This window comes from Paracerasibacillus soli, assembly GCF_042432965.1.
Taxonomy (GTDB): domain Bacteria; phylum Bacillota; class Bacilli; order Bacillales; family Amphibacillaceae; genus Paracerasibacillus; species Paracerasibacillus soli.
In genome coordinates this window covers 57672-154347 of record NZ_JBHLWL010000036.1, presented here as the reverse complement: position 1 = coordinate 154347, position 96676 = coordinate 57672, and the positions used below count along the sequence as shown (strand labels likewise).

General features: G+C 35.5%; 96 protein-coding genes and 2 pseudogenes (1 of these 98 running past the window's edge). 32 read left to right on the top strand and 66 right to left on the bottom strand.

The annotated features are described in order from the left end of the window. Nucleotides 1-1051: 1051 nt before the first annotated feature. Nucleotides 1052-1450 (top strand): YgzB family protein, encoded by a 399-nt coding sequence (locus ACFFIS_RS10935; RefSeq protein ID WP_390187504.1) that lies wholly within the window; start codon nt 1052-1054, stop codon nt 1448-1450. 411 nt (nt 1451-1861) lie between these two features. On the opposite strand, the gene perR is transcribed toward ACFFIS_RS10935, so the two are convergent. The 6 genes from perR to ACFFIS_RS10905 form a co-directional block, all read right to left on the bottom strand. After that, complete coding sequence (gene perR, locus ACFFIS_RS10930; protein ID WP_390187502.1) at nt 1862-2311, bottom strand: peroxide-responsive transcriptional repressor PerR; 450 nt, start codon at nt 2309-2311, stop codon at nt 1862-1864. 196 nt (nt 2312-2507) lie between these two features. Next, nucleotides 2508-3065 (bottom strand): cob(I)yrinic acid a,c-diamide adenosyltransferase, encoded by a 558-nt coding sequence (locus ACFFIS_RS10925; RefSeq protein ID WP_390187501.1) that lies wholly within the window; start codon nt 3063-3065, stop codon nt 2508-2510. 1 nt (nt 3066) lies between these two features. Further along, nucleotides 3067-4014: a D-2-hydroxyacid dehydrogenase gene (locus ACFFIS_RS10920; protein WP_320378374.1), complete on the bottom strand. Its 948-nt coding sequence runs from the start codon at nt 4012-4014 to the stop codon at nt 3067-3069. 162 nt (nt 4015-4176) lie between these two features. Further along, on the bottom strand, nt 4177-4860 hold the full coding sequence (locus ACFFIS_RS10915) for a sugar transferase (protein ID WP_390187520.1): 684 nt from the start codon (nt 4858-4860) through the stop codon (nt 4177-4179). A gap of 297 nt (nt 4861-5157) precedes the next feature. Next, a complete protein-coding gene (gene bcp, locus ACFFIS_RS10910) occupies nt 5158-5637 on the bottom strand; it encodes a thioredoxin-dependent thiol peroxidase (RefSeq protein ID WP_320378372.1) in 480 nt (159 codons plus the stop codon). Nucleotides 5638-5716: 79 nt separating this feature from the next. Further along, a complete protein-coding gene (locus ACFFIS_RS10905) occupies nt 5717-6538 on the bottom strand; it encodes a DUF2268 domain-containing putative Zn-dependent protease (RefSeq protein ID WP_390187499.1) in 822 nt (273 codons plus the stop codon). Between the two features lie 223 nt (nt 6539-6761). Between ACFFIS_RS10905 and ACFFIS_RS10900 the strand changes: the two genes are divergently transcribed. Beyond that, entirely contained in the window at nt 6762-7199 is a 438-nt protein-coding gene (locus ACFFIS_RS10900) for a GNAT family N-acetyltransferase (RefSeq protein ID WP_320378370.1), read from the top strand. Nucleotides 7200-7287: 88 nt separating this feature from the next. Here ACFFIS_RS10900 and ACFFIS_RS10895 read toward each other — a convergent pair whose 3' ends face one another. After that, nucleotides 7288-7728, bottom strand: a complete 441-nt coding sequence (locus tag ACFFIS_RS10895) for a potassium channel family protein (protein ID WP_320378369.1) — start codon at nt 7726-7728, stop codon at nt 7288-7290. Between the two features lie 341 nt (nt 7729-8069). Between ACFFIS_RS10895 and ACFFIS_RS10890 the strand changes: the two genes are divergently transcribed. Continuing rightward, complete coding sequence (locus tag ACFFIS_RS10890) at nt 8070-8954, top strand: DUF1002 domain-containing protein (RefSeq protein WP_390187496.1); 885 nt, start codon at nt 8070-8072, stop codon at nt 8952-8954. Nucleotides 8955-9201: 247 nt separating this feature from the next. On the opposite strand, the gene ACFFIS_RS10885 is transcribed toward ACFFIS_RS10890, so the two are convergent. From ACFFIS_RS10885 to mutY, 4 genes are all read right to left on the bottom strand, one after another. Beyond that, nucleotides 9202-11019 (bottom strand): ABC transporter ATP-binding protein, encoded by a 1818-nt coding sequence (locus ACFFIS_RS10885; protein WP_320378366.1) that lies wholly within the window; start codon nt 11017-11019, stop codon nt 9202-9204. Between the two features lie 80 nt (nt 11020-11099). Beyond that, on the bottom strand, nt 11100-11630 hold the full coding sequence (ntdP, locus tag ACFFIS_RS10880) for a nucleoside tri-diphosphate phosphatase (RefSeq protein ID WP_320378365.1): 531 nt from the start codon (nt 11628-11630) through the stop codon (nt 11100-11102). 496 nt (nt 11631-12126) lie between these two features. Beyond that, nucleotides 12127-12378: a gamma-type small acid-soluble spore protein gene (locus ACFFIS_RS10875; protein WP_320378364.1), complete on the bottom strand. Its 252-nt coding sequence runs from the start codon at nt 12376-12378 to the stop codon at nt 12127-12129. A gap of 129 nt (nt 12379-12507) precedes the next feature. After that, nucleotides 12508-13587, bottom strand: coding sequence for an A/G-specific adenine glycosylase (gene mutY, locus ACFFIS_RS10870; protein WP_320378363.1), 1080 nt, complete (start codon nt 13585-13587; stop codon nt 12508-12510). A 354-nt stretch (nt 13588-13941) separates the two neighbouring features. Between mutY and ACFFIS_RS10865 the strand changes: the two genes are divergently transcribed. Then, the gene (locus tag ACFFIS_RS10865; RefSeq protein ID WP_320378362.1) at nt 13942-14916 is read left to right on the top strand and encodes a metal-dependent hydrolase; all 975 of its coding nucleotides are present in this window, start codon (nt 13942-13944) and stop codon (nt 14914-14916) included. A 53-nt stretch (nt 14917-14969) separates the two neighbouring features. Here the strand turns inward: ACFFIS_RS10865 and ACFFIS_RS10860 are convergent, their stop codons facing one another. Continuing rightward, entirely contained in the window at nt 14970-15305 is a 336-nt protein-coding gene (locus ACFFIS_RS10860; protein ID WP_320378361.1) for a YfhH family protein, read from the bottom strand. Nucleotides 15306-15412: 107 nt separating this feature from the next. Here ACFFIS_RS10860 and ACFFIS_RS10855 point away from each other — a divergent pair, with 107 nt between their 5' ends. Further along, on the top strand, nt 15413-16072 hold the full coding sequence (locus ACFFIS_RS10855; protein ID WP_390187492.1) for an SDR family NAD(P)-dependent oxidoreductase: 660 nt from the start codon (nt 15413-15415) through the stop codon (nt 16070-16072). A gap of 99 nt (nt 16073-16171) precedes the next feature. Here the strand turns inward: ACFFIS_RS10855 and recX are convergent, their stop codons facing one another. Continuing rightward, on the bottom strand, nt 16172-16990 hold the full coding sequence (recX, locus tag ACFFIS_RS10850) for a recombination regulator RecX (RefSeq protein ID WP_390187491.1): 819 nt from the start codon (nt 16988-16990) through the stop codon (nt 16172-16174). Nucleotides 16991-17123: 133 nt separating this feature from the next. On the opposite strand from recX, the gene ACFFIS_RS10845 reads away from it, so the two are divergent. From ACFFIS_RS10845 to ACFFIS_RS10835, 3 genes are all read left to right on the top strand, one after another. Then, nucleotides 17124-18026, top strand: coding sequence for a TIGR01777 family oxidoreductase (locus ACFFIS_RS10845; protein ID WP_390187489.1), 903 nt, complete (start codon nt 17124-17126; stop codon nt 18024-18026). Nucleotides 18027-18467: 441 nt separating this feature from the next. Then, entirely contained in the window at nt 18468-19019 is a 552-nt protein-coding gene (locus ACFFIS_RS10840; RefSeq protein ID WP_320378354.1) for a GNAT family N-acetyltransferase, read from the top strand. A gap of 235 nt (nt 19020-19254) precedes the next feature. Then, nucleotides 19255-19380 carry a YfhE family protein gene (locus ACFFIS_RS10835; protein WP_390187487.1) on the top strand — a complete coding sequence of 42 codons (126 nt, stop codon included), beginning with the start codon at nt 19255-19257 and terminating at the stop codon, nt 19378-19380. A gap of 290 nt (nt 19381-19670) precedes the next feature. On the opposite strand, the gene ACFFIS_RS10830 is transcribed toward ACFFIS_RS10835, so the two are convergent. Then, a complete protein-coding gene (locus ACFFIS_RS10830) occupies nt 19671-20174 on the bottom strand; it encodes a P-loop NTPase family protein (protein WP_320378352.1) in 504 nt (167 codons plus the stop codon). 37 nt (nt 20175-20211) lie between these two features. Next, nucleotides 20212-20994, bottom strand: a complete 783-nt coding sequence (locus ACFFIS_RS10825; protein ID WP_320378351.1) for an NUDIX domain-containing protein — start codon at nt 20992-20994, stop codon at nt 20212-20214. A gap of 263 nt (nt 20995-21257) precedes the next feature. Between ACFFIS_RS10825 and ACFFIS_RS10820 the strand changes: the two genes are divergently transcribed. The 7 genes from ACFFIS_RS10820 to ACFFIS_RS10790 all read left to right on the top strand — a co-directional run bounded on the left by ACFFIS_RS10820 (nt 21258) and on the right by ACFFIS_RS10790 (nt 25723). Beyond that, the gene (locus tag ACFFIS_RS10820) at nt 21258-21608 is read left to right on the top strand and encodes a DMT family transporter (protein ID WP_320379735.1); all 351 of its coding nucleotides are present in this window, start codon (nt 21258-21260) and stop codon (nt 21606-21608) included. Nucleotides 21609-21610: 2 nt separating this feature from the next. Further along, nucleotides 21611-21925 carry a DMT family transporter gene (locus ACFFIS_RS10815; protein WP_320378350.1) on the top strand — a complete coding sequence of 105 codons (315 nt, stop codon included), beginning with the start codon at nt 21611-21613 and terminating at the stop codon, nt 21923-21925. 306 nt (nt 21926-22231) lie between these two features. Then, complete coding sequence (locus tag ACFFIS_RS10810) at nt 22232-22627, top strand: GntR family transcriptional regulator (protein ID WP_390187484.1); 396 nt, start codon at nt 22232-22234, stop codon at nt 22625-22627. Next, on the top strand, nt 22627-23733 hold the full coding sequence (locus ACFFIS_RS10805; protein WP_390187482.1) for a DUF1648 domain-containing protein: 1107 nt from the start codon (nt 22627-22629) through the stop codon (nt 23731-23733). Before ACFFIS_RS10810 ends, ACFFIS_RS10805 begins: the two co-directional genes overlap by 1 nt. A 102-nt stretch (nt 23734-23835) precedes the next feature. Beyond that, a complete protein-coding gene (locus ACFFIS_RS10800; protein WP_320378347.1) occupies nt 23836-24039 on the top strand; it encodes a PLD nuclease N-terminal domain-containing protein in 204 nt (67 codons plus the stop codon). Further along, entirely contained in the window at nt 24036-24947 is a 912-nt protein-coding gene (locus tag ACFFIS_RS10795; protein WP_320378346.1) for an ABC transporter ATP-binding protein, read from the top strand. Before ACFFIS_RS10800 ends, ACFFIS_RS10795 begins: the two co-directional genes overlap by 4 nt. Further along, a complete protein-coding gene (locus ACFFIS_RS10790) occupies nt 24947-25723 on the top strand; it encodes an ABC transporter permease (RefSeq protein WP_390187480.1) in 777 nt (258 codons plus the stop codon). Before ACFFIS_RS10795 ends, ACFFIS_RS10790 begins: the two co-directional genes overlap by 1 nt. Before the next feature lie 198 nt (nt 25724-25921). Here the strand turns inward: ACFFIS_RS10790 and ACFFIS_RS10785 are convergent, their stop codons facing one another. From ACFFIS_RS10785 to ACFFIS_RS10705, 17 genes are all read right to left on the bottom strand, one after another. Then, complete coding sequence (locus ACFFIS_RS10785) at nt 25922-26620, bottom strand: hypothetical protein (RefSeq protein ID WP_320378343.1); 699 nt, start codon at nt 26618-26620, stop codon at nt 25922-25924. Further along, nucleotides 26617-27480, bottom strand: a complete 864-nt coding sequence (locus ACFFIS_RS10780) for an ABC transporter ATP-binding protein (RefSeq protein ID WP_320378342.1) — start codon at nt 27478-27480, stop codon at nt 26617-26619. Before ACFFIS_RS10780 ends, ACFFIS_RS10785 begins: the two co-directional genes overlap by 4 nt. Next, on the bottom strand, nt 27477-27848 hold the full coding sequence (locus ACFFIS_RS10775) for a GntR family transcriptional regulator (RefSeq protein WP_390187477.1): 372 nt from the start codon (nt 27846-27848) through the stop codon (nt 27477-27479). The genes ACFFIS_RS10780 and ACFFIS_RS10775 overlap by 4 nt, the downstream gene beginning before the upstream one ends. Nucleotides 27849-28050: 202 nt before the next feature. Continuing rightward, the gene (locus ACFFIS_RS10770; protein WP_390187476.1) at nt 28051-28923 is read right to left on the bottom strand and encodes a ComEC/Rec2 family competence protein; all 873 of its coding nucleotides are present in this window, start codon (nt 28921-28923) and stop codon (nt 28051-28053) included. A gap of 292 nt (nt 28924-29215) precedes the next feature. Then, complete coding sequence (locus ACFFIS_RS10765) at nt 29216-31378, bottom strand: ATP-dependent Clp protease ATP-binding subunit (RefSeq protein ID WP_390187474.1); 2163 nt, start codon at nt 31376-31378, stop codon at nt 29216-29218. Nucleotides 31379-31745: 367 nt separating this feature from the next. Next, a complete protein-coding gene (gene mbcS, locus ACFFIS_RS10760; RefSeq protein WP_390187473.1) occupies nt 31746-33320 on the bottom strand; it encodes an acyl-CoA synthetase MbcS in 1575 nt (524 codons plus the stop codon). Nucleotides 33321-33637: 317 nt separating this feature from the next. Next, on the bottom strand, nt 33638-34426 hold the full coding sequence (gene pdaA / locus ACFFIS_RS10755) for a delta-lactam-biosynthetic de-N-acetylase (protein ID WP_320378340.1): 789 nt from the start codon (nt 34424-34426) through the stop codon (nt 33638-33640). Nucleotides 34427-34616: 190 nt separating this feature from the next. Then, complete coding sequence (locus ACFFIS_RS10750) at nt 34617-35921, bottom strand: Na+/H+ antiporter family protein (RefSeq protein WP_390187471.1); 1305 nt, start codon at nt 35919-35921, stop codon at nt 34617-34619. A gap of 142 nt (nt 35922-36063) precedes the next feature. Beyond that, a complete protein-coding gene (locus ACFFIS_RS10745) occupies nt 36064-36870 on the bottom strand; it encodes a YfkD famly protein (RefSeq protein WP_390187469.1) in 807 nt (268 codons plus the stop codon). Nucleotides 36871-36942: 72 nt separating this feature from the next. Next, on the bottom strand, nt 36943-37329 hold the full coding sequence (locus tag ACFFIS_RS10740; RefSeq protein ID WP_320378339.1) for an OsmC family protein: 387 nt from the start codon (nt 37327-37329) through the stop codon (nt 36943-36945). Nucleotides 37330-37469: 140 nt separating this feature from the next. Next, entirely contained in the window at nt 37470-38297 is an 828-nt protein-coding gene (locus ACFFIS_RS10735) for a YihY/virulence factor BrkB family protein (protein WP_320378338.1), read from the bottom strand. A gap of 232 nt (nt 38298-38529) precedes the next feature. Further along, entirely contained in the window at nt 38530-38823 is a 294-nt protein-coding gene (locus ACFFIS_RS10730) for a YtxH domain-containing protein (protein WP_390187465.1), read from the bottom strand. A 21-nt stretch (nt 38824-38844) separates the two neighbouring features. Then, complete coding sequence (locus ACFFIS_RS10725; protein ID WP_390187463.1) at nt 38845-39315, bottom strand: low molecular weight protein-tyrosine-phosphatase; 471 nt, start codon at nt 39313-39315, stop codon at nt 38845-38847. A gap of 273 nt (nt 39316-39588) precedes the next feature. Then, nucleotides 39589-40254, bottom strand: coding sequence for an SOS response-associated peptidase (locus tag ACFFIS_RS10720; protein ID WP_390187461.1), 666 nt, complete (start codon nt 40252-40254; stop codon nt 39589-39591). 54 nt (nt 40255-40308) lie between these two features. After that, nucleotides 40309-41304 (bottom strand): glutaminase, encoded by a 996-nt coding sequence (locus tag ACFFIS_RS10715; protein WP_390187460.1) that lies wholly within the window; start codon nt 41302-41304, stop codon nt 40309-40311. A gap of 335 nt (nt 41305-41639) precedes the next feature. Continuing rightward, nucleotides 41640-42362, bottom strand: coding sequence for a lysophospholipid acyltransferase family protein (locus tag ACFFIS_RS10710; RefSeq protein ID WP_390187458.1), 723 nt, complete (start codon nt 42360-42362; stop codon nt 41640-41642). A 376-nt stretch (nt 42363-42738) separates the two neighbouring features. Then, entirely contained in the window at nt 42739-43533 is a 795-nt protein-coding gene (locus ACFFIS_RS10705) for a CAP domain-containing protein (RefSeq protein WP_390187456.1), read from the bottom strand. 451 nt (nt 43534-43984) lie between these two features. On the opposite strand from ACFFIS_RS10705, the gene mreBH reads away from it, so the two are divergent. The 4 genes from mreBH to ACFFIS_RS10685 all read left to right on the top strand — a co-directional run bounded on the left by mreBH (nt 43985) and on the right by ACFFIS_RS10685 (nt 49412). Next, entirely contained in the window at nt 43985-44992 is a 1008-nt protein-coding gene (mreBH, locus tag ACFFIS_RS10700; RefSeq protein ID WP_320378334.1) for a rod-share determining protein MreBH, read from the top strand. 454 nt (nt 44993-45446) lie between these two features. Beyond that, nucleotides 45447-46601 (top strand): CaiB/BaiF CoA transferase family protein, encoded by a 1155-nt coding sequence (locus ACFFIS_RS10695; RefSeq protein WP_390187455.1) that lies wholly within the window; start codon nt 45447-45449, stop codon nt 46599-46601. 60 nt (nt 46602-46661) lie between these two features. Beyond that, nucleotides 46662-47864 carry an acyl-CoA dehydrogenase family protein gene (locus ACFFIS_RS10690; protein ID WP_390187454.1) on the top strand — a complete coding sequence of 401 codons (1203 nt, stop codon included), beginning with the start codon at nt 46662-46664 and terminating at the stop codon, nt 47862-47864. A gap of 99 nt (nt 47865-47963) precedes the next feature. Next, on the top strand, nt 47964-49412 hold the full coding sequence (locus ACFFIS_RS10685) for an NAD-dependent succinate-semialdehyde dehydrogenase (RefSeq protein WP_390187449.1): 1449 nt from the start codon (nt 47964-47966) through the stop codon (nt 49410-49412). 320 nt (nt 49413-49732) lie between these two features. Here the strand turns inward: ACFFIS_RS10685 and ACFFIS_RS10680 are convergent, their stop codons facing one another. The 15 genes from ACFFIS_RS10680 to ACFFIS_RS10610 all read right to left on the bottom strand — a co-directional run bounded on the left by ACFFIS_RS10680 (nt 49733) and on the right by ACFFIS_RS10610 (nt 65595). Then, nucleotides 49733-50212, bottom strand: a complete 480-nt coding sequence (locus tag ACFFIS_RS10680) for a GNAT family N-acetyltransferase (protein WP_320378332.1) — start codon at nt 50210-50212, stop codon at nt 49733-49735. 29 nt (nt 50213-50241) lie between these two features. Next, nucleotides 50242-50553, bottom strand: coding sequence for a DUF3870 domain-containing protein (locus ACFFIS_RS10675; RefSeq protein ID WP_320379734.1), 312 nt, complete (start codon nt 50551-50553; stop codon nt 50242-50244). Nucleotides 50554-50577: 24 nt separating this feature from the next. Next, the gene (locus ACFFIS_RS10670; RefSeq protein WP_320378331.1) at nt 50578-51336 is read right to left on the bottom strand and encodes an IclR family transcriptional regulator; all 759 of its coding nucleotides are present in this window, start codon (nt 51334-51336) and stop codon (nt 50578-50580) included. 88 nt (nt 51337-51424) lie between these two features. Beyond that, the gene (locus ACFFIS_RS10665; protein WP_390187448.1) at nt 51425-52600 is read right to left on the bottom strand and encodes a saccharopine dehydrogenase family protein; all 1176 of its coding nucleotides are present in this window, start codon (nt 52598-52600) and stop codon (nt 51425-51427) included. A 100-nt stretch (nt 52601-52700) separates the two neighbouring features. Next, nucleotides 52701-54200, bottom strand: coding sequence for an aldehyde dehydrogenase family protein (locus ACFFIS_RS10660; RefSeq protein ID WP_390187447.1), 1500 nt, complete (start codon nt 54198-54200; stop codon nt 52701-52703). Between the two features lie 53 nt (nt 54201-54253). Next, nucleotides 54254-55885: a thiamine pyrophosphate-binding protein gene (locus ACFFIS_RS10655; protein WP_390187519.1), complete on the bottom strand. Its 1632-nt coding sequence runs from the start codon at nt 55883-55885 to the stop codon at nt 54254-54256. 26 nt (nt 55886-55911) lie between these two features. Beyond that, nucleotides 55912-57093, bottom strand: a complete 1182-nt coding sequence (locus tag ACFFIS_RS10650; protein ID WP_390187445.1) for an aminotransferase class I/II-fold pyridoxal phosphate-dependent enzyme — start codon at nt 57091-57093, stop codon at nt 55912-55914. A gap of 163 nt (nt 57094-57256) precedes the next feature. Beyond that, entirely contained in the window at nt 57257-58843 is a 1587-nt protein-coding gene (locus ACFFIS_RS10645; protein WP_320378328.1) for a Na+/H+ antiporter NhaC family protein, read from the bottom strand. A 392-nt stretch (nt 58844-59235) separates the two neighbouring features. Further along, nucleotides 59236-59916: a TerC family protein gene (locus ACFFIS_RS10640; RefSeq protein WP_390187516.1), complete on the bottom strand. Its 681-nt coding sequence runs from the start codon at nt 59914-59916 to the stop codon at nt 59236-59238. 179 nt (nt 59917-60095) lie between these two features. Further along, nucleotides 60096-61052 (bottom strand): DMT family transporter, encoded by a 957-nt coding sequence (locus tag ACFFIS_RS10635; protein ID WP_390187443.1) that lies wholly within the window; start codon nt 61050-61052, stop codon nt 60096-60098. A 30-nt stretch (nt 61053-61082) separates the two neighbouring features. Then, entirely contained in the window at nt 61083-62135 is a 1053-nt protein-coding gene (locus ACFFIS_RS10630) for a C45 family autoproteolytic acyltransferase/hydrolase (protein ID WP_390187441.1), read from the bottom strand. A gap of 75 nt (nt 62136-62210) precedes the next feature. Further along, nucleotides 62211-64103, bottom strand: coding sequence for an ABC-F family ATP-binding cassette domain-containing protein (locus tag ACFFIS_RS10625; protein ID WP_390187438.1), 1893 nt, complete (start codon nt 64101-64103; stop codon nt 62211-62213). Nucleotides 64104-64135: 32 nt separating this feature from the next. After that, a complete protein-coding gene (locus ACFFIS_RS10620; RefSeq protein WP_320378326.1) occupies nt 64136-64342 on the bottom strand; it encodes a hypothetical protein in 207 nt (68 codons plus the stop codon). 46 nt (nt 64343-64388) lie between these two features. Then, complete coding sequence (locus ACFFIS_RS10615) at nt 64389-64919, bottom strand: redoxin domain-containing protein (RefSeq protein WP_390187436.1); 531 nt, start codon at nt 64917-64919, stop codon at nt 64389-64391. 175 nt (nt 64920-65094) lie between these two features. Then, the gene (locus ACFFIS_RS10610; RefSeq protein WP_320378324.1) at nt 65095-65595 is read right to left on the bottom strand and encodes a hypothetical protein; all 501 of its coding nucleotides are present in this window, start codon (nt 65593-65595) and stop codon (nt 65095-65097) included. Nucleotides 65596-65727: 132 nt separating this feature from the next. Here ACFFIS_RS10610 and ACFFIS_RS10605 point away from each other — a divergent pair, with 132 nt between their 5' ends. The 3 genes from ACFFIS_RS10605 to nadX all read left to right on the top strand — a co-directional run bounded on the left by ACFFIS_RS10605 (nt 65728) and on the right by nadX (nt 68440). After that, nucleotides 65728-66708 (top strand): DmpA family aminopeptidase, encoded by a 981-nt coding sequence (locus tag ACFFIS_RS10605; RefSeq protein ID WP_320378323.1) that lies wholly within the window; start codon nt 65728-65730, stop codon nt 66706-66708. A 145-nt stretch (nt 66709-66853) separates the two neighbouring features. Beyond that, nucleotides 66854-67543, top strand: coding sequence for a copper homeostasis protein CutC (locus ACFFIS_RS10600; protein WP_390187434.1), 690 nt, complete (start codon nt 66854-66856; stop codon nt 67541-67543). 105 nt (nt 67544-67648) lie between these two features. Further along, on the top strand, nt 67649-68440 hold the full coding sequence (gene nadX / locus ACFFIS_RS10595) for an aspartate dehydrogenase (protein WP_390187432.1): 792 nt from the start codon (nt 67649-67651) through the stop codon (nt 68438-68440). 102 nt (nt 68441-68542) lie between these two features. On the opposite strand, the gene ACFFIS_RS10590 is transcribed toward nadX, so the two are convergent. Beyond that, on the bottom strand, nt 68543-68773 hold the full coding sequence (locus tag ACFFIS_RS10590; protein WP_320378319.1) for an excisionase family DNA-binding protein: 231 nt from the start codon (nt 68771-68773) through the stop codon (nt 68543-68545). 143 nt (nt 68774-68916) lie between these two features. On the opposite strand from ACFFIS_RS10590, the gene ACFFIS_RS10585 reads away from it, so the two are divergent. Next, nucleotides 68917-69486: a nucleotidyltransferase family protein gene (locus tag ACFFIS_RS10585; RefSeq protein WP_390187430.1), complete on the top strand. Its 570-nt coding sequence runs from the start codon at nt 68917-68919 to the stop codon at nt 69484-69486. Nucleotides 69487-69556: 70 nt separating this feature from the next. Here ACFFIS_RS10585 and nagE read toward each other — a convergent pair whose 3' ends face one another. From nagE to ACFFIS_RS10560, 5 genes are all read right to left on the bottom strand, one after another. Beyond that, nucleotides 69557-70999 carry an N-acetylglucosamine-specific PTS transporter subunit IIBC gene (gene nagE, locus ACFFIS_RS10580; protein ID WP_390187428.1) on the bottom strand — a complete coding sequence of 481 codons (1443 nt, stop codon included), beginning with the start codon at nt 70997-70999 and terminating at the stop codon, nt 69557-69559. A gap of 90 nt (nt 71000-71089) precedes the next feature. Then, the gene (locus ACFFIS_RS10575) at nt 71090-71908 is read right to left on the bottom strand and encodes a PRD domain-containing protein (protein WP_390187513.1); all 819 of its coding nucleotides are present in this window, start codon (nt 71906-71908) and stop codon (nt 71090-71092) included. A gap of 28 nt (nt 71909-71936) precedes the next feature. Further along, the gene (locus ACFFIS_RS10570; RefSeq protein ID WP_320378315.1) at nt 71937-72434 is read right to left on the bottom strand and encodes a PTS sugar transporter subunit IIA; all 498 of its coding nucleotides are present in this window, start codon (nt 72432-72434) and stop codon (nt 71937-71939) included. A gap of 394 nt (nt 72435-72828) precedes the next feature. Beyond that, on the bottom strand, nt 72829-73107 hold the full coding sequence (locus ACFFIS_RS10565; RefSeq protein ID WP_320378314.1) for a GNAT family N-acetyltransferase: 279 nt from the start codon (nt 73105-73107) through the stop codon (nt 72829-72831). Between the two features lie 121 nt (nt 73108-73228). After that, a complete protein-coding gene (locus ACFFIS_RS10560; RefSeq protein WP_320378313.1) occupies nt 73229-73579 on the bottom strand; it encodes a YflT domain-containing protein in 351 nt (116 codons plus the stop codon). Nucleotides 73580-73943: 364 nt separating this feature from the next. Between ACFFIS_RS10560 and ACFFIS_RS10555 the strand changes: the two genes are divergently transcribed. Both ACFFIS_RS10555 and ACFFIS_RS10550 read left to right on the top strand, forming a co-directional pair. Continuing rightward, nucleotides 73944-74516 (top strand): histidine phosphatase family protein, encoded by a 573-nt coding sequence (locus tag ACFFIS_RS10555; RefSeq protein ID WP_390187426.1) that lies wholly within the window; start codon nt 73944-73946, stop codon nt 74514-74516. Beyond that, on the top strand, nt 74517-75728 hold the full coding sequence (locus ACFFIS_RS10550; RefSeq protein WP_320378312.1) for an MFS transporter: 1212 nt from the start codon (nt 74517-74519) through the stop codon (nt 75726-75728). Nucleotides 75729-75774: 46 nt separating this feature from the next. On the opposite strand, the gene ACFFIS_RS10545 is transcribed toward ACFFIS_RS10550, so the two are convergent. Both ACFFIS_RS10545 and ACFFIS_RS10540 read right to left on the bottom strand, forming a co-directional pair. Next, complete coding sequence (locus tag ACFFIS_RS10545; RefSeq protein WP_390187511.1) at nt 75775-76905, bottom strand: LysM peptidoglycan-binding domain-containing protein; 1131 nt, start codon at nt 76903-76905, stop codon at nt 75775-75777. A gap of 154 nt (nt 76906-77059) precedes the next feature. Then, nucleotides 77060-78244: an NAD(P)/FAD-dependent oxidoreductase gene (locus ACFFIS_RS10540; RefSeq protein ID WP_390187508.1), complete on the bottom strand. Its 1185-nt coding sequence runs from the start codon at nt 78242-78244 to the stop codon at nt 77060-77062. Between the two features lie 179 nt (nt 78245-78423). On the opposite strand from ACFFIS_RS10540, the gene ACFFIS_RS10535 reads away from it, so the two are divergent. From ACFFIS_RS10535 to ACFFIS_RS10525, 3 genes and pseudogenes are all read left to right on the top strand, one after another. After that, on the top strand, nt 78424-78684 hold the full coding sequence (locus tag ACFFIS_RS10535) for a (2Fe-2S)-binding protein (RefSeq protein WP_320378310.1): 261 nt from the start codon (nt 78424-78426) through the stop codon (nt 78682-78684). Nucleotides 78685-78689: 5 nt separating this feature from the next. Next, nucleotides 78690-78998, top strand: a pseudogene (locus tag ACFFIS_RS10530) ((2Fe-2S)-binding protein); the annotation flags it as partial. 91 nt (nt 78999-79089) lie between these two features. Further along, on the top strand, nt 79090-80301 hold the full coding sequence (locus ACFFIS_RS10525) for an NAD(P)/FAD-dependent oxidoreductase (RefSeq protein ID WP_390187422.1): 1212 nt from the start codon (nt 79090-79092) through the stop codon (nt 80299-80301). A gap of 182 nt (nt 80302-80483) precedes the next feature. On the opposite strand, the gene adhE is transcribed toward ACFFIS_RS10525, so the two are convergent. Beyond that, on the bottom strand, nt 80484-83084 hold the full coding sequence (gene adhE / locus ACFFIS_RS10520; RefSeq protein ID WP_390187419.1) for a bifunctional acetaldehyde-CoA/alcohol dehydrogenase: 2601 nt from the start codon (nt 83082-83084) through the stop codon (nt 80484-80486). Between the two features lie 284 nt (nt 83085-83368). On the opposite strand from adhE, the gene ACFFIS_RS10515 reads away from it, so the two are divergent. Further along, nucleotides 83369-84274 carry an EamA family transporter gene (locus ACFFIS_RS10515; protein WP_390187417.1) on the top strand — a complete coding sequence of 302 codons (906 nt, stop codon included), beginning with the start codon at nt 83369-83371 and terminating at the stop codon, nt 84272-84274. A 225-nt stretch (nt 84275-84499) separates the two neighbouring features. On the opposite strand, the gene ACFFIS_RS10510 is transcribed toward ACFFIS_RS10515, so the two are convergent. From ACFFIS_RS10510 to ACFFIS_RS10500, 3 genes are read right to left on the bottom strand one after another with little or no spacing between them, the layout of a single operon-like run. Further along, nucleotides 84500-84973 carry a hypothetical protein gene (locus ACFFIS_RS10510; protein WP_390187415.1) on the bottom strand — a complete coding sequence of 158 codons (474 nt, stop codon included), beginning with the start codon at nt 84971-84973 and terminating at the stop codon, nt 84500-84502. Nucleotides 84974-84994: 21 nt separating this feature from the next. Beyond that, complete coding sequence (locus ACFFIS_RS10505) at nt 84995-87148, bottom strand: DUF1430 domain-containing protein (protein ID WP_390187413.1); 2154 nt, start codon at nt 87146-87148, stop codon at nt 84995-84997. A 13-nt stretch (nt 87149-87161) separates the two neighbouring features. Continuing rightward, complete coding sequence (locus tag ACFFIS_RS10500; RefSeq protein WP_320378305.1) at nt 87162-87785, bottom strand: ABC transporter ATP-binding protein; 624 nt, start codon at nt 87783-87785, stop codon at nt 87162-87164. 396 nt (nt 87786-88181) lie between these two features. Here ACFFIS_RS10500 and ACFFIS_RS10495 point away from each other — a divergent pair, with 396 nt between their 5' ends. Then, nucleotides 88182-89057 carry a glycerophosphodiester phosphodiesterase family protein gene (locus ACFFIS_RS10495; RefSeq protein ID WP_390187411.1) on the top strand — a complete coding sequence of 292 codons (876 nt, stop codon included), beginning with the start codon at nt 88182-88184 and terminating at the stop codon, nt 89055-89057. Between the two features lie 52 nt (nt 89058-89109). After that, a complete protein-coding gene (locus ACFFIS_RS10490) occupies nt 89110-89550 on the top strand; it encodes an OsmC family protein (RefSeq protein ID WP_320378303.1) in 441 nt (146 codons plus the stop codon). Between the two features lie 164 nt (nt 89551-89714). Here ACFFIS_RS10490 and ACFFIS_RS10485 read toward each other — a convergent pair whose 3' ends face one another. From ACFFIS_RS10485 to ACFFIS_RS10475, 3 genes and pseudogenes are all read right to left on the bottom strand, one after another. Beyond that, nucleotides 89715-89960 carry a hypothetical protein gene (locus tag ACFFIS_RS10485; protein ID WP_390187409.1) on the bottom strand — a complete coding sequence of 82 codons (246 nt, stop codon included), beginning with the start codon at nt 89958-89960 and terminating at the stop codon, nt 89715-89717. Then, nucleotides 89944-90192 (bottom strand): annotated as a pseudogene (locus tag ACFFIS_RS10480) (IS110 family transposase); the annotation flags it as partial. The gene ACFFIS_RS10485 and the pseudogene ACFFIS_RS10480, both read right to left, overlap by 17 nt. A gap of 771 nt (nt 90193-90963) precedes the next feature. Beyond that, the gene (locus tag ACFFIS_RS10475; RefSeq protein WP_390187407.1) at nt 90964-92121 is read right to left on the bottom strand and encodes a hypothetical protein; all 1158 of its coding nucleotides are present in this window, start codon (nt 92119-92121) and stop codon (nt 90964-90966) included. A gap of 107 nt (nt 92122-92228) precedes the next feature. Between ACFFIS_RS10475 and ACFFIS_RS10470 the strand changes: the two genes are divergently transcribed. Beyond that, nucleotides 92229-92672: a hypothetical protein gene (locus ACFFIS_RS10470; protein WP_320378300.1), complete on the top strand. Its 444-nt coding sequence runs from the start codon at nt 92229-92231 to the stop codon at nt 92670-92672. 656 nt (nt 92673-93328) lie between these two features. Here ACFFIS_RS10470 and ACFFIS_RS10465 read toward each other — a convergent pair. The 4 genes from ACFFIS_RS10465 to ACFFIS_RS10450 all read right to left on the bottom strand — a co-directional run. After that, on the bottom strand, nt 93329-94123 hold the full coding sequence (locus tag ACFFIS_RS10465; protein WP_320379728.1) for a thermonuclease family protein: 795 nt from the start codon (nt 94121-94123) through the stop codon (nt 93329-93331). A 560-nt stretch (nt 94124-94683) separates the two neighbouring features. Next, nucleotides 94684-94881, bottom strand: coding sequence for a hypothetical protein (locus ACFFIS_RS10460; RefSeq protein WP_320378299.1), 198 nt, complete (start codon nt 94879-94881; stop codon nt 94684-94686). Between the two features lie 41 nt (nt 94882-94922). Next, a complete protein-coding gene (gene yidA / locus ACFFIS_RS10455; RefSeq protein ID WP_390187402.1) occupies nt 94923-95747 on the bottom strand; it encodes a sugar-phosphatase in 825 nt (274 codons plus the stop codon). 156 nt (nt 95748-95903) lie between these two features. Further along, a protein-coding gene (locus ACFFIS_RS10450; RefSeq protein WP_390187400.1) for a Vga family ABC-F type ribosomal protection protein crosses the window boundary here: on the bottom strand, nt 95904-96676 show its 3' end. Its footprint extends 793 nt past the window's final position; only the last 773 of its 1566 coding nucleotides appear in the window; its start codon lies off the right edge, out of view; it ends in the stop codon at nt 95904-95906.

The window sequence follows — 96676 nt, the reverse complement described above, 5'->3', positions numbered from 1 at the left end:
TCAAACTCTCCAAAAAAGTTTGTTGTTTCTTAGCTATAAATAAGAAAAACGAGGTTGTTTTTCTTCAAAGTTTTTGATTCAAGCACTTAGCAACTAAGTTGCCAAAAGCACCTTTACCATTTGTTTCGAATACTGGTCGTTCTGTTCAGTTTTCAAAGAGCAAATATTACTTCTTAAATTCACCAACTAAATTGGCGACTTTATTAATATATCACATTAACACTTCTGAGTCAACATCTTTTTTTAAGTTGATTTACATCATCTTTCAAAAGAGCGACTTTATTAAATTATCATGTTTAATTAACAATGTCAACATTTATACTGTCGAACATGATAACATAGTAGCGTTTTTTGCGACAAGTTATACTTTATCACGGATATAAAGCAAAGTCAACAAGTTTTTTATTAAATATAAAAGCACGTTACAAGGATATGATAAGATTTGTTTATCCTTGGTGTTAGTTTAATTGATGGCTACCCCCGGTTAACTTGTTGATTTGATTTCCATCTATAATTTACACGCTCAGTAAAAATAATACAGATATAGTAGAACATCATCATAGGTAAGATTTATATCAATCGTTTCACACATATTCTGTTAAACTATTCATATATAAACATAATCAGAGTAGCTTCCTATCTATTATACGTCTCTTGAACCATTCCTTCTATTCCATATAATATAGGCATATTTCCTACCATAACTATAATTGCGAAGTAGCCAAGCCTATAAGTGAGCAATTACAAGAAACGTTATACCCTCTCATTATTTTAATTACAAGGAGATAATATTAACCTACGAGCAAAGCCAATTTGGCATGTTATTTTATTTATATGTCACCCAACTAACATGGAATAGTTTATATTTTCAATTCGTATTCCCATTCATAGTATGTACAACCATCATTTACATTTGCACGCGTTATCTTTTTTACAATTCTTGCTTAGAACTGCTATTCGTATTACGATGATGGAAGAACAATGAATGAGGTTGCATGCTATTTTATAAATAGATGATATACTATACAATAGAGAAAGAAGGAGGATTATCATGGCGCAACAACAACTTGTTTATTCAAGTAAAATTAACAAAATACGTTCCTTTGCATTGATATTAATATTCGGTGGTATTTTACTAATGTACGTAGGGATTTTATTTAAGAAAACACCGTGGGTAATGGCAATATTTTTTATACTAGGTATACTTGCTGTTGTGTTTAGTTGTGTTGTTTACCTTTGGATTGGTATGTTTTCTTTACGGGCAATCCCTATCATTTGTCCAAGTTGTAACAAGCATACAAAGATGCTTGGACGTGTCGATGCTTGTATGCATTGCAAACAACCATTAACACTTGATAAAGATTTAGAAGGAAAAGAATTTGATGAACGTTATAATAAGCGCAAATATCGTAATGTAAAATCTATAGAAGAAATCACCCCTGATAAATAGTGTGGAAGTACATATTTCTATATTAAATATTAGAGATCTTTCTTAATTAATGGAATCCGCTTATTATGGATTCCTTTTTCATATCTACTTTATTCCATTTCACTTAAATAGCATGACAGGCAATGTAAGACTTCCAATAATCGCGACTTAATCCCTTAAAAAAGCAGAGCAAATATAAAGCGGAATAGCATTTAGTGATGGTTTTCGCAATTCCCCGCTACTAATTATTAATTAACTAAATCAGCTTTTATCGTTATTAGCTCCAACCCCCATTTCCTATTTTAAATCCCATCCACTCAAAATTTTGAACTAAGGAGTCTTATAATCGGCTAAATTGAGATAAACAAAAAGGCCAAACACAATAGAAATTTCACTACCGTATCTGGCTTGGCTTGAATCATACATCATATTCTAATGTTTTCGTGTAGCTAGTTCTTGACAATCTTCACACTTACCATATATCTCCATACGATGGTGACTTACGTCAAAACCTGTTACTTGTTCGGCTAACTTTTCCACCTCATCCAAGGATGGATAATGAAAATCAACAATTTTGCCACATTCATTACATATAACATGGTAATGCTCAGTCGTTTCGCAGTCAAACCTGCTTGATGCATCCCCATATGTAAGTTCGCGAACTAAACCTACCTCTTTTAACACGCGTAGATTATTATATACTGTCGCAACACTCATATTTGGGAATTTCCCCTCAAGTGCTTTATAGATTTCATCTGCTGTCGGATGTGTCATCGAATGCAATAAATAGTCAAGTACCGCATGACGCTGTGGTGTAATTCGGACCCCTGCATCCTTTAATGTCTCGATTGCTCTTTGTAATTTTCCTTCTGACACCGTCATGCACCTCGCTTTCAATATAATATTCCGTTTTTATTAACTTTAATAATATTATTAAATTATAATCCTTATAATTAGTGTACAAGGTTATATATGATTCTGTCAATATAAGTATATTATTACTTAATAATGATTATAACTACTTCATATAGCTAAAAATATTCACCACAACTAAGGTGAGTGACAATTCCCACTTTAATTAAACATCAGCCTTTAAAGGTATTTCCGTTCCCCCTACTTGCTTGTTCACATATCGAGCAGCTACAAATAAAAAGTCAGATAAACGGTTTAAATAGGATACAACCATTTCGTTTACACCTTCATCTACCAAACCAACTACTAGTCGCTCTGCACGTCTCACAACTGTTCTTGCCAGATGTAAAGCACTTGAAGCTTGGTGTCCGGACGGCAAAATGAAGTTTTTCAACGGATCAAGTGTTGCATCCCATTCATCTATTTGTTTTTCTAATTCTTCAATGTGTGTTTTCTTTAACTTCCAGGTTACCTCTCGATCAACTGGGGTTGCTAATTCTGCACCTACATGAAATATTATCGTTTGTACCCGATGCATTTTTTCTAAAAATACATCTTTCCCATTCCAGTCTACTCCGTCTAGATAGCTTAAAGCTAAGCCTATCATAGAGTTTGCTTCATCACATGTTCCATAAGCTTCTACACGCATGTCATTCTTTGGAACTCTTCTCCCATATATTAAGGAGGTCGTCCCTTTATCTCCTGACCTTGTATAAATACGCATGCTAGTACCCCCTTGTGACATCAATTAGGTTTTTCACACATGTTTTGTCTTGTAAAAAGCTTTGTAAATTCTCTTTAAATATGTCTAATGCCCTTTCCATATAATGGACGGAAACACCTGACAAATGTGGCGTTACCGTTACCTTCTCGTGTTCCCAAAACGGGTGATTTTCAGGTAAAGGCTCTGTTGCAAAAACATCTAAAACAGCATGACTTATTTGACACTTATCAAGTGCATGCAGTAAGACTTCCTCCTCCACGACATCACCGCGGCCCATGTTTAGAAATATTGCATGATCTGCCATTGCTTTAAAATGTTCTTTCTTATACATTTGTTTTGTTTCCTTTGTACTCGGTAATACTGATACGATAAAATCTGCTTTTGGTAAAACGCTCAACATATCTTTTGTAATGTATGTTTCATCAAAATATGCTACGGCTTTCCCACTTCTCGACACTCCAATTGTTTTCATACGAAATGCTTTTGCTAGTCGAGCAACTTCTTGACCTATTGCACCAGTTCCTGCAATGAGTATTGTCTTGCTATTAATCTCATCCATTCGTAGTGATTTGTCCCATTTATTTTCTTGTTCATTTTTAATGAGTATTTTTTCTTGCCTACTCACTTGTAACAACATTGAAATTGCATATTCCGCCATTGGTATTTTATGAATTCCCCTTGCATTTGTTACAATAATCTTTCTTTCGTTAATTTGCGATAGCGGCATCTCTTCTAATCCAGCAGAAAGAACCATGATCCACCGTAATTTTTTTGCCTGGCTTAATAATTTTGGTGTTAAATCTACACCATATGTTGCGAAGACAACTGCTTCTGATAAGTAGTCCTTCGCTTCCTCCATATTGTGACAGAACTGGAATGTTGTATGTGGAAATTGTTCCATTAATTGTTCCTGCTGTTTCGTTGATAGTTTTGCTGAAAATAGAATCACGTTTATTTTTCCCCTTTCAACTCCGATGTTTTTAACCCTTATATTATTGTAAACGTTTTTAATTAGGTTGAACAGCAAACATAATAGAGAATTAGTATAGAATATCAAATGCTAACCTACGCTATATTCTTACTTCAATTAGTAATCTTCCACACTTTCTCTTTAATTCGATGATTTGTAATCCTCTACTTGCAAGTCCACGGCCTTGGGCTTCTTGCTATCTACTGTTTTTTTCATGAAGATACGAAGATAAGCCCATGCTATTTTCAAATCTAGTAAATAGGATTGATTATGTACGTAATATAGGTCATATTCTACCTTTTTACGATGTGTGATATTATTGAGTCCGTGTAATTGTGCATACCCAATTATTCCTGGCCTTGCAATTAAACGGTTCATTTGGTATCGATTGTAATAATTTGCAACATCTGGGTTTTCGGGCTCCGGTCCAATTAAACTCATGTCACCTTTTAGCACATTCCATAATAGAGGTAATTTATAAAGTTTATATTTATGTAACACCGACCCAATTTCCGTATAAATTCGCTGATCATAACGAAAAAACTTAAATGTATGTGGCACACCTTTTTTCCAACTATCAGGAAATGGATGTGGAGGTAATGCGCGGATAACAGTTGTTGGCTTTGATGTTGTACGGAATACATACATCATATAGGTTCGTTGATCTTTCCCTATTCGGAGTTCACGAAATATAATTGGTCCTCCTTCTTTTTTATATAAAATAACTGCGATTATTACCATCACTGGAGAAAGTATAAGTAGTAAACACATGCTCACCAACATATCACAAACCCGCTTCAAAAAACGAAATAATATCTTGCTCATAAAGTATCGTATATAAAAATAGACCTTTTTAAAAAGCTTCATACAATCACCTCGTCTATGCCTGTTTTACATATACCTATTCAAGTAATGGGGAAGTTATAACACCATGTGATCCACGTAAACAAAACGTAATAGACTGAGATAAATGATTACCTATAAATGAAAAAGAGGCTAGAAACCAAAGTCCCATCCCCCTAAAACTACTACACTCAGTATGAAACACTAAACTTTACACTCATTATAGTAGTTAAATGAGGGAGTCAAACTCTTGATGCCCAGCCTCTTATATATCACAACTTATGCAAACACTTGATTATTCTCTTTTATATATGTTAATGCCTCTTCTACATGACCTTTTACACGTACTTTTCTATATTCCTTTTGTACTTTACTTTCTTTATCGATAATAAATGTAGAACGTTCGATACCGTAATATTCTTTGCCGAACATTTTCTTTAACTTCCATACACCGTATGCTTCAGCAACCTCATGATTTTCATCGGCTAAAAGTGAAAAAGGGAGGTCGTACTTATCAATAAATTTTTGGTGACGTGCAATCGGATCTGGACTAATTCCGATAATCACAGCATTTACATCGTGAAAGCTCTCGTGACTATCGCGAAAATCACATGCTTGTGTTGTACATCCAGGTGTCATATCTTTCGGATAAAAATATAACACCACATTCTTTCCTTTAAAATCTGATAAACTCACACGTTCTCCTGTCTGACTTTCTAATGTGAAATTTGGTGCTTGCTTTCCTATTTCAATAGACATCATCGTTCCCTCCATATAACTTATTATCTTTATCATATCATTTGTACAATTTACCTGCTATTTTTCTACTTATTTAAAGTTACCCACTATCATTCATCCCCGAAAAATACGAGGTTTTTTCATCCGTAATTTGAGCAATTTTATATGATGGGATTTCAAATAACTCCTTCGATGTAAGTTTATATTTCTTTGCATATTGATGAACTAAATAATACCCAACACAATATCCTACCATTTTCGGATATAAGCGAGCCCCATATAATATATCATGATGTCTTCGTATCCCTTTTGGCAGATGGCGCATTGGGTATATGAGACGCTGCCACATATTTTCTAATTCAACGTCTGTATGATATGTTGTCCACTGCGCGGTATGTTCGTCACCAAATTGTTCTAATACGGCATATTCCGCTAAACCTTCTATTATAATGGAATCTAATAATACATAATCTGTTTCTTTTTTATCGAGTTTTGCTAAGCGACAAACATGGTTATATTCATGCGTAAACAGGGCTTTCATTTCACTTACGGAGTTTTGTGCAGCTAAAAACAAAAATAACTTATCCGCAAAAGCCAAACCAGATTTGCCATTGAAGTTTTTCCTAAGCTCCTGACTGTTTGGATCAGCTGGAAAAATAAAAATAGGAATATCTGGCCCATTCCAAAGTTTTCTTAGTCTTTGTTCCTCCTTACGAATAACTTCCCAACAATTGTTAGTTCGTAGTTCCTGTATGATAGACTCACCATCTTGTAATGGATGATGATACATGCCATGCATTGTCAAGTAATGATAAATTTCAGATGACGAGACGTGCTGAAAGTACTTCTCCAACTGCTCGCACATTTCAATTGGATCATCCCAAGTTTCGATCAACCATTTTTCTGTATTAATTATCGTCATTTCCACACCTCATAAAGCTTTTTACTTATAGCATATGTACCTCCCCATTCATTGGACTCTTATTTATATGATGGATTCATGCTATAACCCGGAATATCATAACTAATGGGATTGCATAAAATATTATATGTAGTTATTTTAAGATGTCTTCCCAAAGGAATTAGAATATAAAATTCATCATCATATTTTTGGAACCACTACCATGTTAATAGGAGTTGTTATCATGCGTATCAGAAATGCTACAGATTACGAGTGTAAGAAAATATTAACTTACGCTTCAACCGTGATAAAGGAGTCCACCATGGGATTCGTAAAAGAAGATATATCAGCCTCCTTACAAATGATGCCAAAAATCCTAGCGGACGGCGGATACTATCTCGTTTATATGGATGATCAAATGATTGTAGGTTGGGTTGGTGTGGGCCAATCTTATAACTATTTTACAGATGAAGTGGAAGGATTAATTCCAGAGCTATACGTGTTACCAAAATATCGAAAGCAAGGAATTGCCCATGCATTACTTGAACACGCGTTTGCGAGGTTAAAAGAAGCTCATTTTAAAAAGGTACAACTAAATGTCTTTTCAGGAAATCCGGCAAAATATTTATATGAAAAACTTGGTTTTCACGACGTATCAACGCTCATGGAAAAGGAACTATAGATTTTTTGCACCATAAAAAAGCCTGTAGCCGATCCAAACTCAGCTACAGGCCTTTTCAATCAAAACTTTATCGTCACGAATAAGGCATTTAATAATCTCTCTCATTCCGATGTTGGATGACAATCCGCAATATAAAAGCCGCTGGAAGAATATAACCAATTAAAGCCTCGATAATTGCTAACAGACGACCAATTCCAATAGGTGTAATATCTCCATAGCCAATCGTTAACAATGTAACACCACTAAAATAAAATGAGTGCACGAGTGAACCGATTATATTAACGTCATCAATCTTACCATTCTCAACTAAAATGAGACCTTGAAATGATAAAATAAAATAGATAGAACCAAAACCGATTAATACAATAATATAAATCATAATTAATGTATAAAATGTTTCCATTGAGAACTGCTTTTCAACAAGTTCAACTGAAGTTTTTCTACTCCTCTTGATATTAAAGTAGTTACCTAAACTCTTTATTAAAATGATACATAAGCAAACAAGCACAATCCACGGTAAGCTGTTCAATGTTATTCCCCTTTTACATGATCATTATTACTACTATATGCATAGATTGGGAAAGCTTGTCTTAATCTTTTGTCACATAGATACATTCCTTGATAATGAATTTACTTTTCTATAGGGTGCAACTTCCATTTAGAGATTTTTACACTCCTTCATACTTTCATAAAATCTTCTACATATTAGATGGAGACTTTGAATAGATATGCTATACATGGTATTTTAGAAGATAGATAGAATGGAAACGTATTATTCGTACAATATTTCATCTATTTGTTCCATCTTTCCATGGGACGTGCTAAAATGATAATAGTTTTTATCTTTTAAAGGATAAAGGAGAATTTTAAATGAGGAAAAAATTAGTTTTGAGCACTATCGTTTTGCTTGCATCACTACTAATGTCCCCGTTCATAGCACATGCAGATTTAATTGCGGGAGAAGAGATTATCACGTTAGGAGAAGATTTAACAGATAGTCAAAAGCAGCAAATTTTAAAAGAGTTTGATGTAGACGAAAACGACATTGACATTGTTTATGTTACCAACGAGGAAGAACATAGATATCTTGGCGATTTTATTCCAGCAGCTCAAATTGGATCAAGGGCAATTTCATCTGCCAAAATAACAATTGGCAATAAAGGTGATGGCATTGTCGTTGAAACGAATAACATTAATTTTATTACGGAGCAGATGTATGTAAATGCGTTGGCTACGGCAGGAATTGAAAATGCAAAAATACAAATTACAGCACCATTTTCCGTTTCTGGGACAGGGGCTCTAACTGGAATTATTAAAGCTTATGAAGTGAAAAGTGGTAAGGAAATTGATGAAGACCAAAAGTTAACTGCTAACGAGGAAATGGTATTAACATCTGATTTAATTAAAGATGGTGTAGATGAAAAAGATGCAACGGACTTCTTTAATAAAGTAAAAGAAAAGATTTCAAAGGAAAAACCTGAAACAGAAGCAGATATACGTCAAATCATTCAAGATGTAGCAAAAGAACTTGGTATTACATTAAGTGAAGATCGCTTAAACCAACTGGTAGAACTATTCAAAAAAATTAAAGATTTAAATATAGATTGGGATAAAGTAAATGATACATTAAAAAACGCTAAACAAAAATGGGATGACTTTGCAGCTAGCGATGAAGGAAAAGGCATTATTGATGCCATTAAAGGTTTCTTCAAAGCAATTTTAGAATGGATTTCTTCAATCTTTTCAAAAGGATAGGATGACCTATTATACAACAAGCATGTGGAAAAATATTACTCCACATGCTTGTTTTTTTATGGATGTCTGGCCAGACCAGATGGGATAGACAAGAGCTGAACAAAGAAAAAACGAAAATTTTTTATTGTTGCATGAAGTTTCAACATGCATTAGCTAATTCTACAACAAGCAAAATGCCTTTTCCAACCTGTTCTTGCTTCTTCAACACGGCTGGCAATTTCTTTTCAACTATTACAAAGCCACTATTCTAAAATAGTGGCTTCTCCTCTTGAGTCAAATGGTCTTCATGCTTATTTATTTCCATAGCTTCCGTTGGTCCATTATCTAGATTTTGTACTTGATATAAATGATAATAGCTTCCTTGTAATTGCATCAGCTCATCATGAGCGCCAACTTCTGTTATTTGTCCATTTTCAATGACTACAATCCGATCAGCATGTGTAATTGTGGCAAGACGATGCGCAACAATAAACGTGGTCCGTTCTGCTGCTAACTTTTCCACAGCCTCTTGAATCATATGTTCACTTTCTAGATCAAGTGCTGACGTTGCTTCGTCAAAAATTAATATTGGTGGATTTTTTAAAAAGACACGGGCGATAGCTATCCGTTGTTTTTGTCCTCCTGATAGTTTTACACCACGCTCACCTACCAATGTATCGTATCCAGCTGGCATCTCCATAATAAAGTCGTGTGCATTTGCAGCTTTGGCCGCCGCAATGACTTCTTCATCTGTTGCATGAGGATTTCCCATACGAATATTCATTGCAATGGATTCGCTAAATAAAATATTATCTTGTAACACAATTCCAATTTTATCTCTTAATGAACGAGCCTTAACATCTCTTATATCTATACCGTCAATTTTTATTGCACCACTTGTAACGTCGTAAAATCTGGGGATTAAACTAATTAATGTTGATTTCCCCCCACCACTCATACCCACTAGTGCGATTGTCTCTCCGGCTTCTACATCGAGGTTGATTCCTTTTAAGACTTGGTTTTCTTCCTTGTCGTATTGAAACTTTACATTTTCAAATTGTATCGTACCAACAACATCTTTCAACTCGCTTGCTCCTGGCTTATCAACGATGTCGTATGGTTCATTAGCTAATTCGTACACTCGATCAATGGAGGCAACCGCTTGTGTTAAAACAGTCGATGAATTGACAAGACGGCGTAATGGACTATAAACCTGATCCATAAATCCAACAAAAGCAACCATTGTTCCTAATGAAAGATTACCTTGAATAACATGGTAAGCAGCATATGCAATAACTAGTAAAGGTGCGAGATCTGTAATAGTGTTTGTCACGGCAAAAGTACGAGCGTTCCAGTTAATTTGATTCATCGACTTATCCCAAAAATTATTATTTTGCTCACCAAATTGTTCTTGTTCATAATCTTCCAGTGCAAAACTTCTTGTTACAGGCACACCTTGAACGCGTTCGTGTAAATGCCCTTGCATTTCAGCTAAGGCTTGTGACCTTTCTCGTGTTGATTTACGTAATTTAGCAAAGAAGTATTTAATTGAAAAACCATAAAGCGGAAATAACAAAATGGCAACAATCGTAAGTTTTACATCAAATGTCAGCATAATAGACACTGCTATTATAATTGTGACTAGATCAAGCCAAACGTTCATAAGACCTGTAACAACAAAATTCTTTGTCTGTTCGACATCATTTATCACCCGGGAAATAATCTCCCCGGTTTTTGTCTGAGAATAGTATTTTAAACTCAGTTTTTGTAGATGATCAAATAACTTATCGCGTATATCAAATAACACTCGATTTCCAACCCACTGTGCCAAGTACTGTCGGAAGTATTCGATTGGTGGTCGTAAAACAACAAATATAAAAAATGCCCCACCCATTATCCAAAATAATTGCGTAGTTTTTTCAGCATTACTCAAAGCATTCGTACCGATAATGTCATCCACTACATATTTTAAAATTAACGGTATTAATAACGGTATTCCAAACTTTACAATTCCAATTAAAATCGTCCAAACAATCTTCCATTTATACGGTTTGACAAAACTCATATACTGTTTAATACTTTTCATTTTATCCCTCATTGTAAAATATATCTTTATAATAGAAAAGCCTTGCTACTAAGTAACAAGGTGATTGCACCAACCATTTTCTACCATAAGTAAGTCAAAAAACGTTCATACCATTGGTCAACAAATCCGGGAGCGAATGGGCCTTTTCGTTGTTGCACCCACTTGATTAGCTGTCCGACTTGCGTATATAAGATTTGATCCAATGCTTCCGGATAATTCATTTTTTGTTTATGTAGTTCATATTCATCTTCATCCAAAATATCATATGTCATATCAGGATATACCTTTAAGTCAAGATCATAGTCAATATATTTAATAGAACCTTCTTCAAATAAAAATGGGGAGCTAATATTACAGTAATAATAAATACCATCATCACGTAACATACCGATAATGTTAAACCAATATGCAGCGTGAAAATAACAAATAGCCGGTTCTCTAGTAATCCACGTACGACCATCACTTTCCAATACTTCTGTCTTGTCATTTGCCCCGATTACGACCGTTTCATTTCCCTTTAACACAAGTGTTTTTTGCCAAACACGGTGCAAGTGACCATCATGTTTATAGCTTTTTATTTTTACACTCGTGCCTATATCCGGAGCAGTCATTCCATTCTTCCTTTCCAAGAAATCTGTACTACATTTACAACGATTTTCCATTTTCCCTGCTTTTAGCATATGTACTCTATTATATAGTTAGGTGTAAGATTTATAAAGAAACTTGAATCATTTTATTTTGCTAATACCTTCCGTCACCATAGTACGTGATATTTTTCTCATTTTAAAGATTAAAGTAAAACCTCAATGCGTGAGGGGTTGGCACCTTCACTACCGATTATTAATAACACAAATCGAAGTGTTACTATTTATGGATTCCACACTTTCATTTTGATATCCCTTTTGCACATTAGAAATAAGGTTTACAGCAATTTAACCGGTGGTAGCCAGTCATTTTTTTACACCTTTCACCTTCTATCACACATTCAAATAGTGTCCTTTTCCTTCCACTATATGTATTTTGTTATCAAATAACTCCTCATTAAAAAAAGAACTTCCTTGGGGAAAGGAAGTTCTTTACAACTATTACAAATTGGGGGTGAATCGGTTATTTTTTGTTTTGTTCAGCTTTTTGGTTTTGCTGTTTCACCTGTTGTGCGTCTGTTTCAGATGCAAATTCGGTACCATATTTGCCTTGGCCTTGTGCCGCCTTTTGGTTTTGCTTTTTCACCTGTTGCGCATCTGTTTCGGAAGCAAACTCAGTACCGTATTTGCCTTGGCCTTGTGCTGCCTTTTGATTCTGTTGTTTTACATGCTGTACATTCGTACCTGATGATGTGTTTTTCGGGTTATTCGCCATCCTTATCACCTCCGCAATAATAATTTGTCCATTTTAAAAAATGTTATCCCTAAAAAATATTTTATTTTTATTTGCGGAGATGACAGAAATAATAGTTATGGCCCTGTTGCCGCTTTCAACGAACTAACATCAATCGTCTTGTTCAATATATTCCATTATTTTTTTGTGCGAAACGGGAAATGGATAGGTGTGGAGTGCTTCACTTTCCACAAATATAAAGTCCTTCTTACCTTCCATTTTCCCACTTACTCTTGCCTCATATATTTTTAAATCCCAAATTAAATGTGTAAATACATGTCTTCGTTCACCTATTTGGTCTTGAAGAGAAATATGGAACCCATATTCTGTAAAGAACCATAGTTCGAGGTTCTCCAAACCGACTTCTTTAAGAGGAACCATCGGAAACTGCCACAAATTAGCTAATAGTCCATCAGTTGGTCTTTGTTCAATCATATATGTATGATCTTTATCTTTAATAAGTAATACGACGAATGTTTCCAACTTGGGCTTTTTTGCCTTTGATTTTATTGGCAACGTTTCTTCTACACCTGAATGAAAAGCACGACAATGTTCCATTACCGGACATAACAGGCAGGTTGGAGATTTTGGCGTACAAATTAATGCACCTAGTTCCATTAAAGCCTGGTTAAAATGAGATGGATTTGCTCCACTTATCATGTCGCGAACAATTTGTTCAAACCGTTTACGCGTTTTTGGTCGTGCAATATCATCTTCTATTTTTAAAAGTCGTGATAAGACACGCATAACATTTCCATCTACTGCTGGCTCTTCTTGCATAAATGCAATAGACAAAATCGCTCCTTTTGTGTACGGTCCAATTCCTTTTAATGCTCCTAATTCTTTTGGATTACTGGGAATTACTCCGTCATATTTCTCCACCACATCTTTTGCCGCTTGGTGAAGATTCCTTGCGCGGGAATAATAGCCTAATCCTTCCCATGCTTTGAGTACCTCTTGCTCTTCAGCCATTGCTAGGTCATGTACGGTAGGAAACTTTTTCATAAAGTGATGAAAATATGGAATGACGGTATCTACCTTTGTTTGTTGTAACATGATTTCTGATACCCAAACTTTATAAGGATCTTTATTTTTTCGCCACGGCAAATCACGTTGCTGGTCCACAAACCAATCAATCAAATGCTCCTGAAATTGATAAATGTTAAAAGATTGTAATGTTTTATCAGACATAGAAACACATCCTCCATGGTACAATAAACATATAGCATTGTACGTTCTTTAAAGTAAAACTTCCATCAGTGGGAAAGTTGCACTTCTCTTCTCCTACTGAATGGAAATGGAACAAAGGCGAAGGTCGCAATATCTCGTTGGAACACTTTTGTGACCTATATCCTTAAAGTCCAAATAAACCGGGTTTTTTCTGATTGTTGAGCCCCACTTCTCATTGTTAAATATTTTCGAATCCGTAAAGTAGAGGCATGCAATCAGAGTAACCTAAGATAAAATTTATTTTCATTAAAACGGTACTAATCTAATTGATTGTATACTAAAACTTCCGATTTACATAAGGAGGCGCTTCTATTAATGGATACAGGAACCCATATTGTCATGGGAATTGCCCTAGGAGGATTAGCAACACTGGACCCTGTTGTGCAAAGTGATCCAACATTATTTCATGCTGTAATGGCAGGTACAATTATTGGTTCAAATGCTCCTGACTTAGATACGGTTTTAAAACTTCGAAATAATGCTATATATATACGTAATCATCGCGGTATCACACATTCTATACCAGCAGTTATATTTTTCGGTGTCGCAATTTCGTCACTCATTCATGCATTTGTACCAGATGTGAGTTTTTTCCATTTATGGGCTTGGACATTTGCTGCCGTCATTATTCATGTTTTTGTTGATTTATTTAACGCATATGGCACGCAGGCATTTCGCCCATTTCGCAATAAATGGATTGCACATGGATTTATTAATACTTTTGATGCGTATATATTTAATTTGCACATCATTGGAATCATTACTTGGATTCTAGGTGCAAATCCTGGACCAACCTGGTTAATTATTTATAGCATTATTGCCTTATACTATGTAAAGCGCTATTTAGATAAGCGAGAAATTGTTAAAAAAATCAAGGATTACTTTCCAAATACGGAAAACGTTACAACATCACCAACAATGAAACAAAACTTTTGGCGTGTTGCAATTACAACGAAAGATAAATTTTACGTTGGGATTGTTGAAAATGGACATATTCAAATTATTGATGAGTTCCACAAACGTCCTATACCGAAAAATCCAATGATGGACATCGCGGTACTTGACCAAAACATTGCTGCATTTCTTTCCTTTTCACCGGTCTATCGATGGGAGGTTGCTGAATATGATGGTTATACCGAAGTTAGATTTATCGACTTAAGATATCGTTCGAAAGATTATTATCCATTCGTAGCCGTTGTACAAATAGATGCGAATAACAACATCATTAGTTCGTATACTGGATGGATCCATTCAGAAAATAAATTAAAAAGGAAATTAATTATAACTTGATCAGTTCCAACATGAAAAAGCCAGCGAAAAAGCATCATCCGCTGGTTTTTTTGTTAATTTTCGACCTTATCTCCTAACAGAGCAATTGGTACTGCTTGTTGTTCTTCATACAATTCATGTAATAAATTAATCTTGTGTCCCCAAGCAAATATTCCTTCAAGATAATCAATTTTAAATCGATGCCCCGGATCACCATGTAACTCATATATCTCATCTTGTTTATAATCTTCAGGATTTAGCATATAAGACAACGCCACTTGCATTTTACGCTCATAAATGGCTACTTCACTAATATGTCCTAATTGCTCCGCCTTTTGTAACTGCTCTTTTAACTTACCTACCTCTGCCCGCAACTGTTCCACTGAGTAATCACTATAACGATAATTCATTTGCAACCTCCTCTTAAGGGGTCTGACCCCACTACCCTTTTATTTTACATTCTTTCTTGAGAATAGGACAATAGAAATGACAAAATGTTTTTGAAAGGGGTAGAGATATGCCAACGATTGCTATAACAGGAGCTGGTAGTGGCCTTGGTGCAGCTTTAGCGAAAAAATATGCAGCAAATGGTTACCAAGTATTTTTATTGGGTAGAAATGGAGAAAAATTACACGTTGTACAACATGCTATTTTAACACAAGGAGGTCATGCAGAGGTTGTCTTGTGTGATGTAAGTGAGTTTGCTTCTGTTAGTATTGCTTTTCAACAAATTGGAAAATTAGACGTGCTAATTAATAATGCAGGAATTGGAAAATTTGGCCCAGTAGAGGAGTATACATTAGAGGATATTGAAAAAACATTGGATACAAATATAAAAGGTGGCATTTTAACCGTCCAGTATGCCTTACCACTCATTCGAAAAAGTAAAGGAAGAATATTAAACATCATTTCAACAGCCGGCTTAAGGGGAAAGGTAAATGAATCTGTTTATTGTGCAAGTAAGTTTGCCATGCGGGGATTTACAGAAAGTCTTCAAAAAGAATGGGAACATGAACCTATTTCCATAACAGCCGTTTATATGGGTGGCATGAATACACCATTTTGGAAAAACTCAGATCATGTAGAAGATCCCTCCCAATTAAAAGGCCCAGAAATTGTTGCAGAGCAGATTTTCAATGCGGATGACCGAAGAAAGGAAATACTGATAGATAGATAACATGTTTTTATTTACTTTACACACAACAATGATTGACAATGGATACTATGTATAGGGACTTGGCATTTTACTCACATATTGCCTTGTCCCGATTTATACTTATTCATCCTCCACAACATACTCCATGATATATTTTTGAATGAGATCAAAAGTAAATCCCCTACGAAACAAGCCCTCTTTTAACTTTGCTTGCAACTCAAACCCAGTAAACTTTCCTGTATAACGACGCAACAATTTATTGCCTTGTATCATAACGGCTTCCCATTCTACCTCATCATCTTTATGGTGCTGGATATCACGGATGACATCTTGAATGACATCTTGCGTAAATCCTTTTCTTATAAGGGAACCACGTAGTTGCTGAATTTGCATTTGATGAGATTGTTTCTTCCCTGATGCGCTTCGCTTTTCTGCCCATTTTAGCGCCTTCTCATACTGCTTATCATAGGAATAAATGGATAGGACATCTTGACAAATATGTTCCGATACTCCTTTTGCCCTTAATTCATTTTGGATAAGTACCGGGCCCTTCGAAGATGTTTGCAATCTTGTTTGAATAAAAGCTTGGGCAAATTGACGATCATCTAATAACTTCTCATCTTTTAGCCGCTTTATCGTAATTGGAATATGTTCGGGGTTCACTTCTTTTTTCATTAAGTAGTCTTTTATTTCTTTTTCACTACGCATGCGATAACTCAAATAATTAATTGCCATCGCATATGTTTTTTGCAAAGAATCTTCTTGTAAAAGCTTTTTAATTAACCCTTCATCTAATTCTTGATTTTTCATAAGTCGATGTGAAATGAGTACATCCTCATCTACACCAAACCCAAATGTTTCTTCTTTACCATCCGTTAAAAAAATATTAAAGCGATGGGGATTATTTTTTTGCACGGTAATTCGTGAAATTCTTTTCATACGTCACACCTCTCTTACCATCATATCATAGATATTTTTACCTAAGCATGATTGTTGTGCATGGAACTTAATTCTTTCATATAATAAGATATAGACATGCATGAGATATCCTAGAATTTTGAGGAGGATTGGGATGAATTATCTAGTAACTGGCGGCACAGGATTCATTGGCAAATCACTTGTAACAAAACTACAACAAAAAGGACATCACATTTTTATTTTAACACGCACACCTCATGAATTTGAAAATACAGCACATACAACTTATATTCCGTATGATTATCCTGCCGAAGACTTACCGCCTATTCATGGTGTAGTTAATTTAGCTGGAGAATCATTGTTTGGGTATTGGACAAAGAAGAAAAAACAAACGATACGAACAAGCCGGATTGAAACTACGGAAAAGATTATAGCATTTATGAAAAGGTTAGAATCAAGACCAGAAGTATTTATAAGCGGTTCTGCAATTGGATTTTATGGGATATCTGATGAAAATATGTACACCGAAAATACGAAAACTCCTGGAACAGATTTTCTTGCGAATGTTGTCGTACAATGGGAAGAGACGGCTAAAAAGGCAGAAGAGTTAGGCATTAGAACCGTATTGGCTAGATTTGGCGTCGTTTTAGGAATGGATGGCGCACTATCCTTCATGCAAATGCCAATAAAATTGTTTGCAGGAGGAAAAATCGGTGGCGGTGATCAATGGATGTCATGGGTACATATAGAAGATGCGGTCAATATATTAATCTTTAGTTTAACAAATAAAAGTATCTCTGGACCTATTAACGTTACTGCACCTAATCCACTTCGCAATAAGGATTTTATGAAAACTGTTGCAACTGTATTAAAACGTCCATTTTGGTTTCATACACCATCATTAATATTTCGCGCAGCTACTGGAGAAATGAGTCAACTTATTCTACATGGTCAATATGTTTTACCAATGAAAGCAATCGATCATCATTATACGTTTTCCTTTCCATATTTAGAGCATGCACTGCGGAATATACTTAATAAACAGCATACAAAATAATGGAGAAATTTGTCGATATTTTTATTAAAATAATGATTCCCTTTTCCATAAAAAGATTGTAAAATAAGATGAACCAATAAAAAGCAAAGAACATGAAATTATAATAAATATAATAAAAAAGTGTAAGCATCTCTAAAACAATACATGGTGGCTCTTATACAATTACTTTCATGTTAATGCCCATTTATAGGACGTATGATGTTAGAAAACGCCCTAAGTGTATCGTTAAAGAATTCATGTCAAAATGAAAAGCTTCATACTTTTTAGATTCAAGGGAAGGCAAATGGTGCGCCACCAGTTTCTTACTGGTCCTAGTGGGTTCGATTCCCACCCCGAATTTTTGTTGAAATTCAGATAAAAATTCGCGGTGTGGGCCCAGTTGGACTCCCTTGAGAACGAACGAAATACCCACCCGCTCAAAAACCAAGGGGGGTATTTTTTATGTTAAAAAAGCGCGATTTACACGAAGTACCAGCATTATTTGAACTGATGTCACATCCTGAAGTATATCCGTATGTGAGACATAAAGCAGCTACTTCAGATGAATTTTATTTTATTACGAAACAAACGATGGAAGCAGAAGAACAAGGTCTACTCATTTCCCGTACAATACTCGATGAAAACTATGCACCAATTGGTACGATAAATTTATTTGATATAGAAAACAATGGTGGCTTTTTAGCAACTTGGATTGGTCAGCCGTATTTTGGTAAAGGATATAACCGCTATGCAAAAGAGCAATTTTTCAATGAAATTTTTACTGAAACAACCATTCAAACTATTTTTATGAAAGTAAGAAAGACAAATATTAGATCTTTAAAAGCTGTATTAAAATTACCATACGCTTCATTGGGAAATGCTATCTTTCCAGAGGTTTATGCCCAAGTTAATAAGGCAGAAGAATTATATGATTTATTTGCGATTACAAAAGATAGCTACGTGGCATACCAACAGTTACAACCTATAGAAACGACTCCTTCCATGGCGACATAATATAAATGAAGACAGATGCAATATAAAATGAAACTACAATCAGTGGGCTTTTCACACTTCCCCTACTGATGAAAAATCAAAAATTTACTGGCTGTTGATTCCACACGCTTTGAATCTCTTCGCACACTTGAAATAGAGATTCTACAGTCAATTAACCAGTGATAAAAAAATTCAAATATACGTGCATAATCTTTCCAGACAATGTGCAGACTAAGAGAAAAAGCGAGGGATTGCCATGTCTGAAGATTCAAGAGCGTCCATTAAGAATAAAACTTTATCAAAAACTCAACAAGTTTTATACCAAAAGGAATTCAAACGTGCAGATCGTACGTATGATCGCCATTCGAATAAGAGAAGATAAAGTAAAACTACAAGTTAGCCTAGCCTGTGATAAACATAGCGGTTCATCATGAATAAGAAATATAAAAATGGTTCCAATTATGCTTTAATCTGGAACCATTTTTTGTGTTGTTTTACAAATATGAAAGTCTTTCCGCTGCTTCAAAAACTACTGGTCATTTTTTACGTGTTCAACATCACTCTAATCCATTCCTTCTTAATAAACATCGTCCTTCCTCAATAACGCATCCAGTATTGCACTAATATGCATGATCAAACTTCATCAGCCTGACAGGTCAAATGCGTACCCGTTTATAATTGTTCCTTTATAAATATTTGCAAATCCTGACTTTTTTTAATTAAGATAAGTTTTTCTTCATTATCTTTGAACATATTAAACATTTTTTTCCGATCTCGATTATAAAGGTGATTCCATTTAAACATCTTTATAAACATTTTAAAGGTTGGTCTATAGTTAGCTGTTTCTATATTTAACTTTTGTCGAATATACCGTTTTATAATGCGATAAACTCTAACTGAATAGTTCAAATCTAGTACGATTATGATATCAGCTTCATTAAAACTATGTATTACCCAATCACGCTGGTGAACCCCTTCTACTATCCAGCTATCCTTCTGTAAAATTTGAAGCAAGTCCTTTTCAATTTCAACAGGTGATTTCCGTATATCACCTGTTGTGGTCCTTCTCCAAACAACTTTATCTAGTTCGTAATATGGAACCCCTATTTTTTCTGATATACTTTTTGCAAGTGTTGTTTTTCCACTCCCAACAGACCCAATGATATGTATCTTCATTTTCTACTAACCTACCTACTATATTTATTAGATATTGTTATATGAAATCCGCTTCCAAACGCTCCAGAAGTTCGTAAGGTCTTACGTTAAAAATCTCGCAAGCAATTCCTGTTTCATCCATTGCATCCAAAGTACGATTTAAAAAGTGCTCGCGTTTAATAAAATGACGTGCATTTTCCTTTGTTAGTTTTTGAAAACAAACATCAATTGTTTCTCCAGCTGCAGTGCGTAATTCACCTGACACATACTTACCTCGAAAAACAACACAGACAATACCCGATACCTTATTTTGATAGATTCCTGTTACGTTTGTAAGTTTTACACTAACACCGGTTTCTTCTAAGACTTCACGGCGGGCGGCATCGACAATTGATTCCCCTTCTTCCACTTGCCCGCCCGGTATTTCCATCGTGTCTGAACGATGTGCATTTCGGACTAGTAGCACTTCACCACTATCATTTGTCACGAATACTGCGGTGGAAACAATTTGTTGTGGATGATGATATGTCGCTGGATATGGTGCTGTAGATGTTATGAATTCTTCTCTACTACTAATATATATTGGTTCTATGCGTTTTCTTTCTTGCTGAGCTTGTTGATGTATATCAGACTGGCGAATCTTATTTTCTATTTGTTCATATTGATTTCTACTTGTATATTTCCAAATAGCAGTAATTTCACTTTGTTCCTCGTTAACCCAACGTCCTATTAATTTTGCCCCATGTTTGATTTGATTGGGATATAAGTAGCGATGAAAAAATTGATTAAATCTGTCTAGCATTTCTGGTGTAATATGATATGTCTTTTTACGATAAAACATGAATCCACTCCCCATATTATGTGTTGCTTTACAATTTCGCCATTTGTATGATAGATTCCTGCAAAAACAAGTTTTTTAGATTTATAACTTTTTATAAATCTAACAATGATTTGTGACAATAATCCTATTTTGTAACACATCATAAAAAATAACCTCAACTTTCAACAACAAGTTTATGCTTTCATGTTCTGCCAGTGATTATAATATGTGCTACACTAGATACAATTATAAGAAGGTTGATTTTGATAGAAAGGGGTAAACAAATGGGCTGGACTTATGTATTATTTGCAGCAATTGTCGAAGTCTTTTGGGTCCTCGGTTTGCGTTTTTCAGAAACGCCATTAGAATGGGTTGGTACTATTGTTGCCATTGTTTTTAGCTTTTATTTCATCATAAAAGCATGTGAAGTTCTTCCTTCTGGCACGGTTTATGCAGTTTTTACTGGTTCAGGAGCTGCAGCAATCGTGCTCATTGATGCTTTCATTTTTCACGCAGACTTTTCGATTCCGCAGCTAATATTTATTGTACTCATTATTATAGGAGTCGTCGGAATAAAAATGACGACAAATGATGATGTCTCAACAAAAAATGAAGACATACAAGGAGCTGACTAAATATGGCTTGGATATATCTTGTCATTGCAAGCTTTGGTGAAATATTTGGGGTTATGAGTATTAATATTTACATACAAAAGAAAACAATGGCGCGACTTGGACTCGTTATTTTGACATTCGGATTTGGATTTGTGTTTTTACGCCTAGCAATGAATAGTATTCCATTAGGTACTGCTTATGCCGTTTGGACTGGACTTGGTGCAGCCGGGGCTGTATTGATGGGAATTTTCTTTTTCAAGGAATCAGCAAATTGGAAACGAATCGTATTTTTATTTTTTATTATTTCCGGAGCTGTTGGTTTGAAAATATTAGATTAATGATACGTGGACGGACATATCTTATATTTCCGTCCTTATTTTTTTATCATATTTTCCCTATCAAATTTATTTTAACTATGACATATGTATCAAGTTGGGTTTACTCGTAAGTTGATTTTAATCTATACACTTACTCTTTTTTCACAAACATCGATATCATCGCTTAAAATAAGGAAATTGTACATCCCTTCAGAATATATCATCAAAAAATTTGTTCACCTATTGACTCACTGTTCCATCTGTTATATTCTATATATAACAGATGGAACAGTAATATAATATAATTTAACTAAAAGGTGTGAAATCATGCTTATTAAAATAGACTTTGAATCGGATGCACCTATTTACACCCAATTAAAAAATGAAATTATTGCTGGTATTGCAAAAGGCGAGTTGGTTCCTGGTGAAGCACTTCCCTCTGTACGATCACTTGGGAGTGATCTAGGAATTAATCTTCATACGGTCAATAAGGCTTATAAACAACTTGGCCAGGATGGTTATATTTTAATCCATCGCCAGCGTGGGGTAGTCATAAATCCAGATGGACCTCCACAAGCTGATGAAACTTATATTGAAAATCTTAAGTCAATCTTGGATCCAATACTTGCTGAATCTATTTGTCGCGGGGTCACAAAAGAGGACTTTTTTCAAATATGTCAAAGCTTATATAAAGAATACAATATAGGAGAAGGTGAAAAATAATGGCTTTTGTTTTAACAATTGTAATGATTCCCATGTATATCGCGGTTATTTTTATTCCATATTGGACGCGGAAAACCGAAAGCTTTGGTGTTTCGATTCCAGAAAGTGCCTTTCAACATCCACGTTTTAAAAAGATGCGTAAACAATATGTGCTTATGACAAGTATTTTAGCAATCGTCGTATCAATTGTTTTCTTGATTAGTTCGGGATATAGCGAGGAAACTGCAAGCATATTATATCCGTTATTAATTATCCTGTTTATTATTGGTAGCTTTTTCATTTACATTCCTTTCCATCAGCTATCAAAAGAAGTAAAACAGGAAAATAAGAGTTGGTTTAAAAAACAGCAGATTGTAGCAGTCGACACCCGATTTCGCGGTGAAAAGCTTACACATTCTAATTTATGGTTTATCATTGGATTCGCTATCTCAGTAGCGACCATTATTCTGACACTCATTTTCTATGATCGATTACCTAATCAAATTCCAATGCAATATAACTTCAAAGGTGAAGTCACAAACTGGACTGAAAAGACATATCGATCTGCATTTCTTTTTCCAATCATCCAAATTTATTTAACACTCTTATTCGTATTTGTCAACACTGTGATTAGTAAAGCGAAACAACAAATTGATGTAGCAAATCCTAACGAATCTATCCGCAAAAATATGATATTCAGAAAACGATGGTCACGCTTTACGATTGTGATGGGAATTAGTACCGTTCTGCTTTTTACATTTGTACAATTATCATTACTTTTTTCCTTTCCTTCTACAATCATCAGCATCGTAACATTCGTTTTTACTATTGGAGTAATCGGTTGGGCGATTTTATTGTCCATTACTACTGGGCAAGGTGGGAGTCGAATTCGCAGTAAGAATTCCCACCAAAATGAGTCGGTTACTGAAGAACAGATTTTACAACACGATGATGATCAATATTGGAAACTTGGTATATTTTACTTTAATAAAAACGACCCTTCTATTTTTATTGAAAAACGATTTGGGATAGGGTGGACAAATAACTGGGCACATCCATTATCATGGATTATTTTTGGGGGAATTATTTTCATTGCCATTGCAATAACTTGGTGGGCAACGCTTTAAGTGGAAAGGTCATTGCTATCCAAGATTCATATACAGTCTATCGCGAAAAATAATATTTTTTTATTCAACAGGCTAAATAAAAGAAAAGTGTGGTGAAATTTCATGGATATTTTACAATCAATTAATTGGGGAATTATTGCTCCTCTTCTTATTATTCAAGGAATCTTAATTATCGTTGCAATAATTGATTGGGCAAAACGTGACGAAACAAATGGGCCTAAATGGTTATGGTTACTCATTATTTTATTTATATCGACGTTAGGACCAATTTTATATTTCATTTTCGGGAGGAATAATGACGCATGACAAAGCTACTAAATGTCACAGGCCTTTTAAAAAGATACGAAAAACATGATGTAGTAAAGAACCTTGATTTCACACTATCTGAAGGTAAATGCATTGCATTATTGGGGCCAAATGGTGCTGGCAAAACGACAACTTTGAAAATGCTTGCTGGACTATTAAAGCCAACTGCAGGAACGATTATGTTTGCAGGAAAAAATAAAAAAAGTGATATAAGAGAATACATTGGGTATTTACCACAATATCCGGCTTTTTACGGATGGATGACAGGAAAAGAGTTTCTCGTATTTAGTGCTCGTCTAACAAATATACCTAAAAGTGAAGCCAACAATCGGGCAGATGCAATTTTAGACAAAGTTGGTCTTACTGATGCCAAAAATAAAAGGATTGGAAAATATTCAGGTGGTATGAAGCAAAGGCTTGGAATTGCACAAGCAATTATTCATAAACCAAAGTTGCTCATGCTTGATGAACCTGTTTCTTCACTTGATCCAATCGGTCGTCGTGAAGTATTAACATTAATGGAAGAGTTAAAGGAAGAAATGACAATTCTATTTTCCACTCATATTTTATCTGATGCTGAAGAAATGTGTGATGAACTTATTTTGCTCCACCATGGAGAAATCGTAGAAGCAGGTACGTTTCAAGAACTTAGGAAAAAATATCAAACAACAAAAATTGAGCTCCAACTTGCGTCATCCGATATAGATTATGCCGAAAAGTTACAACAACTTCCTACTGTCGTAAAAGTACAATTCACAAAAGGTAAATGGAATATTATGGTGTCACATACGTTACAAGCACGAGATGAGATTATGCAATTAGTTGCTAGGGAAGGCTGGCCTTTAACCGACTTCTCAATTAGCAGTACATCTCTTGAGGAACTGTTTATGAAAGTGGTGAACAAATAATGCAATGGCTCATTTTACTGCAAAAAGAAATGGTAGAAAACTGGCGTAACTTCAAATGGATTTGGGTGCCACTTGTCTTTATATTACTAGCTATTATGGATCCAATTTCAACTTATTATTTACCACAAATTTTAGAGGCAGTTGGTGGGCTGCCAGAAGGTGCTGTTTTCGAAATTCCAGATCCACTTCCTAGAGAAGTTATCATGATGAGTTTGAATCAATTAGGTAGTTTAGGTATTCTCATTATCGTCCTTATTGCAATGAGCTCAATAACAAACGAGCGGAAAAGCGGTGTTGCCGAGATTATACTTGTAAAACCTGTTTCTTATGCAAATTACATTACAGCAAAATGGTTCGTAATCATTATCCTTGTTTGGCTATCACTTGTTTTAAGTTTAGGCATGAGTGGATATTACATTAACCTCCTTTTTGGGAATTTAGGAATCGGAGAAATCATAAAGGTTATCAGTTTTTATGGACTATGGCTAACGCTAATTGCTACAATCGCAATTTTTTATAACACATTATTTAAAACAGCTGGTCTCGTCGCTTTTATGAGTATTTTTACAGTTATTGGGTTGAGTATCATTACAAGCGTATTTGGTAAACATCTCACATGGAGCCCTGCTAATCTTACTAGCCACATCCATGAAATGCTAGTCATGCATGAAGTTACCACAGATCTAGTTGTAACATCGTTAATCACAATTATTTTAATTGCTGGTTTGCTATTTAGTTCTATTTACATTTTTAAAACAAAAGAGATTGGTGACTAAAGGCTAGTCATTCAATTTTAATAGAAAATAAGGTCGTTATTACCATGCAAAAAGGCTCAGACATCTTCGAGCCTTTTTATCTTGCAATGAGTATTTACCTATCTTTTTTGTAAAAGTAAATACTAAATGTAAATTTCCCTTGGTATTGGTATTTCCCTCGTTTCTCCATGTAAAATATTTAAATGAAAAGGGAGGAGTCTAAACTACCTTTACAATTGTTATATTCCTTACGAATACCCAACTTAGCCCATAGATAATGATTGCTACACCAACGATTTGAAAAAAGTATAATACAGTCAGTGTGCTATATTGCGTCATGATATAATCAGCAACCCATCCTTTTGCAAAGCTGTACAAAAAGGCAATCAAAATTATGGAAAGCAAAGACCCTCCACCAATTAAACCAAACCGATAAAAGACCAGTCCAAACACATATAAAAGAGTAAATATGAAAAGCATACATGCCAGGTCAATAATAAAGCGATTTATCCATGTGTCAGCAAGCATGACTGCTGGATGGGCAAAATCAACGGATTGAATTGAAAATCGATTTTGAATATAAATACTTAGTCCATGCAAACTGCTAGTTAGCACTGCTTTCATTACAGAAAGCAATAAAATAAATATACCTGAACTAATGAATAAGCTTTTTCTCGTCACCCCCATTTTTATCGCAAACGGAATAGATTGCTTCACCATCAAAAAGCCAAAAATACCACAAAAAATATAAGCTGGAAATGATAATACAAAGTACATGACAATTTCTGGATCATCTATAAAATAAGCTATGAGTACAGAAATAGAAAGTGTTGATAATAATATGATCCAAAATATTAGTATACTTCTAATAGCATCTATCGTATAAAAATACAGTAATCCTTTTATTTGTCGACTCATCGTGATGCTCCCTTCTTTCTTTCAGTTAAATAAATCATTAACTCTTGGATTGGAATACTTTCAGCTTTTAGTCCTGCTTTGTTTACCTTATCTTCATTTTCAAATATATAAGCAGTCATCATTCCTGCTAATTGTTTCTTCACTATTACTTCTCTTTCAGAAATAAACTTTTCCACTTCCTCAATTTTACCTGTTACGGAACAAGTACGGTTTCTCAGCATATCTGCTTCTTCATGTAAAGCTAGATTACCATCTTGCATAATGAGTACCTCTTCAAATAACAAACTGACTTCATCAATAAGATGAGTTGAAAAAATAACGATGCGCTTCTCTTTTTCATACTCTTCTAGTAAAATTTCATAAAACTTCTTCCTGGAAGCCGCGTCTAATCCTATATACGGTTCATCAAAAATTGTAATCGGTGCACGACTTGCCAATCCTACAATAATTCCTAATGCCGATTCCATCCCTTTTGATAATGCTTTTACTTTTGCATTTAATTTAAGATTAAACTCCTGTATCAATTGATGCGCAAGCTCATTATCCCATTTCGGGTAAAAATATTCGTATATGCGAAGAACATGTTTTACCTTCAAATCCTTTTTAAAGTTGTCTCCTTCTTTTATTAAACAAATAGATTCTGTTATTTTTTGATTATCAAATGGCTTTTCTCCGTCTATTAATATGTCACCTTTTGTGGCCAGCACGTGACCTGATAATATTTCCATAAAGGTCGTTTTTCCTGCGCCATTTCTTCCAAGCAAACCATATATTTTTGGCCCTTCCAATGTAAATGAAATATGATCTAGCGCGTTTTTCTTCCCATACGTTTTGGAAACATTTTTCACCTCAATTTTCATATGTCCTTCTCTCCCCTTTCAATCAATTTAATAAGTTCATCTTTTGAAATCCGTAATTTTTTCGCCTCATTTTGAAGTGGAAGCAAATAGTCATCATAAAATGCCTTTTTTCTCTTTTTCATTATCAATTCTTTTGCATTCTCTGTTACAAACATACCAACACCCCTACGTTTTAATAAAATATCCTCTTGAACAAGTTCATTAATTCCCTTGCCTGCAGTAGCCGGATTAATTTTATAAAATGTTGCAAATTCATTTGTTGAAGGCACACGCTCACCAGATTTTAAGGTGTCATTCAAAATAGAGTCTTCAAGCTGTTCTTTAATCTGTAAAAAAATTGGTTTACTTTCATCAAAGGCCATTTTCATTTCTGTTCACCTTTATCTCATTGTTATATGGTTCATTACTTATGTAACTAACCATATAACTAATTAAGCTAAATGTCAATAGGATTTATATAAATATTTTTGCAATTCACTATCTTAGTTAAAATAACTATGTAAAAAAATATATTCTCCTAGCATAAAGAAAAGAGCAAATATAGACACTACGTCTATATTTGCTCTTCTTTTAACTTGCATCTTCCATTATATTTTCCATTGGATATTTTTCAGGAATAATGTAAAACTCTTTTCCGTTTGAATGAATTGTAATATGTCCAAATACCGCTGTGGAGTATATAAGCGATTGAATGTTATACAAATTATCAATTACTCGACGAACAGGATGCCCAAAATCATTCTCTCTCCCATACGTAATGATTGCGGCATATGGATTTACCTCCTGTAAAAAAGGTAACCTACTACTTGTCTTTGAACCATGATGGGCAATCTTTATAATATCCGCCTGCATATCGTATTTTTTCAACATATCTTTCTCCTGTTTATGATCAACATCACTCATAAATAAAAAATCCACCTCATCATAGATGACTTTTAGAACGAGTGATGACTGGTTATTATTCTTATACTGCTCATATCCATTTAACACTAAGATATCTATCGATGGATCAATTTCAATTTCATCACTTTCTCTGACAATCCGAATTGGTATTTGGTGTTTCTGAATTGCGTTTATATAATTAGCATAAGCTTTTGTTGTATGAACTTTGCCAGAATCAATTACTTCCTTAATTTTAAAATTTTGCATCACATCAGGTAAACCACCAATATGATCAATATCAGGGTGTGTCGTAATTAAGGCATCAATTTTATCTATCCCGTGTTTTCTTAAGTATTGTACAACAACTTTTCCAGCCTGAGGTGGGCCACCATCAATCAATATAACCTTTTGATTTGGTGTTTGTATTAAAATACTATCTCCTTGCCCAACATCGATAAAATGAACATCCAGCTTTTTATTTGTAGCAGCATCTACAACTACTACCGGATGAAGCAGTAGAATAAATAGTAACATGCAAAACATCGTCTTTTTAATCCGCATATAGAAAACCATCCTTTATCTATAGGCTCATCATCCTCTTATTATGTACGATAAGTATGGTAAATTATGCTTCTATCTTATTACATATCTTTAACAAATTTTTGAGTAATGCGAGGTACTACTATCCTATACTTTGATTTACTTACAATGTGAAACTTCAATCCGTTTGGGTCTTACAACCATTTAATCCACAATAATACTAAAAAAGGCTGAGACATAAAGGCCTAACTCCCTCAATAATCGTAGAGGGGTCTGACCCTTTTATACTGTCTCAACCTTTTCATTTCCTTCATTATTGAACTTGATTTACAACAATTTGATTGTCTTTCACAATAACATTTACTGCCTCAATAGAACCATGTTCAAGGATTAGATCTGTTAATGGATCTTCAATTTTGTCTTGGATAACACGACGTAATGGACGTGCACCAAATCGTTTATCATAACCAATTTCAGCAAGTTTATGCTTTGCCTCGTCAGTTATTGTAATCGTAATATTGTGTTCCTTTGTTCTATCTTTCAAATCTGCAAGCATGAGATCTACAATATAAACAAGGTGCTCTTCTGTAAGTTCATTAAATTCGATTACTGCATCAAATCGGTTTAGAAATTCAGGCTTGAAATATGCACTCAAATTTTCAAGCGTAGAAATCGATTCGTGACTATTTGTATTAAAGCCAACATTAATTTCTTTTACTCCAGTATTTGCATTACTTGTCATAATGATGACCGTATCTTTAAAGTTTACTGTTCGCCCTTGTGAATCTGTTAAATGACCATCTTCCATAATTTGTAGGAATATATTTTGTACGTCAGGATGAGCCTTTTCAATTTCATCAAGCAAGATGATGGAATAAGGATTACGGCGTACACGTTCTGTTAATTGTCCTGCTTCCTCATGTCCTACATATCCTGGAGGTGAGCCAATGAGTTTAGAAACCGAGTGCTTTTCCATATACTCACTCATATCAAGACGAATAAGCGCATCACGCGTACCAAATAATTCCTCAGCTAAAACTTTCGTAAGTTCCGTTTTCCCCACACCAGTTGGACCAACGAATAAAAATGATCCAATTGGACGATATTTTGATTTTAATCCTGCACGACTACGACGAACAGCTTTTGCTAATTTCTCCACTGCCTTTTCTTGCCCAATTACTTTTTTGTTTAAACTTTCAGCTAGGTTTTTCATTTGTTCTTGTTCATCAGCTTGAAGTTTCGTAACCGGAATACCTGTTTTTTCTTCAACTAATAATTGTATATCAGAAATATCTACATCAATTACTTGTTCCTCACCCTTAGCTTTTTCTAGCTGCTTTTGTAATTGAATCTCCTGATAGCGAAGATTTGCAGCTTTTTCATAATCCTCTTTTTCAGCTGCAGCTTCTTTTTCTTGGACAATTTCTTGAAGGCGTTGTTCAATCATGTTTGAATCTTTCACAGCATTTTCTAAGTTAAGACGTGATCCTACCTCATCCATTAAGTCAATTGCTTTGTCTGGAAGATAGCGATCTTGAATATATCGTTGTGATAATGTTACGAATGCACGTATCACTTCATCAGCGTAACGCACTTCATGAAATTTTTCATAACGGTCTTTAATTCCATGTAAGATTGCAACTGCTTCCTCAGCAGTTGGCTCATTCACGATAATTGGTTGGAGACGACGCTCAAGTGCTGCATCTTTTTCAATTTGACGATATTCTTTTAACGTTGTTGCCCCAACTAATTGTAGTTCACCACGGGCAAGTGCAGGTTTTAATATATTTCCTGCATCCATTTGTGAACTTTCAGCTGTACCTGCGCCGACTAACAAATGAATTTCGTCGACAAATAAAATAACTTCCTTACGTTTTTCCAATTCTGCAATTAACTGTTTCATTCGCTGTTCAAATTGTCCACGTACTCCCGTGTTTGCTACTAGTGATGCAATATCAAGTAAGTATACTTCTCTATTCATTAATTTTGCAGGGACTTGACCTTCTACAATTTTAAGTGCTAGCCCCTCTGCGATAGCAGTTTTACCTACACCTGGCTCCCCAATTAATACAGGATTATTTTTATTACGACGATTTAACGTTTCGATGACACGCTTAACCTCATTGTCCCTTCCAATTACTGGGTCAACAAGTCCTGCTCGTGCTTCATCAGTTAAATTTTTACCTAATTTATCTAATAATCCATTACGTCGCGTGTTTTTCTGTTTTGTACGTGTTTTCGTTTGTCCTGAACCTGAAGCATTTGCTTGGAAATTATTCGCAAACATATCATTCATATTCTCTCCACCGAAAAATGAATCTTGAAAGAATGATGGATCCATGTTCATGTTATGCATCATTTTTCCTTGTATTTCTGAAAAGCATTCATTACAAAGGTGGAGTTGCATTTTCTGACCATTCATTTGCATTGCCATATTAATATTGGCTTCATTGACACCACATTGTTGACATTTCATAATAAAACTCCTCCTTAAATTTTACTTTATTTTCGTTTATTTTATTGTTAGTAGTTTGAATATATTATGTTAATAAAGGTCCATATTGCTTGTTTGACTTTGACTAACTTTGACCTTGTGCTTTCATTATACTCTGACCTTCTTTGACTTTCAAGTATTTTATCCATCTTAATCAAAAAAATATTAATTTCACTGCAAAAAGGTATATCAGCCTTTCCTAAAATGTGTAAGTGTGGTGCAAAAGAAATACACGTATGTACAGCAATACAAAGGCTAGATAGTATGATGCAAAAATTTGTAGGCGAATTAGTTGCTAAAAAGATCAGGAGCCATCTTCATAGACTCCTGATCTTCGGTTCATACTTTATTATATGTTCTGCTTTTCTTTTTGTCTCAGTTCAATCCTTCTAATTTTACCAGATGTAGTTTTAGGCAGTTCTTTAATGAATTCTATTTCTCTCGGATATTTATATGGTGCTGTATGTCCTTTTACGTGGTCTTGAAGATCTTTAATTAATGCTTCATCTCCATTTATTCCACTCTTTAAAACGACAAATGCTTTTACTATTGTCCCACGAATTTCATCTGGACTAGCAACGACAGCACACTCTTGTACCGCGGTATGTTTAATAAGTGCATCTTCTACTTCAAATGGACCAATTGTATAACCAGAACTTATGATAATATCGTCGCTCCGCCCTTCAAACCAAAAATATCCATCCTTATCTTTATACGCCTGGTCTCCCGTTACGTAATATTCACCACGCCGAGACATATTTGTTCGCTCTGGGTCTTTATAGTATTCACGGAATAGTGCTGGGCTCGTCAACTTTAACGCAATATCACCAACTTCACCAACAGCAACTGGTACACCTTCCTCATCGATAATCTCCACATCATTTCCCGGTGTTGGTTTTCCCATTGAACCTGGTTTTACTTCCATATCTTTCATAATTCCAAGTAATAAAGTGTTTTCAGTTTGTCCATAACCATCGCGAACCGTAATATTAAAGTACTTGCGAAACGTATCGATTACTTCTACATTTAACGGTTCACCTGCGGAAACTGCACTATGTAAGGCCGGCAGCTGATAATCATGTAAATTATCTTCTTTTGCCATTAAACGATATTCTGTTGGTGTACAGCATAGCACGTTGATTTCTTCATCTTGTAATAATTCCAAGTATTTTTCAGCTGAAAATTTCCCGTTATATACAAAGCCTGTCGCTCCTGATCCTAATACGGACAAGAACGGACTCCAAATCCATTTTTGCCATCCCGGGCCAGCTGTTGCCCATACCTTATCTCCTTCATGTATACAGAGCCAATTTTCTGCTGCAGTTTTTAAATGGGCAAATCCCCAACCATGTGTGTGAACGACCCCTTTTGGATCACCAGTTGTTCCTGATGTATACGGTAAAAAAGCTATATCATCACTACTTGTATCTGCAATTTCTAGTTTATTAGATGAAAAATCCTTTTGCTTATCTAGGAATAACCAGCCAGTCACTTCTCTTCCTACAGAAAACTTAATAAGTTGGTCATACTGCTCTATTCCTTCATATTGCTGCACATATGGATAATAACTTACAACACCACGGACTTCTCCATGGGATATTCGATATTGCAAATCTTTCGTTTTCAACATTTCTGAGCAAGGTATAATGATAATTCCTGTTTTTAAAGCAGCTAAATATACTTCGTACGCCTCTATCAATCGTGGAATCATGATTAATAATTTATCACCTTTTTTTAGTCCACTTTCTAGGAAGGCATTTCCAATTTTATTTGCATGATGTAATAGTTTTTCATATGTCATTTCTTTACGTTTGCCTGTTTCGTCTACCCAGATTAGTGCTTTTCTATCTTTTTTAGTGATATACTTTTCAACTTCCATGACAATATTATACGTTTTTGGCGCTAACAGTTCTTCTCTTTTCAAATTATTCAACTCCCTTGCTTGTTTTTAATGATTATAACAAATATTATAAAATATTTAAAATATTTATAATGGGATAATTCCTTTCTTCATGCTCTCATAGGAGTCTCCGTGTATTTTCTCTGCAGTTATATTTATAGTAAAAAGTAAGCAAATTCCTTACCGATGTATTTTATACATATGCTTCTTCTAGGCTAAAGACAGGTTTTAAAGTAAAAATGTACACCATTTATTGATGAGTAAGCACGATATCTCTCCATGTATGTTTCAATCAAAAAAGAGCCTACTTAATAGGCCCTTTACATCCATAGATATTCTATTCAAAGTCCATATATTCCTTTTGGTAAATTATCTTTCATCACCAATTCATCTAAGCTTTTGAACGTGTAACCTTGATTTTTTAGTTCTTTGATTATATTCGCTAACGCTTCCGCATTATCAGAAGAAACGGTATGTAACAAAACAATCGCTCCTGGATGAACTTGCTTCATTACTTGATCATAGGCATATTCCCAACCTTTTTGCTTATTTACATTCCAATCGGCAAAGGCTAGTGACCAAAACACGTGAATATAGCCCAATTCATTGGACCATTTTAATGTATTATCATTAAACACTCCACGCGGAGGACGCAGATATTTTAATTCCTTTTGATCTGATACCTCAGCTACGGCTTCCTCAAGCGTTTCTAATTCTTTTTGGATAGATTCCTTAGAAATAATTGTGAAATCAGGGTGATGATAGGAATGGTTCCCGATAATATGCCCATCATCTACCATTCTTTTTACAAGATCAGGTTCCGTTTCCACGTAATGTCCAGTTACAAAGAAAGTTGCAGGAACATCTTCTTCTTTCAGAACATCTAATATGGCTTCCGTGTGCCCTTGTTCATAACCGTTATCAAATGTTAAATAGATATTTTTATCCCCAGAATAATCAACAAAATAAGCACCGTATTTTTTAAGCACTTCTTTATACTTTCCTATATCAGGCACTTCATTTTTATTATTCTTTTTATAGCCCCACCCAAAGCTGGCTTCCACAGATGTTCCATTTGTAAAAGTTACAAGTAACATTACTGCCATGATACTATATATAAATTTCCGCATCATACCCCGCCTTTTCACATACTTTTTGATAGTTCTTCGTAAATTATTCGTAATGAAGTATACCTTTTTATCTATTTTCTACTAGATGTAGTATTTCCATTGCGGGGTATTTCATTCTTCATTCATAAAAATAAGCTGAGGTAAAACAATAAGGTCAGACCTTATATCCCAGCCTTTATCTAACTATTTTTTACAACACCAACGATGCAACCCATCCAAAAATAAATAATGGAATATTAAAGTGAATAAATGTAGGGACACAAGTATCCCAAATATGATTATGTTTTCCATCTGCGTTTAATCCTGATGTTGGACCAAGTGTTGAATCAGATGCAGGTGAACCAGCATCTCCAAGCGCTCCTGCTGTACCAATTAAAGCTGCGGTTGCTAAGGGAGAAAAGCCCGCTGCAACGCATATGGGCACAAATAACGAAGCAACGATAGGAATTGTTCCAAATGACGTGCCAATTCCCATTGTAATAATTAAGCCAACTAATAATAAAACAAATGAAACACCTATTTTACTACTACCAATAAAAGAAGACGAAGCCTGCACCAATGCTTCTACCGCACCTGTTTCGCGTAAAACATTTCCGAACCCTGAAGCAATGAGCATTACAAATGCAATTGTTCCCATCATGCCGACACCTTTTGCAACAATCTCATCGCCAGCTTTAAATGGCACAACGATGAAGATAAACATAATGATTAATCCAGCAAGAGCCCCAAGAACTAAACTTTTTGTTATTAATTGAACCGCTAAAGCTGCGATTATTGCAACAATCGTAAATGCGTGTTTTCTATTAAATGTAACCGGTTCTTCCTTCTGAACGAATTCCATTCCTTTATCTTCATCTAATGAAACAATCCGATCTTTCCGATACGTAATAAACACTGCAATAAACAAACCAATAACCATGGCTAAGCCTGGCAAAATCATGGCTAGAGTTGCTTGCTTCATCGTAAGGTTTACACCGTTATCAATCATGGCATCTACAATTGTACGATGAAAAATAAGTCCAAAGCCTGCCGGAATCATGATATATGGTGCTTTTAAACCGAATGTTAAAGCCGTCGCAACTGCACGTCGGTCTAACCTCATTTGATCAAATAATTTCAATAGTGGTGGAATTAAAATTGGAATAAAAGCAATATGAACTGGTACAACATTTTGTGATAATGAAGCAACTCCAGCAATTACGAGCACGAGCATCGTCTTTTTACCAGTTAGTTTTCGGATTAAAAAATTTACAAGTATTGTCGTGATTCCCGTGTAACTAATCGCTACAGCAAAAGCCCCCAGTAAAATATAACTCAACGCTGTGTTTGCTTGCCCACCCATGCCATTTACAAGTAGGTCTACTGTATCTACTATTGGAAGGCCTGCCATTATCCCAGCTATTATTGCCGCGATAAGAATTGCAACAATGACGTTAACACGTGACAAGCTCAAAACTGACATTACAAGTACTGAAACAACTACGACCCATTCCATATTAGTTTCTTCCCCTTCCCTCTCTCTTATACTTTACTATGATAAAGTGATAAAGTAATAAAGTCAAGAGGTGTTATTATAGTTTATTTCTAAAGTATCTGTTTTATAACTAAAAAAAACGAGGCACAAGTGCCTCGTTTTTTTAGTTTAATCGGAAGGTAAATGATAGATGGTCTTGAATTGGAATCCATGCTCCTATCCCTTGTTTGGTTACATTTTTTATTACAATCTCTTTTTTTGACCCTTTTAACTGTAAATAAACTTCTCCAAATGTAACTTGTCCTCTTTCGTTAATTGCCGGTGCATAGCTGTGCAAGTAGCCAAACTTTTTGATGGGGACATTATAATAATTTGTTTTCTTTGTCCCTTTTCCGATAACTGTATGATATGAAAGTGGTAATTTCGTTTTAGCCTTTGCTTCTAGTAGCATCATCTTTTTAACTTGGTCAGACTGATTAATTTTACTTGTTAAAGCGCCTTTTACTTCTTTTTGCTCATCTTGGTTATAACTTAATTTCTGCGTTGCCTCACCACCAAGATTATTTAATTCATTTGTATTTATTTGTTGGTATTCCCAATTAGGTGTTGTTTCCAACGATTTATAATGTAATGGCCAACGTCCTAAATAAACCATCCCTCGATATCCGATTGCAATCGGTGAAGGCTTTATCGTTGTTTCATTAAGCATTTTAATTAGATCTGGGTTTTTTACCGAAATATCTAGTTCTTGCAACAATTCTTTCGTTAACGCACTTGGTTCGACTTCTTCTTGATCTTCACTAGCATTTGGATATGTGTTTTCCTTTGAAATACTTATTACATGTTCTGGAATTGATATATCTGTCTTTTTTGTTTTCTTTTCTTTTGCCAAGCCAGTTGTTGGCGATAGCGATATAAACGAGAACATAATCAAAAGAAAAATGAGACTAAATCGAATAGCTTTATTCATGTACCCAATCCTCTCTTTTTGCTTTATTTTTTTCGAATACACGAATATTATACAAGCTAATTCAGATTATATTTATTTACTTACAATGATGATTGTCTCATTGATCGTTATACTATCCTCAACCGACCGAACCATTGCACAGTTTTTTCTAGCAATGGCTAAGCTTTTTTGTAGCTTTTCTTCTTTTAATTGTTGTCCCTTCACATAATAAGTAAGCATTATTTCTTCGATTTTATTTGCCTCATTCGGATTTCTCTTCACTTCCGCTTCACAAATAATATCTTCTATATCGATACGCTGCTTTACTAATATTTTCCGAAATACAGATGTGCTACATCCAACAATAGATGCTACCATTAACTGAAAAGGTCGGAATCCATACTGTGCATCACCAGAAATATCTAATTTTCCAAAGTCAAATTCTGTACTTACACCATGCTCTGTTAACTGAAACTTCATAAATATCCCTCCATATTTTGTGTGCTGCTTATACGATCAGTCTTTTATAGCTTTTTTTCTACATCTGTCTCCTCGCAATCCTATCTTTGGCAAAGAATGCGATACTTAAAATAGCTACCTATTCAGGTAGCTATTTAACTTTATGCTTTATAATGAAACTTTTGCACTTCATGAATAGCATTAATGGTCCCACCAATGATAATGATAATTCCCGATATGTAAAACCAAATCATTAAAATAATGACGGTTCCAAGACTTCCATATGTAGCGGAATAATTACCAATTGTACTGACATAGTAAGAAAACGCATAGGAGACAAGTTGCCAACTAAATGTAGTAAATAACGCCCCCCATATTGCATCTTTAAAATAAACACGTCGATTTGGTGCAAGCATATAAAGTGCAATAAAAACAATTAAAAATACAATCGACGAAATAACCCAACGTAAAGTATTCCATACGGTAATAAAGTCATCTGACAACCCAATAAAAGAAAAAACATATACGCCTATCATTCTGCCTAAAACAGGAAGTAAAATTGCCACTACTATAACCGCGACCATTGCAATTGTTAAAACAATTGCGATTAACCTTGCAACAAGAAAAGAACGGTCTTCTTTTACTTCATAGGCACGATTGAGCGCTTTAATAAGCGCATTCACTCCATTCGATGCCGACCATAAAGTTCCAATGATCCCAATCGACAAAAGACCTGTACTTTGTTGGTTTACTATCGTAGAAATATTCGATGTAATAAAATCTGCCGTTTCTGCTGGAGCAACTAAAGCAATTGCATCTAATAGTGCTTGTTCGTCAAATGGTAGATAGCCAATTAAGGTAATCATAAAAATAAGTAAAGGGAATAGTGATAACAGAAAAAAATACGATAATTGCGCGGCTAAGCCAAACACATCATCATCTGCTATTCGTTTATATAACAGCTTGATAAATGTAACAATATCTTTCAAATCATCACTCTCCCCCAGTTATGATTATAATGTGAATTTTCAACAGTAGGGACTTTCGTACTCCCCTACTGTTTTAATAGTTGAAAAGTGAAGCTTTACCTCTGCTTTAATGCCCATTTATTTCTTCCAATCTCCTCAAATTCTTGAAGTAGGTAACTTTACCTGCTATAAATTTTAACCTTGTCCATAATTATATTCCCTTGTAAACAGAAAATGAATCAAAAATATTTATTTATTTATTAATTCTCTTTACTTTACCAGTTACACTTCCAATCGTACTTTCTACTTGTTCTAATGCATTAATTGCATTTTCTGTTTGGTAATTTAAATTATCATGTAACTGATTCATCGCAAATTGTACATTTCTCGCCGCTTCTGCAGGATGTTTTAAAGCATAAGTAGAAGAGTTCTTAAAATTACCCCATTTTTCTTTTGCATAATGCCTTACTTCTTTATCACATAAAGCAGTTATTCCTCCGACCGTTGCACCTAAGATGATACTTGTTAATAATTTTCGTTTTCCCATGATGATCGCTCCTTCACTTTTTTATATTTGGTGTTTCTTTTTAATATGCCCTAATAAGTTTTTACAACCAGCTAAAACTAACGCATATGTATGATGAAAGTCACCGGTAAAATATGGGTCTGGTACATTCTTGTCTTTAACATCATCAACGAAATCAAGCAATTTTGCAATGGTAATATTCTGTTTCTCCTTTTGCATTGCTTCTAAACTGCTTATATTTTGATCGTCCATTGCAATTATATAATTATCATGACCAAAATCGCCACTATTTACTTGACGCGCTTGTATTCCTTCGTATGAAATATGATGTTGAGTTAAAATATCTCTTGTTCCTTTATGTGGTGGATTACCAATGTGCCACGAACCAGTTCCAGCAGAATCAACTGTAATATATTGTTCGAGTGCTTCCTTTTTGATTAAATCACGAAAAATTGCTTCTGCCATTGGGGATCGACAAATGTTTCCCAAGCAGACGAATAAAACACGAATCACCCCATCGCCATCCCTTCTATTTTATCATGATACAATACAATCCAACATGGTACGGCTATTGTACACCTTGATTTTCTTATCTATTATATCGAAAAATTACCTTAGTGAAAAAGAATTGCCATTAGAAATCAAATAGTGAAGCAGGTAAATTTGTGATATTTCTATCCCTCATTACTTGGTACTAAATTATAGTGAATGTGCTCATTTTATATTTAAGCATGATAAAGGCATAGATTTATTTTAAAAAATCTATGCCTTTATCAATTAGATTGATTATACAAGTGAAGCAATACACTTCTCATCATTATTTCGCGCAGCATTCACATACTCGGATACATCATACGCTGTAAATGGGTCAACTTTTATGCGTTCTAAAAATTGCTGTGCTCCCGCTGCTTTCACTTTTTGTGGTTTTATCCATTCATCTTCTTGATTTTTAGGCAAAATGATTGGCATACGATGATGTATATTTTGCATATATTCATTAGAATCCTTAGTTAAAATCGTACAAGTAAATAACTCCCGCTCATCTTGCACCCACTTATCCCAAAGACCGGCAAACGCGAATAATTTACGTTTTTTCACTTGAATACGTTTAGCTTGCTTACCTTGAGCTAGCTTTTTCCATTCGTAAAAACTGTCCGCAATAATTAAGCAACGCTTGCGGGCTAACAAATTTTTGAAGCTTGGCTTTTCATGTACTGTTTCACTACGTGCGTTAATCATTTTATAACCTATTTTTTCATCTTTTGCCCACGACGGAACAAGCCCCCAACGTAAATAACCGGCCCGTTTTTCTTTTCCATCATGAATAATCGCCAAAACATTTTGCCCAGGTGCGATATTATAACTTGGTGTATACCCTTCAATCGGACGGGAAATAGAAAATTCTTGTAAAATATCAACTTCATCGGCAAGTAATGTATAACGACCACACATCTTTTCACCTCCAATTATTCATCTGCTGACATTGACAGGTATGACTAGTGCATGCTAAAAAATACTTAAATCCCATTGTGAAGCAATATGTCGTAATAATCTTATACCCGCAACACTGTTTCCCTTGTCATCTAAAGATGGACCAAACACACCAATTCCACACCCCGATAGAAAAGGCATTGCTTCGTCTCTTACCCTTGGTGGAGCGACCGCAATAATTCCTCCAGATACACCACTTTTTGCTGGTACACCAACATAGGTTGCAAATTTCCCAGATGCATCATACATGCCACACGTTAACATAAGCGCCTTCGTAATTCGTGCAATTTGTCTTGGTATGATTTCTTCATTACGCTGCGGATCAAATCCATCATTCGCTAAAATTAAGCCTATTTTTGCTAGATCATGAACAGAAATTTCAATTGAACATTGCTTAAAGTATGTCTCTAACGTTATATTTAAATCAGATTCCAGTAAACCTGTTTCTAATAAATAATATCCAATTGCACGATTGCGCATCGACGAATCTCGTTCGGATTCATAAATATCAACATCGAGAACAGGACGATAACCAAGCATTTTCTCCAGCATATTTAAAATAGATGCTAATTTTTCATCTGATGTATTTCCATTTAACATGGAGGTTATCGTGATCGCCCCAGCGTTCACAAATGGATTAAATGGTTTTTTTACTTGATTCATTTCTATGTGCATAATAGAATTAAATGCTTCGCCAGTAGGTTCCACGTCCACTCTGTCCAACACATAGGATACTCCACGTTCCATACAAGCGACTATAAAGCTAATCACTTTTGATATGCTTTGAATTGTAAACGGAATTTCTACATCACCGGAGCTAATTTCCAAACCATTATTTCCAATAATCGTAATTCCCAAATGATGAGGATTTGCTTCTTGTAATTTTGGAATATAGGATGCAACTTCCCCGTCTTTTGTATGTTTACGATAAAATGCAACCCAATCATCTACATAGTTCTGCAACCATTCCTCATTTAATTCCGTGCTCCAGTTCACTATTCCTTGAACCATATGCAAACACCTCACAATCTTACTTTCTTATCGCTACATATAGTTTATGCAAATATTCTCTCCTGTTGAAGCAAGCAGCTTGTCCCATCGGATTAAAATAGTATCTATCCAAAATATAAAGGATAAAGCTAAAAGTAGCAAAGAAAAGGAAATTGTCGTATTTATTAAGTGATTCACTGGATTTAGGATAATTTAGCTAAATATGCCGCTATCCCATTAAAAGAAGAGATTAACTGTTTGCTCATTGGTCATTTTCTAATTTGGATACTATTATAACTATCCAAAATAAAAGGAGCTTGTCCATTTTTATGGCCAAACCCCTTTTTCAGCTTTCCTCAGCTCTTTAATATCGCTAATTCGTCAGATATTTTCTCCTGTAAATGTGCTGCTAATTGTTTACTATTCATTTTTTCGTATGCTTCCGGATAGATTGGCTTTCCAATGGAAATGATTACATTTGCTGGTTTTATACGATTTGTTTCTTCAAGCATTTTATAAGTCCCCTCAATTGTAATAGGGACAATGGGAACATTCGCTTTTGTACCAAGCCTTAAGCTTCCTGGTTTGAAAGAGCTCAAACCTTTTCCTTTACTTCGGGTTCCCTCTGGAAAAATAACCATAGAATGGCCTTCTTTTAAATTTTGAGTTCCTTGTTGAATTGCACAAATTGATTGGCGGCGATCATTTCGATCAATGAAAACACAATGTACAATTTCCATCCATTTACGGATAATCGGTAATTTTTGAATTTCTCTTTTCGCAATAAATCCAACTGGCTCTCCCAAAAATCCTAATAAAACTAAAATATCAAATATCCCCTGATGATTGGCGACATATAACACCGCCTCATCTGTTATATTTTCTTTTCCTTTTATCGTAATATGGGATCCAGTTTTATGAAATACTTTTTGTGAAACAACTTTTGGAGTTTCAAATATTTCGTTTATAACTTCTTGACTTGCATGTGACCGAAGCTTTTTCTTTGCTTTTTTTAAATTAAATAAACTTCCTATCACGAGTAAAGCCGCATAGCCATATATTTTTATTGTGTGTATCATGTTGTATCCTCCCCAAAGTTGATTATACAGGAGATTGGAACGGGAACCAACATAATTTCTTACAAATTCGTGCATGTTTCATAAAAGGAAACTTCTCCATCAATTCTTTTCAAAAGCAGTTGTTTCTTTTTCTGTTATGTTCATAACTAGCCAATTACTTATTATTCCTAATAAATAAGAATTAAATCTCCATAACATTTATTTTTGCTACTAAAAAGTTGATAGGCTTATAGAAAAAAATGTAAAATGGTTTATGGTTAATATGTTCCCACAGATAAGGCGCGTTCTTTTCACGCTATATTAAAATAGGCTACCGAGAATTTCTCGATAGCCTAAAAGGAAATAAGTGTATATCATTTTCACGTATATCTGTTAATTATCGACCAATAAATTGTTGTGTCCAAATATTACCCTGTGCTTCATATCCTACACCAATTTCTGTAAACTCAGCATTTAAAATATTTGCACGGTGACCTTCACTATTCATCCAAGCATTTACTACTTCTTGAGGTGATTGTTGACCTTTCGCAATGTTTTCACCAGCAGTACGATACGTAATTCCCCAGTTTTTCATCATGTTAAACGGTGAACCGTAAGTTGGGCTTGTATGATCAAAGTAATTGTTTACTGCCATATCATGTGATTTTTCTCTTGCAACACGGCTTAATTCCCAATTTGCTTTAAGCGGGCTTAGACCGTATTTTGCACGTTCTTGGTTTGTTAATGTAACAACTTCTTGTTCAAATTGGCTTAATGTATATCCTTGTGATGATGTTTGGTTTGATTGTGGCTTCGTAACTTGTTGTTGTGTCTGTGTTGGTGTTTTATTAGTTGTTGGTTGCTGTTTTGCTGGTTGTTTTGCTGGTTGTTTTGCTGGTTGTTTAACTGGTTTTTCTTGTTTATTAGTTTGTTGATTAGTTTGAGTTGGTTGCTTTTGAACTGGTTTTTGTACTTGCGTGTTACTTGTTTTAAACCAACCCGGGAAATATTTTGCTAAAAATTGATCCATATTATTTATAGTAAAGGCTTGCCAGAAGCCATTAGTAGATTGATAGACTGTTGTTTGAACAGATGTTTCTGGTGCTTTGGTAGACGCTTCTGCTGATTGAAAAGCCCCTCCAAACAATAAAGTTGCTGATAAAGTTGTAACTACTGCTATCTTTTTAAACATTTCTTGCACACTCTCCTTGTATATTGGTTTTGTGATGCTTTGTTGCTGTGTTGCTTTGTGAAATTACTATACCATACATTTTTTGTAATAAACCTAGCAGGATTTTCCAAGTAATCATAACAGTACTCTTCTTTTTCATGTAATTTTATAAATCCTTTATAATACAATGTTTTCATACATACCGAATTTAGGAGAATTAGGAAATTGATTAAACATCTGGATTGTATTACCATGTATTTATCCTTGACAACGTTGAGAGAAAGCTTGTTATATTACATCAAAGGGGGATTTGTAAACAAAATGTCACTTGATTTTCTTACCCGCTTTGCATTAACTTAGTAAATAGTCATATATAATATGTAAGTTTTCGACAAAACTTAGTTCACACGCAATAAAGAACTAAAAAAAGAGAAGACTAAACAATATAAAGTCATCACTGGAGGAACAAATTATGTTTTCTAACGCAGAAATTGGAATTGATTTAGGGACTGCAAATATCCTCATTTATACAAAGAATAAAGGTATTGTGTTAAATGAGCCAGCAGTTGTCGCAATTGATATAAATACGAAGCAAGTTATTGCCGCAGGAGCCGAGGCAAAAGAGATGGTTGGAAAAACACCTAGGAATATTGTGCCTATCCGCCCTCTAAAAGATGGCGTCATTGCAGATTACGATGTTACTGCACAAATGCTAAAAATCTTTTTGAAAAAGGTAAGCAAAAAGATTGGTTCTTCGATGCGAAAACCAACTGTTGTTGTGTGTACCCCAACAGGAAGTACCGCAGTTGAAAGAAGAGCTATTCACAATGCCATTTCAAGCTACGGCGCCAAACATGTTCATATTATAGAAGAACCAGTTGCAGCAGCAATTGGAGCAGACCTACCTGTAGATGAACCAATTGCGAATGTCGTTGTAGATATTGGTGGAGGAACATCTGAAATTGGTATTATTTCTTTCGGCGGTGTCGTTTCCTCTAATTCCATCCGAGTAGGTGGAGATAAAATGGATGAGGAAATTATCCAGTATATAAGAAAGAAATACAACATACTCATTGGGGAACGGACAGCTGAAAATATAAAAATGGAAATCGGTTTTGCCACTGCAGATCACCAAGAAGAGACGATGGATGTTCGTGGACGTGACATGGTTACTGGCTTACCAAAAACAATTACGATTTCATCAACGGAGATTTATAGCTCTTTAAAAGAATCATTAGAGCAAATTTTAGATGCAATTAAGCTTACATTGGAAAGTTGCCCACCTGAACTTAGCGGAGATATCGTCGATCGAGGTATTGTACTTACAGGTGGCGGTTCATTATTACATGGTATGAAAGACTGGTTAGCAGGTGAATTACTTGTTCCTGTTAATCTCGCTCCAAATCCACTAGAAGCAGTTGCAATTGGAACTGGAAAAGCAATTCAAATGATTAGTAAACTACAAAAAATAGCGAAATAATGTGTGTAAATGGGACAGAATCCCTTTTAAAAATGAATAAACCATATGAAATCAGAGTAAAATTTGAGTTCATATGGTTTTATTTATTTATTTAATAAGAAAGCATATTCCCTCATCAAGGTAAAGAAGGTGTTTACAAATATTTCAGAATACATTATACTAATAATATGGAATGATGTAGAGACGAAATCCACGTCCAGCACACATGATCCATAAAGCTATTTAAAGTGTTAAAGTACTGTTATTTTCTAAATAGCATACAATAAAGCAACTGCCCATTCTGTTCATAGAGCATCTGCCATGCTTAGTACAACAGGAAAAAGCCAGTTCAATTGATTGTTCATCATTCAATTTGAGCTGGTTTTTTTATATCCAATTTGAGGATAAAAACATTTATTCCCAATTGCGACATGTATGTATCTGAAATCGAATATATATAAAGTGAGGTGAAATGATGTCAAATAGTGCGTTAGGGCATATTAGAGTACTGGATTTATCACGTGTATTAGCAGGACCTTATTGTACGATGATTTTAGGGGACCTTGGTGCCGAAATTATAAAAGTTGAAGCTCCTGGTGGTAGTGATGATACAAGAAAATGGGGACCGCCTTTTCAACAAGATGTGAGCGCCTATTATTTGTGTGCAAATCGTAATAAAAAAAGTATCACAATCAATTTAAAATCTCCTGAAGGAATTGAGCAAATTAAAGAACTTGTAAGAGAAAGTGATGTCATCATTCATAACTTTAAAACTGGAACGATGGAAAAGTTCGGCCTTACTTACGAAACGTTAGCATCTATTAATCCGCAGCTCGTCTATTGTTCCATCACTGGATTTGGAGAAACAGGACCTTATAAACATTTACCTGGTTATGACTTTATTATTCAGGCAATGAGTGGACTTATGAGCATTACCGGCAATGAACAATCTGGTCCACAAAAAATGGGAGTGGCAATTACTGATATTTTAACTGGTCTATACGCGTGTATCGGAATTCAAGGAGCATTATTAGAACGAACACAATCAGGGAAAGGACAAAAGTTAGATATTTCCTTATACGATACTGCAGTAAGTTCGTTAGTTAATATCGGTAGTAATTATTTAATGTCCGGCGAGATACCGACACGACTTGGTAACCACCATGCAAATATCGTACCGTATCAAACATTTCAAACGATGGATGGAGAGATGGTTATCGCTGTCGGCAACGACCACCAATTCCAGGCACTTTGTGCAATTTTACAAGCAGATCATTTAGCTCAAGATGAGAGATTTTCCACAAATCCAGAGCGTGTAAAATATCGGGAACTACTTGTACCTAAATTACAAGAAAAGTTTCTACTAAAACCAACTAGTTATTGGCAAGAAAAATGTGAGTCATATCAAATTCCATGTGGCCCAATCCAAAACTTACAAGAAGTCGAACATGATCCACAATTACGTGCACGAAATATGTTTATTAATTATGAACATCCAGTTGCTGGAGCAATTCGAATGATTGGCAGTCCTTTAAAATTATCGAGGACCCCTGTATCTATTCGTCATCACCCGCCTGAAATTGGTGAACATCAGGATGAAGTTTTAAACATGAACCAGCATAAAGAGTGAATGTATACGCTGTTACATTCCATATGAAAATATTTTTCAATACTAAAGGAGATGGAGATAATGAATTTTGAATTTACGGAAGAACAAAATATGTTACGACAAACCGTGAGAGGATTTGTTGATAAAGAAATTATGCCACATATCGCAGATTGGGACCGTACTGGAAAATTTGATCCGACCATTATGCCGAAATTAGCTGAGCTTGGATTAATGGGGGTTTGTATCCCTGAAATGTATGGCGGTAGCGGTATGGATTATAATGCACTTGCTATCGTCTGTGAGGAATTAGAACGTGGTGATACAGCGTTCCGGACCGCAGTATCTGTGCACACCGGCTTAAATAGTATGACTTTATTGCAATGGGGAAATGAGGAACAAAAACAGAAATATTTAATTCCACAAGCAAAAGGGGATAAAATCGGGGCCTTTGGATTGACGGAACCTGCGGCTGGTTCTGATGTTGCATCACTTCAATCCACAGCCGTGAAAAATGGGGATCACTATATACTAAATGGACAAAAAACGTGGATATCTTTATGTGATACTGCAGATCACTTCTTGGTGTTTGCATATACTGATAAATCCAAAAAACATCACGGTATTTCCGCCTTTATTGTTGAACGTACTTGGGAAGGCTTCTCCTCAAAAGCAACAAAAGGAAAATTAGGTATCCGTGCTGGGAATACAGGTGAATTATTTTTTGAAAATGTGAAAGTTCCGCAAGAAAATCTTCTTGGTGAAGAAGGTGAAGGATTTAAAATTGCGATGGCTGCATTAGATAATGGTAGATTCACTGTTGCAGCTGGTGCAGTTGGACAAATCATGGCATGCTTGGAAGCAAGTGTAAAATATTGTCATGAACGTGATACTTTCGGGAAACCAATCGGACGCCACCAACTCGTCCAGCAAATGATTGCTAAAATGGAAGCCGGCTTACAAATGAGTCGCTTACTTGTTTATCGAGCCGGGGAATTAAAAAATCAAGGAAAGCGTAATACACGTGAAACGTCACTTGCAAAATGGCAAGCTTGTGATTTTGCCAACCAAGCTGCTGATGATGCCGTTCAAATCCATGGTGCTTACGGTTACTCAGATGAATATCCGGTAGAGCGTTATTTACGAAATTCAAAAGCACCGGTAATTTATGAAGGAACTCGTGAAATTCATACAATTATGCAGGCAGAATATGTGTTAGGGTATCGTCAAGATAAGATGCTGAATAAAATGCTACCTGCCTGGGAATCTACAGAACTAGTAAAATAGTATCGTATAACGCACCTTTGTTTACAAAGAGAAACAGGGTGCGTTACCCTATTTATAATGCGTATACACTAAAGGAAGATGAAAGGGGAGGTCTTATCCATGATTAAAAAACGAACGAAGAGTATTTATATTGATGGAAAATGGGAGGATTTAGATCCGAGTAAATTAGTAACCGTTTATAACCCTGCAACATTAGAACCACTTACAGAAGTAGCAAATGGTGGAGGTGTAGAAACGGAAAAGGCAATTGAAGCAGCTGCTCAAGCATTTCCATTATGGAGTTCCATGCCAGGTCGAAAACGCTCTACATTTTTATACAAAGCATCCCAACTCATGTTAGAAGATGCTGAGCGACTCGGGGAAATTTTAACCATTGAACAAGGAAAACCACTAAAAGAAGCAATTGGTGAGGTAAAAGGAGCTGCCCAATTTTTATTATGGTATGCCGAAGAGGCGGCACGCAGTTACGGGGAATGGCTTCCTTCTTCTATTTCTGGAAAAAGGATGCTCGTAATACCTAAACCCGTGGGTGTCGTCGGAGCAATCACACCTTGGAATTTCCCTTCATCCATGATTACGAGAAAACTAGGTCCCGCCCTCGCTGCTGGATGTACGGTTGTGCTCAAGCCATCTCCCGAAACACCTTTATCAGCTATCGAAATCATCAAGATTTTTGAAAAAGCCGGGATGCCAGCTGGTGTTGTTAACCTTGTTACCGGAGATGCAGAAGCAATTGGTAAGGAGATGCTTACAAATAAGAAAGTTTCACTTATTACATTTACCGGCTCTACAGCAGTCGGAAAATACTTAATGCGTGAAAGTGCAAACCAATTAAAGAAAGTTTCATTGGAACTCGGAGGGCATGCGCCACTCATTGTATTTGATGATGCGAATTTAGAAAAAGCTGCGACCTTAGCACTAGCGAGTAAATTCCGAAATAACGGCCAAACTTGTATTTGTGCAAATCGATTATATGTACATGAATCTATCGCGAAGGAATTTACCACATTATTAAAAGAAAAGGTTGATCAATTGATTGTAGGAAACGGTTTAGATGATGACACGGATCTTGGTCCACTTATTAGCCAAGCTGCATGTGAAAAGGTACAAAAACATTTAGATGATGCTTTAGGAAAAGGTGCGCACATTTTATCTGGTGGGAAACAACTTGATAAAAATTTAAATGGATACTTCTGTCCACCAACTGTTATTACAAATGTAACAGACGATATGATTGTCATGAACGAAGAAACATTTGGACCACTGTTTCCAATCCAAACGTTTACAGATGAAGAAGCTGTTATTCAAAAAGCAAATGACACGGATTATGGTTTAGCCGCTTATATTTTTACAGAAAACACGAGCCGTACATTACGCGTTTCTGAAAAGCTCGATTACGGAATCGTTGGTGTAAATGATGTTTTCCCTGCTGTTCCTGAAGCACCTTTTGGTGGAATTAAACAGTCTGGTAACAGTAAAGAAGGTGGACACCATGGTATGGAAGAGTTTATTGAAAAGAAATTTGTGTCCATTGGAATAGAACGATAAATTAACTGTGCCCCCTTATCGTTAGCTCAGATAATCATTACTAGATTTTGGGGACAAATCCCCTTAAAATAAATTTCCACATGAATTCAATTTTTAAACCTTGATTTCATGTGGATCTCCTTTTTTTAGTGCGTGAACATGTGCCTTCCTTTATCATGATTAGCTTTATCTTTTATTTATATATCGCGTCATTTCAATATCGTAGCCAATCACTATCCTAGGACTCCATGCGTAAAGATGCTAGCCCTAAATAGCGTAATATCACAATGTAATTAGCTTTCTCTTTCAGAAAGTCTGTGATAGCGTGATTCATTTCTGCTTCATGATAAGTCTTTTATATACCAGGTATCCATCGCAATATGTTCCGTATCATCTAAAGCTTTTTCAAGTTGTTGAAAACCTAATTTTACGTATAAACAATTCGCGGTTTGCAGTTTCTTTGATGTTTCTAAGTAACAGTATGCATAATGTTTTTTGGCGTACTCAAGTGCTATTTTCATGAGTTGCTTTGATAAACCTATTCCTTGATATTCAGGTATAATATAAAGCTTTTGTAGCTCACAAACGTCCACCTTTTTTCCGAATGGTGCAATACCTACACCGCCAACTACTTTATTTTCCTCATTCACTGCAACCCAATATTTCGCATTTTTATGTTGCTTATAATATTGATATAAACTACCTAGTTGAGGATCAAAATAAGCTGTGCCAGGAATATTTAAGTCAAATGATTCCAATGATTGTTTAATAATTTTCTCTATTATTTTATTATCCTTTTCTTCTATTTCGCGAATCAACATAAGTATCCCCTTCTACTAGTTCAACGCTATCAGTCAGAACCTTTTAGTTTATATTGTTTATATAAGTCATTTAATGCGGATGCCAAGGCATTACCAGCCTTTCCTAAATAATACTTTTTTAATTCCTCCATAGGTTGCTCTATGCCGTCTTGTAAACTATGACCACGTAGTAATTGTTGGACAAACTCTCTTCCATGCAAAGTTGCTAAAGTACAGCCTGCATTTACAATAACACCATACTTTTTATCAATTTCTGCTGTTATGGTAAGTGTCTCATAGACACTTTTAGCCGCCATTCCCGAGGGAAATCTTGCATGCCCTGCAATAAAAATTGTCTTCATCATTCCGTTCCCTTCCTTGTTGCATTAGTTGAAACCTAACTTTCTAGATACTTGTCTTGCTGTTACTTCTGTTTGATTCTTAATTCGCCTTAAATTATCTCCTTCGAAATAACTTGATAGACCACTTACTGTTAAAGCCGAAATAACATGTCCACGATAATCAAAAATAGGATATGAGATCCCTGTCGTATAGGGATCTTGTTCACCAACACTATATGAAAAGCCTTGTTTACGTATTTCTACTAGTTCCTCCCTCAATCGCCTCTCATCTATGACCCTTCCATCGCGTAATTGTTTATTACCTACTTCACGAAATATTTCACGTTGCTTATCAATTGGTAAGTGGGCTAATAGTAATTTGGGGCCTGACCCCATGTATAGTGGTGTACTTTTGCCTACTTTTGTATACAGTCGTAGTGCGCGTGTATTTTCTACCTTTTCAATATAAACAGCTTTATTTTGATTAACTATGACAAGATGGATGACTTCATTTATGTCATTTGCTAACATCTGCATAAATGGAAGGGCAATTTTACGTACTTCGAGTTGTTCTGACACAAGCTGACCCATCTCCAATAATTTTAACCCGAGGCGATACCGACTGTCATGTTCCGTTGTTTTCATCTTAAAGACAAAGTTTCCTGATTCCAGTGTTGTTAATAAACGATATGCTGTCGGCTTTGGGATACCTGATTGCTTCGATATATCTTTTAACGACCACTCCGGTTGTTCCTCAGTAAATAAATCAAGTAGTTGTAGTGCTTTGGCTACACTTTGATTCATCGCTTATACTCCCTTTACATTGGAGGCCGGGACATAAGGGGGTCTGACCCCTTTATGTCCCAGCCCCTTTCAATCGACCTCCATTTAACTAAACTGACACATTTTTATCTGCCGCTATTTTTACATATTCCTTTATTATGACACCACGTTTTGCCATTTCCTCCATATATATTCTCCCTGGTACGATTTGTTCTGGAGGATAAACACCTTTTTTTGAAATCTCTCCATTTGCAATTAATTGAGCTACAACTGAAATTGTATTTGCTGTTGCCCTAGCCATGGCTGTAACGTGACTCTCTCGATCCTTAAAGGTTGTCATTTCATATGCATAGGTAGCAGGTTTACCATCTTTAGAACCAGAAACAACTACGCGAAGCAGAACAGCATCGTCCTTTTCTCCTAATTCGACAATAGGATCAAGTACCTTTAAAAGTACCTCACGTGGATTTACTTTTTCCCCATTTACTTCTACTTCATAATCAGAGCGCGTTAAATTTAAATCAACCAGTAATTTAAATTTTTCAGCGTGACCACGATAGCGAATTGTTTTATATTCTAATGTACTTAAATCTGGATAGGAGTGCGATAATGTTGATGTACCACCTGAAGTATGAAAAGCTTCTAATGGACCAAACTTTTCAAAATGGATTTGCTCCACCTCAGATAATGCCGGTACTTCGACTTTTTCTCCATTGCGAATAATAAGTGCAGGATCTGTATAATGGTCAAACAATCCTTCCATCGAAAAGACGTGATTGTATTCTAATGGTGGTTCGGGCTGAACAGGGATTCCTCCAACATACAATTTAATAGATTCGGTTTTATCTAACTTACTTACCCCGTAACCAGCTAAAATATTGATCATCCCAGGTGCAACTCCCAAATCAGGGATTACCGTCACTTGCGAAGTCTGCGCTTCCTCGTTCATAGCAAGTACTTTATCTGTTATATGACCAATATGGCCTCCCAAATCAACGGAATGTGTACCAACTTGAATAGCTGTTTTTGCTACGACTTGATTGAAGGAATAAAATAATGCATTAATGACAACATCAAACTCACGCATATAATTTGCTAAATCTATTTCATCACTTGCATCTACTGCATATGCTGTAAGTTTAGGAGAATTTAATTGATTCACAACGGTTTGTGCCCTTGCAAGATCAATATCCGCTAACCCTACCTTTTTTACCCTTTCACTTTTAACAAGATCTCTTGCAGCTACTTTTCCCATTAATCCAGATCCTAATACACCTATTTTCATAGTGTTCACGCTCCTTTATGGTTCATTTTTTTATTATTTATCGTGTACTTTTCCAAATGGTTCGTTACATCCCCATCTACATGCCTATCTAACTACTTTCTTACTCCACATCAATTTGTGCACGTTGCAACTTTCCACTGTAATCGACATAAATTGCTTTCCATTCCGTAAATACATCTAATGCCTGCACACCTGAATCACGATATCCATTTCCAGTACCCTTTGAACCACCAAATGGTAAGTGTATCTCAGCACCTGTTGTTCCAGCGTTCACATAAACAATTCCTGTATCTAGATCACGTTGCGCCTGGAAAACACGATTCACATCTTTTGTAAATATAGAACTAGATAAACCGTATGTTACGCTATTGTTTACTTCAATCGCTTCTTCAAAGCTTCTAACCGGAATGAGAGAAACGACTGGTCCAAAAATTTCCTCTTGTGCAATGCGCATATTAGCTGTTGCATTTGTAAATAATGTCGGTGCAAAATAGTTTCCTTCTTTATGCTCACCTTCCGTTAATACATATCCACCTGCCAGTAATTTCGCGCCTTCATTTTTACCAATTTCAATATACTTCTTTATTTTCTCCATACCAGCTTGGTTAATAATTGGACCAACTTTTACTTTTTCATCGAGCCCATTACCAATCGTTAATTGCTCCATTGCAACTAATAATCGTTCTTCCAAGGTCTCTTTTACATCTTCATGAACAATAACGCGACTACATGCGGTACATCTCTGCCCGCTCGTACCAAACGCGCTCCAAATAATTCCTTCAACTGCTAATTCAATATCCGCATCATCCATCACGATTACTGCATTTTTTCCGCCCATTTCTAAGGAAACCTTTTTCAACTGTCTTCCGCACTCCGCTGCAATATGACTCCCCGTTTCGTTGGATCCCGTAAAGGAAATGACACGAATATCCTTATGATGTACCATGGCATCACCAACAGATGAGCCCGAGCCAAAGACTACATTAATAACTCCTTTAGGCAGTCCAGCTTCTTCATAAATTTTTGCTAATTCATAAGCCATAATCGGTGTTTCTGTTGCCGGTTTCCAAACAACCGCATTTCCCGCAACAATTGCCGGAAATGACTTCCATGTGGCTATTGCGATTGGAAAGTTCCATGGCGTAATAATCCCAACTACACCAATTGGTGCGCGCACACTCATAGCAAATTTATTTTGTAGTTCTGCAGGTGTTGTTTGGCCAAATAAACGTCTACCTTCCCCAGCCATATAAAATGCCATATCAATGCCTTCTTGCACTTCTCCACGTGCTTCTTCTATTACTTTTCCATTTTCTAATGTAAGTAATTGAGAAAGCTTTTCTTTACGGTCTTTCATAATTTGCCCTACCCGATACAAAACTTCTGCTCGCTGTGGGGCTGGAACCATAGCCCACTCTTTTTGTGCTAACTTTGCTGCAACTACGGCTTCATCTACTGTTTCTTTCGTTGACAACGGAACATGAACGACCGTCTCTCCAGTTGCTGGATTGATCACAGCAGTTGTTTCACCTTCTACTTCCTTCCATTCTCCATTAATAAAGTTTTTTAACGATTTTACATCCATCATTGTGTTTGCCATAAATATTACCTCCTATATCATTTCCACCTACAAGTTCTTACATGTCATTCCCATTATTTACGATGACGAATTTGTTCAATTGTTGATGTAACGGATATTTGCTCCTGATCAGTTAAGATTTCGATTACAACGGGCTTATATAATGCCAAAGCTTTTGCAAAGGCTGCATTAAAACCTTCTATCGTTTCAACCGTAATGCCAACTGCTCCAACACTCTCTGCTAATTTTGCGAATGAAACATCGCCTAAATCTGTTCCTACAATTCGTTCTGGATAATGCATTTCTTGGTGCATCCGTATCGTTCCATACATATTATTGTTAAAGACTAAAGCGATAACAGGAATGTGATAACGCACTGCAGTTTCCAGTTCCTGAACTGTCATCATAAAACCACCATCACCTGATAAGGAAACAACCGTCTTTTTGGGATAAGCTAATTTAGCACCAATGGCAGCTGGTAAGCCATACCCCATCGCACCTGAAGTTGGCCCAACATACGTATGTTTCTTTTTAAATCGGAAATACGTATGCAACCATCCAGCAAAGTTTCCAGCATCATTTGTTAACAATGCATCTTCTGGTAATTCTTTATGAAGTGTTGCGATGATTTTTTTATTAATATAATCGCCTTCTCCAACACCAACATGACTAGCTTCTACAAAGCGTTGATGGCAAGTTGCTGACCAATCCTCCCATGTTACCGTAATATTCTCCTCTTGTATCACTTCTAATGCAGGTTTCATATGTGCCACTACACCGAGATGTGGAGCGTAAACCTTTCCAAGGGTTTCATCATCAATATCGATATGAATAAGTATTTGATCCGCTTCAATCAATGTATAATCCTGTGTTGTCACTTCAGATAGTCGTGTTCCTAATGCTAAAATAACATCTGCATCTTTTACCGACTGTAAAACCTTCTTATTTGTTCCTAGTCCGAGATGACCAGCATATAGCGGATGCTCATTTGGAAACACATCATGTCGGCGAAATGCTACCATAACAGGTAAGGAGAACTTTTCCGCAAAGTTGACGAGTGCTTCTTCTGCTGCCCCATTTTTTATTCCTCCCCCGGCAATGACAAGTGGTTGGTTTGCGGTTGATAGCATGTTGATAACGTCATTTATTTCATTTCTTGATGGTGTCGGTTCTGGAACTGCTGCAACTGGTCCAAATGTCATTTCAGTTTCAACAGGTAGAACATCCTCAGGTAAGGAAACAATTACGGGTCCAGGGCGCCCTGTTTTCGCAATGCGAAATGCCCGCTGCACTAGTTCAGGCATCCGTTCAGGATCGTTTATTTCCACTGCCCATTTAGCAATCGGTTTAAATAATTCATCTAAATCCACTTCTTGGAAACCTTCTCTTCCGCGAAATTTACTATGCACCTGGCCAAGAAATACAACCATTGGTGTAGAGTCTTGATATGCAGTATGGACGCCAATGGATAAATTCGTCGCTCCTACACCTCTTGTTGCAAATACTACCCCAGGCTTTCTTGTCGATTTGGCATATCCTTCTGCCATAAAGGCAGCTCCACCTTCATGCCGTGCAGCTATTACTTGGATAGATGTTTCATCATATAGTGCATCTAATACTGGTAAATAACTTTCACCAGGAACGCAAAATACATTACTGATTCCTTCTTTCTTTATACAGGTTACAATTGCTTTCGCGCTTGTCATCGTCGTTTTTGCGACTGCTTGATTGTTCAAGTTGCCTGTTCCCCCTTTAAGTCTAATAGATGAAGACGTCTTATCACTTCGTCTAAACGGTCTTCTGATACAGAAAGTGAAATTCGAATATACCCTTCTCCAGACGGGCCAAATGCATTTCCAGGTGTGACGACAATTCCCGCTTCTTCTAACAATTTATCTGTGAATGCAATAGATGTATAACTATTTGGTACTTTTGCCCATAAAAATATTGTTCCTCTTGGTTTATCAACTCGTATACCTAATTCATGCAATGCCTGATAAAGTTTTTCCATTCGTCTCTCAAAAATAGCCGCATGTTGTTTGACATGCGAAAAGTCACTTTTTAGTGCATCAGCTGCTGCTTTTTGAATCGGTAAAAACTGACTTGTATCAATGTTACTCTTTAACGCGGCTAACGCTTGAATAACATCTTTATTACCAACTACATATCCGATACGCCACCCAGTCATATTAAAGCTTTTCGATAACGACCCAAATTCGATGGCCCTATCTTTTGCATGCGGTACTTGTAGTATGCTAGGCGATTCATAATCTGCAAAAGTGACTAAATCATAGGCCATATCGTTGACCACTAACATATTATTTTCCTTTGCAAATGTAACCGCTTCCAAAAGGGTGTTTATTTGTATTGTTGCTGTCGTTGGATTACTGGGATAATTTAAGAACATTAACTTCGCCTTTTCCTTTTGTTCCGCTGTAAGTTTAGAATAGATAGGCACATAACCATTTTCTGCATCCAAGGGAAGATCTACTGTAATACCATTTGCTAAATGAACAGCTGTACGGTATACCGGATAACCAGGGTCTGGTACGAGAACATAATCTCCTGGATTAATAACCGTTTGAACAAGATTTGCAATTCCTTCCTTTGACCCGATTAAAGTCAAAACTTCTTCGTCAGGGTGCAACGTTACACCGTATCTTTGCTTATAAAAATGTACGACAGCTTCTCTAAACTCCCTACATCCACTATAAGAAGAGTACCGATGATTTGCTGGGATTTTCATTTCCCTTATGAGTTTGTCAATAATAAATGTCGGGGTTGGAAGATCAGGTGCCCCAATTCCTAAATCAATCACATCCATCCCTTTCGCTTGAAGTGCCTCTTTTTTCTCTTGAATTTTTGAAAATAAATATGGTGGCAAATCATTTACTTTTCGCGAAACAAATTCCATTCCCATCCTCCTATTTCAATATATGAAACGCCATTTCATATATTCGCCTATATTGTATCTTATAATTCCCATGTTTTCAATTACTTTTAAAAGACAGACAATTTATGACGCATTACGACATCCTTTAACATACAAATCGTTCCTTTCACTTTTATTTTATCTTTTAATTTGCAATCGTATCCTCTTTTTCTTGTTCAAAATGGCTATTGTTTTTCTTCCTTAGGCTAAAAAATAAAATAATTAAACTAACTAATACAACAATTAGACCAGTAAGTACACTACTCGTAAGTCCCAATGCCAAGTATCCAAGACCTGCAATACCAGCAGATACGAGTGCATACGGTAACTGAGTCGTAACATGATCAATATGATCACATTCTGTTCCTGTTGATGAAAGTATCGTTGTATCTGATATTGGTGAACAATGGTCGCCAAATACAGCTCCAGCTAAAACAGCTGATAGAAGTGGTAAAAGTAAGGAAATATCTGTAGCTGCAGCAATTGAACCTGCTATTGGTAATAATAACGCAAATGACCCCCATGAGGTTCCTGTTGAAAAGGCAATAAAACCAGCAATGATAAAAATAACGAAAGGAATGAGTGAAAAGCTAATATTCGATTGTTTCACAACGGCTGCTAAATATTCACCAGTTCCCAATTCACCAATTAAATCAGCAATGGTCCATGCAAAAATTAAAATGAGAAAGGCTGGAATCATAGACTTTGCGCCTTCTTTTACACCACTAAAGAATTCTCTCATTTTAAAATGACTTTGTTTACTTTGTTTAAAAAACAATATAAACGTAACAACTAAACTCGTAATTCCCCCAAAAAGTAATGATTTCGCAACATCCGCTTCACCAAATATATCCATTAAAGTACCATTTCCATCCACCTCCGTATATCCGGTCCAATAAATAAAACCAATTGTAGCTATAAATAGGACAGCAATTGGTACAATTAAATCTGAGATTCTTCCAAAAGAACTCGTTGGTAACATATGTTTTGATTTAGTCTGTTGATCTACAGCACGCTTTACTTCTCCAGTTCTCAATGCTTGTTCTTCATGCACTTTCATACTACCAAAATCTACTTGTCTTAACGAGATAACCAAAACTACGCCTAATGCGGCCCAAACATAAAAATTCATCGGAATCATATATATAAAAGCCATGAATGCAGTTATATCTGTAACAGCGTGGGTAGTTAATACAAAACCAATTAAACCGATAATATACGCCCCCCAACTTGAAATTGGCGCCACTACACATACAGGTGCTGAAGTGGAATCAACAATATAGGCTAGTTTCGCGCGGGAAATCCGATGTTTATCCGTTACCGGCTTTGCAATTTGTCCTACCGTCAAACTATTAAAATAGTCATCAATAAATACAATAACTCCAAGAAACATCGTCATTAAATGTGCCCCTGCCCGGGTTTTAACTCGTTTCACCATCCATTCACCGAATGCTTGTGTTCCGCCCATCATACCTACAAAAGCAGTTAAAATCCCTAGCATGAGCACAAAAAGTAAAATAAATACATTCCATGTGTTTACACTTCCCTCCTCCCAAAATACGCTTCTAAATGCACTCCAAATAAGTGAAAAGGAATCAGTCAGATGAAAACTTTTAACGAATAAAGCAGAAGCTACAATCCCTACACCTAAAGAAAGTAATACGCGCCTTGTCAATAGGACCATGCCAATTGCCAAAAGAGGGGGTATAAGTGACCAAAATGTTTGAACCATTTGTATCCTCCTTTTTTTGATTTTTTACCTTCTAGTAAACCACTTTGGGTAAGCGCTTACATTTAACTATACATATTCGATATAGTAGTGAAAGATTCCTGCAAACTTTCAAATAAAAATAAGATATACTAATAGCTATTTTACATAATAATCTTTGACAGCCAATTATTATTTCTGCAAAACAAAAAGAGTGTCATTCATTTCGAATAACACCCCGAATTTCGGTATTTTGCTTTTCAATTCGCTTGTAATATTGTTAATCCATAAAATAAAACTTCATTCAGTGAGGAGCTGTATTTCCCTACTGATTGATTGAATCAGACTTTTATTAAGCTATTGCTCCTCTTGCTATAGGGGACTTGCGGCAAATTAACACGCAAGAAATAGAGCAATTATGAACTTTTAAGTCGGCTCCTTTTATTTCGTGTATATCCAATCACTAAAACAAGAGCAGTCACAACAACCATCAAACCGTAAAGCTCAATTTTTTTATCCAAGTCCAATATATTCATTATAATTTGTTCCTCTGCAATCATCCCCGTCGCTGTCCACGCTAAAATTCCCGATCCAATATAAGCAATCCAAGCATGCTTGTCCATCACACGAACGATTAATTTAGAACCAAAAATCATAATCGGGATACTAATTGCGACCCCAATAATAAGTAATCCTATATGACCTTTCGCAGCACCAGCTATTGCGACTACATTATCTAAACTCATTAATGCATCTGCCATGATAATCGTTAATATGGCCTTTAATAAGCTATTTGAAGATGTAACATTGGCATCTGTATCTTTTTCTTCCACTAAAACCTTATAAGCTATCCATAAGAGAAGCAATCCCCCAATAAGATGGACATACGGAATCTTTAATAAATAAACAATAAGCGTTGCAAAAATAATTCTTAATATTACCGCTCCTGCAGTACCAACTAAAATTGCGGTGTTCTGCTGTGTTTTAGGTAAACGTCTTGTTGCCATTGCAATCACTACTGCATTATCCCCAGACAATACAATATCGATAGCGATGATTTGTAATAACACTAGTAATGATGCCGATGTAAATTCTATACCTAGCACGTTCTTTTGGCCACCTTTCACTATGAAACAGTATTATTATACTCTTTCGCGGATTTCAAGAAAAGTTTCAAATCCTCATCCGTGAAAAAAATACTATTATATAGTTTGGTGCATTTTAATACATTTACACATCCAATAATCTGTAAAGGTATATCTTTCACACCTGCACATCATGAAGATGATGAGTGCCGTATTGGACCTTCAACTGCTTTTCCTTTACTTTTAATATTTATTGCGATAATCCCCACTGCAACAAGCACCAAGGCTCCTAAAATATATCCATCTAATGTCTCTCCTTGGATAAAAAAGGCGGATAATACTGCGCCAGAAACAGGTGTTACAAATTTATAAATACTTATTTCTCCTGCTTTATTATATTTAAGAATGGAGTACCAAAGTGCAAAGGCAACTGCTGATAAAAGTGCAGAATAGATTAATAATCCCCAACCTAAAGGTGTAAAGACAATCGCATGCTCGTGCATTTGTGGTACCCCCACAGCTAACATAAGTAACGAACCAAATGTTAGTTGATATCCAGTTAAGGCGAAGGGATGAATGCCCACTGCCATTTCTTTCGCCATAATCGTACCAATTGCACCTGTTAACGCTGATATTATCATGAATCCTTCCCCATTTAAATGAAAGGCTATTTGGAAGGATTGACCCCAGTTGGCGATAATAATACCACCAAATCCAGCTACTAAGCCGATAACTTTTGCCAAATCCAAACGGTCATTCTTATAGAAAAAGTGAGCTAAAATGACCGTGAAAAAAGTTCCACTTGAAACGAGTATCGCACCTTGCATACCTGACGTATTCGCCAATCCATTATAAAAAAAGAAATACTGCAGTGCTGTTTGAATAAGTCCAAATACAATAAGAAAACGCACTTGGCGTCGGGTAACTCGTAAAGATTTTCGATTAAAAAGGAGTAAGCCAATCATTAATAGTAGTCCAGCCATCAAAAAGCGCATACCTGCTAATACAATTTTAGCAATCGTATCATCTGCCGCCATTTGCATCTCTACATAACTTACTTTTAAAACAGGAAACGCACTTCCCCATAAAATAGAACAAAATATCGCAATTGTAATGACGATCCACTTTTTTGTTAAAATATCTTTCATTTTCAAGTCATCTCCTGCTTGTCTCACTAACTAGCGTACATTTTCCTCCATATGCACAAATGGTAAATCTGTATCAACCACACCACGAATACGTCTAATTTGCGTATCTTTTCCTTTTAGCCAGTCTTCAAATGAAAGCAATGCTGGCTTTTTCTGTTCTCCCAGAGCAAACCATACTTCCAGTTTCTTAGGAAAATAAACTGCTGTATGAATCGTTCCAGCCCAATTTTTATATTCCTTAGAAAACACGCCACCTTCAGCGTCATTCATCATGTGGTATGCTTTTTCCACGTCTGTAACATTCAATTGCTGTTGTTTGATAACGTCCATTCTTCTTTTTGAATCATCTAAATGAAACCGATTTTCTTCCGTTAGTAATTCAAAGTGGTTCGTACACATATTTGATTGTCGAACAACTACTTGTCGTGGAGTTGCTTCCACTACATATGTTTCTCCTTGTTGATCAAGAAGGACATAACTAAAGGAATGCCGATGTGGTATTTCTTGTAAGAAGCTGATTGCTTCATCTACTGTTGCACAATTTTCCAATAACATCCGGGCAATCATATTACAAATAAAGCCATCACCTGGCTTTTTGCGGTGCATAAAGTTATACCCGATTACAAGACCTTTTTCATTCATGCCATCCATTCGACCAGTAATACGTTGTGATGGACCAATTGTTGCATACCCATCGTCTGTTGGCTGAAATAACATGAATCGTCCTTCATATGTTTTCGGATGGTAATCATAATTACGAACCATATAATTCTGATCCGTGAAAATGGAACAGCCACTACGTACATATTCTAAACGATACCCACTAAATTCTTGTAGTACTTCCTCCATCGACCATTGCAATGCTTCTTTTAAACCTATTAGTTCGCTCCAAATTTGTGGAGCATGCATTTGAAAAATTTGTTTTGTTTCTTGAACATCAATGTGAAATCGTGGTCTACGTACTTTCCATTGTTTTTTTCTATTTGCTAGAATAAAGGAGTCTTTCAACTGTTCACCTTGCATATAACCAAATTCCTCATGTGTACCGCGAAATTGTATGACGTCACTATATATTTGTTTCATGAAGGAACCTCCAATACTTTATCCAAATAATCGTTATAAAAGAAAGTGCTTCGAAGTCATAAAGACTCGAAGCAACTAAGCTTGATTTTCTATTTCTTCCACAAGCTCAGACAATGTAGCCCAACGTGACATTTTTTCTTCAAGTTGTTGTTCAATCGTTTGTTGTTCCGTATACAATGATTGTACTTTCGATAAGTCACTTCCGGCCGTTTCTATTTCATTAGCTATTGCTACTAGCCTATCTTCTAATGCTCCTATTTCATCTTCAATAACTTCCCATTCCATTTTTTCCTTATAAGTCAAACGACGTTTTTTAGGCTTTTGTTCCTGAAATTTCTTTTGTGCCTTATCTTGTTTTTCCTTCTCCTGTTTCATATCATCTTCCACAGTTTCTAGATATTCACTAAAGTTCCCGAAAAAGACTTGAACCTTTCCTTTTCCTGTAAAAACAAAAAGGCGGTCAATGACACGGTCTAAAAAGTAACGATCGTGTGAAACAGTGATCACCACGCCCGGAAAGCTTGTTAAATACTCCTCTAACACGCTTAATGTTTGCGTATCTAAATCATTCGTCGGTTCATCTAAAAATAACACATTTGGTTCAGTCATTAAAATTTTCAATAGGTAAAGTCGACGTTTCTCACCGCCTGACAACCGGCGAATATAGTTCCACTGTTCCGGCCGTTGAAATAAAAAGCGTTCCAGCATTTGTTCCGCTGTAATGACATCACCACTTAACGTATGCACAACTTCGGCAGTCTCTTTTATATAATCAATCACACGTTTATTTCCGTCAAGCTCTTCCTCACCCTGTGTATAATAACCAATTTTCACAGTTTCTCCAATTTTTATTTCTCCTGCATCAGGTTTTATACGGTTTGCCATCATATTTAGTAATGTTGTTTTTCCAGAGCCATTCGGACCTATTATCCCAATTCGGTCATGTCGATTAATTAAATATGAAAAATCATTAACAAGTTGCTTTTCACCGTATGTTTTATGAACGTCGATTAACTCCAGTACATTCGTACCCAATCTAGTGGAGCCTACTTGAAATGCTACTTCTTCCTTGCTCGTTTGAAACTTTTGTTCTTGCATTTCTTCTACTCTTTGAATACGTGCTTTTTGTTTCGTCGAACGTGCTTTAGCACCACGTTTTAACCATGCCAATTCGCGGCGCAATGTATTCGCATGTTTTTGTTCTTTGGCAACTTCTAATGCTTCTCTTTCCGCCTTTTTTTCAAGGAATAGTTCATAATTTCCATCATACATATATAAATTTCCCTGTTCTAATTCATATATGCGGTTTGTTACTCGATTTAGAAAATAGCGATCATGCGTAACGAGTAATAAAGCACCTTGATAGGTAGCTAAATATTTTTCTAACCACACAACTGTTTCATGGTCAAGATGGTTTGTTGGCTCATCTAATATAAGTAAATCAGCCGGTTGTATAAATGCTTTTGCCATGGCAACCCGCTTTTTTTGTCCACCTGAAAGTTCTGTGATTGCTTTATCAAAATCCGTTATTCCTAATTTGGTTAATATAGTTTGCGCAACTGTATTGGCTTCCCATGCTTCATGTTCATCCATTCTTTGTTGCATACGGAGTAACTGTGCTTGTGCTTGTTCATTCTGCTCATTTCCCTGCAACTCTAAAAGTGCCTGTTCATATTGCCGCAGCAATTTCATCATGGGCGCATCCCCATAAAAAATTTGTTCGATAACGGTTAAATGTGGATCTAAATCTACCTCCTGTGGTAAATACTCAATCCGATAATCTTTTGGATGGGTGATAGACCCTTCATCTGGAACATCTACACCTGCGATCATTTTTAGAAAAGTTGACTTTCCTGTTCCATTCACACCAATTAATCCAATACGATCGCGTTCTGTAATCACACAAGAAATTTCCTTAAATAATACCTTATCACCGTACGTCTTTGTTAATTGCTCAACTGTTAACATGTATATCCCTTCTTCTAATGGGGTCAGACCCCCTACTTAATATCACTATTTTTTTCATTTTTTTCTTGTCGATCGCGTGCTATTTTTTTACCTAATAATACAAATAAAAATAACATCCAGGATGTCACAACGTAAAAAATAATTTTGCTCGTATCATCCATTTTAGAAAAGAAAAAGGCCATTCCTAGCCAAATGATGCCTACCCCAATAATTTGATAAATGTAAAACTTCTTATCCACAGTACGCCCTCCACTTTTGAAACGTATTCTTTACAATTTTAAACGTTTACTTCATTTTTTCAAACTCTTGCACCATTTGTTCATAATTCAGTGCACCAAAAGCTTTATTATGGATTCTACCATCTGAATCAATTAGAAATGTTGTCGGAATCGGTTGAATTTGATATAGTCCAGAAATCAACGAATCTTCATCTAATAAAATGGGAAATGTTAACCCATATTCATCTACAAAATCTGTTACATTGGAATGACTTGTTTCCGTCCCCGTTAAATTAACGGCTAGTATGACAATATCTTTCTCCTCATGGAATTTTTGCATATCTGGCATTTCTGCACGGCACGGACCACACCATGATGCCCAAAAGTTTACCAAAACACGTTGTCCTCGAAAGTCAGATAACGCCATTTCGTCACCAGCCAAGGTCTTCAATTTAAAATCTGGTGCTATATTTCCCTTTTCTAACCCTACTTCTTCATCTAATTCACTTTCTTGCTTTCCACTATGGTCGATTGCAAAACTATAAATAGCCCAGCCAAACATTCCAATTAAAATGATTACAATTATTGTCCTTTTCATTTTCCACCGTCCCATTTCATTTAAGTAGTACTTTATTATTCCATTTCTCTTTTATGGATCCTAATTGTTAAAAAGACAGAAAGACAAAAAACAATTGCTAAAAAGATTGGCGATACAATATAATGAAATATTGTTGCAAATGGAAATAGGAGTGAAATAATTAAAATCCCAAAACTCATATGTTGAATAATAGGTAAGATAACTCTCTTGCAAGTGCTCCTTCAATATAAAGCAGGTAAACAATTAATAATAAAAGCAATAAACCTAAATAAGCCCATTCAAACGTAATGCCATTTAATAAAATATGGATAAATTCATATACAAAAGAAGCAGCGAAAAAGACAGGTATAAATACGTCAAATTGAAAAATCCGTTTATTTCGATAGTGTTGATAAAATATCGTCAGAATCATGAGTACCACAGCTACATATAATGCTTTTGAATTACTAGGATATGCAAGTACAGCTATTGGGTCACGAATAAACAATAAAAAGTTTACAGCTATTTTACCGATCCAAATGTAAATAATAAAATGAATGAGCAGTGACACCATATCTTCTATATACTTCTTCTTTTGCACTCGATCATGAGATGAAGCTAGATAATAAAAAACGAGTCCCGCAATAAAACTTGCAGCAATTATCCCAATCATACTTAACTTTGCTCGAATTGCCATGATGTCCCTCCTCTACAAGATTCACCGTATCTTCTTACTCTTATCATATCTATACTAATCATATCACCCGATTAAAACAACTATATTTGTTATAATAAAACATAATGGAATAGATAGAAAGTAGGTATATGATTGAAGCTTCCAAAGGGGTTATGTAATGATATCACGGATGTCCCCGGTGTCCGTGTTGGTCATGTCACGCTATATCACAAGATGAATAATCAAGAAACAATTTGTACTGGTATTACATCTATTTTGCCACACGAAGGAAATATATTTAAGCAAAAGGTTCCAGCAGCTGTATATGTTATAAATGGATTTGGTAAAACAGTTGGACTTGTACAGGTAGAGGAACTTGGTGTCATCGAATCACCCATTCTACTAACCAATACATTAAGTGTTGGTACTGTGCTACAGGGGACATTACAACACATGCTACAAGAGAATCCTGAAATAGGTGATACGACTGGCACAATTAATATTGTTGTAGGTGAATGTAATGATGGTTATTTAAATTCCATTCGTATTCCCGCAATTAAACAAGAACACGCGATAGAAGCAATTCAAAGTGCAAAAAGCGGGCCTATCAAACAAGGTGCAATTGGTGCTGGTAAGGGCATGGTTTGTTTTGATTATAAAGGAGGAATCGGGTCTGCCTCGCGAATGATAGCGGAATCGTATACAGTAGGTTGTCTTGTCTTAAGTAATTTTGGTAAACGACAGCAAGCAATGTTTGCCAATTGGCAAACCGAAGAAACAGTAGAGACACCCGACGGTTCCATTATGATGATAATAGCGACAAATGCCCCACTAGATGCACGCCAATTAAAACGACTAGCAAAACGATGTTCACTTGGTCTTGGACGAACTGGAAGTATTGCTGCAAATGGTAGCGGGGATATTGCAATTGCCTTTTCCACAAAAAATATGTATACACATGAATCAGTGGACACCTGTCATACGATGCATGTTTTAAGGGATGACGATCCACTAATGGAAAAAATCTTCCAAGCTGTTATCGAAACGACAGAAGAAGCCATTATAAACTCATTAAAATTTGCTGAAACAACGACAGGTAGACAGGGCAGAGTTGTGAAGCGTGCACCTTTGTAGATTGAAGTAATACGCTTTGTTGAAGATTCGACCTGTCGTGTTGATGTTTCACTATTTGATGTTAAAGCTTGGATAATTCATGTTGTATACATCCTACAGAATTTAAGTTTCATATAGTTTTTTAATCTTATGATGAGGTGAGAAAATGAAAATTGAAGTTATTACATTAAATGCAGCGGATACATTACAAGCACAAGAATTTGGTGCGGATCGTGTTGAATTAGTAAGCGCGATGAATGAAGGTGGTTTGACGCCAAGCTACGGTACTTTGAAAAATGTGTTGCAATCCGTTACCATTCCTGTACAGGTGATGGTGCGACCACATAGCTTTGGATTTGTCTATGATGAGAAAGATTGGAATACAATAAAAGAGGATATTTCTATCATTCAAGAGCTTGGCGGGAATCGGATTGTTTTTGGAGCAGTTACAAAAGATGGGGAAATAGATGAGCAACTACTTGAAAAAGTAATTCATCATGCTCCTAACATAGATATTAGCTTTCATCGAGCTTTTGACCAAGTAAAATCTCAAACAAATGCATATAAAGTGCTAACGAAATATAAAGATAATGTGAAACGTATTTTAACCTCTGGCGGAAAAGATCGTGCAGATCAAGCGATGGACGAATTACGAAGCCTTGTACAATTATCACATGAACTTGATGGACCAAGTATTTTAGTAGGAAGTGGCGTTTCACCAGATAATTTAGCTACCTTACACGAACATATTGGAGCAAGCGAATATCATATTGGTTCAGGCGTGCGCGTGAATAAAGATTTTAACCAATTACTTGATAAATCAAAAATAAATCAAGCGAGAGACATCTTAAAATAACATATCATCACTACTTAAACATACATGGTATGCCTATTTAGTTTTAAATTTCTCTATGATGTAGACAGACTAAACCGTGTGGGCTTTAGCAAAGGGGGATACTTTTTGATTAAAATAGGGCTTATTGGTGTTGGAAATTTGGGGCAGTTTCTACTTGAAAAAATCAATAAAGAACATATTTTAGCTGGCTATACAATTTCTGCAATTTGTGATGAACGCGTGAAGGCTATTCATACCATGCCTGCGTTAGCGAAAGCGTATCATGTAAAAGCATATGATCAGCTTGATGATTTTTTAAACGCTGATATCGATTTAGTTGTAGAGTGCGCAAATGTTACAGCCGTCCAACAGTATGCATTACAAATATTGGCAAAGAAAAATCTGTTAGCAATTAGTGTTGGGGCATTTGTTTCATCTAGCTTTTATGAAAAAGTGCTAGCAACGACACAAAAACAGCGTACTAAGTTATATTTACCAGCTGGGGCAATTGGTGGTCTTGAAGTAATTCAGGCTGCAAAAGTATTAGGGGGATTAAAGGCAATCACCATTACAACGAGAAAACCCATTCATGCGTTTGCAGATATAGATACTACAAAAGAAACTATCATCTTTCAAGGTTTAGCAGTAGAGGCAATCGAGCGTTTCCCACAAAATGCAAATGTTGCCATTACACTTTCTCTTGCCGGATTAGGTGTCCAGCAAACAAAAGTGAAAATTATTGCTGATCCAACGGTTAGCCAAAATATACATACGATTCAAGCCTCGGGTGCGTTTGGAAAAATGGATATCACGTTAGAAAATAATCCACTTCCCATGAATCCAAAAACTAGTTACTTAACAGCTTTAAGTATCATCGCTACTTTAAAGTCATTACATGAGCAGGTTGTTATTGGTTAAAAATAAGCTTTTGCCTACGAGAAAAAGTAAACAATCGTAAAGGAAAGTCATTGATATCTTTCATAGACTCCTCTTTACGATTTTTTTCATCCTTCTCAATAGCTAGTCCTCATCCTTCACATCAATATCTTCCGGAATCGGTTCATTCAAATAATCAATAATCATTTGACGATATTTTTCTAATTGTTCAAAATGTGTGGTAAACTGATCTTGATTAATAAGAAATTGTTCCCCATCATGAATGGAACGAATCCTTCCTTGTACAACAAGCGATTTTACTGTTGGCTCAGGCATTGATAAATATTCTGCCGTTTCTTTTAATGTCATATACATAAGTTTATGCTTCCTTCTTTACACAGACTCTTTTAATAAAAATTTTAATTCTAAATACAGCAGAAAGCAATCGATATGATAACTTCTACTATCGCACTACGCCATGTTAATATGTACATTTTGTATGATTGGAGAGATGAAACATGCTTACAAGCCAAGATGATATCATAGAACTCATTGAAGCGGACGAATGGATGATGCAGATTTTACATACCGCAAAGATACTTGCACTACCCGATTGGTGGATATGCGCGGGTTTCATTCGTGCAAAAGTTTGGGATACATTACATCAGTTTACTAAACGAACACCGCTTCCAGATATAGATGTTATTTACTTTGACCCTACCGCTACAGATGAAAGGCAAGAAAAAATATATGAAAAACAATTACACAAGTTACATAAAGGAGTTCCATGGTCCGTGAAAAACGAGGCACGTATGCATCGACTTCATCAGTTTCCACCATATACATCATCCGTTGATGCAATAAGTAAATTTCCAGAAACAGCAACTGCTATTGGTGTGAAACTTGATGCTGAAAACAATCTTATTTTAGCCGCTCCACACGGTGTAACGGATTTACTCCAACTTCACTTGAAGCCTACACCTTTCTTTTCGAGTACTACAGAACGGCTTGATATTTATAGAAGCCGTTTATCTAAGAAAAATTGGCAATTAACATGGAATAATATCACAGTCTCCCCTGATATTTAAAACATTACATGCAACAGTAAAAAACTGACTCCAGCAAAACTACTGGGGTCAGTTTTTAATTAAAAAGTATTTATTTATTACCGCGAATTTTATTTACTTCGTCCGCTACAAATTGAACGCTCGTTCCAACGATAACTTGGATACTATGTTTTCCAACAACGTTTACTCCTGGAACACCTGTAGATTTAATTTTTCCTTGATCTACTTTATCCATATCTTTTACTTCTACTCTTAAACGAGTTGTACAATAATCAACTGCGTCAACGTTTTCGTCTCCGCCAAGACCTTCATAAATATTTGATGCCATAGAAGCAAATTTGTCATCACCGCTAGCTTGATCTTCTTCTAAATTTTCTGCTGTATCTTCTTCTCGACCTGGTGTTTTCAAGTTAAATTTCACTATTAAGAAACGGAACAAGAAGTAATAAATGACAGCAAATACTAGCCCTTGAAGAATAAGCATGTATGGCTTATTAGCAATTGGATTAATAAAACTTAATGTATAGTCTACAAATCCGGCACTAAAGCCAAAACCTGATGTCCATTGGAATGCGGCTGCGATAAATAGTGATAATCCTGTTAATGCAGCATGTACAAGATACAATGCTGGAGCTAAGAACATGAATGAGAATTCAAGCGGTTCTGTTACCCCTGTAAAGAATGCAGCAAATGCAGCAGCTAACATTAGAGAAGCAGCTTGTTTTTTACGTTTTGTTTTAGCAGTATGATACATAGCTAAAGCTGCAGCAGGTAAACCGAACATCATAATCGGGAAGAACCCTGCTTGATACATACCTGTAATTCCTTTTGTACCTTCACTAGCTAAGAATTTACCAATATCATTAATTCCCGCAACATCAAACCAGAATACGGAGTTTAAGGCATGGTGCAATCCAGTAGGAATGAGTAGACGGTTAAAGAATCCATATAAACCTGCACCAGCAGCGCCTAAACCACTAATTAATTTACCAAATGATACTAACCATGTGTAAACAACTGGCCAAATGAAGAATAATGCAGCAGCAAGTACTACCATAGCTGCAGCTGACATAATTGGCGCCAATCGTTTTCCACTAAAGAACGCTAATGCATCAGGTAGCTTAACACCACTGAAGCGATTGTACATTTGTGCAGAGATAACACCTGCTAGAATACCAATAAATACGTTATCATTTTGTGCAAACGCTGGGTTTACGTCTGCAACATCAATCCCTAATAATCCAGCAACGGAATTAGTTGAGATTAATGACGTAACAACTAAAAATCCTACTAAACCACTTAGTGCGGCTGCACCATGTTTATCTTTTGATAACCCAATAGCAATACCAACTGCAAATAGCATGCCTAGGTGATCTAAGATAGATGTACCTGCATTTAATAAAAATGTACCTACAACGTTTCCATCCCAGAATCCTAAAATCCAGTTACCAATTCCAGCAAGGATAGCAGCTGCTGGCAAAACTGCAACAGGTAACATGAGTGAGCGGCCTAAATTTTGAAAAGCCTTCATCATTTTAATTTCCTCCTATCTCCATTTACATCATTGATTTTCAATTTATTAACCGAAAAAAACACATAAGATAAAAAATAATAGTGCATCATGCTAATTTTCCCTAAGTCTTTCAATATGAAGCGTAATGTAGCCAAGTTCTTCATCCGGTAGATCAATTCCATGTTGGTCAAGGAGACGTTTTGCAACAACCTTCGCGCAATCATATGCAACAGGAAATTTACGTTTAATCATTGTGAGCATTTCTTCATCCATCGCATGCACGTTATAGTTACTCGCACGATCTAAGGCAAATCGAATATGTGTAATGAGGCGTTCATAAGCTAAATCTTGCTCTCTAATTGATACGTGCAAATAATCTTTAATCGTCTCGACAATGTCCCGTATAATGGAAGTTTGCTTCACTACCTCCCTAACATCACCTCCTTGAACTTTCATTGTGTGAATGTGTAATGCTATAAAAGCGGCTTCATCATTTACCATCTCAATACCCAACTTTTCTTTAATATGATGAATCGCCCACAGCCCTATTTCGAACTCTTCTTTATATAAAATCTTAATTTCATGTAACAGCTTATTTTGTAAATGAATACCTTGCTTTTCCCTTTCAATTGCGAATGAAATATGATCTGTAATAGCTAAAAGGACATGACTATTTAATTTTATTCGTAATTTTTGTTCTGCATATGCAATAATTTCCTCTGTCAATGTAAAATGTTCTTCAGGAATTCGTAATAAGAGCTGTTCTAGTTTTTCATTCTCTTTTAAGACGAATAACTTTTCGATCTTCGATTGATCTACAAGGTCATTCTTTCCTTTATGGAAGCCTAAACCTGCTCCAATTGCTATTTTCTCCTGATTTTCTTCTTTTATAATGACAGCATTATTGTTTAAAATCTTCATAATTCGCATAACAATAATCACGCCCTTTAGCTTCTACTTATTTATTCGTAATTGTAATAAGTTCTGTTTCACCAGCAATGGCTGTTACATCACTTGTAACATGATAATCTTTTTCTTCTGGTTTACTATTTGTAATAATAATTGGTGTTACAATATCTTTTGCTTCTTTGCGAATATATTCAAGATCAAACTCAATGAGTGATTGACCTACAGTAACCGTATCACCTGTAGAAACTTTCACTTCAAATCCTTCACCTTTTAGTGCAACAGTTTCTAAGCCAACGTGAATCAGAATTTCTGTACCATTATCTGATTCCAATCCAATTGCATGTTTAGATTCAGGCACTTGGACGATTTTCCCAGAGATTGGTGCGACAACTTTTCCTTCACTTGGAATAATCGCTGCTCCTTCTCCCATCATTTTTTGACTAAATACAGGATCTGGAACCTCCTCTAAAGGTACAATCTTTCCATTTAATGGTGCTATCAATACTTCTGATTGAGTTTGCGATTTTTTAAACAAATTTTTAAACATAAAATCTGCTCCTTTCCTTAACCCTTGAAGTGTAGTCCCACTATTCAAAATAGCGGATTGCGATGATGTATGACGTATGTCCAATATTTATCTTTCCCTTGTTCTTCTTCTTCAAACATGAATAGAAAACAATAAAAAAGGCATGGTGTACTGTGAGGGATATACTAATCCCCCTCCGTATCACCATGCCTGATCTAGTCAGTAACATGCGTGCATCATTCATTTGTAAATTCATCATAACACTTCTTTTAGAGAAAATCAACAAGATTACTTTGATAAAAATCATTCATATTCAAAATAGAACTTCAGTCTGTGCAAATTCGTACTTCATCTACTGGCTGTTCGTTCTGCATTACCTATCATGCAATATCGTTTGAAAGGATTTCAATATTACTTATTTAGCGGCTAAAACATCTGACGCTTGTGGATGTCTTTTAAAATACGTAGCGACATATGAACATGTTGGTATAATTTTTTTGTTTTCATTTTTTGCATAGTTGATTACATGTTCAACTAATTTTGCCGCAACACCCTGCCCACGTAAATCATTCGACACATACGTATGATTGACAATTAATGTATTCCCTTCTTTTATAAAAGTTATTTCAGCTATTGGATTTTCCTCAGTTTCGCCAATAAAGAACTTATCATGACCTCTTTTTATCGTATGCATAAACATACCTCCCTTACTTCATTTACTTATATCATACACTTATTTATATTATCGTTAACTTTATATGCTACACGAAAGAATAGGAGACATTCCAAAATAGAATATCTCCTATTTAAAGCTTCTATAAATAAATCTCCGCTAGATCTTTTTGATTGGTTACCATTAAAAGTACTTTTCCTGTATCTAAATCCTCTTCATATATCTCCGCTTCTGTTTGACTTAGGCCCATTTCTGTCATTTTTGTTCGCAGCTCGTCACCCTTTTTACGAAATACAGCCTGGACCGCTTCACCAAATTCCATTTCTTGATATCCTATTTTATTTGCTCCCGTGTTTTCAATTAGACGATTTGTCCGATCATTATCATGCGCTAAAATGTATATATCTTCTTTTAACACACCATGATTGGCTAACTTCTCCACATCCTTTTGTAGTTGTTCATCATTTGCATATTCTTTTATAAATGGCTTCATGCAAGTTCAACTCCTTTTTGTGGTTACAATTGGTTTACCCGCTCCACATAGAGTTAAACATGTCCACTGTTTGTTTTAAATTGGGGTTAACTTTCCAATTTCATTAGTGTTTAATTAAGATGCACCTCATTTGGGAAGAGTCATGTATATACCTACCTCCAAGCACATGACTCAGACTCACGGTATGAAGATTTACGATGTCCAATTTGATTTATATAAAGAAAACCTCATGATGTGATATGTATAAAACATCAATGGGTAAGTGATTATTCACAATCTGTTCAAATATTCCATGATATCATAAAGGACTTTGCCGATTTTTAGCGAATAACATATAGATAAGAAAAAAGTAAAGGAGATTGTTATGAAAACAAATATATACTTTGTACGCCATGCACATGCAACATTTATTCCTAATCAAGAAAAAACAAGGCCCCTGTCAAGACGCGGAAAGAAAGATTCAATAAAAATTACGGAAACTTTAAGTTCAGCATCTATTGACTTTGTAATTTCAAGTCCATATCTTCGTGCAATCCAAACAGTTGAAGGAGTTGCCCATAAGTTTGGGAAAGAAATCATTTTAAATAAGCATTTTAAAGAGCGTACACTTGCTAGCGAATCTGTTAGTGATTTTCAGCAGGCCATTTACAAAGTATGGGAGGACCCAAACTTTTCCTGGCCAGGTGGCGAATCAAACGTAGCTGCACAAACACGTAGCGTTACAGCTCTTCTTGAAACTCTAAAAACATATCAGGGGAGCAATATTGTCATTAGGACACATGGAAATATCATGGTATTAATGATGAGTTATTTCAATTCAACATATGGCTTTGACTTTTGGTTACAACTGCAAATGCCAGATATATACAAATGTACATTTATAGGAACAAAGCTTGTGTCAGTACAGCATATTCCCCTCGAACTGGGGCAACAATAAATGAAACAAAATTGGAAAAGCTGGAGAAAACCAACGATTTTATTATGTACGTTAGGATTTGCGGGTATTGGTGATTTTATATATTTAGTTGCCATTAATATACTTGTTTATCAGATAACAGAATCAGCTGCTGCAGTAGCTACGCTATGGATGATTGGCCCCCTCGTAAATATCGCAACAAAATTTTGGACTGGAAGCTATATTGATTATCGTAATAAACGTAAGATTATGATGATTACTTACTTCATACGAGGTGTCCTCATTTTATGTATTCCATTTGCTCCAAACATGTATGTTATGTTTCTCATTTTAATTTGCTTAAGTATTGCTAAATCCTTCTTCTCACCTGCATCTATTACATATATCGCGGCATTTATTCATAAGGGTATGCGCAAACGCTTTAACTCGATTCAATCTCTTACATCTTCGGGGGCCTTCATCATCGGGCCGTCCATTGCAGGATCGCTTATTTTACTATTTGGTGTTCATCATACACTTTTCATTAATTCAGGGGCATTTTTTATTGCGGCATTATTGTTATCCTTTTTACCTCATGTAGATGATGGTAAACAAAAAGCGCCCAGGCTTTCTTTTGCGCAAATAAAGGGTGACTGGGTAGTAGGGCTTTTATTTATGAAGCAAAACAAATATGTTGCACTTATTTACGGACTATTTTTAACAACGACCATTTTTTCATTTGCGATGGATGCGCAGGAGGTAGTATTTACCCAACAAGTCATTGGATTATCGGAAATGGATTACAGTCTTTTAATCAGTATAACTGGGATTGGATCCGTTATCGGAGCTTTTCTCTTATCAACCTTTTCCAACACACTGTCCCTCCGCTATATGATTGGAATTGGTGTGATCATGCAAACAATAGGTTATCTCATCTATGCCTTTTCATGGTCATTTTTATCCATTGTAGTAGGCTTCATCCTATTAGGTTTCTTTCTTGTCTTTTTAAATGCGGGAATGATGACCTTTTATCAAAACAATGTACCGACAGAAATAATGGGACGCGTAACAAGCATGTTCCAATTAGCCCAAAGTGGATTACAAATTATCTTTGTCATAACTGTTGGCGGAATTGCAGATATAATTCCATTACGAATAACGATTATTTTCTTAGCAAGTTGCATGTTAATTGTTTCGATTTTCATTTTATTGCAAGTTTTACAGAACGATAAATCCCTTTACTATCAAGCTTGACCGTTTTATTCAAAAACAAAAAACCTTGCAACATGCAAGGTTTCCCTTAATTTTGTGATTTATATTCCCAATAACGTAAAATATCATATCCATTAAATGCTTTCCAATGCATGTCATAAAAGCCAATGTGTAAATGGGAGTCAAATTTTCCAGTTGTTCCTTCAGGTCCATAACCTGTATTGCCAACATAGCCAATGACTTGTCCCTTTTTCACTTTTTTATTTAAGGTCATACCAACTGCATATTTACTTAAATGTGCATAATATAGATTGATTCCTTCTGCTGTTTGAATGGCAATTCGATAGCCGCCTAGTTCCAACCATCCTAGTCTGACGATTTTCCCATCAGTTGCCGCATAAATAGGTGTACCAATTGGAGACATGATATCTATTCCCTCATGTGGCCGTTCTCCTCCATACGTGCGTGAAGCATTCCACGTATCACCAAATGGCGAGTATGTTCCACTTGCGAGCGGAAATTTTCCACTTATTAATATTGCTGGTTTTGTTGGTGCCTTTACGCTTCCTGCTGTTACCTTCAACTGTTGTCCAACATAAATCATATCAGAAGTAAGTCCATTTAATGCCTTTATCTCATCAACCAATGTGTGGTACTTCTGGGCAATTGTAAATAAATACTCACCGGATTTAACAGTGTGAATGGTTGCTATATGTTTTTCTGTTACTTGATTTGGTACTTTATTGCCCGTCTTTTGCGGAGTTTTTGGTTTTGTTATTGTCGGTTTTTCAGAAGACTTTGTTGGTAGTTTTATAGATTGGCCAATTTTTATCACATTCGACTTTAATTTATTCAGAGACTTTAATGCTTGAACCGTCGAATGATGCTTTTTTGCTAGACTATATAGTGTGTCACCTTTTTTAACGCTATACACATTTGATGATTTTACCGTATTAGCTTTTTCGGGTTTCACTACTTTTTTCTTTGTAGGAGAGATAGCATTAGGATTAACAATATATAAATGTTGACCTGGTTTGATAATATTTGATTTCATTTTATTCCATTGTTTCAATTGTGATACTGACAAATGATTTTTTTTAGAAATGCTATAAAGTGTATCTCCCGATTTCACTGTATATTGTGGACTTTTAGCTTCTGTTACACCAATAAACGAGCTAAAAGTAATTGCTGTAGCAAGAGCAATTGAGGTAACTTGCATTTTTCTCAATGTTGCACAACTCCTTGTTGTTTTCTTAATTGATGTAGTAATTATCCATGAAAACAACAAGGACGTGCAATACTAAATATTTTCCAGTAGATTAACTTTATTCACTTATGATAGAATGATAAATTCACCTTATTCCAATGATCCATCACATTGAAGTCGTCGGGACCTTCTTCTTAAATCGGTCAAACCGAAGCGGATCAATTGGAATAATAGTCTCAGACTCACATACAATTTGTTCAATTAATTTTCCAGTGACAGTTGCGAGGCTTATTCCATCACCTTCATGGCCTGCTGCAATGTAAAATCCTGGTATTTCCTCTACAGCTGAGACAATTGGCAAATGATCTTCTGTCCAAGGTCGGAATCCAGTATATGTACGAATCATATTAAAATCATTCATCTTAGGAAAAAATCGCAATGCTCTTCTCGCCATTGTTCTCACTACATTCATGTCAACACTTCCATTAAGTCCAACAAATTCGCGGCTACTACCTAATAAAAAGTTTTGGCTTTCTGTAGGTTCTAAAACTAATGCAACACCGTATTTTAATGTTTCTTGATCTGCAATTCGCTCGCGTTGAAATTTATTCATTAAATAACCAAACTCCATCACGTTTCTCATCATGACTGGCTTTTGTCGAGCCCCAACCATAATGTGACCTTTTCGTGGAACGATGGGAATATCGAGATTCAGCATTTCCCCTATAAATGGCGCCCATACACCTGCAGCATTAATTACTTTTTTCGCTGTAAATGTCCCATTAGATGTTTCAATCGTAAAATCCTCTTTTTTGGATAAGCTAGTAACTTCGGTATGCGTGAATAGCTTTAAGCCATACTCTTTGGCCCTTTCTACTAATGAATAGCAATAGAGATATGGATTAATAAGCGAATCAGTTTCACATTCTAATCCACCCGGTATATCGTCTGCGAAGTATGGTGATTCTTGACGGATGTCTTCACGATCTAATACATTAAATTTTAAGCCAGCTTCATTTTGTATACCTACCCATTCCATTGCTGCTTCCATTTCTGCATCATTATCACAAACTAATATGCTACCTAATTCACGATATTCAAAAGGGATTGCAAGATCTTTTTTTAGTTCTACTGTTAATTCTTGACTTACTAATGACATTTTACTATCATATCCAGGATCTTTATCCACGATTGTAATATTCCCATCACATTTAGACGATGTTCCACTTGCAATATCATTTTTTTCAATCAGCATGCAGTCAAGCCCAGCTTTTGCGACATAATAAGCAATTGCACTTCCCATAATTCCTCCACCGATAATCGCAACTTCTGCATGATGTTTTTGCGCCATATCCATCTTCCCTTCCAATTAAATTTTCTCCTGTTTATTTTCTATTAAAATATTTATCTATTATGCTAAATCAATTCTATCATATATGTTAAAATAGCAATAAATATACTGTCATTTTTTTATAAAAATTTGTAAGCGTTTAACTTTGTATAGATAAAGTAAAAGGAGGAAGATACATCATGGAAAAACTCATTGTTTGCCGTTGTGAGGAAATAGCCTTGGAAGACATTAAAAAGACGGCCCAAAAATATGATTGTTCTGCGCGGGAGATAAAGCTACGTACGCGAGCAGGAATGGGATATTGTGGTGGACGCACATGTAGACCTGTGTTAGATAAAGTTTTGGAACAAGTAACTGGCGAAAAACCTGACGATATGATTCCACTTAAAGTACAACCACCTGTACGACCCGTCTCTTTATCAACGCTAGGAGGGAAATAATTAAAATGGAACAGAAAAATAGAATTGTAAATCACCCTGTTTTGGGAAAGCTTGAAGAACGGAAAGAGATTACATTTACATACGATGGCGTACCATATAAAGGCTTGGCAGGTGATACCATTGCTTCGGCACTACTAGCAAATGGGATCCGAAACCTACGCGTTCATGAAGAGACAGGTACCCCACGGGGAATCTACTGTAATATTGGTCACTGTTTTGAGTGTCGGGTGACGGTTAATGATCATTCGGGAATCCGTGCATGTTTAACTGAAATCCAATCAAATATGGTCATTGAAAGCGGGAAGATAGAACCGACACCACTAAAAGCAACTTCCGAAGAACAGCTACCGCGTACGTATGCTGATTTTCAAAAAGAAAATACAAATCAAAAAGTAGGTGATTCACATGTATGATGTGATCATTGTTGGGGCAGGACCTGCAGGGTTATCTGCAGCAATAACATGCAGAAAATGGGATTTACATGTACTTGTTATAGATGAATTTCCAAAGCCTGGTGGACGCTTACTTGGACAACTACATGAGGAGCCAAATGGCGATTGGTGGAATGGGATTGAAGAAACAAATACATTATTAAATCAAACAACCGCATTGGATGTCGATATAAAATGTGGCGTATCCGTTCATCACATTCAACACGAAAAAGGCAAGTTTTCCATACAGACGAATCATGGAGCGTTTGTAGCGGAAAATATATTACTTGCTACCGGAGCTGCTGAAGCGGCTACCCCTGTACCTGGTTGGACATTACCTGGTGTCATGTCGATTGGCGCTGCGCAAGTTATGACAAATGTACATCGTGTAAAGGTTGGTAATAAAGGTATCGTAGTTGGTGTGAATGTACTATCAGCAGCAATAGCTCGGGAATTACAATTAGCTGGAGTTGGGTTACATAGTATGGTACTCCCAGCTGCAAATCCAGCTACTGGTGACTATGCAAATCCAAGAAAAGTAATGGATGGTCTCGTGCGTATTGCCCATCTTGCACCTTCTGCCTTTATCCGTTTTGGAAGTAAATTTGCCAAGGCAGCATGGATACGCAATTTGGCTGTGTCATTTTATCCAAAAAGTGGCGTCAAAATGTGGGGAATGCCTATTCATATTCGAAAAGCCGTCACACGTATTAATGGAACCGACAAAGTAGAATCTGTTACGGTTTGTAAACTAACAACGGATGGACAAATCATTCCGGGTACAGAGGAAATCGTACCAGTCGATTTTGTTTGCATTGCAGGTGGACTATATCCCCTCACAGAATTAGCGGCTGTAATGGGGCTACCTTTCCAACATATAGAAGAACTTGGCGGGCACGTTCCCATTCACAATGAAAAAATGGAAACACCAATTGAAGGCCTCTTTGTTGCTGGTAATATTACTGGTATCGAAAGCGCAAAGGTTGCACGTACACAAGGCATAGTTGCTGGTCTGTCCATCGTTAAACGAAAAATGAAAGATGTTGTAGATATCGATTTCAAAGTACAAGAAGCAATTAACCTTGTACAACAAACTCGTAACGAGGCAACGATTCAATTCCACCCTCATATTATAGAAGGTCGCGCTAAAATAGAAGCAAGTTTTCATTCATATGAAAAAGCGTAAACATACCATTATTTCTTATTAGGTTATGTTCATATCTTTAATAGATTTATTTATATTGAGATTGAAGTAGAAAGTGAGGGGGATAACCCAAAAGGCCATCCCCCCTCTTCGCTAACTATATTTTATTAAACCAATTACTTGCCGAATAAAGATTGTTCCCCATGACTCAGCCACTTTTTATCCTATATACCTTGATATGCCTGTCGATAAATCTCCGCTAGCTCTGTAACTAGCGGCAACTTTGGATTTGCTGTCGTACATTGATCCTCAAATGCAAGGTCGGCAAGTTTTTCTACTTTATTTTCAAAATCCCTTTCACGAACACCACAAGCTTTTATACTCATTGGAATATCTAGCTTTTTCGCCAAATCGATAATCGCCTGAACAAGACTTTCCACTCCTTCTTCAACTGTACGCGCTGGAAGACCGAGTTCACTTGCTATTTCAGCATAACGTTTATCCGCAATAAAATGTTCATATTTAGGAAAGGAAACAAACTTTTTCGGTTTCGTTGCATTATAACGGATAACATGTGGCAACAAGATTGCATTTGCCCGCCCGTGTGCAATATGATATGTTGCACCTAATTTATGAGCGAGACTATGGTTAATTCCTAGAAAAGCATTTGCAAACGCCATACCAGCTATTGTCGATGCATTATGCATCTTTTCCCTTGCTACCGCATCATTTCCATTACGATATGCTATCGGTAAATATTGAAATACAAGCTTTATTGCATGAATTGCTAAGCCATCTGTGTAGTCATTTGCCATATTCGAGACATAAGATTCGATTGCATGTGTTAATACGTCCATTCCAGTATCAGCCGTAACAGTTTTTGGTACACTCATGACAAACTGTGGATCAATAATCGCAACATCAGGCGTTAATTCGTAATCTGCTAACGGGTATTTTGTGTTCGTATCATGATCTGTAATCACAGTAAATGAAGTTACTTCGGAACCTGTTCCAGATGTAGTTGGGATTGCAACAAATTGTGCTTTATGTCCAAGGTTTGGATATTTATAAATTCTTTTACGAATATCTAAAAACTTTTGTTTTAATCCATCAAAGTCAGTTTCTGGATGTTCATAAAATAACCACATTCCTTTTGCCGCATCCATTGGTGATCCCCCACCTATGGCGATAATAACATCTGGGTCAAATTCCATCATTTCAGTTGCACCACGTTTTACCGTTTCAAATGATGGATCAGCTTCTACATCAGAGAAAATTTTGCAATGTACATAATCAGGACGTTTTCTTAAATAATAAAGTACCTTATCAACATAACCTAGGTCCATCATCATCGGATCTGTAACGATAAACGCCTTCGTGATATTCGGCATTTTAGCCAAATATTGGACAGCATTTTTTTCAAAGTATATTTTCGGTGGGACTTTAAACCATTGCATGTTTACATTTCTCTTCGCCATTTTTTTAACATTAATGAGGTGAACCGTTCCTACATTTGTCGAAACAGAATTACCGCCATAAGAACCACAACCTAATGTGAGCGATGGTAAATACGCATTGTAAATATCACCGATGGCACCTTGGGATGAAGGAGCATTTACAATTAAACGACCCGCCTTCATACGGTGACCAAATTGTTCGATTACCTTTTCATCTTCTGAATGAATAACAGCCGAATGACCAAGGCCACCAAACTCTAACATTTCTTCCGCCCGCATTAAGCCCTCCTCCGTATTTTTTGCTCTGTAACACGCAAGTATTGGACTTAATTTTTCACGAGATAGTGGATGATTTGGCCCAACTCCAGTCAACTCTGCTAGCAAAATTTTTGTATCAATAGGAACCTGAATTCCTGCCATTTCCGCAATCTTTGTTGCACTTAATCCTACAATTGCTGGATTTACTGCACAAGCTTTTTCATCAATAACTAACTTTTCCACTTGAATTTTTTCCTCTTTATTCAAGAAATAGCAATTATGCGTGATCATTTCTTGTTTCACGGATTCGTAAATCTCATTATCAATGATTACCGCTTGTTCTGATGCGCAAATCATACCATTATCAAAAGTCTTAGATAAAATTAAATCATTAACCGCACGTTTCACATTAGCTGTTTTTTCTATATAACAAGGGACATTTCCCGGTCCTACCCCTAATGCGGGTTTACCAGAACTATAGGCAGATTTCACCATTCCAGCACCACCAGTTGCAAGAATTAGTGATACACCGTCATGTTTCATTAATGTTTGCGTTGCAAAAACTGAAGGGGTTTCAATCCATTGGATACAATGCTCAGGTGCTCCTGCTTTTCTTGCTGCCTCATATAATATACGTGCAGCTTCCGAGCTAGACTTTTGTGCAGATGGATGAAAAGCAAATATAATTGGATTTCCAGTTTTAATGGAGATTAGAATTTTGAACATCGTCGTCGATGTCGGGTTTGTGACAGGTGTAACTCCTGCAATGACACCTATTGGTTCCGCAATTTCTACTATGCCCTCATGCGGATTTTCTCCTATAACTCCTACTGTTTTATCATACTTAATATTGTGGTATACATATTCTGTTGAAAAAATATTTTTTATAATCTTATCTTCGTAAACACCACGTTTTGTTTCATTTATCGCTAATTTCGCCAAGGCCATATCTTGATCAAGCCCAGCTAAAGCCATATCTTTTACAATATGGTCAATTTCCTCTTGGCGAAGTTCTTTCATTTGTTTCAAAGCAAGGCTTGCATTTTTAACAAGCTGATCGATATATTTAGCTACTTTTTCCTCTGTCATTTTCTCTTTTACAATACCCATTAACAACGCCTCCTCATTTCATTAAAAATGTATTTGCCAATGCACTTTTTTTCATGAGACCAGTAAGCTTTTATATGTACATGATCCCCCTTTCTTATTTTTCTATCTTAAGCTTAGCAGTTGGTAACGCTGTCATTTCATCGTAAATACGACAAGTTTGTGAAGCGTTTCACAAACTTAAAAATAATTCTTTTCTCACCACAATACTTGTTGTATAATTATATTGTTTTTTTCACTTCATCTACTGATAGAAATATCAAATCTAATAACAGGAGTTACCAATTATGTGGTTTTTGTTTGCACTTATAACAGCACTCGCTTGGGGAGCAGCCGATTTATTTTATAAAAAAGGATCAGACAGCGATGATTCACAAAGTCACTTAAAGATAGTTACGATAGTAGGATTTGTAATGGGAATTCACGCAACGGCCTATATGCTACTAAAAGGTTTGACATTCCATCCTAGTGACATGTTGCTTTATTTACCGGTCTCCGCTCTATATATTTTATCAATGACGATTGGTTACATTGGATTACGATATATGGAATTATCTATTGCCTCGCCTGTACAAAATTCATCTGGTGCAGTTACAGCAATCTTACTTTTCATCTTCTTTACACATCAATTAACATTTACAGAAGTTGCTGGTATTTTAGCTGTTACTATTGGAGTAATTGGAATAGGCTTTTATGAAAAACAAGCAGAAGAAAAAGCGCGTCAACTAACGAATGAGATAATTGATAAAAAATATCAAATTAGTTTTATGGCACTTACCTTCCCTATTCTTTATGCAGTGATAGATGGCCTCGGAACCTTTGCTGATGGGGTATATTTAGATGAACTTTCTCTCATTAGTGAAGATGCTGCATTAATCGCTTATGAATATACATTCCTTATTTGTGGTCTTCTTTCATACTTCTATTTAAAATTTTATAAAAAGGTAGATTTTAAATTATTTAAAGAACGTGATAAAGGGCTTGCAGCAATACTTGAAACAACTGGACAATTTTTCTACGTATTTGCGATGTCTAAAAATGCAATCATTACCGCGCCACTGATTGCTTCTTATAGCATATTCTCAGTCCTACTCTCACGTATTTTCTTGAAAGAGAAGTTACAAAAACAACAATATATTGTAATTGCTATTGTAATGGTTGGGATTGCATTACTTGGCATGTCAGGTGATTAACGCTTTAACGGTTGGAAAATATAAATGAGAACTGATGGCAAAAATTCAGATAATCGTAAAGAACTAGAGTCTCCCTCCCCTTGATGTAAACTCTTTAACTTCATTGCTTAGATTGGATTGGTTGAACGAACAGCCTCTCCAACCTAAGTTAAAGTTTATGAAATTCTTTCATCATCATTCTGCAAGTAAACTATCAACTATTTCCAATACGAGATTGGAATAGACTTAGTTTGAACTTTCTTTTATTTCTTGTATGCGCTCTTCTATTTCCTTTAAAGCTGCAACGTAGTTTCTTTCACCTGCAATCTCCCTTATTTTTTCCTTGTTTTGGCTTGATATAACAAAATTATCAATTTGAATAATCTTATCATCATTTATGATATTTCCATCATCATCAAATGAAATGCTCACATTATATTCGGAGTCATTCTTGAAATCAGGATTGAGTTTCTCTGGCACAAAGGATGATCCTGATCCATTCTTACGTTTTATATAGATTATATAAAACTTGTTTTCTTTTATAGGCGGCATTTTTTTACTAAATGTATCCTTTTGTAGAGACTGTATATCCAACTTGCTCTTATCATTACTAGCATTATTTTGGTTATGCCCTTGTTTATTCTGGTAGATAAAAAATGTACCGATAGATAAAAGAAATATGACGATAAGTACACCTATTCTTATTTTGTTTTTATTCAAAATTGAATTACCTCCTGTTTGTTACTTTTCTAACAATACATTTTTCGTAACAGTGTATTCCTTACTCATAATCAAAATACTAGTTAATACAATATCCATCGCTGTTAATCCAACGACAATCTTTATAAGCAATGAACTATTATCGGCTATCACATAGCTAGTTGTAAAAGCTACATTCCAGAATACCAAAATTGAAAGATAAACGAGGCTATGTTTTTCAAAAAAGTTGTAACCGAATATCCATTGAATTGCTAGTGACTGTTTATTGATTTCTAAATAATACACTGTAGTAAAAAATAATAGTATCACTATTAAAATGATGGATAAGCCACAATAAATAACAGCGATTTGAAGTTCTTCCAACTCATTGGCTATCTTTAATTCAACATTAGAGTACGCAATAGAGGTGGGTTCCCAAACATCACTTAAGCCATGTCTTTTTATTGTTTTGTTTATTGAATAAAATCGATCACCTTTATCCATCTTAATATAATAACCAAACCCCATCGATATACTATTTGCCAGAATAGTCGGATCGAACATATCATTAACAATTACAGCGATTGGGTCCTCAATTTCGTAATTATTATCTTGCGCCATATTAGTAGAGTACGTGAAATAGCTTTGTTCATCTTTTACATATATGATAGAGATATGAATTGGTTCTGTCCCATCAGTTTGAAAAGCCCCTTCATAATCTTTTGTTAATGATATTTTAATGTCTTCTTCATTACCCTTTAATTTGTCTGGCACTAGTACAATTATTTCATTCTCTTTAGGTTCTGGAATTTTAACCTGTTTATTGTGAATATCAAAAATAGGATTAATAGCTACATAGTTTTTATTAATTTCAACTTTTCTACCTCCCATTCCCCACGGGTTAGGATCTAATTGGATATCAGAGGAGTCATTTAAATAATAGTTGGAAGGATTTATATAAATCGAACCCATGGACTCCAGGTCTTTATACATGAGTTGAACCTGCTTCTTCATTTCTTTATCATGTTGGAGATTTAAAAACTTCTCCTGTCCTAACGTTCCCTTAACGCCTAAGTAAGCATAATCCTTCAGTGTGGACCATTTATCTTGCTTATCGAAAGTTCCTTTTAACCCGATAAAATTTCCTATTCCTTGAAGTAAACCTAAAATAAGAAAAATTGCTATTATAAAGCGAACGATAATATTAAGGTAAAATAGCAATTTCATAGGTTTCTTATTTTTAATCATTTGAGGTATGTCAATACTTTTAGCACTTAACCACGTAATTGCAAAAATGAATAGGAAAATATAAATTGTCGGAATCAAGTTCCCGAACCAATGGTCGAGGAATAACAGAATTTGTTGGTATTGGTTATAAAAATACAAATATAACAACAACCCCAAAAATGAAAAAATGAAAGCCATCAAAAATATCCTTATGTATTTCCTAAATAAATAAAATCCGATTTGTATAAAACTATATCCAAACATATACCGTACTGCAATTTCTTTATAGTTGTTCATTACATCGTATAAAATTGCAAGGGACAAAAATAAACATAGTATTATAATCGTCTTAGATATCATATTTTGATACGGATATTCTGTTATAGCACTTTCTCCATGTTCCTTTGAAATTTGTACAATTAATCCACTTTCTATTGCCTTATCCATAAATTTCTTTGCGTTATCTTGACCATTTAACGTATAGTTTCCTTTTATATCCTTTGTTTTCGCCGCTGCAATCATAGGACGAATTTCAATTGGTTCAAAACTGTGGAAAATCTCCAGTTTACCTACTTGATTTGTATCATCAGTCTGTACAGTGGATAAAAAGTCGTTAGCAGTACTATTATTATCCAAAAATTCCCCGGACTTTAATTTTATCTTTTCAAAGTATTGATTAGCGTTACTAAAAGCTACATAATAAACTATTTTATCTTTATTATTTTTAATATCTCGTTCATAAGATATCCGTTGCAAGTTTACGCTTGTTTCCATTGCTGCATGTATAAGTAATTCAAAGTTTTCATGTTTACTTTTATTTGGATCCCCATCCTCAACCATGACATTCCATTCATCACTTACAGCATCATAGTTAAAATTTTGAAACTGTATATATTCAAATTGCTTAATTGACAGAAAACTTATAATAACAAAGGTGGCTGTAAGCAGAAAAAAGATTAATCTTTTCATTACCTATTCCTCACTATAATTGTATTGTTCTCGAGAAAAACTTAACTAAGTCTTTATCATGTGTAACCATAACGATTGTTTTACCTTGCTCATGTAGCTTTTGAAATAACTTTACTATAACGTTTCTATTTTCTTCATCCAGTGACCCTGTTGGCTCATCTGCTAAAATCAAGGTAGGATTTTTAAGTAACAATCTAGCAATTGCTATCCGTTGTTGTTCTCCACCACTTAAAGTAAATACCTTTTTCATTTCATAACCAGCCAAACCTACTTCTTTTAATGCTAAAGATATGGCATCATGCTTTTGTTTTTTATTCATCTTTTTATGTTTAAGCGCAATGTTTAAGTTTTCAGTTACAGATAAGTTATCTATTAAAGCGTAGTTTTGAAAAATAAATCCTAACTCATTTCTCAACAGCCCTTGTTTTACTTTTCTGTTATTTATTTCCTTTCCCTTTACCCTTACAGTTCCCGAATCTGCTTCTTCTAATGTTCCTATGATATTTAAAAGCGTAGTTTTACCCTGTCCACTTTTTCCAACAATACCAATAAACTCACCATCTTCCACTTTTAAATTGAAATTTCGAAATACCTCTTTGCCATGAAACGCTTTATGAATATTCATTAATTCAATCATTTGCTCCCCCTGTATAAAGAACAGAGGGCTTAATATAGCCCTCTTGTTAATTTATTAACTACAACACCCATAACGTAACATATAATTCAAAAAAACAATTTTTATATTATTTTCCGTAAATTTACAACATATAATCATGAGTCAAAATACTGCTTCTCCTATTTTATAATCAATAACTCATTAATTTCCGAATGGGAATTACGCTAAAAAGCAATTCCTTTGCAATGTTTTTCTGATATACATTACTATTTCGCTATCTAAATTCAAAATCCTTCTTTCTTATGGGGATTATTTAGTAGAATGAGTGTATAAAACAATAAAGAAAGGGGTTTTCTTATTAGTACAGAAACGCAAATAACTAAAAAGAAATTTAGATGGAGATTTTTATTTTACGGAATGAGCATTATTCTTTTAATCTGGGTAACGATTTATCTTTTACCAATTAAAGAACAAACAAAACATCCCTTTTTTGAAAATGATCGACCACTTGTCATGGCACATCAAGGTGGCTTAGACTTAGCACCATCAAGTACATTAGAAGCTTTTCAAAATGCGGCTAATCTTGGCGTTGATGTCATTGAATTTGATTTGCATATAACAAAGGATGGCCATTTAGTAGCTATTCATGATCCAACAGTAGATCGAACAACAGATGGAACAGGTCGTGTAAACAATCTGACACTACAAGAAATAAAATCACTCGATGCGGCAGCTCATTTTCAAGATATAAATGGGAAATATAGTTTCAAAGATAAGGGTGTAAAAATCCCAACATTGGAAGAAATATTTCAAGCCATCCCTAACATGAAGTGGAATATTGAAATTAAGGATACGAATGACCCTGAACAATATCGGCCAATTGCGGAAAAACTTTGGAAAACAATGCAAAAATATAACCTAGAAAATAACGTATTAATTGTTTCCTTTGACCAAGATATTATAGAAATGGTGCAAGATGTTTCAGGTGGAAAAGCAGTCGTTGCCGGTGGTAGACAAGAAGTCACGAAATTTGTCTTACTCCACAAATTACGATTAAATGGACTCTATCGTAAAAATGTAGATGCGATAGAAATTCCAATTCAAGAAGGTCCTATCAATCTGATGGACAAAAAATTAATCCGTGCTGCAAACAAGCAAGGGATAGATGTACATTATTGGACGATTAATGATAGAAATATAATGGAACAATTGTTAGACCTAGGAGCTGATGGCATTATTACCGACAGACCGGATATCTTACTAGACTTATTGAAAAAACGTGGGTATCAATAGAACTAATTCATATTACATATATCTTTTAAAATATAAATATGGGGGAATTTTTATGGCACAACATACTTTTCACCTAACAGCAACATGGCCGGGCGGAAGAAATAGTGAGGGATACATTGAGGCGGGAAATTTAAAAACAGCAATTTCAATTCCACCTGAAATGGACGGGCCTGGAATAGGTACAAACCCTGATGAGATGTTACTAGGAGCTGCGGCAACTTGTTATCTCATTACTTTGGCAGCAATGATAGAAAGAGCCTCACTTCCACTCTTAGAAATGAGTTTAGAATCAGAGGGAATCGTTGATGTAACAAACGGTATATTTACTTATGAAAAAATAATGCATAGACCGACTGTCATGCTACAAAAAAATACTCATGAAAAAGACTACCGTTTACTAGAAAAACTTATTTATAAAGCAGAACAAACTTGTATGATTTCGAAGGCATTAAAAGGAAATGTGAAAATTACCGTGAGCCCAACCATAAAATAAAACGTTGTAGAGGAAATATTAATTTTTGAACTTTGGGTTAGCCCCAATCTTTGAGACGATATAAAACACCTTTGAATGCGTAACTAACAATAGCACTTACATGCAAAGGTGTTTTTATCGTTCCATGCGCATCAAGGTAAGAAAAAGCGAAATTATAATCGACTTTAATTTATTTTTCCAACGGTTATCTTTCCATTACTCGTGATTAATTTCACTTCATTTTCTCCATTACCTATTATCGTATTTTTATGAAATTTACCTAAAATGTCTATTTTTCCATTATCTGTCCAAACATCAAAAGTTACATTTGTAGGCATTTGTTGGACTTGAACGTCAATCCTACCATTTTCCGAAACTAGTTCGATTGAACGATTTATATCATCCGTTAAGTGCTTGAATGAACTTATCATTGTGTAAAAACATGGACGGATGAAAACTATACACACTAGTTGATTCAAGACCGATGCGTAATTCACTGACAGATTTTCCTTGAACGGCATGTAGGATTTCGTCTCTCAACTGAGTAGCACCAGGCAAGTCATTATCTACTACTTTGAAGGAACTTAATTTATCTCCTTCACCATTTAAAAAACAAACCTTGATATCAATAGAACTAACATCTAAACCAACAAATAATTTCATGGGATTAACACTCCTTTCGATTTAGAGAATCATTGGAACTTAGCTCTTGGACGATCTGAGCTATCACTAGTGTGATAGTTAATCAGTAGCCTCGTCTATAGTACTATCTTTGTATCGAAAGCCGCCTTGGAGCTACTAACATCCAAGTTCGAACATCAAGGTGTACAGCCTGCGTGTATGAAGGTCAAAACGCACACAGGGAAACAGTCTTTCTCATGCGGTTATGCCTGCAAGGGGTTGAAAGAATTATCCCAAATGATCCTAAGACCATTATCTAGGAATATCAAGGAACGTCCAAGGTGTTTGGCATATTATTCAGATAGGTACGCAATCATTTATAAAAATGATTGCACTTATTTAGTTACTTGGAACAAAAGGCGGCGACTCCTGCGGGAAAAGCATGAGTCTTGAGACCCCACAGGAAATGGTTTTCTTCCGAGGCAGGTTAAGTTCGCGACGTCCTGTCGCAACACCTGCACTAGCACGTCCTGTGCGTCAAAGGCTCAATCCATGCCCGCGGAAAGCGCTCGCCTGTAGTGAAAAGTAACGGTCTAACAGATGTAATAATTTTTAGAAACAGTGAGAAACAATAGGCGGAAAAATAATGCCTAAATATAATATACGAGGGGTATTGCCAAGTATTTTAACATATTGAAAATTAACCAAGGATAATTTATTACGATTAGAAATGTATAGAAAAGACCTCACGTTCTGAGGTCTTCTAATAACGGTTATTAACCAAATTTATTAACTGATTATCTATTTGTGGATTTATCTAGGAACTGTTGTATAGACGTTAGTAAACGCATAATTCTTTACAGTTGACCAACTTATAGAAACCGAACGAGTAGAACTAACACTAAATCCATTAACTTTGGTAGATTTTCCTCCGTTAGCATATTGTGCTCTAACTGAACCATCCTCTCCAAATTTACTTGGAGTCCACGAGCCTGACTCAGCTGTTAAAGTAATTCGGTTGAGGAAATAACTCTGTTTATTGAATTTATGAACCTCACTAAATATATAAGCGGCGGATTTTGCATCAGCACTAGGATGCTCTTTCACGCTAGATCCCGATAAATATTTATTTGAATTACCCCTATAGTATCGAAGTGTTATAGATCTATTCCTTGATGATGGTCCATAAGCCCAAGCAAGTACTGCAATGTCATTTTTTTCTAATAAAGCCGCTGGTGAGTTTGTAACACTGTTGTCTACTTTCCCGGGTCCACTGGTTTTAAAGTTCCATTTAGCTTCAAAGTAATTTCTTTTGTTCTTGCCACTAACATATTCATAAACGTAAAGTTGGGATGTAACATATTTATACGCTTGTGCCGGGGATTTAAGATATTTACGCCCTGAACTAGTGACCATCATTTTATTCTTTTCCTTTTCCTCATAATTCCGTAAATCATCGAGAGTAGGATTTTCCCCAAGTCCTTCTTGCTCCGGATCTATCAGTTCAATGACTTCACCTTTTTTTTGAGCCATTTCTACATCCTCGTTAGTTAATACTTTCCCATCACTTGTAATATACTTGTCAGTGATTTCTATACCAACTAACTTAAAATTTTTCTCTTTAGCTTCTTCGCTTTCAGAAATATCCACATCATAAGTATCATTTTTATAATCAAATCCGTTCGGATATATATTGTTTTCATTTAGTCTATTAAATCGTTGAAAGGCATTTTCAAAATCCCTTAATCTGGTATTCTCTTTGTTTAATATTATCTCTACCTTATCATTCTTTGAATACTTCCTCATTTGCTCTAGTTCATCTTTGGAGATGCTTATCTGGGTGGTAAATTCACCCTCAGAATTTACTGACGGGTTTGAATCCTCTAGATTGTCAGACTTGGCCAACGCTAATTCAGGTGTTAAAATAAAAGATGTTAGTAGTACTGTTAATGCATAGTAAACTTTCTTCATTATTGTTTTCCCCTTTTCAATGTTTTTTTAGTACAATTTTATTAATATTCGACAGTAAATTTAAAATTCCTGCTTTTTCTACAAAAAAATTTGATTGGAGGTTTTTTATGAAAAACAAATTATCTTTAGTGGTATTATTGGTAATTTTAGTTCTGAATGCTGGTTGTCTTGGTTACAAAAAGGAGACCAGTTGGGAAAATAGTGTCGAAGGAGAGTATTGGGAAATTAAATATGAATTGATAAAAGAAGAAGGCAGTTCATCCAATTGGTTGATAAACTTGACATTTATTAATAAGTATCCAGTTGAGAAAATCAGAAATTATAGTATTGATTTTCAGTTTAAGGAGCCTATAACTACTGTTATTGAAAAACATTTAGACAATATAGAATTTGAAAGAATTGAGACAATGGAACACGGAAGTGAGGTACTGGGGCATACCAATAAATTATCATTGTCGAAAGTTCAAGATCTATTGAAAGAAAGTAGCATAACCATAACATGGGAAACAAAGAATAATAAGGAATTAAGTGATACAATCCGCCTATATTAGATTATTTTTTTAGTAAGATTATGACAGGATTAAGGTGAAATAATGGGGATTAATACATTGACACCGTAAACATACAAAATAAAAAACGACGAATTTACTAAGAAGATTATAAGAACAAAAGTGTCGAATGGTTTGTCTATAAATCGATAAGCTATTCGATTTTTTATTTAGAAATACAACAATGTAGTAAAAATAAATGATGCAGCTTAACATTAGGGGAAGGGCCCCCCAAGAAAAGTCGAGCTTACTTTATTGGTGAATGCTGTGGTTTTCAAATGAATGAAGTTTATTTTTGATTTCAGAAACAACATCCGCAGATAGTTTTTTTATATTCATTTCTTTTTCATCATTGGAGGCTGGGACAAAACCCCAGTAAATTTAAATAAGGCTGGTCCTTACCAACGTTTTTAATGGTAAGGACCAGCCTTATTTTTGTGTGAGGTTTTCTGACATTATAGTAAACAAAAAGGATACCATCTGATAAAATTAAAGTAACCACACAATAATTTTCAGGAGGTATCCTTATGTCGTATTATAACATGAAACAATTGACTTTACCTATGGATTTAGAAATTAAATTAAAGGAAAATGACATTGCCTTTGCGATTAATGATTTAGTAGAAAGTATTCCTGGGGTCTGACCCCAAATATTTTATTTATGCCTCGCAAGCAAAGTTATCTTTATCTCGATCCATTTTCGGTTGATAAGCAGGATGGCCTTTTGGAACCCCATTTGGATATTTTTTGCGTAGTTCTGTGCAATTTTTAAATATCTCTACTTTAGCGCTTTGACTTGTCGTTGTTGATTTCTGTGTAGATTGTTTTGCCGGTTTTGTCGTACTACTACTTTTAGATGTATTTGATTTTGCGGCAGAACTTGACCTATCCGCACAACCATTAAATCCACGCTCTGTTGCAAAGCCTACCTGTGACCATACTTTTCTTTTACTATCTTTAGCCACATTTTCAGCCTTTTGATACGCGCTTAAATATTTATAAGGCGGTTCATAAATATATGCCACGCGTGCGTACCCTTCTTTAAGTAGTATTTCTTGAACTGACTTCCCATCTACAAATACATAAGCTAATAACCTACCATATTTATCCCGCTCACTTTTTTCGAATTCAAGCGTTAATTCTCCACTATTTACAAGTTGTTTATTTCGCTCTGATGCTTCATTTGCAAATGATTGTACACATGTTCCAGGCTTTTTAGATTCAGGAGTATCAATTAATAAATATCGAACATTCTCTTCCTTCCCTTTATATCGGACCTTAATTGTATCACCATCAACTGTTCTCACTAATGTAACAGGGACACGTTTTCCGTTACTAATTACTTGCTTCTTTTTCGGTTTTTCCTTTTCAATCTTCTTTGCTACTGGAGCTTTAGGTGAACGTGTACTTTCTACTTTTTCTATGTCTGCTTTTGTTACTGTTTGCTTCTCTATATTATCTTCATTGTCGTGATGATTTTGCTTTTCTTTTTGTTCGGTCTTTCCTTCTTGATGTTCCACATTTTTAACCGTAGATGAAGTTTCCTCGGTATCTGGCTTTGTTGAACTGTCCTGCTCATTTGGTGTCGTTATACCAAATCCAATAAAAAACACAATTAAAAGTGCTAAATAACCTTTAAATGCTTTTTTCCTTGTTTTATTTTTACTCCAGAAAACAAAACGTTTTGGAAAAATAACTCCTAAAATGATTCCAATACTTGAAATAATAAATAATAATAAAAATAAGTCGTCCATCATTTTCCTCCCTTTTTTCTTTTCCATTATAATGGTAAATCTAAAAAAATGGTCTATAAAAAATTTGGAAATTGAATTTTGACTAGGATAACACTAAGGAATTTGAATTTTAAAGGCAATTCCAGCAATAGGTAGTTTAGTCCAGTTTACAGATTAATTTAGAAAAATACCGACTTACTACGTGAAGATTGCACACGCTTTGAGGTCTGTGTTCATACTACAATAAAATGACATCAAAAAAGCGAGGTCGCCCTCGCTTTTCATGATTGGTTATTATAACCTTCATTTTTCCTTTTTACTGCATCTATATCCGTATCGCTATATATATTTGTACCTCGTCCCCCAGTAGTTTGGGCGATATATGCAATTGCCTCATTATAAGTTAAACCGGATTCCCTTGCCTTTTTCTGTAATGCAGCAATATCAACATAACTAGTATGATTACTACCATGTGACATCATGTGTAGCCTCCTTTATTCTAGTTTATGTCAATTCTTATTTAACCATGTACTTGTTCATTCAAAATTAGCTTTTCGATTGCAACGGCTACTCCATTTTCATTATTAGATAAAGTTTGTAACGTAGCTGCTTCCTTAACGATTGGTTCTGCATTCGCCATCGCAACACCACAACCTGCATATTCAATCATACTTAAGTCATTTTCACCGTCTCCAATGCAAATAACCTCTTCTCTTTTTATTGAAAACTTCTCCGCTAATTGCTTCACAGCATTTCCTTTACTAACACTCGGATGAAGAATTTCTAAAAAAAATGGTGCACTCTTTACAAATGTATACTTTTCTTTCCATGAATCTGGTATCTCTATTATTACTTTATCAAGCCGTTCAGGCTCATCAATAAACATTACTTTAGGAATTTGTATATAATCTGACACTTCATTCAGCATGCGGTATTTCAACGGGATATCATTAGCACTCGCTTCATATACCGTATATTTATTAATATCTTTATTTGGTGTATATAAGTTTTCTGAGTCAAAGAAATGCATCGGAACGTCTAGCTCCATACTCAACTCATACAAGTCTTGCAGATCATTAGATGTTAGTGCAATCTTAGAAATAACTTCATTTGAATACGTGTGTTGTACGAGTGCACCATTAAACGTAATGACATAATCATTTTTATCACGTAGCTGTAGTTGTTCTAAAATATCATGGACACCAACGATAGGTCTTCCAGTACAAATGACAATTTTTACTCCCTTTTTTTTCGCAGCCTGTATCGCATCTTTTACTTCTTGCGTAATTTGCTTCTGATCATTAAGTAATGTACCATCAATATCTATTGCGATTAATTTATACAATTTAGGTCCTCCCAATGTTGCCGTTAAGATTTTAAAATTAGCATTATTTTCTACTTAAGTATAAGACAAGATGATACATTGTTCTATTCTTTTCCATTCCCCACACCCTAAATTATTGTACTTATTCGGACTCGAAACAGCAACTTGATAATCCATTTATATTAGTTTGGACTTTTCCTTCAATAAACGTTGAAATTCCGCTTCCAATTCTTCGGTTGGTTCAATACTTAAACGGCCCAAAACTTCCGATATTTTTGTTTCCAATATTAACAATTCGTCTTCCACAGTATTTTTCTTTTCTTGTGAAAGATGTTGTATATATTGCTTATAAGTGCCTTCGAACAATTTTATTTGTTTCTCACGAAAGTATAAGATTCGCGTGGCAATATTTTCGATAAATCTACGATCATGGGAAACAAAAATAACAGTTCCCGCATACTCATTTAAAAGGGACTCCAATGCATAAGCCGCATCAATATCGAGAAAGTTAGTTGGTTCATCCAAAATTAACATATTAATATCGCTCAAAAATACTTTTGCTAATGCAACTTTAACCCTTTCGCCACCACTTAAAACTTTAACATCTTTATATACATCATCACGAAAAAAGTGTAACCTAGCTAGTACTGTACGAATAAGTGTCTCATCTTGTTTAGATGACATTTGGACATTTTCTATTATAGATTTATCCGTGTCTAAAATATGAAGGTTTTGACTAAAATAACCAATTTTTACAGATGGCGAAATTGTAATCCCCAATTCTCCATTGATAATCTTCTTCACAAGTGTTGTTTTTCCACACCCATTAGGACCGATAATCGCAAGTTTATCTCCACCACGTATATAAAAACTTATATTTTCCCACAGTAACCGATGGGCAACTTTCCCTATGAGGTCCTCAACACGAATCATTATTCGATTTCCTATCG

Coding starts and splice junctions, on each gene's coding strand:
- ACFFIS_RS10750 (WP_390187471.1), bottom strand. CDS start 35,921: ATGGAATGGGTCGTAGTTGTTTCAGTACTTGTAATGTCAGTTTTGAGC.
- ACFFIS_RS10720 (WP_390187461.1), bottom strand. CDS start 40,254: ATGTGTGGTCGTTATACATTACTTGCCGATGAAGTTGATATTTTACAA.
- ACFFIS_RS10825 (WP_320378351.1), bottom strand. CDS start 20,994: ATGTTTTATCGTAAAAAGACATATCATATTACACCAGAAATGCTAGAC.
- ntdP (WP_320378365.1), bottom strand. CDS start 11,630: ATGACTGCTCCGGATATAGGCACGAGTGTAAAAATAAAAAGCTATAAA.
- ACFFIS_RS10805 (WP_390187482.1), top strand. CDS start 22,627: ATGGCTTTTGTTTTAACAATTGTAATGATTCCCATGTATATCGCGGTT.
- ACFFIS_RS10745 (WP_390187469.1), bottom strand. CDS start 36,870: ATGAATAAAGCTATTCGATTTAGTCTCATTTTTCTTTTGATTATGTTC.
- ACFFIS_RS10705 (WP_390187456.1), bottom strand. CDS start 43,533: ATGTTTAAAAAGATAGCAGTAGTTACAACTTTATCAGCAACTTTATTG.
- ACFFIS_RS10840 (WP_320378354.1), top strand. CDS start 18,468: ATGTTAAAAAAGCGCGATTTACACGAAGTACCAGCATTATTTGAACTG.
- ACFFIS_RS10790 (WP_390187480.1), top strand. CDS start 24,947: ATGCAATGGCTCATTTTACTGCAAAAAGAAATGGTAGAAAACTGGCGT.
- ACFFIS_RS10795 (WP_320378346.1), top strand. CDS start 24,036: ATGACAAAGCTACTAAATGTCACAGGCCTTTTAAAAAGATACGAAAAA.
- ACFFIS_RS10585 (WP_390187430.1), top strand. CDS start 68,917: ATGCTTACAAGCCAAGATGATATCATAGAACTCATTGAAGCGGACGAA.
- ACFFIS_RS10820 (WP_320379735.1), top strand. CDS start 21,258: ATGGGCTGGACTTATGTATTATTTGCAGCAATTGTCGAAGTCTTTTGG.
- ACFFIS_RS10740 (WP_320378339.1), bottom strand. CDS start 37,329: ATGAAGTTTCAGTTAACAGAGCATGGTGTAAGTACAGAATTTGACTTT.
- ACFFIS_RS10690 (WP_390187454.1), top strand. CDS start 46,662: ATGAATTTTGAATTTACGGAAGAACAAAATATGTTACGACAAACCGTG.
- recX (WP_390187491.1), bottom strand. CDS start 16,990: ATGAAAAGAATTTCACGAATTACCGTGCAAAAAAATAATCCCCATCGC.
- ACFFIS_RS10650 (WP_390187445.1), bottom strand. CDS start 57,093: ATGGAATTTGTTTCGCGAAAAGTAAATGATTTGCCACCATATTTATTT.
- ACFFIS_RS10460 (WP_320378299.1), bottom strand. CDS start 94,881: ATGTCACATGGTAGTAATCATACTAGTTATGTTGATATTGCTGCATTA.
- ACFFIS_RS10610 (WP_320378324.1), bottom strand. CDS start 65,595: ATGGCAATTCGAGCAAAGTTAAGTATGATTGGGATAATTGCTGCAAGT.
- ACFFIS_RS10655 (WP_390187519.1), bottom strand. CDS start 55,885: ATGACAAGCGCGAAAGCAATTGTAACCTGTATAAAGAAAGAAGGAATC.
- ACFFIS_RS10785 (WP_320378343.1), bottom strand. CDS start 26,620: ATGAGTCGACAAATAAAAGGATTACTGTATTTTTATACGATAGATGCT.
- ACFFIS_RS10590 (WP_320378319.1), bottom strand. CDS start 68,773: ATGTATATGACATTAAAAGAAACGGCAGAATATTTATCAATGCCTGAG.
- ACFFIS_RS10770 (WP_390187476.1), bottom strand. CDS start 28,923: ATGCGGATTAAAAAGACGATGTTTTGCATGTTACTATTTATTCTACTG.
- ACFFIS_RS10485 (WP_390187409.1), bottom strand. CDS start 89,960: ATGATAAGTTCATTCAAGCACTTAACGGATGATATAAATCGTTCAATC.
- ACFFIS_RS10855 (WP_390187492.1), top strand. CDS start 15,413: ATGCCAACGATTGCTATAACAGGAGCTGGTAGTGGCCTTGGTGCAGCT.
- mutY (WP_320378363.1), bottom strand. CDS start 13,587: ATGTCTGATAAAACATTACAATCTTTTAACATTTATCAATTTCAGGAG.
- ACFFIS_RS10830 (WP_320378352.1), bottom strand. CDS start 20,174: ATGAAGATACATATCATTGGGTCTGTTGGGAGTGGAAAAACAACACTT.
- ACFFIS_RS10810 (WP_390187484.1), top strand. CDS start 22,232: ATGCTTATTAAAATAGACTTTGAATCGGATGCACCTATTTACACCCAA.
- ACFFIS_RS10675 (WP_320379734.1), bottom strand. CDS start 50,553: ATGAAGACAATTTTTATTGCAGGGCATGCAAGATTTCCCTCGGGAATG.
- ACFFIS_RS10925 (WP_390187501.1), bottom strand. CDS start 3,065: ATGCGTATTTATACAAGGTCAGGAGATAAAGGGACGACCTCCTTAATA.
- adhE (WP_390187419.1), bottom strand. CDS start 83,084: ATGGGTATTGTAAAAGAGAAAATGACAGAGGAAAAAGTAGCTAAATAT.
- ACFFIS_RS10845 (WP_390187489.1), top strand. CDS start 17,124: ATGAATTATCTAGTAACTGGCGGCACAGGATTCATTGGCAAATCACTT.
- ACFFIS_RS10645 (WP_320378328.1), bottom strand. CDS start 58,843: ATGGTTCAAACATTTTGGTCACTTATACCCCCTCTTTTGGCAATTGGC.
- ACFFIS_RS10775 (WP_390187477.1), bottom strand. CDS start 27,848: ATGAAAATGGCCTTTGATGAAAGTAAACCAATTTTTTTACAGATTAAA.
- nagE (WP_390187428.1), bottom strand. CDS start 70,999: ATGATGAAGGCTTTTCAAAATTTAGGCCGCTCACTCATGTTACCTGTT.
- ACFFIS_RS10630 (WP_390187441.1), bottom strand. CDS start 62,135: ATGAAACAAATATATAGTGACGTCATACAATTTCGCGGTACACATGAG.
- ACFFIS_RS10565 (WP_320378314.1), bottom strand. CDS start 73,107: ATGCATACGATAAAAAGAGGTCATGATAAGTTCTTTATTGGCGAAACT.
- ACFFIS_RS10475 (WP_390187407.1), bottom strand. CDS start 92,121: ATGAAGAAAGTTTACTATGCATTAACAGTACTACTAACATCTTTTATT.
- ACFFIS_RS10495 (WP_390187411.1), top strand. CDS start 88,182: ATGAGCATTATTCTTTTAATCTGGGTAACGATTTATCTTTTACCAATT.
- bcp (WP_320378372.1), bottom strand. CDS start 5,637: ATGTCTATTGAAATAGGAAAGCAAGCACCAAATTTCACATTAGAAAGT.
- ACFFIS_RS10875 (WP_320378364.1), bottom strand. CDS start 12,378: ATGGCGAATAACCCGAAAAACACATCATCAGGTACGAATGTACAGCAT.
- ACFFIS_RS10905 (WP_390187499.1), bottom strand. CDS start 6,538: ATGACGATAATTAATACAGAAAAATGGTTGATCGAAACTTGGGATGAT.
- ACFFIS_RS10900 (WP_320378370.1), top strand. CDS start 6,762: ATGCGTATCAGAAATGCTACAGATTACGAGTGTAAGAAAATATTAACT.
- ACFFIS_RS10505 (WP_390187413.1), bottom strand. CDS start 87,148: ATGAAAAGATTAATCTTTTTTCTGCTTACAGCCACCTTTGTTATTATA.
- ACFFIS_RS10935 (WP_390187504.1), top strand. CDS start 1,052: ATGGCGCAACAACAACTTGTTTATTCAAGTAAAATTAACAAAATACGT.
- ACFFIS_RS10680 (WP_320378332.1), bottom strand. CDS start 50,212: ATGTTGATTCGCGAAATAGAAGAAAAGGATAATAAAATAATAGAGAAA.
- mreBH (WP_320378334.1), top strand. CDS start 43,985: ATGTTTTCTAACGCAGAAATTGGAATTGATTTAGGGACTGCAAATATC.
- ACFFIS_RS10560 (WP_320378313.1), bottom strand. CDS start 73,579: ATGAAGCCATTTATAAAAGAATATGCAAATGATGAACAACTACAAAAG.
- ACFFIS_RS10730 (WP_390187465.1), bottom strand. CDS start 38,823: ATGGGAAAACGAAAATTATTAACAAGTATCATCTTAGGTGCAACGGTC.
- ACFFIS_RS10890 (WP_390187496.1), top strand. CDS start 8,070: ATGAGGAAAAAATTAGTTTTGAGCACTATCGTTTTGCTTGCATCACTA.
- ACFFIS_RS10800 (WP_320378347.1), top strand. CDS start 23,836: ATGGATATTTTACAATCAATTAATTGGGGAATTATTGCTCCTCTTCTT.
- ACFFIS_RS10780 (WP_320378342.1), bottom strand. CDS start 27,480: ATGAAAATTGAGGTGAAAAATGTTTCCAAAACGTATGGGAAGAAAAAC.
- ACFFIS_RS10860 (WP_320378361.1), bottom strand. CDS start 15,305: ATGAATTATCGTTATAGTGATTACTCAGTGGAACAGTTGCGGGCAGAG.
- ACFFIS_RS10635 (WP_390187443.1), bottom strand. CDS start 61,052: ATGAAAGATATTTTAACAAAAAAGTGGATCGTCATTACAATTGCGATA.
- ACFFIS_RS10665 (WP_390187448.1), bottom strand. CDS start 52,600: ATGAAAATAGGTGTATTAGGATCTGGATTAATGGGAAAAGTAGCTGCA.
- ACFFIS_RS10710 (WP_390187458.1), bottom strand. CDS start 42,362: ATGATACACACAATAAAAATATATGGCTATGCGGCTTTACTCGTGATA.
- ACFFIS_RS10660 (WP_390187447.1), bottom strand. CDS start 54,200: ATGGCAAACACAATGATGGATGTAAAATCGTTAAAAAACTTTATTAAT.
- ACFFIS_RS10490 (WP_320378303.1), top strand. CDS start 89,110: ATGGCACAACATACTTTTCACCTAACAGCAACATGGCCGGGCGGAAGA.
- ACFFIS_RS10555 (WP_390187426.1), top strand. CDS start 73,944: ATGAAAACAAATATATACTTTGTACGCCATGCACATGCAACATTTATT.
- ACFFIS_RS10500 (WP_320378305.1), bottom strand. CDS start 87,785: ATGATTGAATTAATGAATATTCATAAAGCGTTTCATGGCAAAGAGGTA.
- ACFFIS_RS10515 (WP_390187417.1), top strand. CDS start 83,369: ATGTGGTTTTTGTTTGCACTTATAACAGCACTCGCTTGGGGAGCAGCC.
- ACFFIS_RS10695 (WP_390187455.1), top strand. CDS start 45,447: ATGTCAAATAGTGCGTTAGGGCATATTAGAGTACTGGATTTATCACGT.
- ACFFIS_RS10765 (WP_390187474.1), bottom strand. CDS start 31,378: ATGAAATGTCAACAATGTGGTGTCAATGAAGCCAATATTAATATGGCA.
- pdaA (WP_320378340.1), bottom strand. CDS start 34,426: ATGCGGAAATTTATATATAGTATCATGGCAGTAATGTTACTTGTAACT.
- ACFFIS_RS10600 (WP_390187434.1), top strand. CDS start 66,854: ATGAAAATTGAAGTTATTACATTAAATGCAGCGGATACATTACAAGCA.
- ACFFIS_RS10545 (WP_390187511.1), bottom strand. CDS start 76,905: ATGCAAGTTACCTCAATTGCTCTTGCTACAGCAATTACTTTTAGCTCG.
- ACFFIS_RS10835 (WP_390187487.1), top strand. CDS start 19,255: ATGTCTGAAGATTCAAGAGCGTCCATTAAGAATAAAACTTTATCAAAA.
- ACFFIS_RS10550 (WP_320378312.1), top strand. CDS start 74,517: ATGAAACAAAATTGGAAAAGCTGGAGAAAACCAACGATTTTATTATGT.
- ACFFIS_RS10625 (WP_390187438.1), bottom strand. CDS start 64,103: ATGTTAACAGTTGAGCAATTAACAAAGACGTACGGTGATAAGGTATTA.
- ACFFIS_RS10885 (WP_320378366.1), bottom strand. CDS start 11,019: ATGAAAAGTATTAAACAGTATATGAGTTTTGTCAAACCGTATAAATGG.
- ACFFIS_RS10525 (WP_390187422.1), top strand. CDS start 79,090: ATGTATGATGTGATCATTGTTGGGGCAGGACCTGCAGGGTTATCTGCA.
- perR (WP_390187502.1), bottom strand. CDS start 2,311: ATGACGGTGTCAGAAGGAAAATTACAAAGAGCAATCGAGACATTAAAG.
- ACFFIS_RS10540 (WP_390187508.1), bottom strand. CDS start 78,244: ATGGCGCAAAAACATCATGCAGAAGTTGCGATTATCGGTGGAGGAATT.
- ACFFIS_RS10575 (WP_390187513.1), bottom strand. CDS start 71,908: ATGCGAATTATGAAGATTTTAAACAATAATGCTGTCATTATAAAAGAA.
- ACFFIS_RS10670 (WP_320378331.1), bottom strand. CDS start 51,336: ATGAATCAAAGTGTAGCCAAAGCACTACAACTACTTGATTTATTTACT.
- ACFFIS_RS10685 (WP_390187449.1), top strand. CDS start 47,964: ATGATTAAAAAACGAACGAAGAGTATTTATATTGATGGAAAATGGGAG.
- ACFFIS_RS10865 (WP_320378362.1), top strand. CDS start 13,942: ATGGATACAGGAACCCATATTGTCATGGGAATTGCCCTAGGAGGATTA.
- ACFFIS_RS10535 (WP_320378310.1), top strand. CDS start 78,424: ATGGAAAAACTCATTGTTTGCCGTTGTGAGGAAATAGCCTTGGAAGAC.
- ACFFIS_RS10570 (WP_320378315.1), bottom strand. CDS start 72,434: ATGTTTAAAAATTTGTTTAAAAAATCGCAAACTCAATCAGAAGTATTG.
- ACFFIS_RS10815 (WP_320378350.1), top strand. CDS start 21,611: ATGGCTTGGATATATCTTGTCATTGCAAGCTTTGGTGAAATATTTGGG.
- ACFFIS_RS10470 (WP_320378300.1), top strand. CDS start 92,229: ATGAAAAACAAATTATCTTTAGTGGTATTATTGGTAATTTTAGTTCTG.
- ACFFIS_RS10615 (WP_390187436.1), bottom strand. CDS start 64,919: ATGAAAAGGACAATAATTGTAATCATTTTAATTGGAATGTTTGGCTGG.
- ACFFIS_RS10715 (WP_390187460.1), bottom strand. CDS start 41,304: ATGGTTCAAGGAATAGTGAACTGGAGCACGGAATTAAATGAGGAATGG.
- ACFFIS_RS10915 (WP_390187520.1), bottom strand. CDS start 4,860: ATGAGCAAGATATTATTTCGTTTTTTGAAGCGGGTTTGTGATATGTTG.